The organism is Rhizobium sp. BK275, from assembly GCF_014193555.1.
Lineage (GTDB): Bacteria > Pseudomonadota > Alphaproteobacteria > Rhizobiales > Rhizobiaceae > Rhizobium.
In genome coordinates, this window is record NZ_JACHZL010000001.1 from 745,569 (window position 1) to 860,480 (window position 114,912).

Here is a 114,912-nt window from a genome sequence, read left to right on the forward strand (position 1 = left end):
CCGTCTCGATCTGGCGATGGTCAAGTCGGCGCTCTATGCGACGGCGAAGCTCTCTTCCTTCGTGATCTTCATTCTTCTTGGCGCCCGCGTCTTCTCTTTGACCTTCTATGGCGTCAACGGCCATGTCTGGGTGGAACATCTGATGACGTCTATCCCGGGCGGCGAAGTCGGCTTCCTGATTGTCGCCAACCTGCTCGTCTTCTTCCTGGCCTTCTTTCTCGACTATTTCGAGCTCGCCTTCATCATCATTCCGCTACTGGCACCGGTCGCCGATAGCCTCGGCATCGACCTGATCTGGTTCGGTGTCATGCTGGCGATCAACATGCAGACCTCGTTCATGCACCCGCCCTTCGGCTTCTCGCTGTTCTACCTTCGGTCGGTCGCGCCAACCCGTGCTTACAAGGACCGGATGACCGGCGAAACGATCCAGCCGGTTACATCGGGCCAAATCTACATGGGCGCCCTGCCTTATCTCGGCATCCAGTTAGCCATGGTGATCATCGTCATCGCCTTCCCGCAACTTGTGACGCACTACAAGTCGGGCCGTGTAGCCGTCGATCCGTCGACGATCGAGTTGAACGTGCCGATGCCTGGCGAGGATGGAGCCAATCCCTTCGGCACACCAGCCGCTCCCTTCGGAGCCGAGCCATCAGAGAGTGAGCCCCCGCCACCGGCCTTCGACGCGCCGGCACCCGATTTCGGATCGCCGACGCCAAGCTTCGGCGCTCCGGAACAGAATGGATCTAATCCCTAACGTTCACAGGGAAAAAACTGAGATCGCTGCCGCACTCCATGCGGCAGGATTAACCTACAGAGGAGGACAATCATGACGAAAGACATGGGCCGTAGAGGCTTCTTGACGAAAGGCGCGCTGGCGGGCGCTGCCACCGTTGCAGGCGCTTCGCTTGCCGCTCCCGCATTCGCCCAGAGCACGCCGACGCTTCGCTGGCGCCTGACATCAGGCTTCCCGAACAACCTCGACACGATCTACGGCGGTGCGGTGGTCATGGCCGATGCACTGAACAAGATCACCGAGGGCAAGTTCCAGATCCAGGTCTTCCAGGCAGGTGAACTTGTGCCCGGCGCCCAGGCGATCGATGCGGTCAAGTCGAATACGGTCGAGCTTGCCCATACCTGCGGCTATTATTTCACCGGCAAGGATCCGACATTCGCGATCGGTTCCACCATCCCCTTCGGCCTGAACGGTCGCCAGCAGAACGCCTGGCTCTATCATGGCGGCGGCAACGAAGCTTACAATGAATTCTTGTCGGACTATGGCGTGGTCGGCATTCCGGGCGGCGCCACAGGTGCCCAGATGGGCGGCTGGTTCCGCGAAGAGATCAAGTCGGTCGCGGATCTCAAGGGTGTCAAGATGCGGATCGCAGGCGTTGCCGGCGAAGTCATGTCGCGCCTTGGCGTCGTCCCGCAGCAACTTCCGGGTGGCGATATCTACCCCGCGCTTGAGCGCGGCACGATCGACGCCGCCGAGTGGATTGGTCCTTACGATGACGAGAAGCTCGGCTTCTACCAGATCGCTCAGAACTATTACTACCCGGCCTACTGGGAAGGCGGCCTGACGATCCATTTCTTCATCAACAAGTCACAATACGAAGGCCTGCCAGACACCTACAAGGCAGCGCTCGACACGGCTTGCAAGGCCGCGAACGTCAATATGCAGGCGCTCTACGACGTCAAGAATACGGCTGCTATCCGTTCGCTCGTCGGCAAGGGCGTCAAGCTGCGTCCCCTGCCCCGCGACGTCATGGACGCCGCTTACAAGGCCTCCTTCGAGCTCTACGGCGAGTACGGCCAGAAGCATCCGGCCTGGGCAAAGATCTATCCGGGCTGGAAAAAGTTTCGCGACGAGAGTTTCGAATGGTTCCGTGTCGCTGAATATAGCTACGACAGCTACATGTACGCCGCTCAGGCGGCCAAGAAATGATCTGCCGTGGAGCCGGGCTCGCCCGGCTCTCCCTTCGAGCGGTTCATTGCTTATGGGAATCTGGCTGGGATTCCCATATGTGACGATCCCGTCCTCTGGCAGCAACGATCTGCGCCTCAAGGTCGGCTATGTTGGCCGCCTTCGCGGCGTGGACCCCATTGCCGAAGCATGTGCGACGAAGTCGATCTCCGGCGCTCCTCGATGTTGCAATCCTGTACATGTTGTTGAACTCTTCGCCGCCGCATCCGATCTGCGGCGGTTTATGCCGCCGTACCCTCTGTTGTCGATGAGCACGATCTGACCGGTAGACTGAAGCTTCTCCGTAACCACTCGGCTTTCCACGAACCGGCTTTCGCCATGGCCATAGTCTAACGGAACGGCCATTGTACTTTAAGTACCTTGATCCTCAGCTCCTTCATGTTCGAGTTCCAACAAACGGTTTCTGCTCGACCGCAGCAGACTTTCCGTCCGAAGGGCTTGCAAGGGAACTGACATCGATCCAATCGCCTGCTTTTTATGGTTACCTCATCATACCAGTTGACATGTCAATGAGCATCCTGCAAGAAAGGCTCCAGCTTACAAGAGGAGGACGTAATGCTGACGCTTTCTGCAAAATTGAAGTCTTCATGCATGGCCGCCATCGCGCTCGCGGCCATCGCGGTTACCCCCGCCAAAGCCGAAGACATCACGCTCTGGACGCTGAACTTCGACAACAATGCCGCCAACGTGGCGCTGAAGAAGGTTGCCAGTGACTTTGAAGCGGCAAACCCCGGAACCCATATCGAAATCGTCCAGCGCGCCGTCGACGAGCACAAGACGGCGCTGCGCGTGGCTGCCGGCTCCAACCGCGGACCGGATATCTATTTCAGCTGGGCGGGCCTTGGCCTCGGCGGCGAATATGTGAAGGCCGGCCTGTCGCTGCCGCTCGACAAGTACTACACCGAATACAAATGGAACGACGAGCTGCTTCCCTCGGCAGCCGCCTTTGCCGACCTCTATGCGGGTGGCAAGCACGGCACGCCTTTCACCTTCAAGGGTGAAGCCGTCTATTACAACAAGAAGCTCTTCCAGCAGGCCGGCATCACCGAAGAGCCAAAGACCTATGAGGAGCTTCTGGCGGCGGCTGAAAAACTGAAGGCAGCCGGCATTCCGGGCTTCACCTTCGGCGGCACCGTCAACTGGCACGTCATGCGTTTGATGGACGTGATCCTCGAAACCAAGTGCGGTGCGGAAAGGCACGACCAGCTGAAGCTGATGAAGCTCGATTGGTCGAAGGAGCCCTGCGCTACCGACAGTTTCGCCGAATTCGCCAAGTGGACGAAGGACTATACGCTGCAGCCCTTCATGGGCATCGACAACAAGCAGTCTTATAGCCTCTTCACGGCGGGCCGCGCGGCCATGATGTTGGAAGGCGACTGGCTGGTTGGCCAGCTCTCCGGCAGCGGCGCCAACCTCGACGATTACGGGATCTTCCCCTTCCCGACCAATACCAACCGCCTCTATGGTTTTGCCGAGTACAATTACATCAGCACCAAGACCAAGAACCCGGACATGGCTGCGAAATTCATTGACTATTTCCTGTCGACGAAGGTGCAGCAGGATCTCGTCGGCCAGATCAGCTCGATCTCGGTCAATAAGAACGTCCAGTACACCAACCAGAAGCCTCTGGAAGCCGAATGGCTGGATATCTTCAAGACCTACAGCAAGATCTACATGAATGGCGACCAGGCCTTCCCGCTTGACGTGACGACGGAATATTTCCGCGTCATCAACGATGTCGCCTCTGGCAGCATTGAGCCGGCCGCAGCAGCCAAGCAGATGCAGGCCTTCATCGCCGGCAGAACCTAACTCCTCCCGAGACGCCGGCTGATCGACACTCATGTCGGTCGGCTGGCGCCCGCCTTTGCAAGACCGAAAGGGGCAACGCCCTGCCCGGAGGTGAGCATGTCATTGCGCCAAACAACTCATGATCCCCGCGTGCAGGCCTTCATCCTGCTCGTCCCGGCTCTGGCCATCTACGCGATCTTCGCGCTCTACCCGATGCTGAATGTGGTCGTCATCAGCTTCCAGAAATGGAACGGGCTCGACCCGCAGCGCCCCTTCGTCGGCTTTGCGAATTATACGGCAATCTTCACGCGCGACCCGGTCTTCTGGGTCGCCTTCAAGAACACCGTGATCTGGACGTTGATGAGCCTGATCTTCCCGCCGCTGGTCGGGCTGCTCTTGGCGCTCAGCCTCAACCAGAAGATTTTTGGCCGCAACAGCCTGCGCGCCATCTTCTACCTGCCCGTCATCATCGCGCCGATCGCCGTCGCCACGATGTGGAAGTGGATGTACGATCCGTTCTTCGGCCTGTTCAGCCAGATGCTGACCTCCTGGGGCATGCAGACCTGGATCAAGGACTGGCTCGGCAACAAGGACATCGCGCTCTATTCCGTCTTCATCGCCTATCTCTGGCAGACTGTCGGCTTCTCGATGGTGCTCTTCCTGGCAGGCCTCCAGAACGTCTCGCAGACGCTGGTCGAGGCCGCCCGCATCGACGGCGCCGGCCGTTGGGCCGTGTTCAAGCATGTCACCCTGCCGGCGCTGCGCCCGACGATCACTATCGTGCTGGTGCTTTCGATCATCTCGTCGCTGAAAGCCTTCGATATCGTCTACGGTCTGACCGGCGGCGGACCCGCGCAGTCGACGCAGATGCTGGCGCTCTGGGCCTTCACCCAGGCGATGCAGATCTTCGATTTCGGCCGCGGTGCGGCGATCTCCGTCGTCCTGCTCCTGATTACCATGGCGATCGTTATTCCCTACCTGCGCTGGACGCAAAAGCATGAGGAGGTCGAATCGTGACAGCTCTCGGAGCCGCAGCCGATGATCTCGACATCGATATGAAGCCCCTTCGCCTGAAGCGCGATCCCATCCTCATCGGCTTGTGGATCGCCCTCATCCTTGTCGCGCTGATCTGGGTGGCACCCTTCGTCTTCATCGTCTTTACCTCGCTGAAGACACCGGCTGCAGTCACCAGCACTGGCGCCTTCATGCCGCCGACGGACCTCGCCTTCCAGAACTATGCAGACGCCTGGAGCCGCGGCAATTTCGCCAGCTCCTTCTTCAACAGCGTGATCATCACCGTGATCAAGGTGCCGCTCGGCCTCGCGCTGTCGGCAATGGCGGCTTACGCGCTTGCCAAGATCAAGCTGAGAATCAGCAAGGCGCTGCTGCTGCTCGTGGTCTTCGGCACGATGATCCCCTTCCAGGTGATGCTCGCACCGCTCTTCACGCTGGTGAATTCCTTCGGGCTGATCGACACCTATCCGGGCGTCATCCTGCCCTATATCGCCTTCGGCGTTCCCTATCAGGTCTTCATCCTGCATGGCTTCTTCAAGGGCATTCCGAAGGAGCTGTCGGAGGCGGCCCTCATCGATGGCGCGACGCATTTCACCATCTTCCGGCGGATCTTCCTGCCCGTCTGCCTGCCGGTTCTCGCCGCTTTGCTGATCCTCGACTTCGTCTCCACCTGGAACGAATTCGCCATGGCGCTCGTCCTTCTGCAGGACCAGCATATGTGGACCCTGCCGCTCGGCCTCATGTCGTTCCAGGGGCAGTTTTCCAGCAATTACGGCCAGCTCAACGCCGCGATCGTCATGACGGTCCTGCCGGCGACGATCGTCTATCTCATGTTCCAGCGCTACTTCGTGTCCGGACTGACCTCCGGAGCCGTCAAGGGCTGATACCGAAATCTTGTTCTTCGAGGAGAGACATATGTCCGATGCAGCAGTCGAAAAATGGGGCGTGTTCGAAGCGGGTTTCGCCGGCCCGTCCGAAGGCAATCCCTATCTCGACGTGGCATTCGATGCCGTGTTCACGCATAAGAGCCGCGAGGTCCGCGTGCCGGGCTTTTATGACGGCAACGGCACCTATCGCATCCGCTTCATGCCCGACACGGAGGGTCAATGGTCCTTCAGGACACGCTCGAAGACGGCGGCCCTCGACGGCAAGACGGGCTCGTTTGTGGCAACCGCGCCTTCCGCCGGCAATCACGGTCCGGTGCGCGTGCGCAACAAGTTCCATTTCGGCTATGCCGACGGCACGCCCTTCTTCTCCTTCGGCACGACATGTTACGCTTGGACGCATCAGCCGCTGGAGATGCAGAAGCAGACGCTGGAGACGCTGAAGAAGACGCGGTTCAACAAGATCCGCATGGGCGTCTTCCCGAAGGACTATCCCTATAATACCAATGAGCCGCTGCATGCCTGCTTCGAAACGGGCGCCGACGGCAGGCTCGATTTCGATCGTCCGAACCCTGCCCTCTTTCAGCATTTCGACCGGCAGGTGGCAGCCCTTTGCGCGCTTGGCATCGAGGCCGACATCATCATTTTCCACCCCTATGACCGCTGGGGCTATGCCGACATGTCGGCCGAGCAGGATTTCCGTTATGTCGCCTATCTTGCAGCACGGCTTTCCGCCTACCGGAACGTCTGGTGGTCGCTCGCCAACGAATATGACTTCCTGATCGATACAAAGCCGATGGAACAATGGGACCGCTACTTCCACATCCTGGAGGAAAACGATCCCTACCAGCACCTGCGCTCGATCCATAATGGCGACGTAACGGCGAATTTCGACCATCGCAAGCCCTGGGTGACGCATACCTGCATCCAGAACCCCGACGTCAAGCGCACGCAGGAATGGCGCAACGCCTACGGCAAGCCGGTCGTCAACGACGAGCCGGAATATGAAGGCGACATCGTGCAGTCCTGGGGCAATCTCTCCGCACAGGAGCTCGTGCACCGCTATTGGATCACCATGGCGCGCGGCGGGTATGCCGGCCACGGCGAGACCTATTCGCATCCTGACGATCTGATCTGGTGGGCGAAGGGCGGTGAGTTGCGCGGCGAGGCCTGGAAGCGCATCGGCTTCCTGCGCGACCTGCTCGAGGCCGACGTCAAGTACGGGCTGGAGCCGCTCGGCGTAATCGGCGAATGGCCTTGGTCGCGCGTCTCGGGCGCGCGAGACGGCGACGGCGATTTCCGGCTGATCTATCTCGGCGAACATCAGCCGGTCATCTGGTCATCAGGCCTGCCGCTCGACGGCACCGATTACGACGTCGATATCATCGACACCTGGGAGATGACGATCACGCCGGCCGAAAAGATTGCAGCCCCTGTTCCGCATCCCACCCGTCATGGCGCGATCGTGCGCGGCGGCAAGCCGGACGCGGCCTTCGGCGTCAAGCTTCCCCGCAAGCCGCATCAAGCGCTGCGCGTGCGCAGAAAGCGCTAAGGATAGAAGGAGTCCCCATGTCCGGGTTGAGCATCAATAAAGTCAAGAAATCCTTCGGTTCGGTCGACATCATCCACGGTATCGATGTCGAGATCGCCGATGGCGAGTTCGTCATCCTTGTCGGACCGTCGGGCTGCGGCAAGTCCACGCTGTTGCGTATGATTGCCGGCCTCGAGGAAATCAGCGCCGGCAAGATCAGCATCGACGGGCGCGTCGTCAACAATCTGCAGCCGAAGGATCGTGATATCGCCATGGTCTTTCAGAACTACGCGCTTTATCCGCAGATGACGGTCGCCCAGAACATGGGCTTTGCGCTGGAACTGGCCGGCGCCAGGCGGCCGGAGATCGACAGGAAAGTCTCCGAAGCTGCCGCCATCCTCGGCCTGCAGCCGCTGCTGGAGCGCAAGCCGGCGCAGCTTTCGGGCGGCCAGCGCCAGCGCGTCGCGATGGGCCGCGCCATCGTCCGCGATCCGAAGGTCTTCCTCTTCGACGAGCCGCTGTCGAACCTCGACGCCAAACTCCGCGTCAAGATGCGAGCGGAGATCAAGGCGCTGCATCAACGCCTGAAGACGACGATCGTCTATGTCACGCACGACCAGATCGAAGCCATGACCATGGCCGACAAGATCGTCGTGCTGCAGGGCGGCCGGGTCGAGCAGATCGGCAGCCCGCTCGAACTCTACGACCGGCCGCGCAATATCTTCGTCGCGGGCTTCCTCGGCTCGCCGGCGATGAATTTCCTGGAGGGCACGGTCGAGACTGACGGCAGCCCGAGTCTCGCACTTCCCGGCGGCGCCCGTATCAAACTCTCGCAAGCGCCAGAAAATTCCGCTGGCAAGCCGCTGACGCTCGGCATCCGTCCCGAGGATATTTCGCTTGGTGGCGATGAGGGCATCGAAGCGATCGTGAAGGTCATCGAGCCGACCGGTTCGGAAACCCATGTCGCCGTCGAGGTCGAGGGCAAGGAACTCACCTGGGTCGTGCGCGAGCGCGTGAACCTTGTTCCGGAGCAACGCGTCAAGCTGTCCTTTGCGACTCCCAAGGTGCATTTCTTCGACCGACAGACGCAGAGCAGGCTCGACGCCTGAGCGACTACATAAACAGATAGGCCGGGCGGCCTGACACCGCCCGGCTCTTTTCACGGTGGTGGTCCGCCCCGGTCAGGTCACCGTACTGAGTGTTCGCGCAATCGCATTGCGCCATCCGACAATTCTCGCCTGCCGGTCGACCTCCGTCATGTCAGGCTGAAAGCTGCGGTCACGCGCCCAGGCGCGGGCAAACTCGCTTTGACCCGGCCAGACACCCGCCTGCGATCCTGCAAGCCAGGCCGCACCGAGCGCCGTCGTCTCCAGCGTCGCGGCCCGATCGACAGGGCTGGAGAGAATGTTGGCGAGATGCTGCATGGTCCATTCGGAAGCCGACATGCCGCCATCGACGCGCAGGACGGTTTCGATCGGATGGTCGCCCCAATCGCTCCGCATCGCCACCAGAAGGTCGAGCGTCTGGTAGGCAACCGATTCCAGTACGGCGCGCGCCAGTTCCGCCGGGCCGCTGTTGCGCGTCAGGCCGAAGATCGCGCCGCGTGCCTCCGGATCCCAATAGGGAGCGCCGAGGCCGGTAAAGGCGGGCACGACATAGACCCGTTGCTGTGGATCGGCTTTGTCAGCCAATGCCCCGGTTTCCGACGCCTTTTCGATGATGCCGAGGCCGTCGCGCAGCCATTGCACCGCCGCCCCCGCGATGAAGATCGACCCCTCCAGCGCATAGGTCGTCTTGCCGTTCAGGCGATAGGCAATGGTGGTCAAAAGCCGGTTCTTCGACCGCACCATATCATCCCCGGTGTTCAAGAGCGCGAAACAACCGGTGCCGTAGGTCGATTTCATCATGCCCGGCTCGAAACAGGCATTGCCGATCGTTGCCGCCTGCTGATCGCCGGCAACACCAAGGATGGGAATGGCCGCGCCGAGGATGTCGGGATCGACCAAACCGAAAGTGGCGGCACTGTCCTTGACCTCAGGCAGCAGGCTACGCGGGATGCGCAGGATCTCGAGAAGCTCGTCGTCCCAGCAGTTCTCGGCGATATTATAGAGCAGGGTTCGCGAGGCGTTGGTCGCATCGGTGACATGCGCCTGCCCACCGGTCAGCTTGTAGATGATCCAGCTGTCGATGGTGCCGAAACAGACCTCGCCGGCCTCCGCCCGGGTGCGCAGCCCTTCGACGTTGTCGAGCAGCCAGCGCAGCTTCGTGCCGGAAAAATAGGGATCGAGGAGCAGGCCGGTCTTGGCGGTAAAAAGCTTTTCGTAGCCATCGACTTTCAGCCGGTCGCACATTTCCGCCGTGCGCCGGTCCTGCCAGACGATCGCCTTGTAGAGCGGCCGGCCGGTGGCTCTTTCCCAGACGACGGCAGTTTCGCGCTGGTTGGTGATACCAACAGCGGCAATTGCACCGGGCGCCACGCCGCTCCTTGCCAGCGCATCGCGCGCGGTCGAAAGCACCGTGTCCCAGATTTCGGCCGCATCATGCTCCACCCAGCCGGTCTGCGGGAAATACTGGGTGATCTCCGTCTGGGCCGACGATGCGATCCGCATCTGGGGGTCGAAGAGAATTGCCCGCGACGATGTCGTGCCCTGGTCGATGGCAAGGATATGGCCACTCATGGCATCTCTTTCCTGCGCAGCAGCCGTCGTTCCGTCGGGACGACGGCTTGTCCTCGTTTTGTATTTGGAAGTGGTGTCGACCTTCCCGGCAGCGTGCCGGGAAGGTCTGATGGCAGCCGGGCCTAGACCCGGTCAAACAGCCTATTTCTTGGCTTCAGCCCAGCTCTTGACGAGCTCGTCATAGTTGACGGTGACGGGCTTTTCCTTCTCGTTCTCGATCTTCAGCTGCGGAGCGAGGTTGCCCTTCTTCACCGCATCCGCGTTCCAGTAAGCGAGATCATGTTCCTCGGCGAGTTTCGGACCGATGTCGCCCTGGACCTTGGCGCGTTCGAGGCGCTGCAGCACCTTTTCCTGCTCGGAGCAAAGCGAGTCCATTGCTCCCTGCGCGGTCTTTGCACCCGACGAAGCGTCACCGATCGCCTGCCACCAGAGCTGCGCGAGCTTCGGATAGTCGGGAACGTTCGTACCGGTCGGCGACCACTGCAGGCGGGCCGGCGAACGGTAGAACTCGATCAGGCCGCCGAGCTTCGGCGCACGATCGGTGAAAGACTTGTGGTCCAGCGTCGACTGGCGGATGAAGGTCAGGCCCATGTGGCTCTTCTTCACGTCGACAGTCTTTGACGTGACGAACTGGGCATAGAGCCAGGCCGCCTTGGCACGATCGTCAGGCGTGGACTTCATCAGCGTCCAGGAACCGGCATCCTGATAGCCGAGCTTCATGCCGTCCTTCCAGTAGACGCCATGCGGGCTCGGTGCGAAACGCCATTTCGGCGTGCCGTCCGCATTGACGACCGGCAGGCCTTCCTTGACGAAGTCGGCGGTGAAGGCCGTGTAGGTGAACATCTGCTGGGCGATTTCGCCCTGCGAGGGGACCGGGCCGGATTCGGAGAAGGTCATGCCTTGAGCGGCGGCCGGTGCATAGGCCTTCATCCAGTCCAGATATTTCTGGATGGAATAGACCGCTGCGGGGCCGTTGGTATCGCCGCCACGCGCGACGCAGGAGCCGACGGGCCGCGAGTTTTCATCGACCTTGATGCCCCATTCGTCGACCGGCTTGCCGTTCGGGATGCCCCTGTCGCCATTGCCGGCCATGGAGAGCCAGGCGTCGGTGAAGCGCCAGCCCAGCGACGGGTCCTTCTTGCCGTAGTCCATGTGGCCATAGACCTTCTTGCCGTCGACGTCGCGACCGGTGAAGAACTCGGCGATGTCCTCATAGGCCGACCAGTTGACCGGCACGCCGAGATCGTAGCCGTACTTCGCCTTGAAGTCCGCCTTGTTCTTCTCGTCGTTGAACCAGTCGTAGCGGAACCAGTAAAGGTTTGCGAACTGCTGGTCGGGCAGCTGATAGAGCTTGCCGTCCGGCGCCGTGGTGAAGGACTTGCCGATGAAGTCGTCGATGTCGAGGCCAGGATTGGTGACATCCTTGCCTTCGTTGGCCATCCAGTCGGTCAGGCTGCGGGCCTGCTGATAGCGCCAATGGGTGCCGATCAGGTCCGAGTCGTTGATATAGGCGTCATAGATATTTTCGCCCGACTGCATCTGCGTCTGCAGCTTTTCAACGACGTCACCCTCGCCGATCAGGTCGTGAGTGATCTTGATGCCGGTAATCGCGGTGAAGGCCGGGGCCAGCACCTTCGATTCATATTCATGTGTGGTAATCGTTTCCGAAACCACCTTGATGTCCATGCCGGCGAAGGGCTTCGCAGCATCGACGAACCATTGCATTTCCTTTTCCTGGTCGGCGCGCGCAAGCGTCGAAACGTCGCCGATCTCCTTGTCTAGGAAGGCTTTCGCCTCATCCATGCCGGCATAAGCGGAGCCTGCCATAGCCAGCAAAATGCCTGCTGTTGTCGTTAGTAGATGCCGTCGCATAATATCCTCCCAGGGTTTGCGATTGCAGTTCTCACGTCTCAGGCGGCCAGTACCCCCGGCCTCCGTATCACCTTGGAATCACACGTAACGGAACACGCCGATGGCGTAGATCACGGAAATGCCAAGAGCCCACCACAGGTTGGGTCCGATGAGACCCAGCCATGCAAGATGAATGAATGCTGCGCCAAGCAGCGAAATGAACAGCCGGTCGCCGCGCGTCGTCTCGAAACGAAGCAAGCCAACGCGCGGCGTGCCGCCCGGCGAAAAATATTCCCAGACGCTCATGCCGATCAGCAGCATAAGGATCGTCAGGAAGAAGAGCGCCGTCGGTAGCGTCCAGGCCATCCAGGAAAAGCTCATGTCCGGTCCTCCTCAGACGCGGCCCAGGGCAAAGCCCTTGGCGATGTAGTTGCGAACGAAATAGATGACGAGGGCGCCCGGAATGATGGTCAGCACGCCGGCCGCCGCCAGCACACCCCAGTCCATGCCGGCCGCCGACACCGTGCGCGTCATGATCGCCGAGATCGGCTTTGCCGCCGTCGTCGTCAGCGTGCGGGCGAGCAGCAGCTCGACCCACGAGAACATGAAGCAGAAGAAGGCAGCGACGCCGACGCCGCTTGCAATCAGCGGCATGAAGATCTTCACGAAGAAGCGCGGGAACGAATAGCCGTCGATATAGGCGGTCTCGTCGATCTCTTTCGGCACGCCCGACATGAAACCTTCGAGGATCCAGACCGCCAGCGGCACGTTGAAGAGGCAGTGCGCCAGCGCCACGGCAATATGCGTGTCGATCAGGCCGAAAGCCGAATAGAGCTGGAAGAAGGGCAGTGCGAAGACCGCCGGCGGCGCCATGCGATTGGTCAAGAGCCAGAAGAACAGGTGCTTGTCGCCGAGGAAGCGGTAACGCGAGAAGGCATAGGCGGCCGGCAGCGCTGCGGCAACCGAGATCACCGTGTTCATCACCACGTAGATAATGGAATTGATGTAGCCATTGTACCAGGACGGGTCGGTGAAGATGACCGCATAGTTGCGCAGCGTCGGGTTTGTCGGCCACAGCGAGAAGGCGCCGGTGATCTCGGCATTCTCCTTGAAGCTCATATTGACGAGCCAGTAGATCGGCAGGATCAGGAAGACGATGTAGATTGTCGGGACGAGCCAGGAAAGGCTGCCTGCAGGTTTGTATTTGCTGGTCATGTCTGCGCCCTCCTTCAGCCGTTCGCGTCGCCGCTGGTCATCACGGTGTAGAACACCCAAGAGAGCAGCAGGATGATGAGGAAGTAGATGATCGACATGGCTGCCGCCGGACCGAGATCGAACTGGCCGACCGCCATCTTCACCAGATCGATGGAGAGGAAGGTCGTCGAGTTGCCGGGGCCGCCGCCGGTGACGACGAAGGGTTCGGTATAGATCATGAAACTGTCCATGAAGCGCAACAGCACGGCGATCAAAAGCACACGCTTCATCTTCGGCAACTGGATGTAGCGGAAGACGGACCAGCGCGAAGCGCCGTCGATCTTGGCGGCCTGATAATAGGCATCCGGGATCGAAACGAGGCCGGCATAGCAGAGCAGCACGACGAGGCTCGTCCAGTGCCAGACGTCCATGATGATGACGGTCACCCAGGCATCGACCGGATCGCGGACATAGTTGTAGTCGAGGCCGATCGCTTCCAGCGTGTGGCCGAGCAGGCCGATATCGACACGGCCGAAGACCTGCCAGATCGTGCCGACGACGTTCCACGGAATGAGCAGCGGCAACGCCATCAAGACGAGGCAGACAGGAACGCCCGGCCCGGATTTCGGCATGTTGAGCGCGATGAAGATGCCGAGCGGAATCTGCAGCGCCAGAATGATGAAGGAGAAGAGCAGGTTGCGCTGCAATGCGTCCCAGAACCGGTCGGAATGCAGGGTCTGGACGAACCAGTCGGTGCCGGCCCAGAAGAACTCGTTGTTGCCGAACGTATCCTGTACCGAATAGTTGACGACTGTCATCAGCGGGATGACGGCCGAAAACGCCACGAGCAGCAGCACCGGCAGGACCAGAAACCAGGCTTTGTTGTTCCACGTCTTCTGCATGGTCAGGCCTCCCTGCCGACGCGCCAGCTGTCGGCGTAAATGCTGATGGCCGCGGGATCAAAGCTGACTCGGGCGTCATCGGGAATTTCAGAATCCTCGGGCAAGACGATCGCAATCGGTTGGCCAGCGAAGCGGGCGCGCACGATCTTCTGCCGGCCGATATCCTCGACCTTGCTGACGGAGACCGGCATGCCTTCCCGTCCAAGACGGATGAATTCCGGGCGGATGCCAAGCTCGGTCTTCGCGGCGCGCTCGGTTTTCGGCGCGTAGTTCAGCGTCAGCGTCTGGTCTCCTACCCTGACGGTGTTGCCGTCGATCTTTGCCGGCATTACGTTCATGCCGGGCGAGCCGATGAAATAGCCGACGAAGGTGTGGCTTGGCCGCTCGAAGAGTTCGGCCGGCGTACCGATCTGGACGATCTGGCCGTCATACATGACGACAACCTTCTCGGCGAAGGTCAGTGCCTCGGTCTGGTCATGGGTGACATAGACCATGGTGAAGCCGAACTGCTTGTGCAGCCGTTTCAGCTGCGAGCGCAGCACCCATTTCATATGCGGATCGATGACGGTCAGCGGCTCGTCGAACAGGATGGCGTTGACGTCGTTGCGCACCAGACCGCGCCCAAGCGAGATCTTCTGCTTCTGGTCGGCCGTCAGCCCCTGCGCCTTGCGTCGCGCCCAGCCGGCGAGATCGATCATCTCGAGAATGTCGCGCACGCGCCGGTCGACATCCGCCTCGGCCACGCCGCGGTTGCGCAGCGGAAAGGCAAGATTGTCGTAAACCGTCATCGTGTCGTAGATGACCGGAAACTGGAAGACCTGCGCGATGTTGCGGCTCTGGGTCGAAAGGTCGGTGACATCCTTGCCGTCGAACAGGATGCGGCCGTGCGACGGCTGCAGCAGGCCCGAGATGATATTGAGCAGCGTGGTCTTGCCGCAGCCGGAGGGACCGAGAAGCGCATAGGCGCCGCCATCGTTCCACTCGTGGTCGACTTCCTTCAGCGAATAATCTTTTTCCGTCTTCGGGTTGGGACCGTAGGCGTGGCGGATATGGTCGAGCGTGATACGTGCCATTGTGCTCTCCTAAACCTTTGCGACCGTGGCGATGGCGCGCCCGTCGGTGCCGAAGGCCATCAGGTGGCGCATGTCGAGAAAGGCCTCGATGTCCATATCCGGATCGATGTCATGAATGCCATGCGCCAGCATCACCCAGCGCACGCCGTCATAGTCCAGATGAACGAAGCTCTCCGAACCGGTGATTTCGGAGACCAGCGTGCGCGCCTGCAGGCGGGCCGCATCGCCGGTCTGCGGCGTAAGGCCAAGATGGTGCGGATGAAAGGCGATGGTGACAGGCCCGTCCGGCACGGTGGAAAGATGGGCCGGAACCGGAAGCGAGCCCCCGCCTGGGCGCACAAAGACATGACCTGATTTGGTGACCTCGATGGCGTTCAGCGGCGGATCGGCAAAAATGCCGGCGGTGGCAAGATCGACAGGCCGGCGATAGACCTCGATCGTAGGCCCGAACTGCGTGACCCGGCCAGCGTTCAGCGTTGCCGTATTGCCACCGAGCAGCAGCGCCTCGGAAGGCTCGGTCGTGGCATAAACGAAGATCGCACCCGACTGGGCAAAGATCTTCGGCAGTTCCTCACGCAATTCCTCGCGCAGCTTGTAGTCGAGATTGGCAAGCGGCTCATCCATCAGCACGAGGCTGGCATTCTTGACGAGGGCGCGTGCAAGGGCAGTGCGCTGCTGCTGGCCGCCGGAGAGATTGAGCGGCGTGCGATCGAGATAAGGCGTCAGTTTCAGGAGTTCGGCCGCCTTGCGCACGTCGCGGTCGACCGTGGCGCCATCCTTGCCGGAAATGCGCATCGGCGAGGCGATGTTCTCATAGACGGTCAATGCCGGATAGTTGATGAACTGCTGGTAGACCATGGCAACGTTGCGCTTCTGCACCGGCATGCCGGTGACATCGGCGCCGTCGAAATACACAGAGCCTTCGGTCGGCCGGTCAAGCCCCGCCATCAGCCGCATCAGCGACGTCTTGCCCGACAGGGTTGGCCCGAGCAGGACATTCAGCGTGCCCCGCTCGAGAACCAGATCGGTCGGATAGATATGATAGTCCGCGCCGACCATCTTGGCGGCGTTTCGCAGCTCCAGCATTCCGATTCCCGTGCCTCCTCGCAACGGCGACCACACGCCACCTTATCCGGCCATCTGTGCCGGCATGGCAGCCATGTACTCCTCCAGTGATCTCGCCTGCTCCTTCGAAAGACGCAGGCCATCCTTTGTTCTCCGCCAGAGCACGTCTTGCGCGTTTCTGGCCCATTCCTGTTCGATGAGGTAGCGCACCTCTGCCTCGTAGAGATCGGATCCGAACAGCCTGCCGAGATCGTCGATCTTTGCGGCATTGCCGAGAAGCGTGGCAGCCTTGGTGCCGTAGCGGCGGACCAGCCGGCGGGCATGGGGCTCGGCCAGGAACGGATAGCGCGCCTTGAGTTTCGTGACTTCGCCCTCATAGCCTTGCACCGCAAAGTCGCCGCCCGGCAGATGGCTGCCCGCCGTCCACGGCCTGCCCTTGACGCCGATCGCTTCCCCGATCTTTTCCAGCGCATGTTCCGACAGCCGCCGGTAGGTGGTGAGCTTGCCGCCGAAGACATTGAGAAGCGGGGCTTCCCCTGCCTTGCCCTCGACCTTCAAAACATAATCGCGCGTCGCTTCCTGCGCCTTGGAGGCCCCGTCGTCGAAGAGCGGCCGCACCGCCGAATAGGTCCAGACGATATCGTCGGGTCTCACCGGCTCCTTGAAATATTCCGAGGCCGCATTGCAGAGATAGAGCGTCTCCTCCTCGGAAATCTTCACGTCCTTCGGATCGGCAGTGTAGTCGCGGTCGGTGGTGCCGATCAGCGTGAAGTCGGTCTCATAGGGAATGGCGAAGATAATGCGGTTGTCGGGGTTCTGGAAGAAATAGGCGCGCGGTCCCTCGAACTTCTTCCTGACGATGATGTGGCTGCCCTGCACGAGGCGCACATGGTGGGCCTCGTTATGGCCGAAGGCGGAGCGGATGACATGATCGACCCAGGGGCCGGCGGCATTGATCAGCATGCGGGCCTGATGCCGCTCGCTCGTGCCCGTCACCGTGTTGATCGTCTCGATCGTCCAGACGCCACCTTCCTGGGTACCCTTCTCTTGCCTGGCCGACACCACCTTGGTGCGCGGCATGATCAGCGCCCCCTTGTCGGCGGCATCGCGGGCATTGAGCACCACCATGCGGGCATCGTCGACCCAGCCGTCGGAATATTCGAAGGCTTTGGTGAAGAGCGCCTTCAGCGGCTTGGCGGCCGGATCGGTACGCATGTTCAAGACCGCCGTCGGCGGCAAGAGCTTGCGGCCACCGAGATGGTCATAGAGGAACAGGCCGAGGCGGATCATCCAGGCGGGCCGGATGCCCCCCCGGTGATAGGGCAGCACGAAGCGCAGCGGCCAGATGATGTGCGGGGCCATGGCCCATAGGATCTCGCGCTCCATCAGCGATTCCCGCACCAGGCGGAACTCGTAATGTTCGAGATAACGCAACCCGCCATGGATGAGCTTAGTCGCACCCGACGAGGTGCCGGAGGCGAAATCGTTCATCTCGGCAAGCGCGACCGTATAACCACGACCCACCGCATCGCGCGCAATGCCGCAGCCGTTGATCCCGCCCCCAATGACGAAAATATCGTGGATACGGCCCATGTTCCCCCTCGTTGCACCAGGACAGCGCAACGATTCCCCAAACCATTACGAAAGTAAGGATGATTAAATCGAAAATTTTTCGAATGTCAAACGAATGTTTTCCGCCGCAAGAATCAGCGATTTGCTTTCGCCGCTTCGATCAGCACGACGCCGCTCTGTTGACAGATATTGCGGATGGAAGGTGAATCGCATTGGTCGGTGATGAAGGTATGGACCTGCGAAATCTGGCCGATCCGCACTGGCGCGGTACGCTCGAACTTGGTCGAGTCAGCAACCAGGATGACATGCCTTGCATTGGCGATGATCGCTTGCGCAACCTTCACCTCGCGAAAATCGTAATCAAGAAGCGCGCCATCCGGATCGATCGCCGACGCGCCGATCACGGCATAATCGACCTTGAACTGGCGGATGAAATCGACGGCCGCTTCGCCGACGATGCCGCCATCGGACTGGCGCACGACACCGCCCGCAATCACCACCTCAATATGGTCGATTAGCCGTAATCTATTGGCAACATTGATATTATTGGTGATCACCATCAATTCGTGATGATCGGAGAGCGCTTCGCCCACGGCTTCCGTCGTCGTGCCGATATTGATGAAGAGCGAACTGTTGTTGGGAATAAGATCGGCTGCGGCAATGCCGATCGCCTGTTTTTCGCTCGCGGCGATCTGGCGCCTTGCGTCGTAACGGACGTTTTCCGTGCCGCGCGGGAAGGTTGCGCCGCCGTGAATACGCGTCAGGAGCTGCGCATCGCAAAGATCGTTCAGATCCTTGCGGATCGTTTGCGGTGTCACGGCAAACTGCGTTGCCAGATCATCGACCAGCACCCGGCCCGACGTTTTCGCAAGCGCGACGATCTTCCCCTGACGATCCGATAGAAACATGCGCGCCCTCCCTTCGTTTCGCTTTCATCTTTAGCGAAACTTCGGTTCGAGGCAAAGCAATCGCTGCTGGTGCGATCCTTGAGGGCAATCTCACCGTGCGATCAATTTGAATATGATCGAGTGCTGAAATCCCTTTGGATATTGCAAAGCCCGCCCCGCCTCTGCCTTGTTGCATGCTTAATGTGACGTGCGATTCGCGGACCGCGACGGGCGGAGCACGCACGAGGGACAAAAGGAGAGTTCGATGACAGACGCCAAGAGCGGCATTACGGGACTACGGCCGCAGATTACGGTGATTGGCGTCGGTGGCGGCGGCGGAAACGCGATCAACAACATGATCGCCGAGAAACTGGCGGGTGTCGACTTCATCGCCGCCAATACGGATGCCCAGGTGCTGGCAACCTCCAAGGCATCGCGCCGCATCCAGCTCGGTGCCCATGTGACGGAAGGCCTCGGCGCCGGTTCCCTGCCGGAGGTCGGCCAGGCCGCCGCCGAGGAATCGCTCGACGAGATCATGGATCACCTGAGCGGCTCGCATATGTGTTTCGTCACCGCCGGTATGGGCGGCGGTACGGGCACCGGTGCGGCGCCCGTCATTGCGCATGCGGCCCGTTCGGCCGGTATCCTCACGGTCGGCGTCGTCACCAAGCCCTTCACCTTTGAAGGCAATCGCCGCATGAAGATGGCCGAAGCCGGCATCGAGGCGCTGCGCCAGGCGGCCGATACCGTCATCGTCATTCCGAACCAGAATCTTTTCCGCATTGCGGACGCCAAGACCACCTTCGCCGATGCCTTCATGACGGCAGACCGCGTGCTCTATTCCGGCGTGGGCTGCATCACTGACTTGATCGTCAAGGAAGGCCTGATCAACCTCGATTTCGCCGATGTGAAATCCGTCATGCGCGGTATGGGCCGGGCGATGATGGGTACGGGCGAGGCTGAGGGCGAGGCCCGCGCGATGAAGGCTGCCGAAGCTGCAATCGCCAACCCGTTGCTCGACGATATCTCGATGAAGGGCGCCAAGGGCGTGCTGATCTCGATCTCCGGCGGCTCGGACATGACGCTGTTCGAAGTTGACGAGGCCGCCAGCCGCATTCGCGACGAAGTGCAGGACGACGCCGAAATCGTCGTCGGCGCGATCTTCGACCGCAGCCTGGACGGCCGGTTCCGCGTCTCGGTCGTTGCAACCGGCCTTGACGGCGCCGGCCAGGCGGCGGCCGTGCCGGACTATGCGCCGGGACATGTGCAGACCCGCACGCTGCAGTAAGGCGCCGGCTCGAGCGAAAATTGGAAGCTCGTCAAGATGCGTGTGAAGCAGGTCTAGATGAACACTTCCATTGCCTCGTCAGCGGCCCTTATTCCGCTCTCCCAGGCGCCATGCGCTGTCGAAAAGTCGGATTGGTGGGTCGCTTCGCCGGCAAAGAACAGCCGGTTGCCGACCGGGCGCGCGAGCACCAGTCGCGCGCCGGCATGGCCGGGAAGCGCGTGGCTGTAGGAACCGCGAATCCAATCCATGTGGCACCAGGCGGACGCTGCGAAGGGGCGCAGGTGGCGGCGGATGTTGTTTCCAAGAAGTGACGACAGCTGGTCGAGCGCAAAGGCGAAGGCGTCGAGAAGACCGGCCCGTTCGATGACGACGGCGCCCTTTCCGCCGAAGAACCCTTCGACGACCGGGCGACCGAGCGGCCTTATGTAATAGCTGCCGGTCTCGGCATTCCTGGCATCGCCGAGCAGATGGGTTTCCGGTTCGAGGCCATGATTGCCGCTGAGCTCCATGAACAGCTTGTCGGCAAGACCGAGCGGCAGCTGGCCTGCGGCATGCAGGTGATCGTCGACATCAGGATCAAAGGCGATGGTGCCGCGGGAAAGAACATTGGTCGAGACCGTGACGATCGCGGCTCCCGCAGTCACCGGGCCGCGGTCGGTTTCCAGCCTGACACCTTCGCCGGTCAGCGCGACACGGCGCACCGGTGTCGAAAGCCGCAGCGTCACGTCGGGGACGGCGGCGCCGATCAGGCTTCCATAGCCTTCATGCACTCGCCAGTTGGCATTGGTCGCGGCATTGTCGTAAGCGAGGAAATCGGCAACAGACAGCCGCTCCAGCGGCGCGCCGTTCAGATAGCCGCTCAGCGACTGGCAATAGGCGTTCCACTCGCCATTGGGCTCCAGCGCGTCAGAGGCGCGGTCGCTTGGCGGCGGATTGGCCCGCAGCCGCGCTTCGAGCGCCTCCCAGGCGGCAGCGGCAGCCGCCCGTTCATCCGGCGAAAAGCCGAGATCACGCCACTGGCTCTGCCAGGCCGTCGGTCCGCGCTCGATCGTGAAGCCCGCATCCCGGCCGATGGCAACGAGTGGATTGCGCTCTGCCGAGTGCAGCCAGCCGCAGCCCATATCGAGCGGCATGCCTGACAGTTCGATCGTCCAGGCCCGGCCGCCGACGCGGTTGCTGGCCTCGAGAATGACGACCGAGTGTCCGGCCTCAGCCAGTTTTCGTGCCGCGGCAATGCCTGCTGCACCGGCGCCGATAACGGCCACATCGTAGTCCATCGTCACCGTTTCGCTCCGCGCTTCGTCATCACCTTGATAGGCTTAAGTTTTACATGCGAGCCGCACCCGCTTCAATGCGCCCGAAAGCCTGCTACTATGCCGACATGACCTTCTTCGAAACACTCGTTGCCCTGCTCGCCGTCGCCATCCTGCTCCTGCAGATCACCCGGCGCATGCACCTGCCCTATCCCGGCATTCTGGCTGCCGCCGGTGTCGGTGTGGCGATGTTGCCGGGGGCGCCTGTCATCCCGATCGATCCGCCGACGGCGCTTGCTCTGTTCATCGCTCCGGTCTTGGTCGACTCCGCCTATGACTTCCCGATGGGCGCGGCGCGGCGCATGCTGCTGCCGCTGATCTTCTATGCCGTCATTGCCGTTCTGGTCACGACAGGCGTCGTCGTGTCGATCAGCATGCTGACCGTCGGCCTGCCGATCGCAGTAGCCGTCACGCTCGGCGCCATTGTTGCGCCGCCCGATGCTGCTGCAGCGACCGCCGTGCTTTCCAATCTGCCGGTCGATCGCCGTGTCGATGCACTTCTCAAGGGTGAAAGCCTGTTCAACGACGCGACGGCGCTGCTGCTGTTCGGAGCAGCACTCACGGTTCAGGCGCGCGGCGGGCTCGATAGCGCGACCGCACTTCAGATCGGCTTTGCTGCACCCGGCGGCATTCTGTTCGGCATTGTCTTCGGCTTCTTCGTCTCACGGCTTCGGCCAATCACCGAGAATACGGTCGGCGGCACGCTGCTTCAGTTCGTCTATGCCTTTTCGACCTGGCTGATCGCCGAGCATCTGCACCTCTCTGCCGTGCTGGCAACGGTTGCGAGCGCCATGACAATCGCCATGCTGTCGACGGTCGACGATTCCCCGCGCATGCGGGTGCATTCCTTCGCCGTGTGGACGACCGTCGTTTTCCTGCTGAACGTCGTCGCCTTCCTGCTCATGGGCCTGCAGGCCCGCAGCATCCTGGAATCCATGTCCGCTGGCGAGCTCGAGCGAGCGCTCGGTTTTGCAGCCATCGTTGTGGTCGCTGTGATCCTTACACGTCTGGCGATGGCTTTCCTGCTGCACGCATACGTCATCTCACGCCACCGGCGCGGCAAGCTGCTGTCGCCTTTCAGGCATGGGGAGACCTTTCTGGTCGGCTGGTCCGGCATGCGCGGCCTCGTGACGCTCGCTACCGCCTTTGCCCTGCCTGCCGATTTTCCTGAACGGGACCTCGTCGTGCTGACGGCTTTTGCCGTGGTACTGGCAACGCTCGTCATCCAGGGAGCGACACTCGCCCCGATGATCCATTTCCTGAAACTTGGGCGGCAGGCGCAAGTTCAAGACGAACTGGAAGCCGCAAGGCGCTCGCTTGCCGAAGCTGCATTTGAGCGGCTGGAGAAGGAAGGTGGCGCCGAGGCGGAGGCCATCCGAACGATCTGCAAGGATCACTGGACGGTGCCCTCGGAGGCCGGCGAGACCTCGCCGCTCGTACGCCGCCGCAAGCTGACGATCGCCGCCGTGATCGCTCAGCGACAACGCCTCGAGGAATTGCGCGACAAGGATAAGATCGGCGCGACGCAGTATCTCGAATTGCAGGAAGACCTCGACTGGAAGCAGCTCTCGGTCGGCTCCGATGAGGATCGGCGCATTACCGAGAGCTAAGGGTAGCCTGCAGACAAGGGGCGACCGTTGCAGCCGCCCCCAATGCTGCAGCCGATCCCCGTCAATGTCCGCAGCAACTGCCGCTGGCCTTGTCCCCCTGATCGGAAGCGACCGAGCCGTGGTTGTCACGGCTGTGCTCATTGCGGGCAGCGGGGAGGTTCATGGCGATGTTGCTGTCGAAGAAACCATTCGGCTTCAGGGTAAAGCCTGCATATTCCACCGGCATGATCGGAAAATCCTCCGGTTTGCACACATGCGTATGCCCGAAAGAATGCCAGAGCACGATATCGGCGTTTTCGATATTCCGGTTGTTCTCGACATATTTCGGCAGGCCGTCCCCACCTGCATGCACATTCGGATAGTCGCCGGACGCATATTTTTCCTTCGCGTCGAAAGCCGTCACCCAGATGTGCTTCTTGGCAAAGCCGCCGCGCTGAGCAACCGTCGATCCGTCCTGGGCGAGCATCAGGGGACTTGGCATGACCACCATTTTATAGCCGGGCGCATTGCCCACGGAATTACGCTCGTTGGGGTTCTGGACCTTCCAATACCGGCCGGTCTCGCCATTGGCGACGGCGGGACTGTCGAGCTCCCGTTTCAAGATCTTCGTCTTCGCATCGAAGACATTGCCGTAGGGATTGTCCTCTCCCCATGGGCGTGGCTGGAACTCATGCTCAGTGACGGTGTTCCCGCCGCCATCGATATCCATGTGCAGGCGCGCATTGAAGAAATGCTGGTGGGTCGGGCCACCGAGATTGTCGTCGACCATTCCACCCCAGGCATATTTCTGGCCGCCTGCCACAGCCGCGGTCTGAATAATGCCGGTCAGCTTTGCCTCGAGCTGGATGGTGCCGTCCTGATAGAGATACCAGTAGAAGCCATAGTCATAATTGCCGACCGTCGCGAAGAAGGAGATGACGAGACGGCGGGATCTCCTCACTTCGAAAATGCCGTTTCTGAACTCGTAGTGCTTCCAGAGGATCCCAAAATCCTCTTCATGCATGCAGACGGCGTTCTTCATGATCACCGGCTGGCCGAAATCATCGGCCGACGGAATATCGAAATAGTGTATCTGGCCAAGGCAATCGCAGCCGAGCTCAAGGCTGTTGGCGAGCCGTCCCAGCCCATATTCTCCGGCGTCGAAAGCGCTCTTCCAATAGTGGTTGGCGGTCGGATCGGCATAGGGCACGACCATTTCGGTCACCGAGGCACGAAAGATCACGGGACGAAGCTTGCCGCCGTTTTTAATCCCAAGCTCATGCAGGACGAGACCTTCGCGGGGCGTAAAACCGACGCGAAACAACCAATCCTGCCATTGCACCGTCCAGCCGTCGACCGAGAAGCTCGGTCCCTGCGGCTGCACGATGTTGAGCGGCTTTACATCCTGGCGGACGTCGGGAAAGGACTCCTGTCCGTAATTCCGCTTCTTCCTCGGCACCGGAATGACGGTCTCGTCGTCGACAAGATCGACCACTTTATTGCTGATCAGGTCGACAACCGCAACGACCCCTTCGATCGGATGGGCATAGCCGTTGTCGCGGATATCCTCGCGCCAATAGGAGACGGCGCGAACGATGCGGGCGCCCTTTTCAAACTCCCGTCCGAAAAAACCCGAGGAAAACGGGTCGATCTGGACGAGCGGAATATCTTCCTCGGTGATACCGCGCTTCTTGACCGCAGCAATCCAGCGCGGGTCCGATTTGACTGTGGCCTCAACTGTCTCGAACTCGCAAAGCATGACCGGCGGCTGCCCATAAGGCGCTGATTCAAGCAGCAGCCTCTTGTGCTCGACGACAGTTTTTTTTGACAGCTCGACGATCGATTCATGAACCTCGCCCGAGCTGGAATCCAGCGACAGGACAAATGCCAGCCGGGGAAGCTTCCTTCCTTCGCGATGCATGGCCATGTCGGATTTTGTCGGCTCCTCTAGGCGAATGATCGGGAAGCGGATCGATTGCGGCAGTTGCTTTTCGTCCTTCAGAATTGCGACTGCTTCCGAGATCTCGGTCAGGCTCAGCGGGTCGAGCGGATAGGCGAGCGTTTCTACAACGGCGTCCATTGTCAGTCCTTCATGTGCTTTGGGTGGTGGACAGTGCGCATCCGGCTGCGCACTGGGAGGCTCAGCGTCAGCGGCCGGCGCAGATGTCCATTTCGGGCGTGCGATCGCCATGGATGCAGAAGACAGAACAAAATGCGTGTGCTTCTGCCGCCACCAGGATTGTGACTGTCGTCAAAGCCATCAAGATGATCAGCGACATCCGGTCGACGAGGGTCAAAGGTTGAAGTCTCGTCATTCGAATGCCTTCCCGAGCGAAGCATAGAGTTCAGGCTTCACGGTCCTGATGCGCACCGCAAAGGCCGCCCCGATCAGGCCGGTCAGCACCACCACCAGCGGGAAGGATTTCACGATCGCGCTTTCCGATCCCGACAGGAGCGGCAGGTTGATGATGACGAGGATGATTGAGCCGAGGATACCGAGCAGCGCCAGGAGCGGTGCCACCGTCGTGGTCCATAGACTGTAGCGACGCGGCAATCCCCGGAAGAACAGAACGATTGCCACGCAGACGAGGGCCTGGACAGCCAGGATCCCGAGAACGGCCAAAGCGGACATCCAGGAAAAGACGACCGTATAGGGATCGGCACCGGCTGCGACGAAGCAGACAAGCGCGAGGGCGGCAGAGGCGCTCTGGACGGTACCCGCCATATAGGGCGAACCGTGGACCGGATGAACCTTGCCCAAAGCCCTGACCACCAGCCCTTCGCGCCCAAGCGCGTAGAAATACCGGTTCAGCGTGTTGTGGAAGGACAGAATGCAGGCAAAGAGGCTGGTGATCAGCAGGATATTCATCACCTGCGACGACCATTGTCCGAGGATGGTGTCTACAGCGACAAAATAGAAGCTTTCCAGGCCGCTGCCGGCCGTCGCCTGCACCTTCGAAGGGCCATAGAACTGCACGATGGCCCAGGTCGACAGCGCGTAGAAGACGGTGATCAGCAAAACGGCGGCATAGGTTGCGCGCGGGATCGTCTTTTCCGGGTTTTCCGCCTCTTCTCCGAAGATAGCGGTGGCCTCAAAGCCAATGAAGGAGCCAACCACAAAGACGAGCGCCACGCCGAGGCCCGGCGAAAACACGGTGGCCGGGCTGAAGGAGGAGAGGCTGAAACCTTCCGGCCCACCGCCGGTCAGCACAATGCCGATGTCGAGAAGCAGCAGGATTGCCACTTCAGCCAGCATGCAGATCCCGAGGATCGTGCCTGAAAAGGCAATGTTTCGCTGGCCGCAAAGATGGACGGCCACCAGCGCGGCAAAGGACCACGCCCACCATGGAAGTGCCACGATCGATGCCACGGCGCCGCTCATGAAGACACCGAACAATCCGTAGATGGCGATCTGTACCGACGAATAGGTCAGAAGCGCCATCAGCGCACCGCCGACACCGGCCGGCTTGCCGATGCCCTGCGTGATGTAGGTGTAGAAGGCGCCCGTCCCGCCGACATGCCGGCTCATCGCCGTGAAGCCGACCGAGAAGATGAGATACAGGATCCCCGCCAGGACGAAGGCACCCGGTACACCGGGTCCATTGCCGAACGCGAAAGCGGCGGGCGTGGCGCCGACAACGGCGGTGAGCGGCGCTGCTGCCGCCACGACGAAGAAGACGATATGGGCAAGGCCGACGGAGTTTTTCGCGAGGCGATCGGGAGGATTTCCCAAAATGGTGTGCGTTGTCATGAGAACCCCTGTTTTTGATTTTCATCAACACGGTAGCCACGACCGATTGGCCTCAAAATTGCAGTTCATGCCAATGAATCGATAATTTGCGCCATCACTGGCGGCGGGGAACAAAAACATGTCATCTGCCCAGCAAACCGGCACGTCCGCGCAGATATTTGCTTCAATTCGTGCGTCTGTGCTGCTGCCGCTCATCGAACAAATCGACCGGAAATCCGGCAAGGCAGATGTATTGCTCGCCCTTCACGGTCTTCTGCGCAGCCAGCTTGACGATCCCTATGCCATGGTCCCCATGAACCGATATGTGGCGATCTTTGAAGATGCGGCATCGATCGTCGGAGATCCGACGATGGGCGCATTGCTTGGAACCCTGTTCAAGCCGAGCGATATCGGCCCGATCGGCGTGCTCTTTTCGATATCGAGCACGATCCGTACCGGCTTCGAACGATTGGCGAAATATGTGAACACCGTCCAGAGCGGCACCAATTCCGGTGTTTTTCAGGAAGACGGCAATCTGGTCTGGAGCTACCGCCTCGACGATCCCAGGCTCTGGCCGAGACGACAGGACAGCGAGTTCACGCTGGCCGCGTCCTGCCAACTCGTCCGCGCCTGTTTTGCCCGCGGGTGGAGGCCGGTCGAAGTCCATTTTGAACATAGGGCGCCTCGTGATCCGACGACCTTGCAACGGATTTTCCGGGCTCCTTTAAAATTTAGCGAGTCTGCCAATCGCATCGTGGTTTCGGGGCAAGATGCCCGCCGCGTCTACCGCCAGGAACAGCCCGACCTGGCGGCGGTCCTGGAGCGCCATATCGCAGATCTGAGCGGCAGGTTGTTGCAGTCGGATTCGACCGTCGATCATGTCCGATCATTGATCGGGATCTATCTGGGACACAAGCCCATCACGCTCGTCGGGCTTTCGCAGGAGCTCAGCCTTTCGCCGCGAACCTTGCAGCGGCGGCTCTCCGAGCAGGGGACGTCGTTGAGGGATCTCATGCGGGAATATCGCCAAAGTATCCTTGCGCTGCAAAGACAGAATGGCGCAGTCAGAATGAAAGAGCTTGCTCAAGTCCTGGGTTACGCGGACGAGACGGTGCTGTGGCGAGCCCGCAAACATTGGGAATGTATGCAGTAGGCGGCAAACAATGCTGCGGCAGGTCCATAGGGCCAACCGCAGCGATCAAGGAAATTCGGCCCGGCGCCCTCAACGGATGCTAAACGGGAAATATTTCGCGTTGATCGTGTCGTAGGTGTCGTTAGTCTCAATCTCTTCGAGCGCAGCATTGAGCTTGTCCAGCAACTCCTTGTCGGTCGGGCGCACGGCGATGCCGGCTCCGTCACCGAAATATTCCGTATTCTTGATATCTTCGCCCTTGAATGCGCAACAGCTGCCTGCCTTGGTGTTTGCGAGCCAGTCGTAGACTGCCAGCTTGTCTTCCAGGATGATATCGACCTTGCCGTCGGCAAGACCCTTGTAAAGATCCGGAGACGCGTGGAATACGGTCGTCGCGATGCCGCTGTAGAATTTCTTGGCGTAGGATTCCTGGGAGGTTGCTGCCGTCACGCCGAGCCGCAGTTTCTTCAGATCATCGGGTGACGTGCCGGCGATGTCGTCGTTTTTGCGTGCGATGAAGACCGTCGGACTGTCATAATATTTCTGGGTGAAGGCAACCTTTTGGCGCCGCTCTGCGCTCATCGACATCGACGAAATGATCGCGTCATATTTGTTGTCGAGCAGGTTCGGGATCATCGCCGTCCATTCCTGGATGACGAATTCGCACTTCAATTTCGCGGTCTCGCAAAGGGCCTTGGCGATATCCACGTCGAATCCCTGAAGCTGATTATTGGAATCGACATAGTTGAACGGCGGAAATGCGCCCTCGACGGCTATGCGGATACTGTCGTTTTCGGCAGCCCGGACAACAGCAGGCTCAAAAATACCAGCCGCAGCAACGGCCACACAGGCAAATGCGAAGAACTTCGAACGATAGAGAGATCCTAATCGCAACATATCAATCACCTTGATGTAGAGCTCGATCGCCAACCTTGCATCGGCAAGCGTTGCGCAATGAGCAGCCAATCACAAAACGATTAAAAAGCTCATCATTTTCGGCCATTAATTTTGATGCTGCTTGAAAAGCATTTTGTAAACAATCGAGGTCAGTATCAGGGCGCTCGGGAGAAGACTGCGTGCCTGCTGATCCGCCTTTAAGATTATTCGCTCACAGAGCGACCTGGACATCGTCCGGGTCGATACTGGTGCTGCTTGCGATCAGCGGGCTGGCAATTCTTGGCCTGGTGTTCCTGGCTGCTATCTGGGCTGGGAGGGAAAGCGACGCAGCCGCCCTCGATCGACAGCGCCAACTCGTCAACAGCCGCCTTCTGGATCAGGTCCGGCGTGTATCTCAGGATATCCAGCTGATGGGTGCAGGTTATGCTTCGCTGCTGGTGGCGGATTCAGCAACGGCCAGCGGCAAGAGCGAGCGCGCAGGCGCGACATCGGCCGCGACATTCGGCAAGATCGCGACAACGGTATTCGGTTACAACGCGGCGTTCCTCGTGACCCCGGCAGGCGAGCTTGCTCTACAGTCCGATCCCGAAACGAAACGCCGCTTCAAATGGGTGCGTCCGCTGCTTCAGCCGATGATCCAGGATCTGGAAGCAACGCACCATGATGTACCGGGAGGGCCGAGCTCCGATCCGGAACCAAGCCGCGTGGAGCTGATGCGACTTGAGGGCCGCCCTTCGGTCGCGGGCGTCGTTTCGGTCACGCGCTCGTCGAAAGTGGATCCCCGGAAAGGAAATGACGGCAACAGGCTCTACCTCGTGGCGTTCCGCTTCCTCGACGGTGTCACGCTCGATACGCTGAGCCGCGAACAGGGACTGGCCGGCGCTCGTTATGCCCGCACCGCGGATCAGGAGCAGAATGAAGTCGCGTTCGAAATCGAGGCGACGGCGTCAGGCGACCCTATCGGCTTCATCATCTGGAGGCCGGATCTGCCGGGCTCACGCGTCATCGGCAGGCTTGTTCCCGTGCTCTCCGTGGCCGGTCTTGTCATCGCAGGCCTCTTCTTCGCCTTGATGGGCCGTTTGCGCGGCAGCCTCAGAGAACTCAGCGCCAGCGAACATCATGCGCGGCATCTTTCGCTGCACGACGTATTGACGGGTCTGCCGAACCGGGCGCTCTTTGCGGCCCGTTTCGAGCAATGCCTTGCGGCCATGAAATCGCCTGGCGAGCGCGCCGTCCTTGCCCTTGTCGATCTCGACAAATTCAAGGAAGTGAACGACATTCATGGGCATGCCGCCGGTGATGAGCTGCTGCGCGGCGCCGTCGACAGGATGAATGCCCTGATCGAATCAGGCGACACGCTTGCAAGGCTCGGCGGCGATGAATTCGCGCTGCTTCTTCCCGATGTCAGGGAGCGCGACGATAGCTGCATCCTCGTCTGCAACGCCATTATCGAGGCCCTGAGCAAGCCGTTCCAGCTTCGTGGCGGCGACGTCGTCGTCCGCATCGGATGCTCGATCGGTATCGCTGCCTTTCATGACGCGACCCAAGCGACCAGCGAGGTTTTGCGGCGTGCGGACGTTGCCCTTTACGAGGCCAAGACCAACGGGCGAGGCCGCCTGGTCGAATATGATCCGTCCCTGGATCACCGGGTGGAGGCACGCGAAAGCCTCAAGAACGACCTTCGCCTCGTGCTGGAAGACAGCGCAGGTTTGCCCGATATGGCGGACAACTCCCGCACCAGCGCCGTCGGCCAATTGGAAGTCTTCTTTCAGGGCGTGCATCGTGCCGACGCGCATGGGAACCTTTCGGGCGCCGAGGCTCTCCTGCGCTGGCGCCATCCGATCCAGGGACTGCTGTCACCAGACAAATTCATCCCGATCGCCGAGGAGGCCGGTATGATCGATCAGCTTGGCGAATGGGTGCTGAGGAATGCCGCAAAGGCGGCCACGAACTGGCCGGCCGATATGTCGGTTGCCGTCAACGTTTCGCCCTCGCAAATCCGGCGTCGGGACTTCGACCGCCACGTGCTCTCCATCCTGACCGAAACCGGCCTGCCGCCATCGCGGCTGGAACTGGAACTGACGGAAGCCGCACTCTTCAACATCGATGAAAATGCTCAAGGAACGCTCGGCAAGCTTCGGTCGCAGGGGATCCGGATTGCGCTTGATGATTTCGGCACCGGCTTCTCGTCGCTGAGCCACCTCATTCAATTCAACATCGACCGGATCAAGATCGACCGCTCCTTCGTGCGGTTGCTGGGAACACAAGCCGAGGGTGCGGCCATCGTTTCGGCGATCCTAGGTTTGAGCCGCACGCTTGGAAAAGCGACGACGGCCGAAGGCGTCGAGACCGAAGGGCAGAGAGACTTTCTCGTCGCGGCCGGCTGCAACGACCTGCAGGGTTTCCTGTTCTCCCGCCCCATGCCCCCGGCTGAGTTCCTCTCTTCGTTGCGCTCGACGGAAGCGGTAAGGTCAACAGCGGTATCCTCGTCGCACGGCTGACGGCCAGCCCTCACTGCCGCCTGCCGATCATCCAGACGAGATAGGGCGCGCCGGCGAAAGCAGCGAAGAGGCCAAGCGGCAGTTCGTAGGGGAAGGTCGCAGTACGGGCGCCGAGATCGGCGATCACCATCAGCACAGCACCTATGACGGCCGAAGCGAAAAGCCTGCTGCCCGCTTTTTCGAAGCCGGCGCGGTGAGCGATATGCGGTGCCATCAGGCCGACGAAGCTCAAGGGACCGACGAGCAGCGAGGCAGCCGCCGTGGCGATGCCCGCCGTCAACACCATCATTGTGCGGGCGCCGACCAGGGGCAGGCCGAGCGCGAGCGCAGTCGGCGCACCGAGCGGCAGGATCACCAGCCAGCGCGTGAAGATCAGGCCGATTGCGAGGATGACGATGGTGAGACCGGCAAGGAAGGCCGCCGTTTCCGGCGTGGCGGCCGCAGCCGAGCCGCCGAGCCAGGCGAGGATCTGCCAGGCGCGCTGATCGCCGACGGCAAGAAGAGCGCTCAGGATCGCCGAGCTGAAAGCACTGACAGAAATGCCTGCGAGCAACAGGCGCTCGGGCGGCAGATGCCGGCGGGCGGCAAAAAGCGCGACGATGACCAGCACCACGATTGCGCCGCTGCCGGCACCGAGGAAGAGCGCGGGCGCGCCGGCATCGGCTGAGAAGCTTAAGGCAACGGCATAACCGACGCCGGCACCGCCGCTGACACCCAGCACTTCAGGGCTTGCCAACGGATTTCCGGTGAGGCGCTGCAGCATGGCGCCCGCCATGGCGAGCAGGCCGCCGGCAGCGGCCGATGCCAACAGACGTGGCCAGCGGGCCGGGAAAAGCTCCCAGAAAAGATCGCCGCTGAGCAGCGTCCATCCATCGGGCAGGCGCGCAACGCAGAGGGCCGCCCAGACGAGTGGCGGCAGCAGGCAGAGGATGAGGGCGAGCCGTGACAGGGGCGCCCGTGCGACGAGGACGCTATCGGGCGGCTGCGGCGACTCGACGGCGCGCACCTGCGGCAGCAACCAAAGCAGCAACGGTCCGCCGATCAAGGCCGTTACCGATCCCGTCGGAAAGGTCTCGCCGGCCGAGGAGGCGATCAGTTGCACGATACCATCGCAGAACCAGAGCAACAGGCCGCCGGCAATCGGTGAAAGAAGCAGGATGCTGCGTGTCGTGCGCACACCGAGCAGGCGCACGAGCGCGGGTGCGGCAAGGCCGACGAAACTGACGAGGCCGACGGCAGCAGCAACGCCCGCGCTCAACGCTACCGCAACGCTTGCGACGGCAATACGCGTACCCGCGAGCGCCACGCCGAGCGAGCGGGCACTGCTGTCGCCGAGGCCGAGCAAGGTGAACGGACGCAGGAGCAGGAGCGTGACGGCGAGGCCGAGCAGCAGCTCGAGGCCGAGGGTTGTCGTCGTCGACCAGTCCTGCTGGCTGAGCGAGCCGCCGTTCCAGGTCACCAGCGACATCAGATACTCGCCCTGCGAGAGCGTCATCGCCGCCGAGAGCGCACTGCAGGTAATGCCGACGAGCAGGCCGGAGACCGCCATGGTGATGGGTTCGAAGGCGCGCCGCCAACCGAGCAGAAAGACGATAGCGGTGGCTGCCGCCGCGCCCGCGAGCGCCACGAAAGCGCGGTAGCCGTCGAGCATCTCTGGCAAGAACAGCGTCGCCGTGACGATCGCGAGCTGCGCGCCGGAGGAGACACCGAGCGTCGAGGGATCGGCGATGGGATTGCGCAGCAGACGCTGCAACAGCGCGCCGGCAAGCCCGAGCGCGGCACCGGCGAGGATCGCGACTGCCCCGCGCGGCAGGACGGCATAGGCGAAAATGATCTGCTGCGTCGTCATCTGCCCGGGATCAAATGGCAGAGACGGCCAGTCGGCAAAGGGCAGATGGTTCAGTGCTGTCAGAAGAAAGAGGCCGGCGGAAACGGCAAAGGCTGAGAGCGCGACAAAGAGTGCGGCGGGTCTGATCACGGCGTCTCCCCTGACGACAGCATCGCCGCCTTGAAAAGCCGGGTGAAGCGGGCGGCGGCCAAGATGCCGCCATAGGGATTGATATTGCCGAGCATCAGCACGCGGCCGTCCCGTACCGGCTGCAGCGATTGCCAGATCATGCTGTTCTTCAGCCCATTGCGGGCCTCGACCGGGATATCGGAGATGATGACGATCCTCGCATCCGGCTCGGCAGCGAGGTTTTCGATCGGCACCGGAGCGGCGAACGTATAGCGCGAGCGATCCGCCCAGGCATTCGGCAGGCCGAGACGACCGAGGATATCGCCAAACATGCTGTCGACGCCGAAGACGCGCACATGCCTGGCGTCGCCAATATTGACCAGATAGGTCGGCCGCGACGCAAAGCCCTGCAGGCTGAGGCGTGTCTCCTCGACAAGGGCTGTCTGTTGCGCGACCACCTCGCGGCCGCGGTCCTCAACACCCAGTTCCCTGGCAAGGGCCGAAACGGCGTCGACAGCCTTCTGATAGGGCGGCTCACCCCTGTTATAAAAGGGCAGCGACAGGACAGGCGCAATCGTCCGGAAGCTCGCCTCGAACCTGACATAGAAGGGCGAAATCAGGATGAGGTCCGGGCGCAGCAGGCGCAAAAGCTCGAGATTCGGCGATCCGCGCAGGCCGAGATCGGCGACGCTCTTGTCCAGCGCCGGCTCGACCGCATCCTTGCGGAACTGCACGAGCTCGGTCGCGGCGATCGGCATGACGCCGAGTGCTACAAGCGTTTCGAGCATCGCCCAATCGATCGCGGCAATGCGCTTCTGGCCTGCTGCGACGGTTTTGCCCGGAATGGCCAAAGCCGTCAGCAGGGCAAGTGCCTGCCGACGGCTGAAGCCTCGTCCCTGTGCCGCTCGATAGTCTCTCACCATTGAAAGGTCAGCTTGCCCATCACCGTTCTGCCATCGCCATAGGTGCAGCCGAAGGAGCTGCAGCTTGCAACATAATCCTTGTCGGCGAGATTCTTGAAGTTCAGCGAGGCCGTCATATCGTCCTTCTTGTAGTGGAGAGCTGCGTCGAAGAGGGTCACGGCGTCGAGATCGAGCGTATTCTTGGTATCGCCGTAGCGTTGGCCGACATAACGCACGCCGCCGCCGAGGCCGAAACCTTCAAGCGTCGTATCCTCGGAGAAAGTATAGTCGAGCCACAGGCTTGCCGCATGTTCAGGCACGTTATCAGGGCGATTTCCGTTATCGACGCCGCCGACGATTTCGGCCTGCATGTACGCGTAGGCGGCGCGCAGGTCGAGCCCATCGGCAAGGCTGGTCACGCCTTCGAGTTCCACGCCCTTGACGTCAACTTCGCCGATCTGACCCGTCGCCGTGCCGCCACCCGGCAGGGCAAAGGTCGTTAGCACGTTCTTCTGCTTGAGGTCATAGGCGGCAACAGTGAAGAAGCCGTCCCAGCCCTCCGGCTGATATTTGACCCCGATTTCCACCTGCTCGCCGGTCGTCGGCTGCAGTGGTCCGCCGGTCGCAGGCACCGGAACCGGCTCGAAGGAGGTTGCATAGCTGATATAGGGGGCGATGCCATTGTCGAAGACATAGCCGAGGCCGGCCCGCCCAGTCAGCTTCTGATCGTCCTTGTCGAGAGGGCGCGACGCGCCGTTCAGCCGGTTGGTCGATGTTCCCTCTGTGCTCGCCCAGTCCTGGCGAAGGGCTGCCGTTGCGCGCCAGTTCTCATAGGCGAGCTCATCCTGCACATAGATGCCGACCTGCGTCATGGTGGAATCGACATAGGTGCTGAGCGTTGGCGCAATCAGATTGACGGAGCCGTAGACCGGATTGAAGGCGTCGAGCGGGGTGGCGCGCCAGAACTGCGTGCCGACATTGTTGCCGTAATAGCGGTAGTCCAGACCGAACAGCATCTTGTGCCTGATATCGCCGGTGTCGAATTCCGCAAGCAGGTTGTTGTCGACGTTGAACGTGTTCAGCAACTCGTCCTGGATGGTGGCATTGCGGTTGATCGTCCGACCGCCGGTAAGGCCTATCGTCGACATGCCGAGAGCCTGATAGTTCCAGTCGAAATTCTGGTAGCGAAGATTCTGGCGGAAGGTCCAGGTATCGTTGAGGCGGTGTTCCAACTCATAACCGATATTGGTCAAGGTCCGGTCCGAGGTGTCGAAGCTCTTGTCACCAACGAAGAAGTCCCGTGACAGGCGATTGGCGTCCGATGCGTTGAGCGTGAGTTGCGGCGGCAGGCTGGACGGCGTGCTCGGATTATCGTGCTGGATGCTCGTCAGGATCGTCAGCTTGGTGTCTTCATCGGGCTGCCAGGTCAGCGCCGGCGCGATGAAATAGCGGTCATTGTCGAGTTCGTCGACCTGTGCCGAGGCTGTTCTTGCGAGGCCCGTCAGGCGATAGGCGAAATTCGGATTGCCGGGCATGATGTCGCCGAAATCGAAATAGGTACCGTAGGTATCGTAGCTGCCAGCCTGAACGCCGACTTCGCCGAAACGCTCGAAGACCGGCCGCTTGCTGATGAGATTGATCATGCCGCCGGGATTGCCCTGGCCGTACATGACCGATGCCGGCCCACGCAGCACTTCGATGCGCTCAAGCTGATAGGGATCGACGGCGGGAGCGCCCGATGTCCGCATCATGCGAAGTCCGTTCAGGAACTGCGACTGGCGGCTGTCGAAACCACGGATGCGCGGGGAATCGAAGCGCGGATCGGCGCCATAGGGCTCGCCGACGACACCAGGCACATAATCCAGCGCCTGGCCGACGGTTTCGGCATCCTGCGATTTCAGCTGGTCGGCCGTCAGCACCGATATGGATTGCTGGGTTTCGAGAAGCGGTGTGCCGGTCTTGGTGGCCGTCGCGCTGTTCCTCGCGACGAAACCTTTCACCGGAGCCGTCGGATCCTCATCGGCACCGCTGATGACGATCGGGGCGAGCGTGGTCGGATTAACGTCCTGGGCAAACGCAGACAGCGGCGCCAGAAGCGCGCCCGCGAGAGCCGTAGTCGAAGCGAAATTGCGCAAGCGAAGAGAACCAGTCATCGGGAGCCCGTAATATGCCGTAAAACTGGATTTTTCTAATCATGTTATTTTTGAGAGGTCCAATAAACCGGGCTCGAATTTTTCATAAGCATGGATTATGAAACCGGCGAAACGTCATAGATTTGAATTCTTCTAGGAGAGCGTGATGGCGCTGACCGACCCCGGCTTCGAACTCAGGCATCTGAGGTATTTCGTAACACTGGTCGAGGAGCGGAATTTCGAGCGCGCCGCCGCCCGCCTCGGTATTGCCCAGCCGGGTCTCAGTCAGCAGATCATGAGCCTGGAGAGGATCGTCGGCACACCGCTGCTGGACAGGAGCCGCCGTGCAGTCCAACTCACGCATTCGGGCGAGATCCTGTTCCAGGAGGCGCGCAAGGTCCTGGCGCAGACCGAGGCGACGGTCGCCGCTATCCGCCGCGCGGGCCGCGGGGAAAGCGGGCGCATCTCGATCGGCTATGTGGCGTCTGCCGCCTATTCCGGCGCCGTCGTCGGCTCGATCAGGGATTTCAAACGCGATTACCCCTATGTCGAGGTCGAGTTGCAGGAAATGGAGCTGCGCCAGCAGTTGCAGCGTATTGCCGACGGCCTGCTCGATTTCGGCTATATCCGCGCGCCGGCGCCGATCCCGCCGGGTGTCTCTGTGCAGGTCGTGTTGCGCGAGCCGCTGGTCGCCATGGTTCCCGCTGACCATGAATTTGCAGAACGCGCCATCGATACGCTTGCCCATTTGACGAGCGACATATTCATCACCCCACGCCAGCCGCCGGAAATCGGCTTTCACCGCAATACGTTGCAGGCTTGCCGGGAGGCCGGGTTCGAACCATCCGTCAAGGCGATCGCGCACGACTTCACCGAGATCGCCGCTCTCGTCGGCATCGGCATCGGCATCGCTCTCGTGCCGCAATCCATGAGCCGCGTGGAACTGCAGGATATCCACTACAGACCGCTCGCCGGCGTGACGGTGACGTCCGATGTGGCAATCGCCTATCGCAAGGGCGAAGGTTCGCCAGCGACCAAGGCCTTTATCGCGCGGCACCGGCAGAAGATTGACCGCCCGGCTTTGGACGAGATAATCAACGAACCGCCGTCAGGCGAACCATCTGAGACGATCCTATCTGCATTGCGTCGTTCGCCGCTTGTCGGGTCTGAACTCGATCTGTTACGACCGGAAGAGAAAGGACGTAAAATCGATCCGTGACGCAGTCCACCATTGTATCAGATCCTCGCTTGTCTTACATTGTCTTACATCCTGAAGGAGGCAAGCAATGTCGAACGCCAGCCAATCAGAATCTGTCACTCTCCGGGTGCCTTCCGACGTGATTGCAGAAATCGAAGCCATCGCAAAAGCAAGCGATCGATCCCGCAGCTACATCATCGTTCGCGCCCTGCGGACGTATCTCATGAACGAGGGGGCCGACATCCTCGCCGCGATCAAGGGCCGCGAGCAGATCGCGGCCGGAGAGTTCGAGAATATGGATGATGTGATCGCGGACATTGACAGGATCGTTGGCGGAAAAGCTGCGTGACTGCCGTACGGCTTTCCAAGGATGTCGCCAGCTATATCCGCCGCGAAGGCGAGTATCTGCGGAAACTTAACCCTGCCGCAGCCCGAAAGTTTGTGCTCGCGATCAAGAACGCGAAGCGGACACTGTCCGAATTTCCTCAATCCGGGAACCGGATGCACGGCGGCCTGCAGATTACCGGGAGCCTGACGCTGGTGGTCGGGGATTATCTGCTGGACTACCTCTATGATGGCGATAGCGTGGACGTGATCCTGATCCGCCATGGACGGATGCTTGCACCGACGCCGGATCTCGACGTCGACAGCGATCTCTGATTTCAACATACATCGATCGATCCTTCGCGGCGTCCGAGTGCGGACCTGACCACGCGTTCGATCCTTCATGACAATTGCACGACACAAATGGAACAAGGGTGGAAACGCTTGTAACCCGCCTGACATTGGTGGGCTCTAAAGAGGCGGCATGAGCATTGCCTGCCGCCGGAAACCTGCCGCGGGCCTTATTGGAGAGCGCCGGCATGAAAATCGTCCAGATCACCGACACGCATTTCAGCCCGTCGATCCCGCATTTCAACGGCAACTGGCAGCCGCTTGCAGACTGGATCAACGGCAGCGGTGCTGATCTCGTCATCCATACCGGCGACCTTGCCGTCGATGGTGCCGACAAGGACGAGGATCTGACCTTCTGCATGAAGCTGATGCGGCAGGTGAATATCCCCATGCTGATCGTTCCGGGCAATCACGATGTCGGCCATCTGCCGGGTTCGCTGCAGCCGGTCGATGCCACCAGGCTCAACCGCTGGCGCAGCCTCGTGGGACCGGATTACTGGCTGGAGGATGCCGGCAACTGGCGCCTGATCGGCCTCGACAGCCTGCTGATGGGCATGGAGAACGACGAGCAGGAAATGCAGTTTGCCTGGCTGGAGCAAGCACTTGCGACGCGCGCCGGCCGGCGGATCGCAATGTTTGCCCACAAGCCGCTCTTCGTCGATGCGCCTGATGAAGGCGATACCGGCTACTGGAGCATCCGCCCGGCCCAGCGCCAGAGGCTCTACGAGCTGATCGCCGCCCATGATGTGGCACTCTATGCCAGCGGCCATCTGCATTGGGCCTGGAAGGGCCGCTTCAACGACACCTCGCTTGTCTGGGGGCCGTCGGCCGCCTTCATCATCGGCACGATGGAGCGTGAGATGCCAGGCGAGAAGTTGATCGGAGCGGTGGTTCACGATCTTGGCGACGCGGTCACCAGCGAGATCGTCGCCATTCCCGACATGGTGGCGCATGTCCTCGATGACGTGGTCGCCGAAGTCTATCCGCACGAGGCCCACAAGGTGCAGAAGGAGCCGGCGCAATGAGCGCGCTGTCACTTTCTTCCATTTCCAAATCCTACGGCGACAACACCATCCTGAAAAATATCAGCCTCGACGTTCAGCCAGGCGAATTCATCGTGCTCGTCGGCCCTTCGGGTTGTGGCAAGAGCACGCTCTTACGCATCCTTGCCGGCCTCGACCATGCCGATAGCGGCGAGATCGTCATCGCCGGACGGGAAATGTCGGATGTCGCGGCCGCCGACCGCAATATCGCGATGGTCTTCCAGTCCTACGCGCTCTATCCACATCTGACGGCCGGCCAGAATATCGCCGTTCCGCTTGCCATGCGCCGCTTAAACCGTGTTCAGCGCCTGCCCTTCCTCGGCCCTGTCATGCCCGGCTACCGCGCCATCCGCACAGGCATTTCCCGCGATGTGCAGGAAACGGCAAAGGCGCTGAAGATCGATCATCTGCTGGAGCGCAAGCCCGGCCAGATGTCGGGCGGCCAGCGGCAGCGCGTGGCGCTTGCCCGCGCCATGGTGCGCCATCCGAGCGTCTTCCTGATGGATGAGCCCCTGTCGAACCTCGACGCCAATCTGCGCGTCCATGCGCGCGGCGAGATCGTCGAATTGCATCGCCGCGCCGGCGTGCCGACGGTCTATGTCACGCACGATCAAGCCGAGGCGCTTTCCATGGCCGACCGGGTCGCCGTGATGATCGGCGGCCAGATGCTGCAGCTCGCCCCGCCACAGGTCATCTATGACGATCCCGCCCATATCGAAGTCGCCCGTTTCGTCGGTCAGCCACGCATCAACCTGCTGCCGGCGCGCGTCGAAAATGGAACGGTCGCCTTCGGCGATATGAGGATGGCGCTGGAAGAAGAAGATCCTGCCGGCCCTGATGTGACGATCGGCATCCGCCCGGAATTCGTGCAGCTTGCCGCAGACGGTGGAACCTCGCTGCCGGCGCGCATCGAGCGCATGGAATTCCTCGGCTCCGAGGTCATTCTGTTCTGCCGGCTGGATGCAATCGGCGAGATCGTGCTTGCCAAGCTCGCACCAGCCGAAGCTGCGGGCCTGGCCGCCGGCATGGCCGTCGCCCTTTCCTTCGCCCCCGACAAGGCCATGGTCTTTGCTTCGGACGGACGACGGCTGCGCGCCTCAGCCGTTCTGGTCGATGCCGGCAGGGAGAAGGCCCATGGCTAGTATCGTCGCGGGCGAAATACGGCCGGTCGCATCCTCGGTCAGGCATGAACGCCGAGGGGCGCGGACCGCTTGGCTGCTGGCCCTGCCGGCAATCATCCTCATCTTGCTCTTCGTGCTCCTGCCGATCGTTGCCGTCATTTTTCTCGGCTTTACCGATTTCGAACTCGGCGTCGGCAAGTTCCGCTTCGTCGGCTTCGAGAATTACGCCGAGCTCTTCACCGACCGCACCTTCCGCAAGTCCTTGTGGAACACGACGCTCTATACGGCGATCGTCGCACCCGTCTCGATCCTGCTCGGGCTCGGTGTGGCCATGCTGATCGAGGGCGAGGGCTGGGGAAAGAGCTTCTTCCGTACCGCCTATTTTCTCCCCGTCGTCTCGCTGATCGTCGCCATGGCGACCGTCTGGCAATATCTCTTCCACCCGACCATCGGCCCGCTCAATGCATTGCTCGGTCTTGCCGGCCTGCCGAAGCCGAACTGGCTCGGCGCTTCGTCCACTGCCCTCTACAGCCTCTCCATCATCGGCGTCTGGCAGACCGTCGGCTTCAACATGGTGCTGTTCCTTGCCGGCCTGACGGCGATCCCGCGCGAACTCTATGCCGCCGCCGAAATCGACGGCGCCAAATCCTCGCTCGACCGCTTCTTCCTCGTCACCTGGCCGATGCTCGGACCGACAGCGCTTTTCGTCACCACGATCAGCGTCATCAATGCGGTGAAGACCTTCGAGACGGTGAAGACACTGACCGACGGCGGCCCCAACCACGCTTCCGAAGTCCTGCTTTTCACCATCTACCAGGAGGGTTTTGTCTATATGAAGGTCGGCTATGCCTCGGCCATGACCGTGGTCTTCCTCGCCATTCTCGTGGTCATGATGTTCCTGCAATACCGCTTCCTCGATCGGCGGGTGCACTATTCATGAAGACGAGATCCCGCTTCACCCTCGGCCGGCTCATCCGCCTGGCGCTGCTCATCATCGGCGCGGTCATTTTCCTCGCGCCCTACATCTTCATGATCTCGGCCGCCGGCAAGTCGCAGGACGATATCTTCACGGCCGCGCTCTCGCTGATCCCGACGCATTTCTTTTACGTGCAGAATTTTGCCAAGGCGCTCGACAAGGTGGCGATGGACACGCTGCTCTGGAACGGCGTGGCGGTCTGTGCGCTGATCTTCGTCTTCCAGGTGCTGGTCGCCATTCCCTGCGCCTATGCCATGGCGAAGCTGAAGTTCCGCGCCGCCCGGATGATGATGGTGCTGGTGCTGCTCGGCCTGCTGGTGCCGATCCATGCCACCGCCCTGCCGCTCTATGTCGCCTTCGACAGCCTGTCACTGCTCAATGGCTATACGGCGCTGGTGGCCCCCTTCACCATCTCGGTCTTTGCGATCTTCCTGTTCCTGCAGTTCTTCCGCGCCATGCCCGACGACCTGATCCATGCCGCCCGTCTCGACGGCATGTCCGAACTCGGCATCGTTTCACGCGTCATCGTGCCGAACGCCTGGCCGGCGGTGACTGCCTTTGCGATCTTTTCGGTCGTCGCCCACTGGAACGACCTCTACTGGCCGCTGATCGTCATCTCGAAGCCCGGCTACGCCACGCCGCCGCTCGGCCTGATGAACTTCCGCGCCGCGGAAGCGGGCGACGATTACGGCGCGCTGATGGCGGCCACCATCATCATCACCATTCCCCTCGTTGCGGCCTTTCTGCTCGCGCAGAAACGCTTCGTCGAGGGCATCACCATGACCGGTCTCAAAGGCTGACCGGCTGAACCCAGGAGAACGAGCGATGAAGCATTTCACCCAGTTCCTCGCAGCAGCGGCTCTGTCCGTGGCGGCAGCACTGCCGGCCCACGCTGAAACGACGCTGACGATCCACTACCCCATGCCGGGCTTCTTCAAGGACGTGATGGATACGATCTCGAAGAAGTTCATGGAAGAAAACCCTGACATCAAGATCCAGTTCGCCGCGCCCTCGGCGACTTATGAAGACGGCATCCAGCTGATCCTGCGCCAGGCCGGTACGTCTGAAATGCCCGACGTCACCTTCATCGGCCTCAACCGCCTGCGCATGCTGAACGAGCGCAATGTCGCCGTCGACATGACGCCGCTCGTCCAGAAGGAAGGCAACATGGCCGAGCAGGGCTTCTCGGACACGATCCTGAAGCTCGCCCAGGTCAAGGGCAAGCAGGTCGGCCTCGCTTTCGCCACCTCCAACCCGATCATGTATTACAATGCGGATCTCGTGAAGGCCGCCGGCGGCAATCCCGACACCCCGCCGAAGACCTGGGATGAAGTGATCGCACTCGCCGGCAAGATCAAGGCGCTCGGCAACGGCGTCGACGGCATGGACTTCCGCTGGCAGGGTGACGACTGGATGTTCTCCGCCCTCCTCTTCGGCGCCGGCGGCAAGATGCTGAGCGACGACGAGCAGAAGGTCGCCTTCAACGGTCCTGAGGGACAGAAGGCTGTCGAACTGATCAGCCGCTTCGTCAAGGAAGGCGGCATGCCTGTTTTCACCAAGGCAGCGGGCGAACAGGCCTTTGCAGCCGGCAAGGTCGGCTTCGAATTCCAGACGACCGGCGCGCTCGTCAACACGATCAAGAATGTCGGCGCCAAGTTCGATCTGCGCACGACCCAGATCCCGCTGATCGATCCGGACAAGGGCCATCTGCCGACCGGCGGCAATGCCGTCGTCATCCTCGCCAAGGATCCGGCCAAGCAGGAGGCCGCCTGGAAGTTCGCCAAGTTCGCCGCCGGCCCCTATGGCGCCTCGGTCGTCGTTCCCGGCACCGGCTATGTGCCGAACAACGAGCTTGCCGCCAAGTCGGCCGAATATCTCGGCGACTTCTACAAGAAGAACCCGCTCTTCCAGGCCGGCCTCAGCCAGATGCCGCGCATGATCCCCTGGTACGCCTTCCCAGGCACCAACGGCGTCAAGGTCACCCAGACGATCGTCGACAACCTGTCGCGGATCGTCGATGGTTCGGCCGAGCCGAAGGAAGCCCTCGACGACGCAGCCGCCGACGTCGAAGGCATGCTGCCGCGCAGCTGATTTTTGGAATGATCCGCGGGTTAAGCCGCCCGCGGTTTCGATCCGGAACCGTCGCATCCCGAAAGTGCGGCGGTTTCTTCGTTTTGGAGGTTTCGCACGGTGCCGCCGGGGCGTAGCGCATGCGACAGTTCCAGATGTCGGAGAGGCGCGTCGTTTTCGACAATATCGAGCAGCAGCGAGGCTGCCGTCGCCCCCATGCTGAGATCGGGCATTTCGATCGAGGTCAGCGTCGGATTGATGAGCTTGCCGATGGCGATGCCGTCAAAGCCGGCAACGGAGATATCGTCGGGCACCCGCAGGCCTTCGCGATTGATCGCACCGATGACGCCAAGCGCGATCAGATCGTTCGAGCCGATGATGGCGGTCGGCGAAAATGTCCGCAAAGCCTGGCCGAGATCCATCTGGTCATAGCCGCTGACGAAGGGCACCTCTACGGCCTCGAGCGGGGCGACGCCCGCTGCCTCCATCGTCTGCAGATAGCCGCGGTAACGCAAGAGCGCACGATCCGAAGCTTTGAAGCTACCGGAGACATAGAGGATGCGCCGGTGGCCCATGGACAAGAGATGTTCGGTCAGCCGGCAGCCTGCCGCATAATTGTTGACGGTAACGGCAGCCGGATATCGGACGGTCGGAGAGCTGCCAAGCAGCACTGTCGGCGGCAGGTCCTGCGCCAATGCCGGGCTTGTCTCACCATTGCAGACCGTCAGGATCAGACCGGTCGGCCGCTCGCCGAGAAGCCCTGCCACGGCATTGGCCTCCTGATCGGGATCGTAATTCGACTGGGCGATGAGAACGCTGTGGCCGGCGACCAACATGCGGTTCTGGATGCCTGAGAGGGACGACGCGAAAACCGGATTGGTCACACTCGGCACCAGCACGCCAATAACAGGCCGGCGGCCGCTGCGGGCAGACGGTGCGGCCGCCCGATAGCCGACTTCGGCGGCAGCGCGGCGCACGCGAAGCGCCGCCGCCTGGCTGACGGGACCGCTGAGGTTCAGCACGCGGCTTGCCGTCGCCATGGAACATCCGGCCTTTAGCGCAACCTGTTTCAACGTCGTCATCGCCGTCCTGTCCGTTTCCGTCGAGGTTTGCAGGCTCTTACGGGCCGATTGTCATGAAATGATGACGGCAGCGGCTCGGCCGACCGCACACGGATCAGACCTTGCCGTCGATCCAACCCGTTTTTCCGGTGTCGCCCTCGGCTCGCCGCTGTTCGACAAGTGCCGATACGATATCGATGAACCGGCGTGCGCTTGGCTGAGGCTCCGGTTTCAGCCAGGCGGCGGCGATCGGCAAGGACGGTGGCGCCGGTGTCACCCGTCTGAACGCAAGCCCATCGCGGGAGAGACGGGAGATCCCGGCGGTGACGAACCCCATTCCCACGCCGGCTGCCACGAGCCCTGTCAGCGTCGTCATCGGCGTCACCTCCTGCACAATGTCCGGATTGATATCAGCGGCAGCAAACAACGCAATGACGCGGTCATGGATACTCGGGCCGATCGCGCGCGGCGCAATCAGAAAATGCTCGCCGGCAAGATCCGCAATATCAATGACCTGGCGATCGCATAGCGGATGGTTCGATGGCAAAGCCAGTACCATCTCTTCTTCCGGAAGCGGATGGATTTCGAGATCCGGACTCGAAAGCGGCGGATGCAGAACGGCGAGATCGATCGTTCCGGTGAGAAGCGCTGATTCGAGCGATGGCGAATTCATTTCGACAAGCTCGACATGAACCTGCGGATATCGGCTGCGAAACAGCTGAACGGCTTCCGGCAGAAACCCGTAGAAAGCGATGACGGTAAAGCCGAGGCGAAGCCGTCCGATCTCGCCGCGCACTGCCTGCAATGCCCGCTCCCTGGCGACCATAGCGTTGTCGATCGCCCTTTTGGCCGGCTCCAGGAAGACCCTTCCGGCGGGGGTCAAGGAAACCTTGCGGCGATCGCGTTCGAAGAGGTCTGTGCCGATCTCCTGCTCCAACACCCGGATACGCTGGCTGAGTGAAGGCTGGGTCAGGTGCAGCCGCTCTGCCGCGCGACGGAAATTCAATTCCTCCGCGACTGCGACGAAGCAGGCCATCGAGCGAATATCCATTCCCACCTCTGATAGGGAAAGCCAATCACAGAAAGGTAATTTCCGATTGGAAGACAATCACTGTGATCCCTATCCTTTTTCAGTGCAAGAGGCATGCGCCTCTGCCTGTTCGAAGGAGACAGAGCCATGCGGATACTAAAACGCCTTGCAACAGGTACACTAACCTCTGCAGTAAGCATCACCGTCACGAGCGCGGCCCTGGCCCAATCGGCGGACATCCTTTCGGCGATCACGGCAGGACGCGTCGCGGTCATCTCGGATGGTGACTATATCGCCAGGACTTATGCGGACTCGGCGCTGCCGCCGGAGGAGGCGGGACATGCCGATATGCTGACGGTGCTCTCGATCGCCGATGGGCGCGTGACAAAAAGCGCGATCTCCGTTTCGAATTCCGTCACGGCAGCGCCTGAAATCCTCGAACTCACGCCTGACGGCCGCAACGCCTTCGTCACCGAACGTCTCGGCCAACGGCCGGACGGCGCCAGGACGGCCAGGGATCTTCCGGCCGGCAACCGCGTCTTCGCCATCGATCTTTCCGATGCCGCCAATCCGAGGCTTGCCGACACGGCCGAGATCGGCATAAATCCTGAAAGCCTGGCGGTCAGCCCCGACGGGCGCACCATCGCAATCGTTTCAAATACCAGCGAAGCAAGCCTCCTGCAGATCGTGGAATTTTCCGATGGCCGGTTCGGCGATGTCGCGAAATTCGATCTGGCCGCTCTCGGCATCGAGGGATCGGCGGAGGGAGTGAGGGGCGGCGTCACGGCCACTAACGTTCAATGGCATCCTTCCGGCCGTTATCTCGCGGTCAATATCAATACGCAGGACCACATCGCCTTTTTCGAATTCCGGCATGCGGAGACAGGTCCCTCCGTCGAGCAATGGGGCGATACCGTCGCGGTCGGCCGGGATCCCTTCGTCGGCCGTTTCACGCCGGACGGCAGCCATTATCTCACCTCGAACTGGGGGCGGAATTTTGCGGCAACGAGCCTCGATGGCCGCATTCCCAAGGCATCCTCGACCATGACCGTCATCAGGCTCGCTGGTCCGGGGGCCGCCAACGTCCGGCATGAACGGCTCGGGACGATCGAGACAGGCGTTTCGGCGGAGGGAATGGCGGTGAGCCCGGATGGACGCATGGTCGCGACGATCAACATGCAGGGGACATCTTTTCCTGAAGGTTCGCCTCGCCACCAGCGCGAGGCCTCCGTCTCGCTGCTGACGTTCGATCCACGCACCGGCACACTGACGAAAGTTGGGGATTTCGCGTTCGAAGGCGTTCTGCCCGAGGGGGCAACATTCGACCTCTCCGGCGATCACCTGCTGACGACCGTATTCGAAGGCCATCCCGGCGCAGGGCCGGATGCCGGTGCCGGGATAGAGGTCTTCCGCGTGGTGAAGGGCGATATGCCTGCTCTGGAGAGAATAGGGCGCGTGGCATTGCCGCACGGAGTTCATCATGTCGATATCGCGCAGTGACGCTTCCGCAGCACCTGCGGAGCCGTTTCACCGGCTGCATCAGTTGCGCTTGGGCTGAAGGCCGAGGATTTGGCGCACGCCGTCCTTGGTGAAGGGCTGCTTCAATTGGCTGAGAAAACCGGGAGCGATCTGTCCCTTGATCCCGATATCCGTCGAGGATGGCCGGTCAGGATTAAAATAGGTGCCGAAGAGCTGGTCGAACAACACGACATTCTCGCCGTAATTCGTATTGCCCTCGCGGAGATCCTTCGAATGGTGCCAGCGGTGAAGCCGGGGCGTGCTGAAGACGAGGTCGAAAAACCCGGTTCGCATGTCCACATTGCAATGGGTCAGGATGCCGATGAAGGCGGTGACGGCGCCGAGCCACCAGAAGACCTGCAGCGGTGCGCCGAGAAGGTAGAGCGGGATCTGGCTCAACGCGATCTTGAAGAGCGAATCGACGACGTGGAAACGCCCGGTATTGACGACCCAGAGACGGGTGACGCTGTGATGCAGGGCATGGAAGCGCCAGAAGAACAACCGCTCATGGGCGATGCGATGCGCCCAGTAGAGGCCGAACTCGGCGATGATGACGGCGAGGGGCGCCTGGAAGAGCATAGGCCACGATGACGGCCAGAGGCTGAACTGCATGGCGGCAAGCGGCTGCAGCAGGCCGGCAGCGAGCATCGGAAAGATCGCTGCCGAGAGTGCCGCCAGCTGCACTAGCCCCTTGGTCAACACCGTGTGAGCGATATCGTTGGCCGTTTCGCCATCCGCCTGGAGCCAGCGCTGCTCGTAGGGAATGGCGCGTTCGAGCAGAAAGAGGATGAGGACCTCGCCTGCATAGACGGCCGAGAAGGCAACCATCGGGCGATCGCCGGCGAAGGCGAAATAGGCGCCCGTCAGGCCGGAGAAAAACACCAAGGGCCAGGACAGATAAGCAAGGGCACGTTTTACGGCTGCGGCGGCTTTCGGCATCAATGTCATTTTCCCTCAGGAGCTCACCGGGTTTCGAGTCAATCGCCCAATTCCTGCCCGGATCGCCCGCGGCCGTCGCTGCACGGATCGATCCGGTAAGGCCCTCGGCCCAGTGTTCCTGCCAGTCATGCCAAAGATCAGGACGATCGGCAATCACCTGCGTCACCGCCTCGCGGAACGATGCAGTCAACCTGTGGATGGAAGATTGCGGTGGCATTGCGTGGCGCTGGCGATTGTGACCAGTTGCGCGATAGCCCCTCGAGAGGGTGCATGATCCTCGTGCACGAAAGCCCCTGTTCATGAAGCGAAAGGGACAAGGCCCGGGAACACAGGCCGCTCCTCAAATGGGGAACGGCAGGCAGGCACTCTCCTGGTTGGTTCCGAACACAATTCTCACAGCAGAATCATAAGCCCACTCCGGACGCCGCCGCACCACGCATTCGTGTCTTGAGACTGTCGCCCGCCTTTGCCAGATTGCCGACAGCGGCCTCCGCGCTGCTTCAATAAAATCAAAGGGATTGGTCCATGAAACGCGATATTGAAATCACGACGGCTGACGGTGTTGCCCAGGCTTCACTTTTCCGCCCTGACGGCAGCGAGGGCAAGGCCTTGCCCGGCGTTCTCTATTATATGGACGCGCTCGGACCGCGCGATGGCCTTGACATCATGGGCGAGCGCCTGGCGAATGCCGGTTATGTCGTGCTGATGCCCGATCTCTTCTATCGCTTCGGCGCATACGGCCCCTTCGACGGCTCCTCCTTCGGCAACGAGACCTCGCGCGCCGAGATCATGAAGATGATCCGCGAGACGACGCAGGAGATGACCAAGAAGGACAGCGAAGCCTTCCTCGATGCGCTCGAGGCCGAAGGCGTTTCCGGTCCGGTCGGCGCCGTCGGTTATTGTATGGGCGGCGGTCGCGCTCTGACGGCAGCGGCCACTTATGCCGACAGGATCGCGGCAGCCGCAAGCTTCCATGGCGGCAATCTCGCAAGTGAGACGCCCGACAGCCCGCATCGTCTCGCCGGCAATATCAAGGCGCGCGTCTATGTCGGCGTTGCCGGCGTCGATGGCAGCTTCCCGCCCGAACAATCCGCTCGCCTCGCCGAGGCGCTGCGCACCGGCGGCGTCGACCATATCATCGAGAACTATATCGGCATGTCGCATGGCTGGACCGTTCCCGATCGCGGCGAAATCTACAGCGAAAAGGGTTCTGAGCGGCACTGGAAGCGCCTGCTCGAATTTTTTTCCGAAACACTCGCCTGAGATCGATGATTGCGATCCCGCCCGGCCTCGGCCGGGGTCCGCGAGGGCGCTTGTCGTAAGCACCGGATTTTTACTTAGGCTGTCGGCACTTTTACGCATAGGCTTTTGAGTCGGAAATAAACTTGAAGTCATAAACTTTCTCATTGAATTTTTGAAGAACATTCGCTCTATTGTAGTGGGAAATCAGTACTCAAAATTTTCTTGATATGACTTCGGAATAAAAGTCCGGAGGCTGATACTTATTGTCTGGAGGCAGTAGTGACAGAGGATAGCCAAGTACCGGAATTCCAAATTGGCCTCGCGATGGCGGGTGCCATCTCGGCTGGCGCCTATTCGGCCGGCGTATTCGATTTCCTGGTGCAGGCGCTGGAAGCCTGGGAGGTGGCAAGAGCCGATCCGGTGTTGGCGCCGGCAATTCCCAATCACCGGGCTGCGATCAAGGTCATTACCGGCGCGTCGGCCGGGGCGATCACCGGTGCCCTGGGAGCCGTCGCTCTGGCCGGGGGGATTCAGCCGACAGCGGCGAACACCGGCGGGACCTCGACACAGACATACAAATACCTTCTGCCGAACCTCTACGATGCCTGGGTGGTCCGCCCGCAAATGCTTTCGACGACCGGGCGAGCCGATTTTCTCGATACCAGCGATCTGCAGGACGGGGGCGACGTCGTTTCGGCCCTGAACAGCGAGGTGCTGATTTCGATCAAGGATGCCGCATTGAAGATCTCGGCCATCGCTCCCCCCTATCCCTATGTTTCCTCCACGCTCGACGTCTACCTGACGATCTCCAACCTTCGCGGCGTACCCTACACGGTGAGCTTCACCGGCGGTGACTATGGCATGATGAGCCACGGCGACCGTGTCCACTATCGTCTGCTGGGACTTGGAAGCTGGACGAGCCCGAGCGCCTTTGCCGATAGTGACACGATGCGCAAGCTCGACGTCAAGTCGCTGCTCGCCGGCGGACAGCCGAGCGCGGAATGGAAGGATTATGCCCTTGGCGCGGTGGCATCGGGAGCCTTTCCGCTTGGACTTGCTTCCCGTGAATGGATCGCGCATGTCGACGATTACGAGGGAAGGAACTGGCCACTTGCCGATGCAAGCTACGTCAGGGAAAGGATGAAACCGGCATTTCCAGCCGATTGGGAAAAGCAGCGCGCATTCCCTTTCACGGCGGTCGATGGCGGCCTGATCAACAACGAGCCATTCGAATTTGCCCGTTATTGCCTCATGCAGGATCCGGGCACACCCAATCGGCGCGAGGGATCCCAGGCCGACCGAGCGGTGATCATGATCGACCCGTTCCCCGAGCCTCCGCTGTTTCCACCCGATGGGCAGCCGGCGGGCGACCTGGTGAGCGTTCTCATGGCGCTCTTGCCGGCATTGCGCACCCAGACGCAGTTCAAGCCTTCAGAAGTTGCGGTTGCGGCAACCGACGGCATCTTCAGCCGTTTTCTCATCTGCCCGCATCGTGTGCCGCCTGGGGGAACAGAGGAAGCTTACAGCATCGCGTCCGGATTGCTCGGTGGCTTCGGCGGCTTCCTCTCGCAAGCGTTTCGCGACCACGACTACCAGCTTGGGCGACGCAACTGTCAGAAGTTCCTGAAGGATTCCTTCGTCGTCCATGGAGACAACGACATTGTCAAAGCCTGGCCGGATGCAGCGCGTGCCAACGAGGATTTTCGCGGCAGAGACATCGAAAACAAGCCGACCTTCCAGATCATACCGCTTTTCGGCAACGCAGCCGACGTGGTCGACTATCCGCAATGGCCGCGCATCAGCGAAAAGGACTTCGATGACCTGCAGGCCGCAATCGAGCGGCGCATCGAAAAATTGGGGGCGGCGTTGATTGCCCAGAAAGGGCCGAGCTGGTGGTTGCGCCGCCTTATGGCATTCGGCTTTTATTGGGGAAAGAAACGCGTCTTCACCTTCGTCCGGCTGACGCTTCTTGCCGATCTCGTGCGACGTGACCAGTTGAGCGAATGGAGCTTCCCGAAATCATGGAAGCGGCCAGAAGCGACGGAGACCGAAATCAGACTGGTCCTGGCCGCATTGCTCAACCCGACATTCGATTTCAGGAACGAAGCCGGCATCGCCAAGTCCACCGGCCTGGATGTCGCCAAGGTTCGCGACATTCTTGCCGCCTGTCAAACAGACAAGAACGCCCGCTTCTTCGTCTGGCGTGCTCCTTGGACCGACAAGGCGGGAAATCCCGTCTTCGCACTCGCCTCGCGAAAGCCGGCTGCGATCTGGCGCGTGCCGGGCCTGCGTCAGCTTGGTAACTGGTTCACGGCTCCGACGATCGATCCTCCGGGCGTGTGAAGGAGACGGATATGTGGAACTCGGCAGTGCTCGACGTCGGCATCGGACTCGCACTTATGTATCTGCTTCTGGCGCTCGTCTGCAGCGTCGTCCAGGAGCTCATCGCCAACATCACCAGTTGGCGAGGCCGCCATCTGCTGACAAGCATCAAGACGATGCTCAACGATCCCAACCTGACCGGGCTTGCAAAGCGTGTCTACGCCGACCCTCGCATCAATCAGCTCACGCTTCCCGGCAAGCTGCCGAGCTATATCCCGCCGGCTGCCTTCGCCAAGGCACTCGCGGATATCGTGGCCGATGAAAAAGGGATGACATCTTCCGTCTTCGACGGCCCGCTCGCTCCATTTGTGAGAGAGGCTCAAGGCGATGCCGACAAGCTGAAGGCTGCACTGGAGCAGTGGTACGACGATGCGATGGACCGTTTCGGAGGATGGTACAAGAGAAACGTACAGCTCGTGATCCTGGCGATTGCGGCGGTGGTGACCGTCGGATTGAACGCCAATACCATCGAGGTCGCGCGGCAGATCTGGGCGCAGCCGGCGCTTCGGGCTGCTCTGTCGTCTCAGGCGACACGTCTGGCGGCCACCGATAAGCCAGACGCACTCATTCCAACGCAGGATGCTTCCGGTCCCGACGTCAACGCCGTCTTGGGCGAGATCGACCAGAACCTTCCGATAGGGTGGACGACAGCGGATATCGACCGCCTGATGTTTGGGACCACCGTGGCAACCAGTGCGGACGGAAAGGTGCAGAACGTGGCACTCTCAAAGGGAGAAAGGGCATGGGCATGGATCAAGCATGTCGCCGGCTGGCTGCTGACGGTCCTGGCGCTCTCACTTGGAGCACAGTTCTGGTTCGATACTCTGGGCAAGGCAATCGGCATTCGCGCCGCTGGTCCAAAACCATCAGAAAAACAGGATGCGGCTGGCTGAGAACGTGTCCACAAGCACGGCAGCCGGGCACCATGGTCCGGCGTCTCATTGGCCCATCCTGAACCTGGCATGGCAGGTCGTGCAGGTCTGCAGCATCAGGTGGAAGACATGCTCGGCGGGGATGGAGGACAGCGCCGCCTCGTTCCGGACATGTGTCCCGAGCGGACCGCCGCCCATCGCCTCGCCGGGCTTCATCCGCATGCGGTCGGTCATCGGTCCGGGATTGTCGGCGGCAGCGGTCTCGAGTGCGCGCGCATAATCCCTGAGATCGTCCGCCAGGCGCTCGAAGCGCTCGCGCTCCGCCCCGATCTCCGGCTTTGTCTTTGACTTCGGGTCATCCAATCCGCTGACGAAATGATCGGCCAGCGCATCGCCAGACCTCGCGGCAATGCTTCCGGCGGCGTTTCGGAATTCCCCCGACGAATAGCTCGCGGGTTCCCGGAACATCTCGGCCATCGTCTTGGCGGCCGCGGCCATGGCTTTCATATCGGTCTGCCGAAGCGCGACCACGCCGTCCGCCGCAAGCCCAAAGGAGGCGCATGCGGAAATGATGACCAGGAGCCCCGTGACAGGCAACAGCTTAGATATGATCAAGAAAGCCTCGCACGTGTGAGTTCCGCCGAAAGGAGATCGGCGGTCCATCATCTCGGCTGCGAAGCGGGCGGAAAGAGGGCGCTGCGTCTCTTCTAGGCGGCCATGCGACTGCAGCTCTCGGCGCAGCGGCGGCAGGCCTCGACGCAGCTCTGCATGTCGCCGATCCGCTTGCAATCGTCAGCGCATTGGGCGCAGATTTCGGCGCATTCGCGGCAGACATGCTTGTGATGCTCCGAGCCGATCAGCATGAAATGCGCCGAGGTCCGGCAAATCTCCGCACAGGCCATCATCAGCTTGAAATGCGCAGGCTTGGTGTGCTCCCCGCCCAGTTCCAGGCAGTGGCTCATGGCCATCGAAAGGCACTCGCTGTAGCAGGTCAGGCAATTGTCGATGCAGGCCTTCATTTCGCTCGACATATGATGCATGGCATTATCTCCTATCCGGCTTCCTGTCCGCCGCATTGAACAACAGGGGGCAGGCCATGGCGGCGCGATCCTCAAACAGTGGAAAACTCGTCGAAACGGCATCGTCGCCGCGTTCATTACGCCGTCTAACAGCGTCGCCCAGGGAATGTTCCAATTGCGCCAGCGACCGCGGGTTATTTCAAAGTCCACACGGCAGGTCAGCGATGTCTTAACCTCGGGCTGCTAGCCCTTGCGAACCATCGCAACAACGGCCGCATCATGAGACCAGGATATTTCCCCATCCAGATCTGGCTTCACTGGCTGATCGCCCTCCTCGTCCCGACGCAGTATCTGACCGGCGGCAGTATCGAGCGGACCCATCATGCGGTCCACATGGGAATGACGCCCGACCGCTGGGATCTCGTCCAGCACCACCTCCACAATTACCTGGGGATCGGCATAGGCTTACTGATGGGCGTGCGGCTGGCGGTCCGGCTCCTGTGGCCACCCCTGCCGGACGGGCGACCGGCCTCGGCCGCGAAGGCGCTTTCCCGAGCGCTTCATCATGCCTTCTATGCCGCCATCATCGGGCAGGCGGCAATGGGGTTCGTGGCGAGCTACATCTGGTTCGGGATCGCACCTTATCATGTCATCGGCTCCAGAATCATCCTGGCGATGGTCGCGCTTCACGTCGCGGCCGCGGCTTGGCACACTCTGGTTCTGCGCGACGACACCATCGACCGGATGGTCATCGCGAGGAGACCGCCGTCAACCGACAACTCCGAGAACGGCCAGCACGAGGGCGACATAGCGCCCGGTCTTGGCGACGAACACGAGAAGAAGGAACGGCAGCAGCGGTTCGCGCAGCACGCCGGCAGCAACCGTGAGCGCGTCGCCGAAGAGCGGCATCCATGAGAGGAGGAGTGACCACCTGCCGTATCTGCGGTACCATCGCGACGCCCGATCGAGCGCCGCGTCGCCGACGGGGAACCATCGCCGTGACCGGAACCGTTCGACGCCCCGGCCGAGGACCCAGTTGACGACGGCGCCGAGCGTGTTCCCGGTCGATGCGACCGCGACAAGCAGGACCGGCGGATGCTGGCCCGCCAGGACAAGGCCCGCAAGTGCTGCTTCCGACTGCATCGGAAATATCGTCGCGGCCGTGAAGGCTACCAGAAACAGGCCCGTCATGGTCGAAACTGCTGTGAGCATTTTATCTCCTGCCGCCGGTCCAGTCCGGAACATGGGCGGCCATGTCGACAAAGGCATTTGCCGCGTGGCGCCGTCAACCGGTTCGTTGCGTCATGGCCACAGAAACGACGCGAATCGTCGGCACCTGTTTCTTCCATTGAAAGCAGGCCGTTGAAACTGTACGCAGGTCGCATGGGCAGAATGTACCGAATCGCACTGAGCAGATTGTTGCTCGTCGTGCGGCTGGCGATCTTGGCATCGCTGGTCGGATACAACATATCCAGCGCCAGCGCCGCCATGCACGGCTCGGCCTTTCCGGAATTCGAGAACGCCGTCTCAGTTGCAACACCCGAGGCCGGCGACCATCACACGGTCGAGGCGTCGGATCACGACCATCAGCACGACGCTTCGACCGACGACGGCGGCACCAAGCTCGTCAAACAGGAATGCTGCAAGGATTTCTGCGGCGGACTGGGCATCATTTGTGAAGGCCCCGACGTCGGCGGACCCGTCGTTACGTCCATCCGACAGTTTATCGACGATCGTGCAGCCCTCGGCGAACTGCCGTCCCTCCACCGTCCCCCGAATATCTGAATAGAGACGCACCCGTTCGGTCGGGTCCAATCGGTCGCCGCCTGCGTCCAGGCGAGTGCCCGTAGGCTATCTCTTATTCGGAAATTTCATAATGAAACCCTCGCTTTTCGTGGTGGGGCTGCCGCTTGTTGTCGGCGGCTGCGCATCCACGCTTCCTCCCGACGTGGTGGGGTCTTCCCCCGCGGTCGAACAGCCCTCCCCGCCCCCGATCGCGTACCGATCGCCAATGTCAGGCTACGTCACCAGGCAACCCGTCGATCCCAGACCGTGGCGTAGACAGAACGATCTCCAGTCTCCAGCCAATGGAGACGACTCATGATCGGCCTTAAGAAACTGACGACGGCGCTGGCATTCCCGCTGGTATTGAGCGGCTGCGTCACAGGCACCGAGTACTCCGGCAAGGAGGCGGGCTTCACCGCCGTTTCCAGCAAGACCGCCATTGCCACGGCGAAGCAGACCGTCTGGATCCAGAACCAGAGCCAGGCCAGGTCGGCGTCGGCGCAGGTCAAAAGCCTGCTCGCTCGAAAGAAGTCCCTCGACGTCGAGACGGCGGTCCAGATCGCCCTCCTGAACAACAAGGGCCTGCAGGCCGCCTACGCCGATCTCGGCGACAGCGCGGCGGATGCCTGGCAGTCGACGATGCTCATCAACCCGACCGTCTCCATCGGCACGACGGGCATGGGCACCCCGGAACTGGAGGCGTTCAAGACCATCGAGGGGATGATCGCGACGAACATCCTGGCGCTCGCGACGAGGAACCGGGATATAGCGATCGCCGACACTCGCTTCCGCCAGGCGCAGTTGACTGCGGCGGTGAGAACGCTGCAGGTTGCCGCCGACACGCGGCGTGCCTGGATCGGCGCGGTGGCGGCCTGGGAGAACGTCGGGCAGCTCCAGCGCGCCCAGGCGACGGCGGATGCCGCTTCCGAACTGGCGGAGAAGCTGGGTGAGACCGGCGCGATGACCAAGGGCGCCCAGGCGCGCGAACATGTGTTCGTCGCTGAACTGGCCGGAGAAACCGCGAAAGCCCGCCTGGCGGCACGTCTCGCCAAGGAAGAGCTGACACGGCTCATGGGCCTCTGGGGCTCCGATCTTGATTACCAGATTTCGAACGGCCTGCCGCCGCTACCGAAATCCGTGGTCAAACGGGACACCATCGAGGCCGAGGCTCTGAGGAACCGGATCGACCTTCAGGTCGCGAAACTCGAACTCGAAGCCACCGCCAAATCCTACGGACTTACCGAAGCGACACGCTATGTCACCGATCTCGAAATCCTGACCGGCTTTGAAACGGAACGGGAAATCGAGGACGACGAGAAGAAGACGAGGACAACCGCCCAGGTCGAACTGGAGTTTGTCATCCCGATCTTCGACACCGGAAAGGCCCGAATGCGCAAGGCCGAGGTGGCGTACATGCGCGCCGCGAACCAGCTTGCCGAGAAGGCCGTCAACGTCCGCTCGGAGGCGAGGTCCGCCTACGAGGCCTATCGCTCGAACTACGACATCGCGCGACACTACCGCAACAATGTCGTGCCGCTGCGAACCAAGGTCGAAGAGGAATCCCTGCTGACCTACAACGGCATGATCACCAACACCTTCGAGCTGCTGACCGACACGCGCGACAAGATCAACTCCATCCTGCTCGCCGTCAACGCGAAGCGCGACTTCTGGCTGGCCGAAGCCAATCTTGCTCCCGCGATCTACGGCGGTGGCGCGACGACCGCGTCGGCAGAGACCGAAATCGCGGCGGCCTCCGGCAGCAGCGGCGGCGGTCATTGAGAAAGGAACTCACCATGTTCAACAGACGACAATTGTTCGGTGCAAGTGCGGCGCTGCTGGCGGCCGGCGCCTGGACGAAGACCTCGGCGATGGCTCTGCCCGACGCCGCGACAATGGAATCGGCGGACATGCAGCCGCCGCTCCACCCGACCTCCGGCCCGGACTACCAGCCGGTCGTCACCCTCAACGGCTGGACGCTTCCGCACCGGATGAACAACGGCGTCAAGGAATTCCACCTCGTCGCCGAGCCGGTCGAGCGCGAAATGGCCGACGGCATGACCGCCTATCTCTGGGGCTACAACGGTCAGTCTCCGGGTCCGACGATCGAGGCGGTCGAGGGCGACCGGGTGCGCATCTTCGTCACCAACAAGCTCCCGGAGCACACCACGATCCACTGGCACGGCATGATCCTGCCATCCGGTATGGACGGTGTCGGCGGGTTGACTCAACCGCACATCCCCGTGGGCAAGACCTATGTCTACGAGTTCGACCTCGTGAAGTCGGGCACCTTCATGTACCACCCGCATTCCGACGAGATGGTGCAGATGGCCATGGGCATGATGGGCTTCTTCGTCGTCCACCCGAAGGATCCGACGTTCATGCGCGTCGACCGTGACTTCGTCTTCCTGCTCAACGCCTACGACATCGATCCGGGCTCTTACGTGCCACGGATCATGGAAATGACCGACTTCAACATGTGGTGCTGGAACAGCCGCGTGTTTCCGGACATCAGCCCACTCGTCGTTTCCAAGAACGACAGGGTGCGGGTGCGGGTCGGCAACCTGACGATGACCAACCATCCGATCCACATGCATGGCTATGATTTCGAGGTGACGTGCACGGATGGTGGCTGGGTGCGGCCGGAAGCACGGTGGCCGGAGGTGAGCATCGACATCCCGGTCGGGGCGATGCGCGCCTATGAGTTCGACGCCAAATATCTCGGCGACTGGGCGATCCACTGCCACAAGTCGCACCACACGATGAACGCGATGGGGCACGACATTCCGACCTTCATCGGTGCGGATAAGTCGAAGCTCGCAGAGAAGATCCGCAAACTCCAGCCGGAATATATGCCCATGGGCACCAAGGGCATGGCCGACATGGGCGAAATGGAAATGCCCATTCCCGAGAACACCGTCCCGATGATGACCGGCTGGGGGCCGCACGGCCCGATCGAGATGGGCGGCATGTTCTCGGTCGTGAAGGTCCGCGAGGGCATCTCGGCGGACGATTACTCCGATCCGGGCTGGTATGAGAACCCACCCGGGACGCAGGCCTGGGAATGGACCGGTGAGTTGCCGGACGCGACCAAGGCCAAAGACGCGAAGACGCAAATCACGCCGAAGCCGACGAACGGCTGAGGCTCGATATCTCACATCAAAAAAGGATCTATGCATGAAGAATTATATATTGGCACTGGCTCTCGCAGCGCTCGCAACGCCCGCCCTTGCCTCCGGCAACCATGCCGGCGGTCACGACGAAAAGATGGCTGTCGGGGAACCCGGCGATAAGGCCAAGGTGACACAGACGGTGCGCGTCACCATGAAGGAAACCGATGACGGCAAGATGTTGTTCACGCCGGCGGTCCTCAACGTCCGCAAGGGGCAGACCGTCAAGATCGCGATCAAGAATGCCGGAACTGTCGACCACGAATTCGTGCTCGATCAGGAAGACAAAATCCTGGAGCACAAGAAGGTCATGGAGAAGTTCCCCGAAATGGAACATGCCGACGCCAACTCCATCCGCCTTCCGGCCGGCCAGTCCGGCGAGATCGTCTGGAAATTCACCACCGACGGCGCTTTCAAGTTCGCCTGCCTGATCCCCGGTCACTACGAAGCCGGCATGCACGGTGATGTCAGCGTCGCCACAAAGTAGTCCATCGAAAAGGAGCATGAAATCATGAAGACTGTCATCAGACTCGCCATCGCAGTCGTCCTTTCGACCAGCGCGGCATTCGGAGCCTTCGCGCAGGAGTTCACCAAGGGCGTCGTCAGCAAGGTCGACGCCAAGGCGAACAAGGTCACCATCAAGCACGAGGAGCTGAAGAACCTCGACATGCCCGCCATGACGATGGTGTTCCGTGTCGAAGATCCGGGTCTCCTCGCGAAGCTGAAGGAAGGGTCGAGCGTCGAGTTCGTCGCAGAACGCGTGAATGGCAAGCTGACCGTGACCGAGGTAAAATAGCAACCGCGGCCGCCCGGCCGATCATGCCGGGCGGCGGCAATCGAGGAGTGAAGACAATGCGCAGGAGAAGCTTCATCGCAATGGCCGGTTCCGCCCTGGTATTGCTCGCCGGACGGGCTGGTGCGACCGTCCCGACGGAGATGACCGTCTACAAGGATCCGAACTGCGGCTGCTGCCACGCATGGGCGAAGGCGATGGCCGCCGCGGGCTATTCCGTCGACATCCGCGACACGGACGATCTTGCCGCGGTCAAGGCGCGGCTGGGCGTGGCCGCCGACATGGAGGGATGCCATACCGCCGTCGTCGAGGACTATTATCTGGAGGGCCACGTTCCGCTTACGGCCGTCGAACGGCTGCTACAGGAGCGGCCTTCGCTGCGAGGGCTGGCCGTTCCCGGCATGCCGGCCGGCTCGCTGGGAATGGGCGAGGATCCTCAGGCGTCCTACGACGTCTATGCGATCCCCTCGGCCGGCGGGGCGCCATACGTATTCATGGAGGTCCGCCCCCGGAAGGGATGACGGCGCGATCGATCGAACCATGCCTGTTGCCGATCAGGAAACCGGAGCGTTGCAGAGCCGCGGATGGCAGGAGTTCACCGTGACCCGTTCGAACCATCTCGTCTCTGTCTAGCGGGCGCCGGCGCTTTCGGCGAAGTAGAGCGTATGGCAGGACAAGTATCGCCTTGTTGTATGCGTGATGTCGCGATAACGTATACAATAACAAGGACACAGTGAAATCAGATGCCATCCAATCCCGATCGTGTGGAAATTGCCCACCGCACACTGCGACAGGCCATTATCGAGCAAGCTCTCAAAGCCGGGACAAAACTTCCCGAGGACGAGATCGGCCGGCATTTCTCCATGAGTCGAACGCTCGTGCGCACGGTACTTGCCAAGCTGCAGGCGCAGGGGCTGGTCGACACTTACCATAAGCGCACGGCCACCGTCGCCCAGCCAAGTCTTGAGGAAGCACGCGATGCCTTTGCCATTCGCCGCGCACTCGAACGGGAGGTGATGAAGGCCGTCATCAAGCGCTGGAGCCCCGCGATCGAAAAGCTGTTGCGGGAACATGTGCAGGAAGAGGAAGCCGCGCATGCCAAGGGCGATGTGCGGCTGTCAACTCGGCTGGCGGGCGAGTTCCACCTGAAGCTTGCCGAATTGTCCGGCAATACGCTGCTTGAGCGTTATCTCTCCGAACTTGTTTCACGCTGTTCGCTCATCCTTGCCATGTATAGCCGGCCGCATTCCAGCGAATGTGCAATCAGTGAGCATTCCGGTCTCATCAACGCATTAAAAAAGGGCGATCTGGCCAGCGCAGAGCACTTGATGGACGAGCATCTGTCATCTGTCGAAAGCCGCGCACTGATCGAGGATGATCTTGCAAAAGAGCCGGACATCGGTTCCATCCTGTCGCGCTTTTCGAGCCGCGCCACCGGCTGAACTGCCAGTTTTTCGATCACGTATACAAGATTCTGCAAAATATGTAGACAGAGCGCCGTCATGGCCGCGCGACGGCCAGTGACCGATCGACGTTGCCTTGACCATTAACTGCAGTTTTCTCCAAGTGAATCCGGCCGATTGGGGCGTAACGCTCTGCCTGACGCTACGCGCGATACAGTTAGGCACCAATATTGCATACCTGATATCGATGATATTGTAGACTAGATTTTGCTCATGTCGCATGCAATGCTGGCGGTGGCCGGCCGATAATAGAGGGGAAAGGAACCACAAGTGGGCACGGAAACAGTTTTCGCCAACGCAAAGCTCGCCGACGGTACTCTGAACGATATCGTGGTTCAGGACGGCCGGATCACGGCGATAAGACCGACAGGCTCAGACGCCAGCGCGGCAAACGTGGTCGATATCAACGGAGCCCTTCTCGTGCCGAGCTTCGTCGAGGGCCATATCCATCTCGACACCAGCTTCTACGGAGACAAGTGGATCCCGCACAAACCGTGCACCAATGGCTTCGACGTGCATGAGCGCGTCGCCTTTCAGGCGGAGAATATGGCGGTCGCAGCGCCCATGGACGAGCGCGCTCGCAACCAGCTCGATCTCTGCGTTTCCAACGGTGCCCTCCAGATGCGCAGCCACGTGATGGTCGACGGATCGGTCGGCCTGAAGTCGCTCGAGACCATCCTTAGGGTTCGCGAGGACTACACTGATATCATCGACATCCAGCTCGTCGCCTTCCCGCAGAGCGGCATCCTCAAGAGCCCCGGTACGCCGGAGCTGATGGACGAGGCGATCGCGATGGGTGCCGATCTCGTCGGCGGGCTTGATCCGCTCTCCTTCGACCGCGATATCAAGGGCCATCTCGACGTGGTCTTCGGCATTGCCGAAAGGCGCGGCGTCGATGTCGATATCCATCTTCATGATGCGGGTACGCTCGGCGCCATGACGATCGAGGAAATCTGTGCTCGTACGACTGCGCTTGGCATGCAGGGGCATGTCGCCGTCAGCCATGCCTATGGCCTTGGTGATCTCGCGCCGGAAGCCGCAAAGAAGATTGCCGTCCTGATCGCCAAAAGCGGCGTCTCGATCATGACCAACGCGCCCGGCAACCACAATTTTCCTCCTGTGGCCCTGTTGCGCGCTGCCGGCGTCAATGTCTTCAGCGGCAGCGACAATATCCGCGATTCCTGGTGGCCCTTCGGGGATGGCGACATGCTGCGCCGGGCAGAGATTATCGCCTACCGTTCCGGTTTCTTCAGTGACGCGGAACTCAGCGCCGCTTTCGACGTGGTCACATCAGGCGGCGCCAAGGCGCTGCGGCTGGAAGGCTACGGGATTGCCGTCGGCGCAAAGGCCGATTTCGTCACACTCGCGGCCGAACATGTACCGGAGGCTGTCGTCGCAGTTCCGAAGCCGCGCCGCGTCTTCAAGGAAGGCCGCCTTGTCGCCGAAAATGGCTCTGTGATACGCTGATGTCCTCTCCCGTCACTCAGACCACTCGATCTGACATGTCGTCCCGCGGCGCCATGATCGTGACGCCGCATTGGCTCGCCAGCGAAGCTGGTGCGAAGGTGTTGCGGCGCGGCGGCAATGCCATCGAGGCGCTGGTTGCCGCAGGTGCGGCGCTTGCGGTCACCTACCCGCATTTCTGCGGTCTCGGCGGCGATGCCGTCTGGCTGGTCGCCGACGAGACGGGCAAGGCCCAGACCTTTCTCGGCATCGGTCAGGCGGGCGGTACCATTCCGGATGGAGACATCCCCTTACGCGGAGCCGCGTCCACGCTGACGACGGCCTGCCTCGTGGATAGCTGGGAGAAAGTGCTTGCCCATTCCACCGCGGAATGGGCGGGATCGGAGAGTTTGTCGAGTCTGCTTGACAATGCGATCGCCCTTGCGGAAAACGGCTTCGAGGTCAGCCGGTCGCAGTCCTTCTGGTACGAATTCCGCGGTAGCGAGTTGGAGGGCTGGTCGGGCTTCAGAGACCTTTTCACCTCATCAGGCATTCAGCGGCAGCCGGCACTCGGCAGAACGCTTGATGCCATTGCCCGCCACGGCGCTCGCGAATTCTACGAAGGTGCACTCGCCCGGCAGATCGCCACTGGGCTGGCAGAGGCCGGTTCGCCGCTTTTGGCCACCGATCTTGCCGCAACACGAACCGATATCGCGCCTCCGCTCCGGCAGACCTATCGCGACACAACCCTGCTCGCGCCGCCTCCCCCGACTCAGGGCGTAACCACGCTCGGCATTATGGGCGTGCTCAACCATTTGCCGATGAGGGATTTCCCTCCCGATAGCGCGGGTTTCTACCACAGCCTCGTCGAGGCTGTGAAACAGGCTTTTCTCGACCGGCATACCATCGCCGATCCCCATTACGCGGCCGATGTTTCGCCAGCGCTGCTCGATCCAGTGCGTCTTAAGGCAAAAGCCGCGGCAATCGATTCCGGCCGCGCGTTGCCCTGGCCGCGGCCCTATCGGCACGGCGACACAGCCTTGCTTGCCGCCGTCGATGAGAAGGGACGCTGCGCATCGTTGCTGCAAAGCCTCTATTTCGATTGGGGAAGCGGCGTCGTGGTCGGCGATACAGGCATCCTCTGGCAGAACAGGGGCGCCGCCTTCAGCACCGACCCCGCCAGCCCCAATGTCATCCGTCCCGGCAAGCGCCCTTTCTATACGCTCAATCCAGGCCTGGCGCTCAAGAACGGGCGGCCGCATCTTATCTATGGCACACAAGGGGCCGACGGACAGCCGCAGACCTTGTCGCTACTCCTCAGCCTGTTGGTCGACCATGGCCTCGATCCAGTCGCAGCACTTTCCCGCCCGCGCTTCCTGCTCGGCCGCACTTTTTCCGACAGCCGGGACACCCTGAAGATCGAGGAAAATGCCGGTCTGGAAACGGTCGCCGCACTTGCCGCCATGGGCCACGAGATCTCAACGATCGACAGTTTCAGCCCCCTCGGCGGGCAGGCCGGCATTATCCGCATCGGGCAAGACGGAGCGATCGACGGCGCTCATGACCCACGCAGCGACGGAGGCGCGATCCTACTGTGACGTCCGGCCCATTGTTTGATCTCGTTATCCGCAATGTTCGTATTGAGGAGAACGGCCTCCTCGTCGACATCGCCGTGCGAGACGGGCGGATTGCAGATATAGGATTCGGCATGCGGTGCGAGGCGATCGAAAGCGTCGATGGCGAGGGAGCGTTCGCCTTCTGCGGCTTTGTCGATACGCACATCCATCTGGACAAGACCTGCATTCTCGACCGCTGCACGATTTGCGAAGGTACACTTGCCGAGGCCGTGCGGGAGACGGCCAAAGCCAAGGCGAGTTTTGAGGAAGACGACGTTTATGCCCGAGCGGCCCGCGTCGTCGAGAAGGCGATTTCACATGGCACTACGCGGATGCGCACCTTTGTCGAGATCGATCCTCGCGCCGGCTTCCGTTCCTTCGAGGCAATCAAGCGCATCCGTGAAGACTATGCCTTCGCGGTCGATATCGAGATCTGCGCCTTCGCCCAGGAGGGGCTGACAAATGAGCCGGAGACATTGGATATGCTTGACGCCGCCCTTTCCAATGGTGCGGATCTGGTCGGCGGCTGTCCCTATACGGACCCCGATCCTATCAGGCATATCGAGATGATCTTCGCGTTGGCGCTCAAGCATGACATGCCGGTCGATTTCCATCTCGATTTCAGCCTTGATCCCGATCGAACCGATCTGCCGGCGGTGATCGACGCCACGCTTCGTCACCGTTGGCGGGGTCGCGTGGCGATCGGCCACGTCACCAATCTCTCGGCCATGTCGCAGGCAGAGATCGTCTCCATTGCTGATCGGCTGGCTGAAGCCGACATTGCGCTTTCCGTCCTGCCATCCACCGATCTGTTCCTGAACGGGCGCAGTCATGACCGGCTGGTGCCGCGCGGCGTCGCACCCGCTCACCTGCTGGCAGGCCGCGGTGTCGTGACCTCGATTGCGACCAACAACGTGCTTAATCCCTTCACTCCCTACGGTGATGCCTCGTTGATCCGCATGGCCAATCTCTATGCAAACGTCGCCCAGCTCTCGCGAGACGAGGACATGGCACTGGTCTTCAGCATGGTGACAGATGCGGCGGCACGCCAGCTCGGCAGCGTCAGACGGTTAGAAATAGGCGCCGAGGCGACGATCGTGCTGCTCGACAGTCCTGGCCCGCGTGTCGCGGTACGCGAGATCGCTCGCGTCGTTACCGGCTGGAAGAACGGCCACCGGAGCTTCGATAACGGCGAGCCCAGAATTCACAGACCAAAGTGAACACCAGTGGCTCACTCGCTATACACCTGCCGCTCTCATCATACGACGGCCCACCTTCGACGGGGCGCACCCATTAAAAGGAGGTGTAACGCGCCCCAGGAGCGCAGGGCGAGCCGGTCAGCTCTCCACCAGCAGGCTACTCTATGCCTTCAGCCTTTTCCGAAGATAAAAGCAGTATCCTATCCAAAACGCGTACATGTAATGCCCTCCTTGTGACTGTCTATCGCCCTGATCCGGTTGCATCAGGCGTTGAGCGCAAAACATGTGCCAGCACCTTGGTTACGTCATGTAGACGCCACCAGTCACATTGACGCCCTGGCCGGTCATGAAGCGCGCGCTGTCGGAGCAAAGGAAGACCACAACATCGGCAACATCCTCGGCTGTCTCAATGCGCCCGAGGGGTGTTTGGCCGACATATTCGTCGAACACCTGTTGCGGTGAGATGCCGCGAAGGCGCGCCTCCCATTCGATCTCCCGGCTTTGCATGCCGGTTTTTACGAAGCCTGGGCAGACGGCGTTCACTCTGATACCCGCAGGCGCAAGCTCGCGTGCGAGGGCCTGGGTCCAACCAAGAACGGCAAACTTGCTGGCAGAATAGTGGGCCAGAAGCGGCGCTCCGACTTTTGCCGCAAGTGACGCGGTATTGACGATGCAGCCGTGGCCCTGCCCGACCAGATGACGGCCAGCGATCTGGTTCGTCAGAAAAATTCCGCGCGTGTTGACATCGAAATTGAAGTCCCATTCCTCGTCAGTCAACTCCAGGGCCTTCTGCATGGTGGAAACGCCGGCATTGGCTATGACGATATCGCACCCGCCTATCGCGCGTACCGCCCGATTGAAGGCGGCCTCGACGGAATCCCGCTTGCGCACGTCGACCTCGACGGCGACCGCACCCTTCCCGATCGACTGAACTGCTTGGGCTGCCGCGTCGAGGTTGATGTCGGCGATCGCGACCACAACATCCTGGGCGGCAAGCGCCTTGGCGATCGCAAGCCCGATGCCGGTTGCTCCTCCCGTGACGAACGCGCGGCGCCCCTGAAGCTCGGGAAAGACAGGCGGTTTCATAGCGGCTCCTTGAACGATTTTAAGAGAACGTATCCAACAAAATCGAACTCATCAAATGTTTTTTTTGTTTGATTGAGTTCGTTTCGATGCGTATGGTCAAGCTGACTTGCGCAGGATGCCCCATCGGGAATCCGACGTGCTCGGCAATGGCTCAAGGCAGTTCACAGGAAAACGTGAGCTCAATCATCGCTGCTCGGTCGAGCCGAGCGTGCATAACAGAACGTCGTGGAAGGACTTGCACAATGGTTTTTGAATGCTTCGGGACGCGCAAGAAGGTGGTCATCGCCATGGCCCATATCGGCGCCCTGCCCGGATCGCCGCTTTACGACGCTCAGGGAGGCATGCAAAAGCTGATCGATGACGTGGCATCGGACGTCGAGAAGCTGCAGGCCGGCGGCGTCGATGCCATCATGTTCGGCAACGAGAACGATCGACCCTACGTCTTCAAGGGATCAGCCGAGAGCGTTGCGGCGATGACCGCCATTGTGCAGGCAATCAAGCCCCAACTGAAAGTTCCGTTTGGCGTGAACTATCTCTGGGATCCTGTCTCCAGCGTCGCCATCGGCGCTGTCACCGGCGCCAGTTTCGTGCGCGAAATCTTCACGGGCCTTTTTGCCTCTGACATGGGGCTGTGGCAACCGGACTGCGCAGCGGCGGCCCGCCTGCGGGCGAATCTCGGCCGCGGCGACATGAAGATGCTGTTCAACATCAACGCGGAATTTGCCCATTCGCTGGATCAGCGCCCGATAGCGTTGCGCGCCAGGAGCGCCGTCTTCTCCTCCGTCGCCGACGCCATTCTTGTATCCGGCCCGATTACCGGGCAGCCCGCGAGCCAGTCGGATCTTCGCAACGTCTGCGAGGCCGTCACCGATGTCCCGGTCTTTGCCAATACCGGCGTTAACATCGACAATATCCGCGACGTTTTCTCCATGGCGCAGGGCTGCATCATCGGCACCCATTTCAAGGTGGACGGCAATACGTGGAACGCTGTTGACGCGGCGCGCGTCAGACGCTTCATGGATGTCGTCGAAACTTTACGCTGAGGCGAAAAGCATCATGGCAGCCGTCCTCGGCCTCGATATCGGAACGACCTCCACGATAGGCATCCTGGTCGGCCTGCCGGATCGGATCCTCGCAACGGCAAGCCGGCCGGTGACCTTGTCCTCCCCGCATATCGGCTGGGCAGAGGAAAACCCTTCGGAATGGTGGGAGAACGTATGCTCCATCATCGGGGAACTGCTCGCCACCTCCGGTCTTGATGCCGGAGAGATCAGCGCGGTTGGCGTGACAGGCATGCTTCCTGCCGTCGTTTTGCTCGATGCGCGCGGCAAGGTTCTGAGGCCAAGCATTCAGCAAAGCGACGGGCGCTGCGGCGCTGAAGTCGCCGAACTGAGGGCGGAATGGGCCGAACGCGCATTCCTGGAGAGGGCCGGCAACGGCATCAATCAGCAGCTCGTCACAGCAAAGCTGAGATGGATAGAACGGCACGAACCGAGGGTCTTCGAGCAGATTGAAACGGTCTTCGGTTCCTACGACTACATCAACTATCGACTGACGGCCGCCCGCTCCGTCGAACAGAACTGGGCGCTGGAAGCAGGCTTCGTGAATATCGCAACGGATGCCATCGATGAAGAGCTCGTCCGTTTTGCGCACATCGATCCTCGCGTCGTGCCGATAAAGCGCGCGTCTTCAGAGATCATGGGGCTCGTCGATGAACGAGGCGCCTCGGAAACGGGCCTGAGGATCGGAACCCCCGTCGTTGGCGGTGCGGCCGACATGATCGCGTCCGCACTGGGTGCAGGCGTCATCGATGCCGGCGACGTTCTCTTAAAATTCGGTGGCGCGGTCGATATCCTGACGGCCACCGACGTTGTGGCCCCGGATCCCAGGCTTTTTCTCGACTATCATCTGGTGCCGGGCCTTTACATGCCGAACGGCTGCATGTCGACGGGCGGCTCTGCGCTGAATTGGTTCGTGAAAAACTTTGCATCTGGCGAACAGCATGCTGCCGACGCCAAAGGATGCAGCCTGCACCGGCACCTCGACCATCTGGCCGAACAAAAGCCTGCCGGCTCCGATGGACTGACGATCCTGCCCTATATGCTCGGTGAAAAGACGCCCATCCACGATCCGGCAGCCCGCGGTGTGATTGAAGGGCTGACGCTGTCGCACGATATCGGTCATCTCTGGCGCGCCCTGCTTGAAGCCTATGCCTATGCCATTCGCCATCACGTCGAGGTACTGATCGATATGGGACATCGCCCGAAGCGCTTTCTGGTGTCGGACGGCGGCGCACAAAGCACGATATGGATGCAGATCGTTGCCGACGTGCTCGGCGCCCCGGTGCAGCGCCTTTCGGGACATCCAGGCTCCTGCATCGGCGCGGCCTGGAGCGCTGCGACCGGCGTTGGCCTCGAATCCGACTGGCGGGGTGTCACGCGCTTCGTGCAGTTTTCGGATGTCCTGGAGCCACGTAGCGCCAATGCAATCCTGTACGAAGAAGGCTATCGCCGCTACCGGGAACTCTACGATCGCATCGCACCCGTCTGGAGACCACGGTAGATACGAACTCTTAGGGATTGTAATGGCTGAAAACTGTGCACTCCACATGGCTCCATCTGAGCGGGCCTATGATTAGGGTGACGATCATGTTTAATTCGAACAGATATTGATGTAAACGGCGTCCGTATGCGGCCTTCTGACGGACGAAATTCTGAAAGACGAACACGAGACGAAAGTAAGATGACGAGCGAGCAATCCGCCGCCAGATCCGGCGAACGACCCAAATTCCTTGCCCAGGTCCGGCAGGCCGCGATCATCGAGGAGATCGGACGGGTCGGATCGGTAACGGTCAGCGATCTGGCGCAGCAACTTTCGGTCTCTGAAATGACCGTGCGGCGCGATCTCGTCGAACTTGAGAAGGACGGCCGCCTCATCAGAACGCATGGCGGTGCGGTCAAGCCGGATCGGGCGCCCGCCCTTGCGCTCGCAGAGAATGTCGATCGCGAAGAACCGGCATTCGAGGCGCGACTTGCGCGCAACGCCGCGCAAAAGCGAAGGATCGCCGCCACCGCCGCCAGCCTGTCCCAGGCCGCGCGCAGTATTGCGATCGATGTTGGTACGACCCCCTATTTCGCAGCCGAGGCCCTTGCCGGCCGCCAGCAGGTTAAGATTTTTACCAATAGCATCCGCACGGCCTCCTATCTCGGGGCCAAGGGCGTGGAGACCTACCTGGCCGGCGGCCGGATTCGCGGCGAGGAAATGTCGACGAGCGGCCCGGCAGCCGTGGAGCAATTCGAGTCTCTGTGGTTCGACATCGCCTTCATCGGTGTTTCCGGCCTGACGGCACAGGGCATCTTCGACTATTCCTTCGAGGAAACTGACATGAAGCGTGTCTATCTAAGCCACGCCTCGCAGCGCGTGGTTCTGTGCGACTCGACAAAATTCAACCGGATGTCCCTCGTTCATGTCGCCAAACTTGGCGAATTCGACACACTTGTCTGCGACGAGGCGCCAACAGGCGAACTGGCATCAGCCCTGAAGGCCGCAGGCGTCGCTATCACGGTAGCCGACTGATCGAGGCAGGCCGCTGCAGTCACCCGGAATGGACGTTGCCTTTTGTTTTATCTTGTTTGATATTGTTCGAACCTCGTCGCATAGCTTAGCCTAAGCGCGTTGGGGTTTTGAAATCAGGATAACGATCATGTCTCAGACAACCACGGCAGTACAGGCAAGCCAGCTCTATCGGGACGAGGCAACGAGCGCTCGATTAAGGGAGTTAATTGCTGATGTCGGCGGACGGAGCGGCGAATTCCCTGACGATCTGGCCAATCATCTGCCGATGGTTCTCGAGGCCATGGCCCGACTCGGCGCTTCGGCCACGCGGCTCGAGGCTTATGCAGATCACTATACGCGCTCCCACGCCGTTCCGATGCAGCCCCCCCTCATATCTGCGTTGGACGACGCAACATGGCGCAGCGCTCTCGGCCGGCGCGAGCGAGAGGGCGACCTGCGGCGCTATTTCACTGCAAGGGTCTCAAAGGAAGGCGGTTCGGCCACGGCTCTGGCGGTCATGCCGGTGCTCGCTCCCGGTGTCGCGGCCTCGGCCACGCACGGGCTGATGCGGCTCGCCTACGCATTTCTGCGCCATGATGATGCCGAGGTCGCCGCGGCGCTCGGCTACTGGGCTGCAACCTATCTCGCCTACGAGGGCATTCCGGCCGAACGCATGCCGGATGCCACGGATCCGCTTGCATGTCTGATGGACATGCGGGCAGACCCCGCCTTACGCAATCTTGACGCACCGGCCCACCTCCTGTGGAAATGGATCGAGGCGATGGGCAAGCTCCCTGCATTTCGCGATCGTCTCGGACGGCTGGTCGCCGGGCCGGATTTCCTTGACCGCATCCGCCCGGCATCCCTTGCTCTTTATGCGGGGACGATGAGCTTCGAAGCCTTGCATGCGGTGACCGGTTGCCACTGGCTGCGTCTCGTTTCCCCGCATATCGGGAAACCTCAGAGCCTCGCGGTGCATTTCTGGGAAGTCGTGATGGCGCTCTACACCAAGATCGGCATGCCGCTTCCGCCGACCTCCGAAGAACTGGAGGAATGGCGCCATCTATCGCTGCCCTCCGATGCCGAGATAGCGGCGGCGGCCGTCGCATCCGACGACGAACATGACCATTCACTCGTGTTTTCCGCCTTCGAGGAATATCGCTATACTGGCGATCGACTGTATAAAGTCGTTGCTGCGCGACGCGTCGGGCTCATCGCCGGATGATCTCAGCGCGTCGCACTCATGGACCGATATTGGGCTGGAAATGCACCTTGTCGTAGCCGTCCAGTGATTGAAAAAAATAATCGATATTGCCCATGAACAGTCCCCGGCAAATGCCGGCGACAAGTTTTGGCACACCCGCCTTCAACCCGGTGATGCCGTTACAAACCGGACCAAGACTTGGTACCGCGGCATTGTTGAAGATATGAATATTGGCAAGCATGGATGCCGTTCCGGGAACCTTTTCGACCAGTTCGAACGCCGGACCCAGATAGGGATAGGCGAGAAGGTCGAGGTCGACCTCGCCCGTTGGCGGCACGAAGCGGTCGGCCCAGGTCGCGATCAAGCCGGAAAACCCGGCTAGTTCCGGACGATGCGCAAGGTCAATCCGGTAACCTGTTCCAAGCAGAAGGTGATCGAAGGTAAAGTCGCCGACGCTCGTCTTGACGGCAATCTCGCCGCTCGCGATCCCAACCGCTTCTATCGCTGCCCCAGACACCAGGCGGCATTGAGGGAATGCCATGGCGCGCTCGTACATTTCCACCGTCGGCGGTGTCCTGAAGGCGAACATGCGACGGGTGAATCGATAACGGCTCTCATCATCGAGATCGGAGAAGTGATTGAGAAAGCCCGGAAAATTCGACCAGTCCAGCAGTTCGGTCTTGGGCAGGGACGGCGCACGCGCGAGGACTGTTACACTGTCGGCACCCGCCTCCAGTGCGGTCACCGCCCAGTCGAAGCTGGAGGCAGCCGCACCAATCACCCCGATCCGCTTGCCGGTAAGGCTCTGTGCTAAGATGGGTTCGCCGCTATGCGTCCAACGTTCCCTCGGCAATCCGTCGCGGATCAGGGCTGGTACATGAAGCCCACCGGCCCCCTCCAGGCCCGTCGCCAGCACCACCTTGCGACAGGACATTGTGCGTTCCCGACCGCCCTGCAGAACGCGGAGCCGGAGATGATCCCGCTCCTCCTCGATTGAAAGCAGCCGGCTGTCGTTTTCGATGTTCAACCCCAGCACACTTCGAAACCAACTCAGATAGTTCATCCAGGCAATGCGATCGATCCTGTCGAGCCTGTCGAAGCTCTTGCGACCGTGAAGCGCTTCGTGCCATGCCCGATAGGTCAGGCTCGGCACGCCAAGATCCGGACCGCTCAACGTCTTCGGGGATCGCAAGGTCCGCATGCGCGCCGTCGTCACCCACGGCCCCTCCTGCCCCGCAGGCGCTGCATCGATCAGGCTGACACGTTCCACTCCTTGTCGCTTCAGGCCGAAGGCGATCGTAAGACCCGACAGGCCTGCACCGACGATAACGACGTCGTGCAAGACATCAGCCTCATCGTGCCTCGGAACCCAGGCTCGTGGCGCCGCTTCGACCATCCCAAGATCGCGTCGAACCTGTCTTTCGAGCCGGAGCAACCGCGATCGTGCTGCCTTCGCAACATCCGGGCTGGACATATCCTGCGCCGACAATGGTTCCTGCATCGAGACTGACCCCCAGAATTTTCCGGAAGCGTAGCGAACATGATCACGTTGTAAAGTGTTTGATCATGTTTCTTTTCGATTTTTTCTATCATACCGTGTTCGTTTTCGGATCGGCATTTCGGCAAACAGCCTGCCGGAGCCCGGTGGACCTCCGCATCACTCGTCTCACCGCGCGGGCCGAAATCCATGCGATAAAACAGCTATATAATGAGAGACCGGCCGTCAGGTGAAAAAACAAGCAGATCAAAGTTCATCATTTAGGCAGGGTGCGACTGCTTTAACCACAGTAGTCGGCATCGAATTCTATTTTGTTATATATGTGATTTTTTGTTTGACTTGGAATTGGGGCGCGCTAACGTCGCTTCATAATTCACCGCACCGGAAAGGTTGATTGTCATGACGAGAGCCTCTTCATTCTCCACGCCCAGAACGGCATACCGCCTGGCGGCCGCCGTCATGGCGCTGATGGCGACCACCGCCTACACGCAAGCAAAGTCGCTCGACGGCGTAACCCTGACGATCGCGTCGATGAACGACGGTTTTTCCAAAGTCCTGACCGAGTTGGCGCCCGCCTTCAAGGAGGAGACCGGTGCCGATCTCAAGGTCGAGATCATGGACTACGGCACATTGCTGACCAAGACGACTGCGGATTTCGTCGGCGACACCAAGGGTTACGATCTGGTGACCATGGACATCGTCTGGGCAGGCGCCTATGCCGAGAACAAGTATTCCGTAGACCTGACCGATTGGGTCAAGCGCGATGCTGCCGAACTCGATCTCGACGACATCTATCCGGTGGCGCTGAAATCGCTCGGCCAATATGACGATCACTACGTGGCTTTTCCGTTTGCGGCCTACGCCAACGTGCTCGCCTATCGCAAAGACCTTCTGGAGGCTGCCGGGCTGAAGCCGCCGGCGAGCATCGAAGAACTCGTCGCGGATGCCAAGAAGCTGACCGACCCTTCAAAGAAACAATACGGCTTCGTCGCCAACGGCCAGAAGGGGCCGGCAGTCGCCCAGGACTGGATGCAATACAACAACCAGCTTGGCGGCTCCATCCTCGACAAGGACGGCAAGCCCGCCCTCAACTCTGAGGCAAATATCAAGAGCCTCACGGTCTACAAGGAACTCTTTACCGAGGCCGCACCTCCCGGCGCCATCGAATATGACTGGGGTGGGCGCGAGGAAAGCTTCCGCCAGGGAATGTCTGCCTTCATGCAGACTTGGTCCGTGGGTGCTGCTGCCTATTCCGATCCGAAAGTATCGAACATCGTCGGCAAGGCCGGCATTGCCGTGGCGCCGGTTGCCGCGGGCATGACGCCGCAATATGGCGTCGGCGGCTGGGGGCTTGCGATCAATGCCGATATCGATACGTCGAAACAGGAAGCTGCGTGGACCTTCATCAAGTGGGTGACGAGCAAGAAAATCCACAAGGAGTTCAATATGCTCGGTGCCGGCGGCTTCATGCGCAAGAGCCAGATGACCGACCCCGACCTTCTTGCCAAATATGACTTCCTGCCGGTGATCGCGCAAACCTACGAGCACGGCAACGGCGAATTCCGTCCGCGCATTCCGGAATATCCGGAAATTCAGGATATGCTCGGCACAGCCGTCAATTCCGTACTCGCCGGCGCCGCAACCCCGAAGGAAGCGCTCGACAAGGCGCAGGAAGCAGCAGAAAAACTGTTCTGATCGCCGCGCCTGCCCGCCATGTTTGGCAGGCGCATTCCGCTTCGCGATCGCGCCGATCGTCAAACCGGCGCGGTCAAGGATGCAGCCTGAGGGCCGGAGCCGGGCCTGACACGAATGAACGCTGTTTTGCCGATGCCCCATCGCTTCTCCGATCGCCGCAGGCTCTTCCTGTTCTTGATGGCCGCTCCGGCAGTCGTCTACGTCGCTGCAATCGGCCTTTGGCCGCTTTCGCAAGGGATCTGGTACAGCTTCTATCGCTACAATCTTCTCCGCCCCGCCCGGACGAGCTTCGTCGGCCTGCAGAACTATGTCGACATCTTCACCGATGATGCGACGCGCACGGCAATCCTCAACACCTTCCAGTTCACGATTTTCAGTGTCGGTCTCCAGCTCATCTTCGGCTTCTGCCTGGCGCTCCTTCTGTGGCGCGACAGCCGTTTCAACCGCGCGGTTCTGGCCTTCTTGCTCGTGCCATCAACGATCACCCCACTCGTGGTCGGACTGATCTTCAAGGCGCTGCTTGGCGCCGACTACGGCATGATCGGCTATTTCCTGTCGGAGGCGGGCATCGGACCCCGCACGGGCCTCCTCACCGACGCCTCCACCGCGCTCTGGGTCCTCATAGTGATCGACTGCTGGGAGTGGACCCCTTTGATGACGCTGATCCTGCTTGCCGGTCTCAAGGCACTGCCGGCGGACCTGCTTGAGGCCGGGACAGTCGACGGCGCAACGGCATGGCAGCGCTTCCGCCTATTGGTCCTGCCCTTGATGCTGCCATCGATCTTCCTCGCACTCACGCTGAGGACGATGGATGCCTTCCGGGTCTTCGATTCCGTTTTCGTCACAACGGGCGGCGGGCCGAACGATGCCACCAACACGCTGATGATGCTGGGCGTCAAGGAGGGTCTGCAATTCTTCAATGTCGGCTATGCCTCGGCCGTCGGCAACGTCACGCTGCTCTTCATCGCGCTGATAGCGACCGTTCTGCTTCTGGTCGTCCGACGCGCCGATGTCAGGATCAACGGGAGATAGGCCGATGTCACGTGTTTCCAGACGTCGCATCCTTGCCGAGCGGACCCTCGTCCTCGTCGCAACCCTCCTGTTCCTGCTTCCGGTCTGCTGGCTGATCGCGACCGCCTACAAGCCGTCGAACCAGATATTCACCGTGCCGCCGCGCCTGACCTTCGAGCCGACGCTCGACCAGTTTCGCCAGGCCCTTGCGCTGTTCGACGTCGTTTCGCTCGTCCGCTCATCGCTGGTGATCAGCCTTGGCACGACGCTTCTTTCGCTTCTGCTCGGCGTTCCCTCCGGCTACGCTCTGGCGCGCTCCAAGGCACGCTTTGCCACTGGCTTTGCCTATTTCTTCCTGGCGATCCGGATGATCCCGGCGATCGCCGCACTGATCCCCTTTTATCTGCTGATGCGTGACATCGGGCTGCTCGGCAGCTGGTGGGCGGTCATCGTATTCAATACCATGCTGAACTGCGCCTTCGTGACCTGGATGATGTTTTCCTACTTCAAGTCGCTGCCGCCGGACATGGAAGAGGCGGCGCTGACCGATGGCTGCACGCTGATCGGTGCCTTCCTGCGCGTGGCCCTGCCGTCGGTGCGCTCGGGCATCATCGCCTGCGCACTCTTTTGCATGATGTTCTCCTGGAACGACTTCCTTCACCCGATGTTTCTGACGACCCTGGATTCAAAGCCGATCTCAGTCGCGCTGCTGACGGCTTATGGAACCAAGGACATTACCTGGGGCACGCTCGGAGCTCTTGCGCACTTTTCCACCATACCGATTGTCCTGATGGCGCTTTTCATGAACCGCTATTTCGTTCAGGGCGCGACCAACGGCGTACAGTAGGGCAGACAGCATGGCCGAAATCTCGTTTACGAACGTCTCAAAGACCTATGCCGGCGGCAAGGCCGCGGCGCTGAGTGATTTCAATCTCAAGATCGCCGATGGGGAATTCATGGTACTGGTCGGCCCGTCCGGCTGCGGCAAGACCACCGCTCTTCGAATGATCGCCGGCCTGGAGGATATCTCCTCCGGCAAGTTGAAGATCAACGACACTGTGGCAAACGATCTGTCGCCTCGCGACCGCGATATAGCCATGGTCTTTCAGTCCTACGCGCTTTATCCGCATCTTACCGTTGCGGACAATATCGCCTTCGGACTGAAGGTGCGCGGCGCCAAGCCTGAAGTCATCGCCGACAAGGTGCGCGAAACCGCCGCGCTGCTGGAATTGACGGAATTTCTGGATCGCAAGCCGAACCGTCTTTCGGGTGGCCAGCGGCAGCGTGTCGCCATGGGCCGTGCCTTGGTGCGCTCGCCCAACGCCTTCCTGATGGATGAACCGCTTTCCAATCTCGATGCACGCCTGCGCGGTCAGATGCGCGCGGAAATCTCGCGGCTGCAGCGCATGACGGCGGTCACGACGGTCTATGTCACCCACGACCAGGTGGAAGCCATGACGATGGGCCACCGCGTTGCCGTCATGAACAAGGGAACACTGCAGCAGCTTGATACGCCACGGGCGCTCTATGATCATCCGGTCAACATGTTCGTCGCCGGCTTCATCGGTTCCCCGCCAATCAACTTTCTGGAGGGCAGGCTCGTCGCGCATGACAACGGCCCGGCCGTTGCAATCGGCGAATTCCTGTTGCCGCTCGCGCAACAGGGCGAGCGCGCGGCCCGCCGCATTGATCGACGGGTCGCGATCGGCATCCGGCCCGAACATTTGAAGCTGTCTGACAATGCCGGTATGCCCGGCACGATCTCGGCGAGAGCCTCCTTCGTCGAGGACCTGGGAGCCGATCTGCTCGTCCACATGGAGGACAAGGGAACGGCTGCGAGCAGTGCCGTCGTCATGGACGACGAACGTGACATGATGAAATCGGCGCCGAGGCTGAAAGCACTCGTCGACAGCAGCCATCGGGTGCAGCGCGACGAACGCGTGACATTCTCCGTGGATCCGTCGCTGATCCTGCTGTTCGATCCGGAAACCGGAGCTCGCCTGTGAGCAACGAACCGACCGCGACCTTCTGGCCTCTGGGCGGCACGGTTTCCAAAGCCGGTATTGCCTTGATCATCATCGACATGCAGATCGATTTCTGCGCCGCCGGCGGCTGGGTCGACCAGCTTGGTGAGGACGTGTCAAACACCCGTTCGGTAATCACACGTATAGCTGAGACGCTCGCCCGCGCCCGCGCGGCCGGCCTGACGGTCATTCACACCCGGGAGGGACATCATCCGGACCTTTCTGATCTCCACACCAACAAGCAATGGCGAACGCGCCGTCATGGGTTGGGGATCGGCGACATGGGAAAGACCGGCCGGATACTCGTTCGTGGTGAGCCCGGTTGGCAGATCATTCCGGAATTGACACCGATCGACGGGGAGATCGTCATCGACAAGCCGGGTAAATCCTCGTTTCATCGGACCGATCTTGCCGAACAACTCGAAAGCCGCGGCATTTCGCGGCTCGTCGTCACCGGCGTGACGTCGGATTGCTGCGTACAATCCACCATCCGCGACGGCTTCGAGCACGGCATCGAATGCGTCCTTCTGGAAGATTGTACTGCTGCAGTCGAGACCCGAAACCATGAGGCGACGCTGGAAATCCTTCGGGCCTTTGGCGGGCGCTGGGGTGGCGTCGCCGATCGGACCGCTTTTGCCGCCATGCTGGAAACGGCCGATGATTGAGAACTCGACGAACCATTTCGGGCGGATTGACGCCAACCCCTATGCGTGGCCCTTCGACGGTGAATGGTCATCCGGTGACACGGCCCTTCTGCTCCTCGGCTTCCAGAGCGGCATCGTCCGCGGCCTCGCCGCCGAAGCGGAGCGCGATACCGCCATGCGCTTGATCGAGGCGGCCGGCCGTCGCGGTCTTGCCATCATCGCCTCCAGGCGCGGACAGGATCCCGAAGGCGGCGCTCTCGCACGGCGACGTGCGGTCCTTGGCGATGAGGTTCCCACAAAAGGCAGCCCAGACTGGCAGTTCGATGACAGCATGTCGCTTCCGCCCGCCGCCATCATCGTCGATCATGCCGGCGATAACGCTTTCTTCGGAACCGGCCTTGAGGACACTCTCCGCAGGCACGGAATTCGCAACCTTCTCGTGACCGGCCTGCCGACCGACGGGCTGGTTCACGCAACACAGCGTGCGGCAAACGACATGGGTTTCGAATGCCTGACGGTCTTCGACGCCTGCAAGGGAACCTCTCCAGGGCGCCATGACGCACAGCTGCGCATAACCACTTTCGGCAACGGCCTTTTCGGCGCGATTGCCTCAGCCGCCGCCATCGAGGCGGCTCTCGGAAGTCATCAGGAGTAAAGCCATGTCCGAACTAAAATGGTCCGACACGACGGGAAGCCTCGACCTTTCGACGCTCTCGTCCGCCTATGCGGCCGGTATGCTGACGCCGACGCGCGTGGTGAACGCGATCTACGATCGTATCGCGGCGCGCGGCGAGGATCACGTCTGGACCTATCTCGTGTCGCGCGAGACCGCTCTTGCGGCGGCAGACGCGCTCGAGGCAGAGGGCTATGACGGCCGGCCGCTCTGGGGCATTCCGTTTTCCGTGAAGGACTGCAACGACATTGTCGGCCTCCCCACCACGAATGCCCTGAAGGAAGGTGCCTATATCGCGACGTCCAGCGGTCAAGCACTGGACAGGATCTTCGATGCCGGCGCCATTCTCATCGGCAAGACCAACATGGATCAGTTCGGCATCGGCCTTGTCGGCATGCGCACGCCCTATGGTGCCTGCTCGTCGGTCTTCGATGATCGCTTCATCTCGGGGGGATCGAGTTCCGGGTCGGGCGTCTCGGTCGCGGCAGGGCTTTCGTCCTTTTCCATCGCAAACGATGCCGCCGGCTCTGGTCGCGTGCCGGCCGGTTTCAACAACATCGTCGGCATCAAGCCGACGCCCGGCCTCGTCAGCAATGCATGCGTGTCCGGCGGAGGCTGCGTCAAGACGATCGAAACGCTCGCAATCTTCTCGCTGACCGTCGAGGACGGCATGAGCGTCCTCAGGCTGATCGCCGGGTACGACCCGTCATACCCGTTCTCCCGGCCGGAAGCGGACGCCGTTCCGCTGATACCCGCGCCCGCGCCGCCGCGTTTCCGCTTCGGCGTGCCGGCTGGCAAAGCACTTCGCTTCTTCGGCGATACCGAGGCTGGAAGGCTCTTCGGCGAGGCGATGGCGCGATTGACCGCGATGGGAGGAGAAAAGGTCGAAGTGGACTTTGCTCCGTTTGAGGAAACGCAGCGTATACTCTACGAGGGGCCATGGATCTCAGAAAGAGCGTTGAGCCTCGACAGCGTGCTTGAGCAGCATGGCGAGGCGATCCATCCGGTCACACGTCAGATCCTGTCGAAATCCGCAAGCTTTACGGCTGGCGACACCTTTGCAGCCATTCACAGGATCGCCGAACTGAAGCGCGATACGCGCGCCCTCTGGGACGACATTACCGTGCTGTTGGTTCCGACGACGCCGACGATCTACACCAAGGAAGAGATTGCCGCCAATCCCATTCAACTCAACAGCAATCTCGGTATCTACACCAATTTCGTGAACCTGATGGGGTTGTGCGGCATCGCCGTTCCCAACGGCTTTCGCAAGGATGGCCTGCCGCTTGGCGTAACCTTCCTCGCCCCTGGTTTTAACGAGGCGCGAGCAGCCGGTATCGCAGCTGCGTTCCACAGGGCGACCGGGCTCAAGCTCGGCAAATTCGACAATCCCTATCCGGTACCGGCTGACGCGTCTCTGCCCGACGGCTATCGTGAAATTGCCGTCGTCGGTGCACACCTTTCCGGAATGCCGCTCAATCACGAGCTCACGCAGCGATCAGGCCTGTTTCGCAGAGCCGCCCGAACCAGCGGCGATTACCGTCTCTTCGCGTTGAGCGGCGCCATGCCTCCCAAGCCCGGCCTGGTCCGGGACGTCTCGAGCGGCGCCCCGATCGATGTCGAGGTCTGGGCTTTGCCCGTAGCAGACTTTGGAGATTTCATCGATCGGATTCCAGCGCCACTTGGTGTGGGAAAGCTCTCGCTGGAGGACGGCTCTGTGGTCACCGGTTTTCTGTGCGAGGCGGTCGCGCTCAAGGAGCAGCCCGATATTACTGCTTACGGTGGCTGGCGCCGATACGTGGAAAGTATGGCCGTCTGATCCAAAATGTAAGCGTGGTCGCAAACAGTCGCAAGCCTATGGAAAATCGACGGCGAGCACTCCTCCCCTTGTATATTCAATTTGCACTCATTGCTGGATGATCGGTGCGCTCTACGGCAAAACTTGGGACGAACTTCACTTGCCGAAGCCGAATGTTTTCCGCAGACTTTTATCGACGGCGTTTGCGGGCATGAATCTGCGCAACCGGCTGAGAAGCTTCGCTTGACCGCCCGCGGGTTGACGCATGCGGTACGGACCGTTGATCGTCGCCAGGATTTTCTCGGCTACCGTCTGCGCCGACGGCGCCGATTTGATCTGCGCCTGAACCGCTTCGACGGTCGCATTGGCCTGCGTTTCGTAGACGCCCAAGGGCGCCTCAGTATGTGCCGCGTTTACGTCGAGCTTCGTGTTGGTGAAGGTGGGTTCGAGCAACACGACCCTGACGTTAAACTCACGGATCTCGTGATCCAGGGACTCCGACAGCCCCTCAAGCGCGTGCTTGCTGCTGGCATATAGCCCCATGAACGGCGCAGGCAGGAAGCCCAAAACCGAGCTGACATTAATGATGAGCCCGCTCCGAGCGGCACGCATGGAGGGCAGAGCGGCGCGGATCATGCGCAAAGGGCCGAACACGTTGGTGTCGAATACCTTTTGAGCCTCCGCGGTCGAAGTATTCTCGACAGGACCGACCAGCGAAACGCCAGCATTATTGATCAGCACATCAATTTTACCTGCTTCCGACAAAACCCATTCCACAAAGTTCGTAACCGATGTGTCGTCGGTGACGTCGACGGTTCCGAAGCGGACGCCGGGAATGGAAGGAGCACGGTGCAGGTTGCGTGCGCCTCCAAACACCTGGAAGCCATTTTGTGCAAGAAGGCGCGCCACTGCCTCGCCTATTCCGGATGATGCGCCTGTGACGACGACGACTTTTTTATTGGACATGCATGCTCCTGAGGATTGCGCAAATAGTTGATTGCGAGGGGTTTCGGCCGGAGGACCAATCCCGAATGGGAAGTCTTCATTTCGCAAACAATCATTTTAGATTTCGATCAACATCGAAACTGATTTTGGATGTCAATCAACATATAAAATGAAACGGACTTGGTTTTATTGAGTTTTGATAAGGAGCGTCCGACCCGCTGCCATGAATTCCTTGATCAGGGAGTCGCGTTTGGTGCCTGCGCGGGATCGATCCGCGGCTCGCAGTGCCTCTTTCCGGTCGCTTGCTGCAAGTTCCGTGCAATAGGTTGGGATTGGAGAGGACAAGATGACCGGGACGAAAATCATGCACCGTTCGACGTCGGATCGACATTGGCGGAGCGCCCGTCTGATTTGTCGAGCGCGCGCATGATAAAGCGGATTTGAGCGCGGGCGGCTGCAGCCATGTCCTCTCCTTCCTGAACACGCTGCTCAACCAAAATCGGATGGAAGAACGGCAGGAACGCGGTGATCACTCCCCGTGTGGCATCGTCGGCATCTTCCGCATGGAACTCGCCTGCTTGCAAACCCTCGCGGATCAGTGCTGTCAGGATCGTCTGGATTTGCTCGTTATGCACATTGATGGTTGCCCATCTTTCGTTCATGGCAGCGACGAGCAAATCGTGAATGGGCCTCTCCTCCACCAGCCTCCTCCTGCTGTGCCGGTGGAGCACGTTCAAAAGGTCAACAAGCCTTTTGCTTGCTGGCGCGTCCATCCGTGCGACGGCAAAAACAATTTCAGCAACCTCGTTGATGATACGCCCACAGACGGAACTGTTGATCGCCGCCCTTGTGGGAAAGAACCGGTATACGCTCGCTCGACTTGTGCCCAGGTCGGACGCAATGTCAGCAACCGTGGTCTTGCGATGGCCGATACGGCGAATGTGTTTTTCCGCAATATCCAGGATGCGATCACGTCCTTGCCCTAAAATTGCTTCGTCCGAAGCTGAGGAATAAAGCCCTCGTTCATGAGATTCCGACTCCTGTCGATCGGAAGCCCAATAAACACCCCGGACCATCGATACTGAGCCGCTGGTTTTCTCCTTCGCGTCAGGGGGGGGCACGTCAGTACATATCCGAAACATGATGTTACTCCGCAGCCATAGCGCGTTGCAGTTCTGGAGCATTTTGCTCTGTATGATGTGTTTCTCTTTCAGTCGGCTTGATGCGGAACCAGGTGGCATAGAGAGCGGGGAGGAAGAGCAGGATCATTACGGTCCCGACCGCCGTACCACCGATCAGCGTGTAGGCCATCGACCCCCAGAATACCGAGTGGGTGAGAGGGATGAAGGCAAGGACGGCCGCGAGTGCTGTCAACATGACCGGACGTGTCCGCTGGACTGTCGCCTCGATGACGGCATGATAGTCGTCGAGACCGGCTGCCTGGTTCTCCTTGATCTGTTCAGTCAGGATCAAGGTGTTGCGCATCAGGATTCCCGCGAGCCCGATCAGTCCGAGAATGGCATTGAAGCCGAACGGTTGATGGAAGATAAGCAAGACGGGAACAACACCAGCAAGACCAAGCGGTCCCGTCAGCATCACCATGGTCATCGTTGACAGGCTGCGGACCTGCAGGACGATGACGATCAGCATTGCGGCAATCATCGCCGGGAAGATCTGAACAAGGGCAACATTGGCCTTCAAAGATTCTTCGATGTTTCCGCCCATCTCGATACGATATCCGACCGGAAGCGAGGCGATCAGCGGCTGGAGTGCCTTCAGAACCTGCTGCGAGACTTCGGGCGGCTGTGTCGCCTCGTTAATGTCCGAGCGGATCGTAATGACAGGCGTTCGGTCGCGCCTTTTCAGGATCGGCTCTTCAAACCGGATTTCAGAATGACCGATCTGATCGAGTGGAACCTGTCGGCCGTCCCGGCTCATCAGCGAGAAGTCTGCCAGTCTTGACGGATCAAGCCTGTTTTCGCCGGCACTGCGCGCGATGACGGGCACGTTCCGGATGTTCTCGCGAACCTGGGTGATCGGAATACCGCTCAACAGCAATTGCATCTGCTGGGCTGCCTCCGCCGGCGAAAGGCCGATCAGGCTCAGCCGATTCTGGTCAGGAACGAAGCGCAGCACCGGCGTGCGGTTGCCCCAGTCGCGATTGGCCTGACGGACATCCGGCACGCCTTTCATGATGTCGAGGGCCTTCTCGGAGATTTCATACAATTTCTTGGGATCAGGTCCCATGACGCGAAACTCGACCGGGAATGGTGTGTAGGGACCGAATACGAGCTGCGTTACACGGACATAGGCTTCAGGTGCGAGCCCCTCCGAGACAGCCGTCCGGAGACGGTGCTTCAAGGCCTCGCGGGTCTCGGCGTCGGAAGTCAGCACGACGATCTTGGCGAAGGATGGGTCCGGCAATTCCGGCGCCATGGCGAAGAAGAAACGGGGAGCGCCTTGACCGACATAGCTGGTGACGGTCTTTGTCTCCGGCTGCTTTTGCAGCCACCCTTCGAGCTTCTCGACCGTGGCTGTCGTCGTCTCGATACTGGTACCCTCAGGCATACGGACTTCGACCAATACTTCCGGACGATCCGACGTCGGGAAAAACTGCTGCTTGACCGCTCCCATGCCAACGACGGAGATGCCCATAGCGATGCCGACTACCGCACATGTGACGAACTTGTGCCGCACGGCAAACTCGATCACCCCCCGAAGGCGGCGATAGTTCGAGGTGTCGTAGATGGCGTGATGGCCACCTTCAACCGGCTTGATCGCAGGCAGCATCTTGACGCCGAGGTAGGGCGTGAAGATCACGGCGACGATCCAGGAGACGATGAGGGCAAAGCCCACCACCCAGAAGATGTTGCCGGCATATTCGCCGGCGGTCGAGCGGGCGAAGCCGACCGGCATCAGCCCGATGATCGTTACCAGCGTACCGGATAGCATGGGGGCAGCGGTATGGCTCCATGCATAGGCGGCCGCCTTGATGCGATCCATCCCTTCTTCCATCTTCACCACCATCACCTCGATAGCGATGATGGCGTCGTCGACCAGAAGGCCGAGCGCCAGGATTAGCGCACCGAGCGTGATGCGGTCGAAGAACCTGCCAGTCTCCAGCATGATGAGGAAGACAACGGCAAGCGTGAGGGGCACGGCCAGTGCAACGACGATGCCAACACGCCACCCGAGGCTGATGAGGCTTACGAACAGCACGACGCCAAGCGCCATGGCGAATTTCAGCATGAACTCGCCGACGGCCTCCTGGATGTTGACGGCCTGGTCGCTGACCTTGGCGAGCGTCATGCCGAGCGGCAAGGTCTGTGCGATCGCAACGGATTTTTCTTCCAGCGCCTTCCCGAGCTCCAGACCATTCCATCCCTGCTGCATTACCACGCCGAGCATGATGGCAGGTTCGCCATCGTGACGGATGATATAGATGGCCGGATCTTCATAGCCGCGACGAACCTCGGCAAAATCTGAGAGCTTCATCATGCGCCCGGCTGCGACGATCGGCGTATCGGCGATCGCCTGTATGCTGTCATAAGCGCCATCGAAGCGGATGAAGACCTGCGGGCCGCGCGTATCGATCGATCCCGCCGGCGTCACGGTATTCTGCCGCTGCAAAGCGGCCGCAATGTCCTGTGCCGAAATGCCGAGAGTGGCCAGTTTGGCATAGGAGAATTCGACAAAGATCTGTTCGGGCCGTTCTCCGAGGATGTTGATCTTCTTGACACCGGGCACATGCAGAAGATCCTGACGGATCGCTTCTGCCTGACGCACAAGGTCGCGCATCGGCATGCCCTTGGCCTTCAGTGCATAAAGTGCGAAGCTGACATCGGAATACTCGTCGTTGACAAAGGGACCAAGAACGCCCTGAGGCAGGTTACGCGCCTCGTCTCCAAGCTTCTTTCGGGCCTGATAGAATTCCTCTTCGACTGCCGTGGCCGGCGTACTATCCTTAAGCGTAACGGTCAGAAAGGCGTATCCCGGCCGCGTTGTCGTCTCTACGCGGTCGTACCAGGTGAGTTCCTGAAGGCGTTTCTCAAGGGGTTCGGCGACAAGATCCTGCATTTCGCGCGCTGTCGCGCCCGGCCACACGGCTGTCACGGTCAGAGTCTTGATGGTGAACGAGGGGTCCTCCGCCCGCCCGAGCTTGGCAAAGGCATAGACGCCGGCGGCAGCAAGCAGGATGATGAAGAACAGGGTAACGGCTCTCTCGCGAACAGCGAGCGCGGACAAATTGAAGCTCATTGGTTGACCGCCTCTGCTTGTTCCGTACGAACGCTCGCACCGTCCTGCAGGAGATGCGCTCCGAGAGCGACGATCGGCTCGCCTGCCTCCAGGCTGGAAACCACCGCGACCTCCTCGCCGATCTTCTCTACCTGCACTGAACGGAACTGGACGGTCGACGATTTTTCGTCAAAGACCCACACACCGGTTCGGCTGCCGTCGTCAAAAACAGCGCCGACCGGCACCGCTGCATGCGACAGGCCATTGTCGCTGGAAATCTTGATCGTCACCGTCGCGCCGAGCGGGGCCGAGGCTGCGGCGCCATCCAGAACCCAGCGTGCTTCATAAGTGCGGGTTTGAGGATCGGCGGCATCCGAGATCTGCCGAAGCCGCGCCTTGTCTTGCCGGCTTTCGCTTCCGTAGACGCTTGCCTCGGCTATGTCTCCAATCTGGGGCCGAACGGATTCCGGAAGCCAGACCAGCGCCTCACGAGGCCCGGCTTGGGCGAGCCGGATGACCGTCTGTCCAGCCGTGACCACTTGCCCCGGCTCCCCAAGCGTTTCGACGACCGTGCCATCGGTATCGGCGATCAGCAGGGAGTAAGTCGCCGCGTTTTCGGCGACCCTAGCATCTGCTTGCGCCGCCGCGAGCTGGGCGGTTGCGGTATCCAACGCTGCTTTTGCCTGTTCGTAACGCTGCGGAGAAGCGGCTGCCAGTCCGTTTTTCACCAAAGCGGCGTAGCGTCTCTCGTCTGCTTGCGCCTGGGTCAGGACGGCCTGAGCTGCAGCGACTGCATTGCGTTTTGCGGCAAGCGCCAGCCGCAGATCGGTCTCGTCGATGCGCATCAAAGGCTGACCCGCCTTAACCTGCTCGCCGATGTCCACATAACGCTGCATGATTTTGCCGGGTACACGAAATCCCAGGTTGCTTTGCACCCGAGCAGCGATTGTGCCTGTGAAGGTCCGCACAGCGGTATCCGGCCTCTTTGCGTCCACCAAGCTGACGAGCGGCGGCGCAACGCGGGGGTCGGCGGCTTGCGCCTTTCCTCCCGAGGACTCGGCGACGAGAATGAACGCCGTAACGCTGGCGGCAGCGAGTAGGCCGAAGCTGGTAAGAAGAATTTTGCGATTCATGTCATTGACCCTTGTTGACGGGCACAGCAGTTAAATTAGATTGCGATCTAACTCTAATTGTGATATAGATGTCAAATGAAATCTAAATGGAGATTGCTATGAGAGTCAGTCGCGCTCAAGCCGAAGCGAACCGAGAGACGGTCATCAACGTGGCCAGCAGGCTCTTTCGAGAGCACGGCTTCGATGGTATCGGCCTCAAGGATTTGATGAAGGGTGCCGGGCTCACCCAGGGCGCCTTCTACAAACAGTTCGAATCCAAGGATGACTTGGCGGCATTGGCATCGCGGCGAGCGATGGAGAGCGCGACGCGTAGATGGTCGACGGTCGCCGCAGGTAGTCCCGATCCGCTTGAGGCAGTTGTCGGCCTTTACCTTTCGACCGATCACCGGGGAGAAACAGGCGACGGATGCCCTCTTGCAGCGCTTGGCTCCGATGCTGCGCGCCAAAGCGAAGGCGTACGAACTCCATTCCAGGATGGCATTGAAGCTCATCTACAGATTCTCGACGAACTGATCCCGGCATCGGACAGCTCGAAACCTTATGACAAAGCCATGGCTGTCCTGTCCCTCATGGTGGGGGCGGTGACGATCTCTCGCATCATGACAGATGAAGACATGTCGCGGCGGGTCCTCGAAACCGCCGCAGACGCGGTCAAACGCATCACGAGCTGCACAGAAGAGGAATGAAATGCAGCGTTGGAATGGAGCGTTCGCTCCGCACCTCACCGCACGCCGCATTTCGGAGCCACATTAATCTCAGCGTCGACCGGTCGTCCGGCGGTGTGCCTCGGACAAATAGCGGTAAAGGCGACGGCTTCGCCTACGCGCCGGAGCGCCCGGGGCATGGCCTGGTGCTTTCGGAGGAGGCACGGCGCGAATGGGCGCGGCCACCGGCTGGAGTGGTCCAAGCTTGGACCGGCACCACAAACAACCGGCTTCCTCTCCTTCCGTGAGGATAAGTTCGCAACGGGCAAACAGCGACGATGAAGAAGGCAGGAATCAGCAGCGCGCCGTCTCAAGACGCTGATTGCAGCGCCGGATAGACGGCTCACTGTCGTTCTTCATGGCTTTCGCGCCAGTCGCGGTCCCATATCTTTGTCGACAATCTCCCGCTTCGAGGCATCGATGCTCCCGTCCCAACTGCCGCCCAGTGCTTTATTCAGCGCCACGTAGCTGTTTGCGAGCATGATCCGGCTTTGAACGAGGTCATCTTCGGCGCTGTAGAGGGAGCGTTGCGCGTCCAGGATGGACAGGAAGTCCGCCGAGCCGCCTTCGTACAGAGTCCGCGCCAACCTCGCCGACTGACGGTATGCCTCGACTGATGCCGAGAGCTTGCCGTAACGCACCCTTTCCTGCACCAGCGCGACCAGCGCGTTCTCGATCTCTTCGAGGGATCTCAACACCGCGGCCTGATACGCCACGAAATTTTGGTCCCGTTGAGCCCGAACGACCTCGACGGCCGCCTGCAATTGCCCGCCTCTGAAGAGCGGAACGTTGAGCGCCGGCCCGAACGACCAGCCGATCGAAGAGTTTTTGGCAAGATCTCCCACGCTCAGCCCGGTGGTAGCGATGTTGCCGGTCAAATTGATCGAAGGGTATCTTGAGGCTTCTGCCTGGCCTATCCTCGCGGTCGCCTGGGCCAGCTGGCGCTCCGCTGAGCGCACATCAGGCCGCGACAGCAGAATGTCGGCAGGAATGCCGACCGGCATCGGCAGCTTTGGTTGCGGGATCGGTGCCTGGCGCTTCATCCGCTCCGTAAGCTCGCCCGGCGCACGGCCCGTGAGGACGCTGAGCCGGTGGACCGCTTCGGCATAGGAAATCTTCAGGCCTGGTATCGCGGCCTCGGTCGATCGCGCCTGACCGGTGGCGTTGGCAAGGTCCATGGCCGTTGCGGAGCCTGCGGCCATTCGAACCTTAATCAATTGCGCCGCAGCGCGTTGTGCCTTCGCCGTGCGTTGTGCGAGCGCGATGCGCGCCTGATAGCCCCGAGCGGACACATAGTTGGAGGCAACGTCACCGATGAGCGTCAGCATGGCCAGCCGCAATTGTTCGTCGGCTGCCTCCACGCCATAGAAAGCAGCCTCGACGCCACGCTGGTTCCTGCCGAAGAGATCGATTTCCCAGCTTGCGTCGAATCCAGCCTGATACTGCGTTGAATCCTGCGGACCGGTGGTGGCTCCCCTCGCGGCCGTGGTCGCGGTTCTGAGAAGGCTTGCGGAACTGTTGCCTGCAAGTGCCGGCAACAGGGTGCCCTCTGCCTGGCGGTAGGTCGCGCGCGCCTCCCTGACCTGGGCCTTCGCCGCCGCGACATTGAGGTTGCCCAGGATGGCTTCTTCGATAAGGGCATTCAAAGTCGGATCGCCGAGGCGGGTCCACCAGCGGGACAATTGCGGCCTGGCAACTGATTGCGTCCGATCCGCCGAGCTATATTTGATCGGGAGCGCAAGCGAAGGTTTCACATAATCAGGCCCAACCGTACAGGCGCCGAGGGACAAGACAAGCGGCAGCATGCCGATGAGCCGTGCAGATCCCGGCAGAGCCTTGTTCCAGGAACCCGTTACAGGGGTGGCCTGTGTCGCACTGGTCATCGTCTTGGATTCTTTCCTGTTTTATGATTCACATGCGCCTGGATCAGGCGACCGGAGGATTGTCCGGCTGTGGTGTAGTGCTGGCGGAGTTCCTGTCGCGGCGACCAAATAGCCGCATGACGGCGACATAGAAGACCGGCACGAAAAACACCGCCAATACGGTCGCGGAAACCATGCCGCCGAACACGCCGGTGCCGATCGCATGTTGGGTTTCGGAACTCGCGCCATGCGCAATCATCAGCGGTACGACACCCAGCGCGAAGGCAAGCGATGTCATCAGGATCGGCCGCAGCCGCAGCCGCGCTGCTTCACCGTTACCCGCACCGGCAGCTGCGCGCCTTGCTCGGCATTTGCACTCCCGGAATTTTCGTTGCTGCATCCGGACAGAAAGCCGGCTGTCATTGCACCGAGAACAACGAGCAAACCTCGCAAACCATAAACCATATGTCATGTCCAATCGGCATGCGCGCTAGCGGCGCTTCTTCATCGGCGCTATTGCCTGCCGACGCTGGCAAACCGTGGAGATCGTGTGGAGGTATGGCGCAGATGGCAGTTGATAGCTCGACGTAGCGCTGCGACATCGAATACTATCAGGCCTTCAAACAATGGTGCCTTGCTAGATGAACGCTCTTGCCATTATAGCCGAAGACGATTCGGAGATCGTCGATATCCTTGACGCCTACATGACGCGTGAAGGGTTTCGCACGGTACGTGCAGCCGACGGGAAAACGGCGATTGACCTGCACCTCATCCTAAAGCCGGATCTGATGCTCCTCGATGTGACCATGCCACGCCTTGATGGCTGGGAAGTGCTCGCCGAGATCAGGCGCAGGGGCGATACTCCGGTCATCATGATCACGGCCCTTGATAAAGATATCGACCGTCTCCAGGGTCTCCGCATCGGCGCCGACGACTACATCGTAAAGCCCTTTAATCCTATTGAGGTGGTTGCTCGTGCCAAAGCGGTCCTTCGCCGTGCCGGGCTGGGCAACGCGGCGGGCGTGCTGCGGGTAAGCCGGCTGACGATCGATCTGGATAGTTATCAGGCGAGAGTCGAGGCAGACGGAGAAAACAAAGCCGTGCCGTTGACGCTTACGGAATTCCGACTTCTCGCCCATATGGCAAGAGCGCCGATGAAGGTCTTTGCGCGCGGAGAGCTTGTCGACGCCTGCCTCCCCGGAGGCGATGCGCTCGACCGGACGGTAGACAGCCATGTCAGCAATCTCCGCAGGAAGCTTGAATTGGCGGGTGCTCCCGGAATGTTGTCCGGTGTTCGCGGCGTCGGCTATAGACTGGCCGCGGAGCAATGATCCGGCGCTCCGCTCTCAGCCGCCAGATCCTGTTGTCGATGGCGGTTGTCACGATGATTGCCGTCTTGGTCGTGTTCTTCGGCGTCTACGTTATCTATGCCATTCTGATTTCGCTCTTTCCGTATCCGCTGGACGAGGATAGCTGGCTGCCAACGGAGACCGATCTTCTGATTCTCACCGGCCTTGCCTTGCCGGCCTTCCTCGTTGCAGGATTTGTCTCCCTCAAACTCGCTGCGCGCATCCTCGTGCCGATCAACTCGCTTGCCGAGAGCGCTCGCCGCATCGCAGATGGAGACCTCACCGCTCGCGCGACCCCAGGCGACCATTCGCTTGGCGAGACCGCCCATCTGGTCGCGGACTTCAACATCATGGCGCAAAAGCTTCAGGACATGGCCGACAACGTCGCCTTCTGGAATGCGGCGATTGCCCACGAGCTCAGGACCCCGCTTACAATACTCAAGGGCAGGCTGCAGGGCGTTGCCGATGGTTTGTTCCCCGTCGACGAGAAATTGATCGACGGCCTCATGGTTCAGACCGAAGGGCTCACAAGGCTGGTCAACGACCTGCGCGTCGTCACCCTTGCTGATGCGGGCCGTCTGGACCTGCAGATCGAGCTCATCGATCTCGCCGCAGAGATAAGGAAGGTCGCGGATGTCGTCGAGCCGTCGCTTCAGCAAGCGGGTTTTTCGCTGGAGCTTGCTCTTGTGGATATGACCGTTCCGGCGGATGCGGTTCGGCTCCGGCAGGTGCTCCTGGCGCTCCTGAACAACGCCCAACGTTATGCCAGACCTGGTCGTATTGAAGTTTTTACACTGGCCTCAGGAAACGAGGCCGTCATCCGGGTTGAAGATTCTGGCCCAGGGTTGCCGCCCAATTTCGACAAGCGCGCATTTGAACCTTTTACCCGCGCCGACGATTCCCGCTCCCGCCTTTACGGTGGTTCCGGTCTCGGTCTGTCCATAGTTCGCGCCATTGCGGAAGCACATGGTGGTCAGGCTTCATGCCGCAATTCCTCACGCGGAGGTGCGGTGTTCGAAATCTCTCTGCCACGGGCAACATGAGGCCCTGCGGACGCTCTTCGCTGATGTTCGACACCACGTCCGTGCAGTCTCCGCCCGCCTAATCGCGAGGTTCTCGACAACACGAACTGCGCGGGAAACCTGCAGATATCCGGCCGAGTAAGAATGACGGGATCGAAATATGATCGCGGCCGAATGGAGGTTGGGTGGAGGGATCGTAAATTGTCAGAGATGGCGGGAGGTATCTGAGGAGATTGGGGCTGCATTCCCTCTGGCAACCTGGGAATAGAAATCGAGAACATTGGCAATGCCGTCTGTTCGAGAAAACGAGCTCAATTCGTAAACCACACGGGACAGGCCGACGGCGGCTTTTACATAGAATGCATCGCCTAGAGCCACAGCAAGGCGGTCGATAGAGCCAGGCTCCACGAGGGTCACCGGATGGCCACGCAGATACTCCGACGGACCTTCTGCCGCTGTCGCGATTATGGGAAGCCCCTCGCGCATGGCTTCAAGTATGGCGAGGCCAAACGATTCCTCGCGGGACGGAGAAACGAACAGATCCAGATTGCGTAAAAATCCGGAGACGTTATCGCTATGCCCCAGCAGATGAATTCTGCTGTCGCCTTTGGAAAGGCTCTTCAACGCTGCATGCTGCGGTCCCCCGCCGACAATGACCAACGCCGCGTCATCAGGGGCAGCCTGTTGAAAGGCCGACACCAGGACATCGTAACCCTTGCTCGGATGCAACCGTCCTACGGCGCCGACGAGTGTCGTTTTACGCGGCAACTTCAATTTCGAACGCAGGTCGAAATTCTCGCCCTCTTCCGCAGCCGGCAGCCAGTTCGAAATAAGGCGCGCTTGGCCGGTATAGTTGCCAAGACGTGACAACTGGGCACGGTTCACGCAGATCACGCCGTCGAGGCTGGCATGTTGCTTTGCCTTGAAGCCGACATGCAGCGTTGCAATCTTTGATACGCTGGAAGGAGCAGTGGCAAGCGCCTTGCAGGCAGGACTGAGATGTGCGTGAGCAATCTCAATCGCCGCGCTTATCATCAACCGTCGCAATCTCATGCCGCGTAAGAAAGGCGTCGCGAAGCCGTGAAAGACGACATCCTTGGAAAAGAGGGCGGCCATCGGAGAGGCAAATCTTCCCGCAACATGCACCTCGTGCCCAAGGGCTGCCTGCCCGTTGGCAAGGTCGATACAATACCTTTCCGATCCCGCTATTCGAGAAGAAAAAAGCACATGCAGGATTCGTTGCTTGCTTGTTGCTTTCCGGTTGCCGGGGGATGACGCTCCTTGATCCATAGAAGGATGGGGAGAGCTTTCAAATGTTGCAACGCGACTTGTGTCGCCATTTCGTGAACTAACGGACATCGAGTTTCCAACCGCTGGATGGAAGTCTCCATAACGTCACGACGTTGGCGATGCGTGGAAGTTGTGTGGATGTTCGAAGGAGGAATGAATTCGACTTTGGACCTTTGGATAGGCGGACCGGCCTCGTGAACTCTTTCCTGCACATTGGGCTGCGTCGATAACCAGCAACGGCCTCCATCTAAACTCCACAGTGCCTGCGAACAAACTGAACGCAGGCCCCGATAGTGGAGCGAAAGAAAGGGCCGGAAACCTTATTCCCCCTCCACTGGAGAAGAGTTCACAGTGAAAATATCAGCGATTTTCCGTCTGTCGGGTCGACGGACGGCAGATAGAAAGGCGACCTTTTGATGCAGGCTGAACAGGGGAGAAACGACGGTGTTGATGATTTCGACCACGGGCAATATCCACGCGACCACGGGACTGTGCTTTCTCGAAACGATCCTTGCCTTATCAGCGAAGCTGCCGAGGAGCAGCGTCGCATTGCAGATGATCGTTCTCGGAGGGGAGCAGACACCATCCTCATCTGCATCCTGACCGGCCTGTCCGGCGCTATCACAGGCTTTGTATTTGCCGGCCAATTCGCGGTCGCTGGCGTCGCCTATGCTGCGCTGGTCCTCGGCGGAGTTCTCGGCTGGCTGGCACGGGGAGCAGTGGCATGAGAGCTCCTTACGCACTCTTCATCGCCATCGACAATCTCGGCGACATCGCGGATTCGATCGTCGCATAACCTTCATTGTCCGGCGCTCGACCGATTGGACGCTCGCTGCCAAAGCGCATTCAGTGCGTTGATGAGCAGAGCTCCAGAGGCGTCTTTCAGGCTCCCAGCTAAAATATCGATACCTGTCATCGGATGGCAGGTTGAACTTTCGCATCACGGTGCGTTTGCGGAGTTTGCGAGCGTGTTGATTGGTGAAAGGGTGCGTAAATCACTCCTAGGTCTGGCCAACATACAGCAACGGCGCCTTGGCAGGGTTCGTGTCGACACGCTGTTTTCTGTCAGCAACTTCGCGATAGAAATCAAGGACATTGGCGATACCCGTCGAGCGAGAAAAAGCACTCAGATCATGTTCGACGCGCACGTGGCCCACAACGCCCTGAGGCTTAAGGGCGTCAATCAGGGCCGCTGACATGTCGTCGATGGAACCAGGTTGCACCAGATTGACTGGATGGCCATGCAGATATTCCGAGGGTCCCTTCGTCGCTGTTGCGATAATGGGGAGTCCTTCACGCATGGCCTCAAGTATGGCCAGACCGAACGATTCCTCGCGAGACGGGGAGACGAACAGGTCCAAATTGCGCAGAAATCCGGGCACGTTGTCTGTATAACCCGGCAAGTGAATTCGACGGTCGCCTCCCGCAATCTTTTTCAACTCGCTGCGCTGCGGCCCTTCGCCGACTATAATCAGCGCCGCATTTTCTGGCGCAGATCGTCTGAAGGCTGCGATGAGGACGTCGTTTCCCTTGCTGGGATGCAGTCGACCTACGGCGCCCACCAACCGCGTTTCACGAGGCAGATTCAATTTGGAACGCAGGTCTACGGCCTCCCCACTCACCGCATCTGGCAGCCAGTTCGAAATCAAACCTGCTTGACCGGCGTAACCGTCGAGGCGGGACAACTGATCGCGGTTCACGCAGATGACGCCGTCCATCCGTGCGTGTCGCTTCGGCTTGAACCCGACATGCAGGGTCGCAATCGTCGTCACGCTATCGGGGACGCTGGCAAGGGTTCTGCTTCCTGGGCTGTGATGTGCATGCGCGACCTCGATTCCGGCCTTCGCAATCAACTGTCGCAGTCTCATCCCACGCAGTAGCGCAGTCGAGAACCCGTGAAAATTGACCTTGTCGGAGAGCAGCGGGACGATCGGCGAGTCGCGAAATCCGACGACGTGAATCTCATGCCCGAGAACAGCCTGTCCATTGGCGAGGTCGATACAGTGCCTCTCTGACCCTGCAATTTCGTCTGCGAAAAGTAGATGCAGGATGCGCAGCTTGCGCATCGCCGAAGACGAGACCTTCCCGTCGATGGAAGGTGACAACAAGTTCCTGCTTCTCGCACCGATGCTTTGCAAATTAACAGGCATCAGCCCCCATCCGCTATTTGATCTCCTTTCATATCGCCGGCATGTTGCAGTTTAGTGGACGACATATGAATGTTTGGTGGATTTAATCTCGGAGAGATCGACAGGCACCACCTCATGTTGCATGACCCATTCGTCGAGTTCGAAGAAAATTGCGCCAGTCCATCCATCTCATTCCATATACAGCGCGCGCGGTATGAACTCCTCTCGATGCGCGTCTATGACCGCGGTCGAGAACATGATGGCGAAGACTGCCATGATGACGCAGAAGATGATCAAGCGGCAGACGAGCATCATCGCTCCTTTCTATCGACTTGATATTGCTGGCTTATATTTGGCGTGTGCACAGATGGCGTGGAGCTTCGGCGAAGATCGCCGGTATGGATGATTTCCAGGCCGTTGATGCCTATACAGCTCGGCAACGCCCTGCAATATGCCAGGCAGTTTTCCAACCACGAGCAGCGGATAGGTCCATCGCTGGCAGGTGACGTGGTCGGCCATCCACGGATAGATTACTATGAGCAAAGCTCGATACCCGCTGGCAATTCGCGTTTTACACTGGATCATGGCGGCGATCGTGTTGGCGATGATCGCACTCGGTTGGGTGATGACCTCGGCAGGCGAGTCCGGGCCAGAGGTCTTGTACCCGCTTCACAAGTCGTTCGGACTGCTGATATTCCTTCTCGTATCTTTGAGACTCGTATTTTGCATATGGGCGGGAGTACCGGAGTTGCCGACCGGCCTCGGCAAATGGGAGGTCGCTGCCGCCAAGGCAGCCCATATTGCTCTCTATGTGTTGATGATTGTCGTCCCACTCATAGGGTACGCGATGTCGAGTTCGTTTACACAGAGTGACGGAGTCGTTTTCCTTGGAATCACGGTGCCGGAACTGAGCGCGTTGGGTCGGTCTACCCGGCAACGATATCTTCCAAGGCCATTGCCATGGCCAATAGGTAGTCGTCCCGGCCATGCGGAGCCGATAGCAGCAGTCCCGCCGGCATGCCGGCCTCTCCAGTCCCGCAAGGGAGCGACACTCCGCACCAATCGAGGAAATTGCCGATCAAGGTATTGCGCAGCGTTTTGAAGTTGACGCTGACGAACAGCTCATCATCCACTTCCAGCGGCGCAAGTGCCGGTGCGACATGGGCGACCGTGGGGTAGGCGACGAGCTCGTTCGGTCCGATCATGCCAGCGATGTCCTCAATCAATCGTTCTCGTGCCTTCAGGATCTCGAGATAGCCGACCAGTGTGATTTTTTCGCCCAGGCGGGTGCGAGCGACGACGCGCCGATCCATGCGCTCAGCCTCGGGGCCTGCCAGGCGGCGATGATGAACGGCAAAGGCTTCGGCGGTCACGAGCGGGCCGTGCTCCGCCATCACCTGAAACAGCCTGTCGAAAGCTGGAAAAGCGGCATGCCGCACCTTGACACCGGCAGCCGTCAGCCGGGCGAGCCCGGCCTGAAATGCCTCGGCCACACCGTCCTCGACATCGTCCATGACGATGTTGGTCGGCACGACGATCGACAGGCTGTCGAGGCTTGCGCGCATGACATCAGGCGCCGCACGGCCGCGCATCGCCGCATCGACCCAGACGGCGTCCTGGACACTTCGGCAAAGAGGCCCGAGCGAATCGAGGCTGGTCGCCAGGGGAAAGACCCCGGCCATGCTGTAGCGGCCACGACTTGCCTTATATCCGACGAGCCCGTTGAATGCTGAGGGGATGCGTACCGAACCGCCTGTATCCGTTCCGATCGAAACCGGCACGAGACCTGCCGCGACGGCAACAGCAGAACCGGAAGACGAACCGCCAGGAATCCGCGCGACATCGGGGGCCAACGGATTGAGCGGCGTGCCGTAATGGGGGTTGAGGCCAAGGCCGGAAAAAGCAAACTCGCTCATATTGACGCGACCGACGGCAACCATGCCGGCCGCTTTCAGGGCCTTGACCACATCGGCATCATCCTGCGCAGGTTCGGCATCCGCAAGCACGATCGACCCGGCCGTGGTGGGCAGGCCGGCAACAGCAAAAAGGTCCTTCCAGGCGACGGGAATGCCGTCCAGCAGCCCGCGCGAACGCCCTTCCCGCAGCCGCCGCGACGAAGCAGCCGCCTCTTCCTTCGCACGCGTATCGAGCAGCCGCGTAAAGATCGCTTGATCCTTATGGGTGCGGATCGCATCGAAGCTCTCCTCGACCAGCGCAACCGGATCGAGGCTGCCGGACTGGATCAGCACCGACAATTGCGCGATCGATTTGCCGAGATGTCCGTGTGTCATTGAGCCTGTTCTCCCCGACTGCCCACCAGCTGCATCCATCGGCGCACCAAATAATTGTGCTCGTCCATTGTCGTGTTCCAAACCGCAATGCAATTGGCGCGCTGCCAGTACGAGCCGCCGCTGCGCAGAGAGCCGGCTTTTATCCTGATCTGCCCGTCCGGACCCGGCAGGTCTTCGGCAGCGGCGGCGCCCTCGTACCAGTAGTCCCATTCGGCCGGCGTCATGAACTGACGCGAGCGCTGCGGCGTGGAAATATAGTATCCCTGCCGCGCGACGACGGCACCTGGCCATCCCGATATCCACCAATTCAGATAGTCGTAGGCGACCTCGAGGAGGCGACCGTTCAAATGTTTCGAAAGGCACAGGCCGCCATGCCAGGCGCGATAGCCTTCGGCGGGCACGGCCTGCTCGACCGGCACACCCTTCGAATTCAGAATGCCGATGCCGGGCGACCACATGCTCTGGACGCTGGTCTCGCCGGCGATCATCAGCCGCGCCGCATCCTCGGCGGTTTTCCAGAAATCTCTGAAGAAGCCGGCCTTCTTGCGCTCCTCCAGGAGATCGATCAGCTGATCGATCTCTTGAATGGACATATTGCCGATGTTGTCGAACGACATGAGACCGGCAGCTTGTGCGGCCAGCGCCGCATCGAAGATGCCGATGGCAGGCTCATCCACCAGCGCCACCCTGCCCGCCCATCGCTCGTCGAAGAGCGCACCCCAGGAATGCATCCCGACGCCATTCGGTGCCAGATCGGTCCGATAAGCGAAACTATCGAAATTATGCGTCGTCGGCAGCATCGAGACGAAGCGCGACGGCGTGTCGCCGAGAGTGAGATTGGGCTGAACGAACAGCTTGCGCGCCGGCACGTCGCCAAGTCCCATTCGGGGGTTGGGGCCGATGTGACCGGTCTTTGTCAGATCGTTGACCTCATCCCATAAAACGATGCGCTGGGTGTCCACCGGTTGGATCGCGCGCCAGTGCCAGACGATATCGAGATTGTGGAAGCACTGATCGTAGATATCGTAGGTGTCCGGTTCGCGGGCCGCCTTGTACTGCGTCGTCAAGAAGTCGTTGTTGTCGAACGACACATCGATACCCAGATCATCCTGCGCGCGCAGGCGCAGTTCCTCCAGCAATGAGATCGCAGTGCCGAGCACGCGCAGGCGCGGCCGCCCCTCCAGATGCAAAGCAGGAACAGACAGAGATGTTGCGACGGATCGGTGCTTGTTCATGGATGGACCGGTTGTCTCATTGCGCCGCGGCGATCGGGTAAGATACAGCGGACCGGATCTGCGGCATCCGCGCCGGTGTGAAAGCTTCGAAGGAGCGTTTCAATAGAGCGCCGTCGAGCCCGTCAAGAATGAAGACCAGACGCGAGGTGTGATCCGCCGAAGGCCATCCACTCATATGCACCGGTGTATGCACCAGATGCTGGACGCCGTGAACGGCAACGGGGCGCTCCTCGCCGCTGAGATTGAGTATGCCCTTCACGCGCAGTATCCGCTCCCCATGCCGATTGAGCAGCATGGTCAGCCAGAGCCCGAAAGCCGTCCAGTCGACAGGCCTGTCGATGCTGAACGAAATCGAGGAAATGGCGGCCCGATGCGTCGCACCGTCCGATGAGACGAGCTCCACCGGCTCCTCGCAGTAAAAGCCGCTTTGCGACAGGCTGTTGCTGGGCGAGACGTTGCTCTGGACGGCGACCAGCGAGGAGAGATCGAGATCCGGATCGGCCGCCACCAGGATCGGAGCGTCAGGATTGAGTGTGCGAAGACGAGCTTGAAGGGCCGGTCCCTCGCAGCCTGCTGCAAGATCGGTCTTGGTAACGATCAACCGATCCGCGACGGCGGCCTGCCTGTTCGATTCGATGTAGGTGTCGAGCTGTCGCAGCCCATTCACCGCGTCGATTGTCGTGATCACGTTGCCGGCGCAAAAGTGATGCCTGAGCACCGGATCGGCCTTGATGGTCGACAGAACCGGGAAGGGATCGGCAAGGCCCGTGCTTTCGATGATGACACGCCGGAATGATGGCAAAAGCCCACGTTCGCGGCGAGAATAAAGCTCCTTGAGTGCGGCGGCGAGTTCACCGCGCACCGTGCAGCAGACGCATCCGGAGCGCAGCAGCACCATTTCGCCGTCGACGCTTTCGACGAGATCGTGATCAAGCCCGATTTCTCCGAACTCGTTGATGAGCACTGCCGTATCGGCAAAGGCCGGGTCCGCCAGGATGCGCTTGAGCAACGTCGTCTTGCCGGAACCGAGGAAGCCCGTCAGCAGATTGATCGGCAGAAAGCCGCTGGCCTCAATCGACATGTCGCGCCTCCATCCTGGCGATGAAGGCGACATCAAGCGGATCGCAGGACCGGCCGGCGAGCCTTTCGGCCGCTGGCCAGAGATGACCGATATCCTCGATGATCTCGCTCCTGCCCGTCCGCGTCGACAACACGAAGGACGCTCCCTGCCAGTCGGTGAGCACAAGGCCGAAGCCCGAGAGCATCTCGTTGGCGGAACGCACACGTTCGGCACGCTCGCGCCGCCTGTCGGGGCTGGCGTGATTGCGCGTGAACACGCCCGGTCGTGCCGCAGCGTCCGTCCAATGCTCATTCCCGCCGAGCACGCCGCATAGTGAACACATGGCGATCCGCCTCCTTCAGAATTGATGCTCTCGGTCTTTCAAACTAGCCGGCTATTTCTTTCGCGGAAAGCGGGTAGCGAAATCGTCGGCGATCTCGTTCATCGTGACAAACTTCACGCCGGGATGCTTGATCATATGCGCGTAGAGCCGCTCCAGCATCATCAGCACCTGCGGCCGGCCCGCGACGTCGGGATGGATGGTGATCGGGAAGACGGCGTAGTCCATTTCGCGATAGACCCAGTCGAACTGATCGCGCCACATCTGCTCGATGTGATGCGGATTGACGAAGCCATGGCTGTTTGGGGATTTCTTGATGAACATCATCGGCGGCAGATCGTCGAGATACCAGGATGCGGGAATCTCGATCAGATCGGTTTCCTTGCCGCGCTTCAGCGGCACCATCCATTCCGAGGGCTTGCGCGAATAGTCGATCTTCGTCCAGCTGTCACCGACGCGCACATAGTAGGGCATGAAATCATTATGCATCAGCGAGTGATCATACTTGATGCCGCGCTCCAAAAGCAGTTCGTTGGTCACATTGGAGAATTCCCACCATGGCGCGACATAGCCGGTCGGGCGCTTGCCGGAAAGCCTGGTCACCAGTTCGATGCACTTGTCGAGGATTTCGGTCTCCTGCTCGCGCGTCATGGCGATCGGATTTTCGTGGCTGTAGCCATGGATGCCGATTTCATGGCCGGCATCGGCCACAGCCTGCATCTGCTCCGGAAAGGTCTCGATCGAGTGGCCGGGAATGAACCACGTCGTCTTGATACCGAAGCGTTCAAAGAGCTTCACCAGCCGCGGGCTGCCGACCTCACCGGCAAAGAGCCCTCTCGAAATATCATCGGGCGAATCCTCCCCGCCGTAAGAGCCGAGCCAGCCGGCCACGGCATCGACGTCGACGCCAAAACTACACAGGATTTCCTTTGCCATGAGATGATCTCCTTCAATCGCGTTTTCTCTAATTAGCGAGCTGGAATGACGGTCGCGTCGGCCGGGTCCCAGGTAAGCATGACCGGGGCGCCTATCGGAAAGGCGCCGGGCCGATATTTGTCGACATGGGCTTCCAGGGCCAAACCGCGGCCGTCCGGCAGGCTGATGCCGATCTGCGAGATATGGCCGACCACGTCGAAACGCTCGACACGCGCGCCGACCACATTGCCGCCAAAAGCCTCGACGAGATTTTCTCGCGCCGGGCCGCCAGCCGCATGAACCTCGATCGCCTCCGAAGGGATGACGATGTTGACCTTGCTGGAGAGGCCGCCATTGGCGCAGCCCGACAGCGTGCCGAACGACGTCGAGACGAATGTGCTGTCGGCCTCGGTGCCGGCAACCTCGCCCTCGAAGATGGCGTTGCGGCCGATGAACTGCGCCACGAACGGCGTATTCGGGCGCGTATAGAGCTGATGCGGCGGGCTGATCTGTTCCACCCTACCCTGGTTCATGACGACGATGCGGTCGGACAGCGCCAGTGCTTCCGATTGGGCATGGGTGACGAACACGAACGTTATTCCGAGCTTCTTCTGCAGCAATTTGAGTTCGTTCTGGATCGCCTTGCGCAGATTGGCGTCGAGGGCGCCCAGCGGCTCGTCAAGAAGCAGTACATCCGGCTCGACCACGAGGCCGCGGGCAAGAGCGATGCGCTGACGCTGACCGCCGGAGAGCTTGTCGGGCTTGCGCTCGGCGATATCCTCCAGGCCCAGGGTGGCGAGGATACGATCGACCCGCGCGTCACGCTCGGCCTTCGCCATGCCCTTGACCTCAAGACCATATCCGACATTCCGTCGCACAGTCATATGCGGAAACAGGGCATAGTTCTGGAAGATCATCGATGTCGGCCGCTTCTGCGGCCGCACATCGTTCATGCGCTCGCCCTTGATCATCATGTCGCCGGAGGAAATGCTTTCGAAGCCGGCGATCATGCGGAGTGTCGTGGTCTTGCCGCAGCCCGACGGCCCGAGGAAGGCGATGAATTCGCCTTTCTTGATCGAAAGATTGAAGTCTATGACGGCGGGCGTGCCATTGTCATAGACCTTGCCGACATTGATGAGTTCCAAATCATACATCATGAGAGCTCTCCGAGCCTGGCCGGGGAGGCGGACATCGCCTCCCCGCAGAGCTGAGAATGGATGGCTGACGCCGCCACTTTACGCGTTGAGGAATTCATCCCACTTCTGGACGAGATGGTCGTATTCATCCGGCCATTGATGCCAGTAGGCGACGTTCTTGGCGCGCTCCGCCAATGAGCCGCCATCGCGCAGATCGCCTTCCTTGATGCCGCGCTCGGCAGCGCCGACCCACGGCTTGCCTTCGTACCAGAAGGCATATTTGTCCGGAGCCATGACCTTCTGGATGTTGGTGGACGGCGAATAATAGCCCTGTTCGGACACGGTAATGCCGGGCTCGCCGGACAGCCAGTAATCGGCGTAGGCGATCACGGCTTCCTTGTTGGGCGTGCCTGCGATCATCGACGGACCGATCGCCCAGCCGCGATAGCCTTCCTTCGGCACGGCATATTTGCATGCCTTGCCCTGCGCCTTGACCGCCATGACAGCCGGCTGCCAGGCGTCACAGACCACCATCTCGCCGGATGCCATCAGGTTGACCAGCTCGCCGAAATCACCCCACAGGGCGCGGAACTGCCCGTCCTTTTTCTTGGAGACGAGGAACTTCGCCGCTTCGTCGATTTCGGCCGTGTTCGGATTGCCGGGATTCTTGACGTTCAGAAGGCCAAGCGTATTCATCGCCATGATGGCCTGGCCGAAGGCGATCAGGGGGTCGGTGTTGAGGCCCGACTTTCCCTTCCACTTCGGATCGAAGATCGCAGACCAGGTGTTGGCTTCTTCGGCGGAGAGAACGTCCGGATTGTAGCCGATAGAATCGTAGTTATAGACCGCAGGCACCATGTTCAGCGTCGTCTTGGCGTCATCTGCCCAGATCTGACCGACGATCTGCTGCTTCGGCTCCCACTTGTCCGAGGGCGTGGTGAAGGTATCGCGGATATTGGCCCAGTTCTTCAAGGAGGCGGCCGGGACCGGCTCGACATTGTCGGTCATGACGATCGAGGGCAGACGTTCGCCGATGATCTCCCAGCAATCGTAATCCTTGGAACCGGAAAGGATCTTGGTCTGGGCGTCCGGAAAGGTCGCCGCGGTGCCGGAGGTCTGCCCGACGCCGCTCACTTTGCGGAAGTCGTCGAGGATACGCTCCTGGACCGTGACCGAAAGGCCGATGGTGCGCAGTTGCTCCTTGGCAAGGTTGGCAGCCTGCGCGTAGGCCGCCCGCGACGACAGGAAGGGCGTGCCGCCCCCGATCGCAAGCGCCATCACGCCAGCGGAGTGCTTCAACAGAGAGCGTCTGTTCATTTCCATTTTGGACATTTCATGTTCTCCAGTGCTGATTGCTGTTCCCTTGAGCCCTTTGTGGGCCTGCTTCATTGCCATATCGCCTCTGCCCGGCCCTCGCCGGGGCGATGACGATCAGTACCGGCCCACGAGGAGGCCACCATCCACGACCAGAACCTGACCGGTCATGTATCTCGCGCCGTTCGAGGCGAGGAATGCGATCACGTCGGCGATGTCGTCCGGCTCGCCGAGCCTGCCCATGGGGATGAACTCGGCCGCCTTTTCGGCTCCTGCGGGGCCAAGCGAATTCTCTTCCGAAAGAAGCTGAGCCGTGCGGATGTAGCCGGGTGCAATGCCGTTGACCCTGATGCCGTCCTTCGCCAGCTCGACGGCAAGCCCGCGCACGAGGCCGACGACCCCGGATTTCGCCGCCGAATAATGGACATGCTCGTCCCATCCATAGGCCACGCCCATGATCGACGAGAGGGCGACGATGCTACCGGATCTGCGGGCGCGCATGCCTGGTACGGCGGCACGCACCAGCCGGAAGATGCCCTTCAGGTCGATATCCATCGTCATGTCCCACTTGTCGTCGGTGAGCTTGTCGAGGGGTGTCCTGTGTGCGACGCCGGCATTGGCGACGATGATGTCGATCTTGCCGAAGCGCGCCTCGACATTGGCGACGAGCCGGTTCGCCGCCTCGGTCGAGCGCACGTCGTAAAGGTGGAACTCGGCCGAACCGCCGGCAGTGAGAATGGCGCGAACGGTCTCCTCGCCCTCCTTTTCGAGGATGTCGGTGACGACGACATGGTCGCCGAGCGCAGCAAAGGCCTTGGCTGCCGCCTGGCCGATGCCGATGCCCGCGCCCGTGACGATGACGACCCGCTTGCCTAAACTGTCCATCTGCTTTTCTCCTTCAAAGCATCACGTCGCCGGAATTCGGCCCGAGCGTCTGGCCGACAAAAAGGCTTGCTGCCGGCGACGCCAGGAACGCCACGGTCGCGGCCACCTCTTCGGGTTCGCCGAACCGGCCGAGCGGCAGTTCGCGCTTCTTGCGTTCGCGCCACTCTTCGGAAAGAGCGCTTACCAGCGGCGTATTGATCGGTCCGGGCGCCACGGCATTGACGCGAACCCCGCGGCCCGAGACCTCGCGAGCGAGCGCCTTGGTCATGCCGATGATGGCGGCCTTGGCACCAGAGTAGTGAACCAGTTCGATGCCGCCGATCTGCCCGAGTTGGGAGGCGACGTTGACGATGACGCCGTCCCCGCGGGCCAGCATCGAGGGCATGACCGCCTTCGTCATCAGGAAGGTGCCGCGCACATGCACCGCAAACATGCGGTCGAAATCCTCGAGCTCGAGGTTCTCGAACGCCGCCTGATGCGCGATGCCGGCATTGTTGACGAGAAGGGTAACGTCGCCGTGCGAGGCCTTGGCGGCGGCATGGATAGCCGCCACGTGCCCGGGCTGCGCAACGTCGCCGGCGATCGCGGTCGCCACACCGCCCGCCTTGATGATTTCGGAGGCAACCGCCTGGGCACGGTCCCCCGAGAGGTCGTTGACCAGAACCGCATAACCGTCGGCTGCAAGACGCAGCGCAATGGCGCGGCCGATACCGGAGCCGGCACCGGTGACGATGGCAGAAACCTTCTGCGTCATCATGCGTCCTCCTGGATGCTGAGGCGCTTGGCGCGTCGCACCGACAGACCCATCAGGATCGCGTAGGTGCCGAGGAGCGCGAAGGAAAAGAGCGTGGTCAGGACGCCGAAGGCAAAGACGTTCGGATGCACCTCGACAGAGAAGGTGCCATAGATGGCGAGCGGCAACGTCAGCTCGCGGCCGGAAGCAAACAGGGTGCGTGAAAACTCGTCATAAGACAGCGTGAAGGCAAAGAGCATGGCCGAGAGCACGCCCGGGAAGATCAGCGGAAACGTGACCTTGCGGAAGGTGCGCGCAGGCGTGACGCCGAGCGACCAGGATGCTTCCTCCATGCTCGGATCGAACCGGTTGAAGATGGCGAGCATGACCAGGAAGGCGAAGGGGAAGGTGTAGACGACATGCAGGACGAAGGCCGTGCTCCACCAATGACGGTCGATGCCGAAAGTGTTGGCGACAAGAGCCATGCCGAGGCCGACGAGCACGCCCGGCACCATCATGCCGAGAACGATCAGATAGAAGGCCGCGCCCGAGCCGCGGAACCTGCGGCGAAAGGCCTGCGCGGACATGACGCCGAGCACGGTCGAGACGATCATCGTCATCACGGCCAGCGAAAGCGAGCGGATCAGCGCTTGGTCGATCGGCAGGGGCGCGATGCGCGAGGGCGGCGTCAGACCGAAGAGATGCCGGTACCAATAGGTCGACCATTCGATGATCGGAAATTGCGGACCGCCCTCAGGCCCGGTCTGGAACGACAGGATCGCCAGAACGACGAGCGGTCCGTAGAGGAAGATCAAGAAGAGGGTCGTATAGACGCCCAGGCCGAACTTGATGCCGCCAGCATTCATGATCAGAGCTCCTTTCTGAGGTCGACGACCTTGAGCAGGGCTGCAACGACCGCGCCCATGACGATCGTCAGGACGACACCGGCAACCGCCGCAAAGGCCCATTTCAATGAGCCGACCTGGGTGACGATGATATTGCCGAGCAGATTGACCTTGCGTCCGGACAGAGCGGCGGAGGTTGCGAATTCGCCGAGAACCATGACGGAAACGAAGATCGCGCCGACCACCACGCCCGGCATGGAAAGCGGCAGGATGATGGTGCGGAAGATGCGCCAGAAGCTCGCCCCGAGATCCTGGGCTGCCTCGATGACCGAGGCGTCGATGCGGCCCATCATGAAGGCAATCGGCCCCACCATGAAGACGCAGTAGATCTGCGTCATGCCGATGATGACGGACAGTTCCGAAAACAGCAGCACTTCTATCGGCTGCTGCACGATGCCGAGCTTCATCAAGATCATGTTGATGGCGCCTTCGGTGCCGAGCATCGGCCGCCAGGCGAGAACCCGGATCAGGAAGGACGTCCAGAAGGGGATGACACAGAGCACGAGAAGCACGGTCTGCAACGTCTTGTTCTTGATGAGGAGCCCGACGAAGAGCGCCGCCGGATAGCCGACGACGAGCGTCGATACCAGCACGAGCAGCCAGATGCGGATCGTCGTCCAGAGCGCCCCGAGATAGGTGGGGCTCGTCAGGAAGGTGACCCAGCTCTGCAGGGTAAGCGTCGGTTCGATCTTGAAGGTCGTCTGCGTCCAGAAGGAAACATAGACCATCATCAGGATCGGCAGGACGAGGAAGGCGACCATCCAGATCATGCCCGGCGCCAGGAGCCAGAGCGTCTTGTTCGATTTCCGGCGCACGGTCGGGCTTTCCTGCGCCACTTCCTCGCTTGTCGCAACCATGGTCATCTCTCGCTCTCCTTGGAGGGGCCGGGGGAAGATCTCGAAGGGCTCGTATCAACCGAAAACAAGGGCATCCTCCTTCTTCCAGACGAGCGCGTAGCGGCGCTTTTCGACAAAAGCCGGCGGACGGGCGTGGCTCAGATGGGATTCGACTTCGAAGACGTGGCCGCCATCGAGGGCAAAGAAGGAATTGACCGCCGCTCCGGAATATTCGCTGGCGATAAAATCGGCCTCGATGCGGACTTCGTCATCCGAAAGCGCCGCATCGCGAGGGCGGATCGAAACGCGATCGTAGCGGATCGCATAGGCCGGCTGCGGCGCCTTCTTGCGCGATCCATTCAAGGGAAAGCGGCCGGCCGGCCCGACGAAAACATCCTCGACGACATCGCCCGCAAAGAGGTTGTAACAATTGAGGAAGCGGGCGACCGCGGCAGTGGCTGGGCGATTATAGACGACATCGGAAGCGGCGGCCTGCGCGATGCGGCCGCGATCGAGGACAAGCACCAGATCCCCCATCGCTAAGGCCTCGGATTCGCTGCCTGTGACATGGAGGAAGGTCACGCCGCAGCGCTCGCGGATGATCTTGAGTTCGCTTCGCATGCGGCCGCGCAGATTGGCATCGAGCGCGCCGAGCGGCTCGTCCAGCAACACCATCTTCGGCTCGGTCACCAGTGTACGCGCCAACGCGACGCGCTGGCGCTGGCCACCGGAGATCTGCGTGACCGCACGATCGTCAAACCCCTTGAGGCCGACCAGCGACAGCATGTCCTGAACTCTTTTTGCCAAGGCGCGGGCATCCGTCACCGGATCGACCTTGCGGTTGCGAAGGCCGAATGCGACGTTTTCGGCAACGGAAAGATGCGGGAACAGAGCGAAGTTCTGAAAGACGAAGCCGATGCCGCGATCATGCGGCTCCACGCCGTCGAGCCGTTTGCCGTGAAAGAGGATCGAACCGGCATCCGGCTCCTCGAAGCCGGAAATAACGCGCAGCAGCGTCGTCTTGCCAGAGCCGCTCGGCCCGAGCAGCGAGATATAAGCATTGTCGGGCAAAGAGAAATCCACCTTGTCCAGCGCGGCAGAGGCGCCATAGGACTTGGTGACTTGGCTGAGCTGAAGAACGGTCGACACCGATTTCCCACCAGTTTCAAGGCAAGGACCATCCTTCAGGCAAAGCACCGCCATCGCCAGGATCGCATCGATCCGGATACCAGACGTCGGCCTGCACTCGCGCATGATCACATGCACGTCAAAGAGATGTTCCTTGGCGTTTCAAAGAGTTCCACCTATGGCGCTTCTGACGAGCGCCTTGATGTTGAGAGCATTACATAAATGATTTTTGTATTCAATAGACTTTTTTATGAAAACCAGATCTTTAAATCGACAAATAATCTCGCGAGAAGCGGGAAGAGAGCAAAAGCTGCAACCATCGTACAAAATTGGCAGAAATCCGCTTATTGCAGGCACCGGCAGCGGCGCTTACAGTCAAAAACCATTCAGCAAAAAGTACGCATCGCGACCAGGTCGCTGGCGACTACCGCAGCACCGCCAATCAAAATCGCGAATAAAAACATCTTTTGTATTCAATATTCATTTATTTTTGCGCTATGTTGACGCAACGAAACGCGTAAGAGTGAGGCATCAGAACGACGTGAGTCCATTGCATCAGATGACCGAAGACCGTGCGCGCCCCAATGCGCAAAAGCGCTACGAGATCGCCGAGGATGTTCTGCGCGGCAACATCAAAGACAATACCCTGCCGCAAGGCGTGGTGTTGCTCGAAGGTCCGATCGCCGACATCCTGCAGATCTCGCGTGCGCCCGTCCAACGGGCGCTGCAGACGCTGGAAAGCGAAGGCCTGGTGCATCGCTTCGACGGACGCGGCTATCTCGTTGGCCCCGCCGGCCGGGGCATCGAGCCGAACCGCACGGATATCAAGACGCTCGGCCTGACCATTCCGCGCCATGCCGACGAGGCGTTGCAGAGCCGCTCCTCCTGGGAGCGCATCTACAATACCGTCGAGGCAGATGTCGCCGGCTGCGTCGTCTTCGGCCAGTATCGCATTATCGAGATCGAACTCGCCGACCACTTCAATGTCAGCCGTACCGTCGTGCGTGACGTGCTGACCCGCCTGCGAGAACGCGGTCTCGTGCGCAAGAACCAGTCGTCCCATTGGATCGCCGGTCCGCTGACGGCGCAGATGATCAAGGATCACTACGGCCTGCGCGGCATGTTGGAGCCACAGGCCCTTGTTGCCGGCGCCAGCCGGGTCGACCGGGAACGGCTGAACGACCTTTTCCTGCGCCTCTGCGATCTCGAGCGGCGCGAAGCGGCCGATCATCTTGCAGCACAGGAAACCATCCACGCAGACTTCATCGATATCTGCGTTCTCGCGACGCAGAACGAGCGACTGAAGGAATCCATCCGCAACAACCTGCTGCCGGTGACGGCGACGGAACGATTGCTGCGGCGGCTTGGTCTGCCCGGCGACCCTGCCATCATCACCGAGCTGCGCCTGATCGTGGAACTGCTGGTGCGGGGCGCCGTGCAGGCGGCTGCGGCGATGATGGAGAGCCATCTCGAAGCTTCCGTCAACCGCACGATCGCGCAAATGAAGATCGTCGCCATCATCCCTGGCCCCGGCGTAACGGCCGCCTATTTGACCCGCGTTCTCGAGTGAGGCGCGGGCGATCCCGATCCTATTCCATCTGCTTGGGAAGCCGGAGTTCGGGAAGGCGACCATCCGATAATCCCCTAAGCCAGGGCCGCGCGAAGACGCGCAAGCAAAACCTGCCGATCCGCCCGGGCCGCCAGCGCCTGATCCATCGTGACCTCAACGAACTGCGTCGGCGTATGCGGCTGCAATTGCGCGATCAGGTCCATGTCGGCCGAGATCACCGTTCCCAGCATGAAATAACCGCCGCCGGAGACGGCATCGCGGTGCAGAATGATCGGCTCCGTTCCGCCCGGTACCTGGATCGAACCATAGGGATAGCAGCTGTCGACGATATTGGAGGGATCCGAGCCTGCACCGAAAGGCTGCTTGCGCTCGACGAATTCCAGCTTGCGGCCACCGCGGAAACGGTAGCCCATACGATCGGCCTCCGGCGCTACCTTCCACTGGTCGGCAAAGAAATTGCGCTTTGTCTCTTCCGTCAACCGGTCCCAATAAAGCCCCGGCAAGACCCTGAGCTCAGCCGGCGCGCCGGGTTTGCGACGGAACTCTTCGGCAACGGATCGGCCCGCGCTTGCCATCGAGCCGAAACCGACGGGAAGCTCATCTCCAGCAGCGATCGCCCTGCCGTTAAGACCACCGAGGGCGCCGATCACATAGGTCGATCGGCTGCCTAACGCTTCGGGAACGTCGATGCCCCCCGATACGGCAATACAGATCCGCGCCCCGGATTTCAGAAAGTCAAAGCTTACGGTCTGCCCTGCCTTGACCTTGAGCGCCGTCCATCCCGGCTGCGGTTCACCATCGATCCTGACGGGCATATCGGCACCGGTGACGGCAATCAGAGCATCGCCGAGAAATTCGAGCTTCGGTCCCATGAAGACGGCCTCAAGCCCGGCGGCACCCTCATCATTGCCGACGAGAAGATTTGCGGCGCGCATGGCATAGCGATCCATCGCGCCGCCGACGGGGATGCCGAGGTGGAAGTAGCCGGGCCGTCCAAGGTCCTGAATAGTGGTGGAAAGGCCGTGATGAAGAACCTTAATGGCCATACAGCGCACCCTCCAGCTTGGCGTTGTAGCCGTCGATATCGGCCTGGTATTGCCGGAGGTCGAAACTGACCTCGCGGATCGGCGGCGCGAAGCGCCCCCTGTCGACATCCTCGACCGCCTGGTCATAGCCGTCGCGATCGATCGGCCGGAATTTCACGATGTCGCCGGGGCGGAAGAAGACCATGAAATCGCGCAGGTAGCTCGTCGATTGCGCGGGATCGAAGATCGGCATCGGCGTGATGCCGAACATCTGATAGCCGCCTGCCCCGCGTACCGAATAGATGCAGCCGAAGCAGCCGCCATGGCCGACCGTCAACCGCGGCGTATCGGTGCGCGGGCGCAGATATTTCGGCACCTCGATCTGCCGCTGCCGCTCGACCATCTGGTACATGAACGGCAGGCCGGCGACGAAGCCGACCATGGAGACGAACCATGGCGATCCGGCATGGGCCGATATGAAATCCTTCACCGCTCCATAGCCGTTGACCCGGGCGGCATAATCCAGATCGGTGCCCGTGGGCTCCTGATGCCGCTCGCGAAAACGCATCAGCGTCTCATGCGTCCACGGATCATTGTAGAAGACCGGGATTTCGACGATACGGGTCGTAATGACAGGCTCTGCCTTTTCGGCCGCTCCCTCGATTGCCCTGACCTCGCGTAAGAGGTCGTCCGGCTTGATGAGATCCGGATCGAATTTGATCTGGAAGGAAGCGTTGGCGGGGCAGATTTCAGTGACGCCCCGAATGGCGCTCTCGCGCACGCCCCTGGCCATCGACAGGCTCTTGAAGAAGGCTTCGAGGGACATCTCGTCGCTGCATTCGACGAAGAGATGTTCGTCACCTCCGAATGTAAAGCGAGCAGGCATCAGGCAACCTCCGCTGATATGCCGTCAACCGCGGAAAAATCGGTCTCCAGCCAGGATTCGAGAAAGCGCGTATGGAATGCGCCCTTGCGCACCGATGGATCGCGAGCGAGCGCAAGGTGCAGAGGGGTCGTCGTCGGCAAGCCCTCGATCGTCAGCTCGGAAAGGGCGGCAGCCAGCCTATCGAGGCAGGCATTGCGATCCTCGGCCCAGACGATGAGCTTGCCGAGTAGGGAATCGTAGAAGGGCGGCACGGTATAACCGGCATAAAGCATCGTATCGAAACGGATGCCGTCACCTTCTGGAATGGAAAGCCGTGTCACGATGCCCGGCGCCGGCAGAAAGCCCTTGGCCGGATCCTCGGCATTGATCCGGCACTCGATGGCATGACCATGCACCCGAATATCGGACTGCGACAGCGACAGGGGAGCGCCACCTGCCACCTTGAACATTTCCTGCACAAGATCGATGCCGGTAATCATCTCCGTCACCGGGTGTTCGACCTGGATGCGGGTATTCACTTCAATGAAAAAAAACTGCCTGCTATCCTCGTCGTAGAGATATTCAACCGTGCCTGCCCCGCGATAACCGACTTCAGCGGCAAGCGCCACGGCGCTGGCGCAGAGGCTCTGGCGCACATCATCGGGCAGCAGGGAGGCTTGCGCCTCCTCCCAGACCTTCTGGCGGCGACGCTGCAGCGAGCACTCACGTTCGAAACAATGTACGAAGTTCTGCCCGTCGCCGAAAATCTGCACCTCGATATGGCGGGCGCGGGTGATGACCTTCTCCATGTAAAGGCCGCCATCGCCGAAAGCGGCGGCCGCCTCCGCCGAGGCGAGCGGAAATTGCTCCCTGAGTTCGGCCAGCGACCGAACGATGCGGATGCCGCGTCCGCCGCCGCCGGCAGCGGCCTTGATCATGACGGGAAAACCGGTACGGCCGGCGATCGCTTCGGCAGCCCCGATATCGGCCACACGGCCGTTGCTTCCCGGCACGGTCGGCACGCCGGCACGAGCCGCAATCGCCCGCGCCGCCACCTTATCACCCAGCAATCGGATGGCTTCGCCGCTCGGCCCGATGAAGATCATCCCCGCCGCCTCGACGGCGTCGGCAAAATCTCCGTTTTCAGACAGAAACCCATATCCCGGGTGAACGGCATCCACGCTCGCCGAACGTGCCGCCGAGACGATGGCTTCAATGTTCAGATAGGATTTCTTCGGAGCCGGCGAGCCGATATTGATCGCCTCGTCGGCCAGCTTCACCGCGAGCATATCGACATCCGCGGCGCTATGGACCTGCACGGTGCGAATGCCGAGCGCCTTGGCAGCCTTTATGATCCGGACGGCGATCTCGCCGCGATTGGCAACCAAGACCGAACGGATCGTCATGGATCCACCTCCGCGATGACCTGGCCAGCCATGACGGGCTCTTCGTTGTCGACGAGGAAGGTGATGTTCTTGCCGTCGAGCCCTGCCGGAATCTGCTGAAAGGTTTTCATGACCTCGATGAGGCCGATCGTATCGCCTTCAGCCACGGCATCGCCCTCGGACTTGAAAGGCGGTGTGTCAGGGGAGGAGGCCCTGTAGAAGGTTCCCGGAAGGGGTGATCTGATCTCAAGCCTGCTCATGGAACCTCCGCGCGGCGTCACTGTCCAAAATCTGTGAAACGGGTGCAATTCTTATGCCCTCGGCAACCAGGGCCTCGCGCATGTGGCGCACGATATCGAGCGCACCCAAAGTATCGGAATGAAAGCAGATGGAATCGAAGGCGATCGGAATATCAGCACCATTGACGGTGCGCACGACGCCTTCGGTGCAGGCCCTGATCACCTTGCGAGCGATCGCCTTGGGATCGGGACGACCCGCATCCCTGGTAAAGACGATCCAGCCTGTATCGCCGTAGTCGCGGTCGGCATAGAACTCGCGCACGATGGGCTGGCCGGCCTCTTGCGCGGCGAGGCAGGTCGCCGAACCGTCCATGCAGAAGACGAACGTGTTCGGCGCCGCCGTGCGCATATATTGGATGAATATCTGCGACAGATCCGTGTTCGCCGCCAGCTCCATATAGAGGGCGCCATGCGGCTTCACGTGTTGGACGGGCACGCCATGGCGCCTGGCGAATTCCCGAAGCGCACCGACCTGATAGATCAGATCGTTGATGATCTCGCGGCTGGTGCCGTTGATCTTGCGCCGTCCGAAACCCTGCAGATCGTTGTAGCCGGGATGAGCGCCGACGCCGACGCCGTGAGAGGCCGCCATCCGCACAGTCTCATCCATCAGATTGGGATCGCCGGCATGAAAGCCGGTCGCGATATTGGCCGAACTGATGAGCGAGATGAGCTCCTCGTCATGCGCGTCGCCGATCCGCCACCGGCCGAAGGCCTCCCCCATGTCGCAGTTGATGTCGACGGCTTCCTTCATGCATGTCCTCAGATATTTGCGATCCGGTCAGGAGCGGTGCACAAACGCTAGAGAGAAAGGTATCTCTTGAAAAATACAATTTTCAAAGCATCATTATCTGATAAATTGATACCGTCGCTCAAAATGGCGGCAGAAACTATACATAATTATCAACATGATAGAGATGTTGCGTAAATTTGCGTCGAAATCTGCTCATTTAAAGCCTGCTGAATCTGATTCACCACAGCAGTTTTCAGATAAATAGATGGGGAGACATCATGGGCCTGAGCCTAAGGCAGCTTCGCTACTTCGTCGCAACGGCCGAATATGGGCAGATCTCGCATGCGGCCGTTAGCCTGTCGATCTCACAGTCTGCTGTCACTGCAGCGATCAAGGATCTCGAATTGACGGTCGGCGTGTCGCTGTTCAATCGCGCGCCGCAAGGGATGGAACTGACGACGGCCGGGCGGCAATTTTTATCTCACGCCTATGAAATTCTGGCCAAGGTCGACGAGGCAACCCATCTCGATCTCGTCAGCAGCGATATCGAGGGAGAGCTTGTCGTCGCCGCGACCTACACCGTCATCGGCTATTTCCTGCCGCTTCACATCGAACGTATCCGCCGTCTCTATCCGAAACTGAAAATCCAGCTCTACGAGGTCAATCGCGAATCGATCGAGGAAGGCCTTCTCAGCAATCGCTACGACATTTCGGTGCTGCTGACCTCGAACATCCTCAATCCGATGCTGACGACCGAAACGCTTCTGAGTTCGGTCAGGCGTCTCTGGCTCCCGGCGGGTCACGACCTGCAGCGCCGCGACGGCATCGGCTTGCGTGAAATCGCCCAAGAACCCTACATCATGCTGACGGTAGATGAAGCAGCCCACTCCTCCTTGCGATACTGGAGCCGAAGCTCCTATCAGCCGAAGGTGCTCTTGAGGACCAGTTCGATCGAGGCTGTCAGATCGATGGTGGCAAACGGACTTGGCGTCGCCATCCTCTCCGATATGGTGCATCGCCCCTGGTCGCTTGAGGGGCGCCGGATCGAGACCGTGAATATCCAGGATCCGGTTCCGCCGATGGATGTTGGTCTGGCTTGGCGTGCCAACGTCGAGTTCAGCCCTCCAATGCTTGCCTTCCGCCGTTATTTCCAACAGGCCTACAGCCTGCCGGGTACGAACGCATGAATGCCTATGACGCCGCCGTAACCGCCGGCACCAAGCCATCCTGAACGGAAGGATCACCTTCCCCGACACGCGATGCCAGCAAAAGATGGGGGGTGTTCCGGATATCGGGCTGCGTTGCGCACTAAGCGCCAGGTAGATTTCATGCTAAATTAGCCATGCAGAAATCCAGCACGTCGAGCGAAACAGCCATGGCAGCAGGAAACAAATCGTCCCAGGCGGCAGCACCACAGAAACGTCGCCACAAATTTAATCCCAAGCGTGACCCGAAGCCACAGGTACTCGCCCAGGCCAATCGCACTGTTTTACGAATGGCGTCCGTGGTGGTGGTTGCTTTTGTCGTCGTCGTCGCCGTTCAGGCACTATGGTAGGCGCTCACGCGGTTCCCAGGCCACGATCTAGAATGTTGCGAGCAGGCGAGTGACCGATGCCAAGCTCGGCAGAGACCAGCGACGCCAGCGAGACGGTGTCGCCGCGCGTATAGGCGAGATTGTCGGTCAGGTCATTCTGAGAATATCAATGGAAGCGCTCACCAATATAACGAGACGATATATTAAATTTAAAAAAAATCATCAAATCGGGTGTCCGCCGCTGCTAGCCTCTCTGTAATCGGGAGGAGAAGAATGGCGACATTGCAGGAGATGTTCGACGTTCGTGACAAGTCGGTCATCGTCACCGGCGGCGCCAGCGGCATCGGTCGCGCCTATGCGGAGGTCATGGCCGACAACGGCGCGCGGGTCTG

Annotated in this window: 103 protein-coding genes and 3 pseudogenes (2 of these 106 running past the window's edge); 55 read left to right on the plus strand and 51 right to left on the minus strand. The window is 60.7% G+C overall.

What is annotated here, in order from left to right:
• The 8 genes from FHT82_RS03365 to ugpC form a co-directional block, all read left to right on the plus strand.
• On the plus strand, positions 1-754 hold the 3' portion of the coding sequence (locus FHT82_RS03365) for a TRAP transporter large permease subunit (RefSeq protein ID WP_183726300.1). Its footprint begins 827 nt before the window's first position; the window shows 754 of its 1,581 coding nt (coding positions 828-1,581); the start codon falls outside the window, past its left edge; the stop codon is at positions 752-754.
• Positions 755-826: 72 nt separating this feature from the next.
• Entirely contained in the window at positions 827-1,942 is a 1,116-nt protein-coding gene (locus FHT82_RS03370; RefSeq protein ID WP_183726301.1) for a TRAP transporter substrate-binding protein, read from the plus strand.
• A 79-nt stretch (positions 1,943-2,021) separates the two neighbouring features.
• A complete protein-coding gene (locus tag FHT82_RS30625; RefSeq protein ID WP_183726303.1) occupies positions 2,022-2,243 on the plus strand; it encodes a hypothetical protein in 222 nt (73 codons plus the stop codon).
• Between the two features lie 293 nt (positions 2,244-2,536).
• A complete protein-coding gene (locus tag FHT82_RS03380) occupies positions 2,537-3,790 on the plus strand; it encodes an extracellular solute-binding protein (protein ID WP_183726305.1) in 1,254 nt (417 codons plus the stop codon).
• Between the two features lie 96 nt (positions 3,791-3,886).
• The gene (locus FHT82_RS03385; RefSeq protein ID WP_183726307.1) at positions 3,887-4,786 is read left to right on the plus strand and encodes a sugar ABC transporter permease; all 900 of its coding nucleotides are present in this window, start codon (positions 3,887-3,889) and stop codon (positions 4,784-4,786) included.
• 38 nt (positions 4,787-4,824) lie between these two features.
• Entirely contained in the window at positions 4,825-5,667 is an 843-nt protein-coding gene (locus FHT82_RS03390; RefSeq protein WP_183727259.1) for a carbohydrate ABC transporter permease, read from the plus strand.
• A gap of 31 nt (positions 5,668-5,698) precedes the next feature.
• Positions 5,699-7,219 carry a DUF5060 domain-containing protein gene (locus tag FHT82_RS03395; protein ID WP_183726309.1) on the plus strand — a complete coding sequence of 507 codons (1,521 nt, stop codon included), beginning with the start codon at positions 5,699-5,701 and terminating at the stop codon, positions 7,217-7,219.
• A gap of 17 nt (positions 7,220-7,236) precedes the next feature.
• The gene (ugpC, locus tag FHT82_RS03400; protein ID WP_183726311.1) at positions 7,237-8,307 is read left to right on the plus strand and encodes a sn-glycerol-3-phosphate ABC transporter ATP-binding protein UgpC; all 1,071 of its coding nucleotides are present in this window, start codon (positions 7,237-7,239) and stop codon (positions 8,305-8,307) included.
• A 72-nt stretch (positions 8,308-8,379) separates the two neighbouring features.
• On the opposite strand, the gene glpK is transcribed toward ugpC, so the two are convergent.
• The 9 genes from glpK to FHT82_RS03445 form a co-directional block, all read right to left on the minus strand.
• The gene (glpK, locus tag FHT82_RS03405; RefSeq protein ID WP_183726313.1) at positions 8,380-9,876 is read right to left on the minus strand and encodes a glycerol kinase GlpK; all 1,497 of its coding nucleotides are present in this window, start codon (positions 9,874-9,876) and stop codon (positions 8,380-8,382) included.
• Positions 9,877-10,017: 141 nt separating this feature from the next.
• The gene (locus FHT82_RS03410; protein WP_183726315.1) at positions 10,018-11,748 is read right to left on the minus strand and encodes an ABC transporter substrate-binding protein; all 1,731 of its coding nucleotides are present in this window, start codon (positions 11,746-11,748) and stop codon (positions 10,018-10,020) included.
• 78 nt (positions 11,749-11,826) lie between these two features.
• The gene (locus FHT82_RS03415; RefSeq protein ID WP_183726316.1) at positions 11,827-12,108 is read right to left on the minus strand and encodes a DUF2160 domain-containing protein; all 282 of its coding nucleotides are present in this window, start codon (positions 12,106-12,108) and stop codon (positions 11,827-11,829) included.
• Positions 12,109-12,120: 12 nt separating this feature from the next.
• A complete protein-coding gene (locus tag FHT82_RS03420) occupies positions 12,121-12,942 on the minus strand; it encodes a carbohydrate ABC transporter permease (protein ID WP_183726318.1) in 822 nt (273 codons plus the stop codon).
• A 14-nt stretch (positions 12,943-12,956) separates the two neighbouring features.
• Positions 12,957-13,823, minus strand: coding sequence for a sugar ABC transporter permease (locus FHT82_RS03425; RefSeq protein ID WP_183726319.1), 867 nt, complete (start codon positions 13,821-13,823; stop codon positions 12,957-12,959).
• Between the two features lie 2 nt (positions 13,824-13,825).
• Positions 13,826-14,896 carry an ABC transporter ATP-binding protein gene (locus tag FHT82_RS03430; RefSeq protein WP_183726322.1) on the minus strand — a complete coding sequence of 357 codons (1,071 nt, stop codon included), beginning with the start codon at positions 14,894-14,896 and terminating at the stop codon, positions 13,826-13,828.
• Between the two features lie 9 nt (positions 14,897-14,905).
• A complete protein-coding gene (locus tag FHT82_RS03435) occupies positions 14,906-15,982 on the minus strand; it encodes an ABC transporter ATP-binding protein (RefSeq protein WP_183726323.1) in 1,077 nt (358 codons plus the stop codon).
• Positions 15,983-16,024: 42 nt separating this feature from the next.
• Complete coding sequence (glpD, locus tag FHT82_RS03440; RefSeq protein ID WP_183726325.1) at positions 16,025-17,554, minus strand: glycerol-3-phosphate dehydrogenase; 1,530 nt, start codon at positions 17,552-17,554, stop codon at positions 16,025-16,027.
• 113 nt (positions 17,555-17,667) lie between these two features.
• Positions 17,668-18,441, minus strand: coding sequence for a DeoR/GlpR family DNA-binding transcription regulator (locus FHT82_RS03445; protein ID WP_183726326.1), 774 nt, complete (start codon positions 18,439-18,441; stop codon positions 17,668-17,670).
• A 244-nt stretch (positions 18,442-18,685) separates the two neighbouring features.
• Here FHT82_RS03445 and ftsZ point away from each other — a divergent pair, with 244 nt between their 5' ends.
• Positions 18,686-19,708 (plus strand): cell division protein FtsZ, encoded by a 1,023-nt coding sequence (gene ftsZ, locus FHT82_RS03450; protein ID WP_183726328.1) that lies wholly within the window; start codon positions 18,686-18,688, stop codon positions 19,706-19,708.
• Between the two features lie 53 nt (positions 19,709-19,761).
• Here ftsZ and FHT82_RS03455 read toward each other — a convergent pair whose 3' ends face one another.
• Positions 19,762-20,985, minus strand: coding sequence for an NAD(P)/FAD-dependent oxidoreductase (locus FHT82_RS03455; RefSeq protein WP_183727261.1), 1,224 nt, complete (start codon positions 20,983-20,985; stop codon positions 19,762-19,764).
• A gap of 104 nt (positions 20,986-21,089) precedes the next feature.
• On the opposite strand from FHT82_RS03455, the gene FHT82_RS03460 reads away from it, so the two are divergent.
• A complete protein-coding gene (locus FHT82_RS03460) occupies positions 21,090-22,631 on the plus strand; it encodes a cation:proton antiporter (RefSeq protein ID WP_183727263.1) in 1,542 nt (513 codons plus the stop codon).
• A gap of 61 nt (positions 22,632-22,692) precedes the next feature.
• Here FHT82_RS03460 and FHT82_RS03465 read toward each other — a convergent pair whose 3' ends face one another.
• From FHT82_RS03465 to FHT82_RS03475, 3 genes are all read right to left on the minus strand, one after another.
• Positions 22,693-24,690, minus strand: a complete 1,998-nt coding sequence (locus FHT82_RS03465) for a primary-amine oxidase (protein WP_183726330.1) — start codon at positions 24,688-24,690, stop codon at positions 22,693-22,695.
• Between the two features lie 67 nt (positions 24,691-24,757).
• A complete protein-coding gene (locus FHT82_RS03470; protein ID WP_183800235.1) occupies positions 24,758-24,925 on the minus strand; it encodes a hypothetical protein in 168 nt (55 codons plus the stop codon).
• Complete coding sequence (locus tag FHT82_RS03475) at positions 24,922-26,361, minus strand: APC family permease (protein WP_183726332.1); 1,440 nt, start codon at positions 26,359-26,361, stop codon at positions 24,922-24,924. Before FHT82_RS03475 ends, FHT82_RS03470 begins: the two co-directional genes overlap by 4 nt.
• A gap of 118 nt (positions 26,362-26,479) precedes the next feature.
• Between FHT82_RS03475 and FHT82_RS03480 the strand changes: the two genes are divergently transcribed.
• Positions 26,480-27,493 (plus strand): AraC family transcriptional regulator, encoded by a 1,014-nt coding sequence (locus FHT82_RS03480; protein WP_183726334.1) that lies wholly within the window; start codon positions 26,480-26,482, stop codon positions 27,491-27,493.
• A 69-nt stretch (positions 27,494-27,562) separates the two neighbouring features.
• On the opposite strand, the gene FHT82_RS03485 is transcribed toward FHT82_RS03480, so the two are convergent.
• Positions 27,563-28,369, minus strand: coding sequence for a transporter substrate-binding domain-containing protein (locus FHT82_RS03485; RefSeq protein WP_183726336.1), 807 nt, complete (start codon positions 28,367-28,369; stop codon positions 27,563-27,565).
• A gap of 248 nt (positions 28,370-28,617) precedes the next feature.
• Here FHT82_RS03485 and FHT82_RS03490 point away from each other — a divergent pair, with 248 nt between their 5' ends.
• Positions 28,618-30,870, plus strand: a complete 2,253-nt coding sequence (locus FHT82_RS03490) for an EAL domain-containing protein (RefSeq protein WP_348647574.1) — start codon at positions 28,618-28,620, stop codon at positions 30,868-30,870.
• Between the two features lie 10 nt (positions 30,871-30,880).
• Here the strand turns inward: FHT82_RS03490 and fhuB are convergent, their stop codons facing one another.
• Genes fhuB through FHT82_RS03505 form a run of 3 tightly spaced genes read right to left on the minus strand, consistent with a single transcriptional unit; the run spans position 30,881 to position 35,882 of the window.
• Positions 30,881-32,845, minus strand: coding sequence for a Fe(3+)-hydroxamate ABC transporter permease FhuB (gene fhuB / locus FHT82_RS03495; RefSeq protein ID WP_183727265.1), 1,965 nt, complete (start codon positions 32,843-32,845; stop codon positions 30,881-30,883).
• Positions 32,845-33,750 carry an iron-siderophore ABC transporter substrate-binding protein gene (locus FHT82_RS03500; RefSeq protein WP_183726340.1) on the minus strand — a complete coding sequence of 302 codons (906 nt, stop codon included), beginning with the start codon at positions 33,748-33,750 and terminating at the stop codon, positions 32,845-32,847. Before FHT82_RS03500 ends, fhuB begins: the two co-directional genes overlap by 1 nt.
• Entirely contained in the window at positions 33,744-35,882 is a 2,139-nt protein-coding gene (locus tag FHT82_RS03505) for a TonB-dependent siderophore receptor (RefSeq protein WP_183726341.1), read from the minus strand. The genes FHT82_RS03500 and FHT82_RS03505 overlap by 7 nt, the downstream gene beginning before the upstream one ends.
• A 145-nt stretch (positions 35,883-36,027) precedes the next feature.
• Here FHT82_RS03505 and FHT82_RS03510 point away from each other — a divergent pair.
• The 8 genes and pseudogenes from FHT82_RS03510 to FHT82_RS03545 all read left to right on the plus strand — a co-directional run.
• Positions 36,028-36,912, plus strand: a pseudogene (locus tag FHT82_RS03510) (LysR substrate-binding domain-containing protein); the annotation flags it as partial.
• Positions 36,913-37,147: 235 nt separating this feature from the next.
• Entirely contained in the window at positions 37,148-37,408 is a 261-nt protein-coding gene (locus FHT82_RS03515; protein WP_183726342.1) for a ribbon-helix-helix protein, CopG family, read from the plus strand.
• Positions 37,405-37,719 (plus strand): type II toxin-antitoxin system RelE/ParE family toxin, encoded by a 315-nt coding sequence (locus FHT82_RS03520; RefSeq protein ID WP_183726343.1) that lies wholly within the window; start codon positions 37,405-37,407, stop codon positions 37,717-37,719. The genes FHT82_RS03515 and FHT82_RS03520 overlap by 4 nt, the downstream gene beginning before the upstream one ends.
• A 203-nt stretch (positions 37,720-37,922) precedes the next feature.
• A complete protein-coding gene (locus FHT82_RS03525; protein ID WP_183726344.1) occupies positions 37,923-38,759 on the plus strand; it encodes a metallophosphoesterase in 837 nt (278 codons plus the stop codon).
• Positions 38,756-39,919 carry an ABC transporter ATP-binding protein gene (locus FHT82_RS03530; protein ID WP_183726345.1) on the plus strand — a complete coding sequence of 388 codons (1,164 nt, stop codon included), beginning with the start codon at positions 38,756-38,758 and terminating at the stop codon, positions 39,917-39,919. The genes FHT82_RS03525 and FHT82_RS03530 overlap by 4 nt, the downstream gene beginning before the upstream one ends.
• Positions 39,912-40,838 carry a sugar ABC transporter permease gene (locus FHT82_RS03535; RefSeq protein ID WP_183726347.1) on the plus strand — a complete coding sequence of 309 codons (927 nt, stop codon included), beginning with the start codon at positions 39,912-39,914 and terminating at the stop codon, positions 40,836-40,838. The genes FHT82_RS03530 and FHT82_RS03535 overlap by 8 nt, the downstream gene beginning before the upstream one ends.
• The gene (locus FHT82_RS03540) at positions 40,835-41,674 is read left to right on the plus strand and encodes a carbohydrate ABC transporter permease (RefSeq protein WP_183726349.1); all 840 of its coding nucleotides are present in this window, start codon (positions 40,835-40,837) and stop codon (positions 41,672-41,674) included. The genes FHT82_RS03535 and FHT82_RS03540 overlap by 4 nt, the downstream gene beginning before the upstream one ends.
• A gap of 25 nt (positions 41,675-41,699) precedes the next feature.
• On the plus strand, positions 41,700-42,965 hold the full coding sequence (locus tag FHT82_RS03545) for an ABC transporter substrate-binding protein (protein ID WP_183726351.1): 1,266 nt from the start codon (positions 41,700-41,702) through the stop codon (positions 42,963-42,965).
• Positions 42,966-42,985: 20 nt separating this feature from the next.
• On the opposite strand, the gene FHT82_RS03550 is transcribed toward FHT82_RS03545, so the two are convergent.
• Both FHT82_RS03550 and FHT82_RS03555 read right to left on the minus strand, forming a co-directional pair.
• Entirely contained in the window at positions 42,986-44,026 is a 1,041-nt protein-coding gene (locus FHT82_RS03550) for a substrate-binding domain-containing protein (protein WP_183726353.1), read from the minus strand.
• 94 nt (positions 44,027-44,120) lie between these two features.
• Positions 44,121-45,056 carry a LysR family transcriptional regulator gene (locus FHT82_RS03555; RefSeq protein ID WP_183726355.1) on the minus strand — a complete coding sequence of 312 codons (936 nt, stop codon included), beginning with the start codon at positions 45,054-45,056 and terminating at the stop codon, positions 44,121-44,123.
• 126 nt (positions 45,057-45,182) lie between these two features.
• Here FHT82_RS03555 and FHT82_RS03560 point away from each other — a divergent pair, with 126 nt between their 5' ends.
• Positions 45,183-46,535, plus strand: coding sequence for a PD40 domain-containing protein (locus tag FHT82_RS03560; protein WP_183726357.1), 1,353 nt, complete (start codon positions 45,183-45,185; stop codon positions 46,533-46,535).
• A 39-nt stretch (positions 46,536-46,574) separates the two neighbouring features.
• Here FHT82_RS03560 and FHT82_RS03565 read toward each other — a convergent pair whose 3' ends face one another.
• The gene (locus tag FHT82_RS03565; protein WP_183726359.1) at positions 46,575-47,492 is read right to left on the minus strand and encodes a sterol desaturase family protein; all 918 of its coding nucleotides are present in this window, start codon (positions 47,490-47,492) and stop codon (positions 46,575-46,577) included.
• Between the two features lie 525 nt (positions 47,493-48,017).
• On the opposite strand from FHT82_RS03565, the gene FHT82_RS03570 reads away from it, so the two are divergent.
• The 3 genes from FHT82_RS03570 to FHT82_RS03580 all read left to right on the plus strand — a co-directional run bounded on the left by FHT82_RS03570 (position 48,018) and on the right by FHT82_RS03580 (position 52,009).
• Positions 48,018-48,755: a dienelactone hydrolase family protein gene (locus FHT82_RS03570; protein WP_183726361.1), complete on the plus strand. Its 738-nt coding sequence runs from the start codon at positions 48,018-48,020 to the stop codon at positions 48,753-48,755.
• A gap of 258 nt (positions 48,756-49,013) precedes the next feature.
• Complete coding sequence (locus FHT82_RS03575) at positions 49,014-51,077, plus strand: hypothetical protein (protein ID WP_183726362.1); 2,064 nt, start codon at positions 49,014-49,016, stop codon at positions 51,075-51,077.
• An 11-nt stretch (positions 51,078-51,088) separates the two neighbouring features.
• Entirely contained in the window at positions 51,089-52,009 is a 921-nt protein-coding gene (locus tag FHT82_RS03580; RefSeq protein WP_183726364.1) for a hypothetical protein, read from the plus strand.
• A 45-nt stretch (positions 52,010-52,054) separates the two neighbouring features.
• Here FHT82_RS03580 and FHT82_RS03585 read toward each other — a convergent pair whose 3' ends face one another.
• Positions 52,055-52,603 carry a cytochrome c gene (locus FHT82_RS03585; protein WP_281411201.1) on the minus strand — a complete coding sequence of 183 codons (549 nt, stop codon included), beginning with the start codon at positions 52,601-52,603 and terminating at the stop codon, positions 52,055-52,057.
• Between the two features lie 92 nt (positions 52,604-52,695).
• Complete coding sequence (locus FHT82_RS03590) at positions 52,696-53,028, minus strand: four-helix bundle copper-binding protein (RefSeq protein ID WP_183726366.1); 333 nt, start codon at positions 53,026-53,028, stop codon at positions 52,696-52,698.
• A 258-nt stretch (positions 53,029-53,286) separates the two neighbouring features.
• Here FHT82_RS03590 and FHT82_RS03595 point away from each other — a divergent pair.
• Positions 53,287-53,757 (plus strand): annotated as a pseudogene (locus FHT82_RS03595) (cytochrome b/b6 domain-containing protein); the annotation flags it as partial.
• An 18-nt stretch (positions 53,758-53,775) separates the two neighbouring features.
• On the opposite strand, the gene FHT82_RS03600 reads toward FHT82_RS03595, so the two are convergent.
• Positions 53,776-54,219, minus strand: a complete 444-nt coding sequence (locus FHT82_RS03600) for a YqaA family protein (RefSeq protein WP_246698039.1) — start codon at positions 54,217-54,219, stop codon at positions 53,776-53,778.
• A 171-nt stretch (positions 54,220-54,390) separates the two neighbouring features.
• On the opposite strand from FHT82_RS03600, the gene FHT82_RS03605 reads away from it, so the two are divergent.
• From FHT82_RS03605 to FHT82_RS03650, 11 genes are all read left to right on the plus strand, one after another.
• Positions 54,391-54,792 carry a hypothetical protein gene (locus FHT82_RS03605; protein WP_183726370.1) on the plus strand — a complete coding sequence of 134 codons (402 nt, stop codon included), beginning with the start codon at positions 54,391-54,393 and terminating at the stop codon, positions 54,790-54,792.
• A gap of 91 nt (positions 54,793-54,883) precedes the next feature.
• Entirely contained in the window at positions 54,884-55,111 is a 228-nt protein-coding gene (locus FHT82_RS30270) for a hypothetical protein (RefSeq protein WP_246698040.1), read from the plus strand.
• Entirely contained in the window at positions 55,108-56,571 is a 1,464-nt protein-coding gene (locus FHT82_RS03610; RefSeq protein ID WP_183726372.1) for a TolC family protein, read from the plus strand. The genes FHT82_RS30270 and FHT82_RS03610 overlap by 4 nt, the downstream gene beginning before the upstream one ends.
• A gap of 14 nt (positions 56,572-56,585) precedes the next feature.
• Positions 56,586-57,932: a copper oxidase gene (locus FHT82_RS03615; protein WP_183726374.1), complete on the plus strand. Its 1,347-nt coding sequence runs from the start codon at positions 56,586-56,588 to the stop codon at positions 57,930-57,932.
• Between the two features lie 34 nt (positions 57,933-57,966).
• Complete coding sequence (locus FHT82_RS03620; protein ID WP_183726376.1) at positions 57,967-58,446, plus strand: plastocyanin/azurin family copper-binding protein; 480 nt, start codon at positions 57,967-57,969, stop codon at positions 58,444-58,446.
• 24 nt (positions 58,447-58,470) lie between these two features.
• Positions 58,471-58,755: a copper-binding protein gene (locus FHT82_RS03625; protein ID WP_183726378.1), complete on the plus strand. Its 285-nt coding sequence runs from the start codon at positions 58,471-58,473 to the stop codon at positions 58,753-58,755.
• A gap of 56 nt (positions 58,756-58,811) precedes the next feature.
• Positions 58,812-59,273 (plus strand): DUF411 domain-containing protein, encoded by a 462-nt coding sequence (locus FHT82_RS03630; RefSeq protein WP_183726380.1) that lies wholly within the window; start codon positions 58,812-58,814, stop codon positions 59,271-59,273.
• Positions 59,274-59,495: 222 nt separating this feature from the next.
• Positions 59,496-60,194: a GntR family transcriptional regulator gene (locus FHT82_RS03635; RefSeq protein ID WP_183726382.1), complete on the plus strand. Its 699-nt coding sequence runs from the start codon at positions 59,496-59,498 to the stop codon at positions 60,192-60,194.
• A 291-nt stretch (positions 60,195-60,485) separates the two neighbouring features.
• A complete protein-coding gene (locus FHT82_RS03640) occupies positions 60,486-61,682 on the plus strand; it encodes an amidohydrolase family protein (protein WP_183726384.1) in 1,197 nt (398 codons plus the stop codon).
• Complete coding sequence (locus FHT82_RS03645; protein ID WP_183726386.1) at positions 61,682-63,256, plus strand: gamma-glutamyltransferase; 1,575 nt, start codon at positions 61,682-61,684, stop codon at positions 63,254-63,256. Before FHT82_RS03640 ends, FHT82_RS03645 begins: the two co-directional genes overlap by 1 nt.
• An 11-nt stretch (positions 63,257-63,267) precedes the next feature.
• A complete protein-coding gene (locus FHT82_RS03650; RefSeq protein ID WP_183726389.1) occupies positions 63,268-64,494 on the plus strand; it encodes an amidohydrolase family protein in 1,227 nt (408 codons plus the stop codon).
• A gap of 279 nt (positions 64,495-64,773) precedes the next feature.
• On the opposite strand, the gene FHT82_RS03655 is transcribed toward FHT82_RS03650, so the two are convergent.
• Complete coding sequence (locus tag FHT82_RS03655; protein ID WP_183726390.1) at positions 64,774-65,559, minus strand: SDR family NAD(P)-dependent oxidoreductase; 786 nt, start codon at positions 65,557-65,559, stop codon at positions 64,774-64,776.
• 242 nt (positions 65,560-65,801) lie between these two features.
• Between FHT82_RS03655 and FHT82_RS03660 the strand changes: the two genes are divergently transcribed.
• The 4 genes from FHT82_RS03660 to FHT82_RS03675 all read left to right on the plus strand — a co-directional run bounded on the left by FHT82_RS03660 (position 65,802) and on the right by FHT82_RS03675 (position 70,339).
• Positions 65,802-66,602, plus strand: coding sequence for a BtpA/SgcQ family protein (locus FHT82_RS03660; protein ID WP_183726392.1), 801 nt, complete (start codon positions 65,802-65,804; stop codon positions 66,600-66,602).
• 13 nt (positions 66,603-66,615) lie between these two features.
• Positions 66,616-68,121, plus strand: a complete 1,506-nt coding sequence (locus FHT82_RS03665; RefSeq protein WP_183726394.1) for an FGGY-family carbohydrate kinase — start codon at positions 66,616-66,618, stop codon at positions 68,119-68,121.
• Between the two features lie 180 nt (positions 68,122-68,301).
• A complete protein-coding gene (locus FHT82_RS03670) occupies positions 68,302-69,135 on the plus strand; it encodes a DeoR/GlpR family DNA-binding transcription regulator (RefSeq protein ID WP_183726396.1) in 834 nt (277 codons plus the stop codon).
• 127 nt (positions 69,136-69,262) lie between these two features.
• Positions 69,263-70,339 carry a questin oxidase family protein gene (locus tag FHT82_RS03675; RefSeq protein WP_183726398.1) on the plus strand — a complete coding sequence of 359 codons (1,077 nt, stop codon included), beginning with the start codon at positions 69,263-69,265 and terminating at the stop codon, positions 70,337-70,339.
• Between the two features lie 16 nt (positions 70,340-70,355).
• Here the strand turns inward: FHT82_RS03675 and FHT82_RS03680 are convergent, their stop codons facing one another.
• Entirely contained in the window at positions 70,356-71,660 is a 1,305-nt protein-coding gene (locus FHT82_RS03680; protein WP_246698041.1) for an NAD(P)/FAD-dependent oxidoreductase, read from the minus strand.
• 615 nt (positions 71,661-72,275) lie between these two features.
• On the opposite strand from FHT82_RS03680, the gene FHT82_RS03685 reads away from it, so the two are divergent.
• From FHT82_RS03685 to atzF, 7 genes are all read left to right on the plus strand, one after another.
• Positions 72,276-73,511 (plus strand): sugar ABC transporter substrate-binding protein, encoded by a 1,236-nt coding sequence (locus tag FHT82_RS03685; protein WP_246698082.1) that lies wholly within the window; start codon positions 72,276-72,278, stop codon positions 73,509-73,511.
• 132 nt (positions 73,512-73,643) lie between these two features.
• Positions 73,644-74,543, plus strand: coding sequence for a sugar ABC transporter permease (locus tag FHT82_RS03690; RefSeq protein ID WP_183727270.1), 900 nt, complete (start codon positions 73,644-73,646; stop codon positions 74,541-74,543).
• Between the two features lie 4 nt (positions 74,544-74,547).
• On the plus strand, positions 74,548-75,369 hold the full coding sequence (locus FHT82_RS03695; RefSeq protein ID WP_183726402.1) for a carbohydrate ABC transporter permease: 822 nt from the start codon (positions 74,548-74,550) through the stop codon (positions 75,367-75,369).
• A 10-nt stretch (positions 75,370-75,379) separates the two neighbouring features.
• A complete protein-coding gene (locus FHT82_RS03700) occupies positions 75,380-76,528 on the plus strand; it encodes an ABC transporter ATP-binding protein (RefSeq protein WP_183726404.1) in 1,149 nt (382 codons plus the stop codon).
• The gene (locus FHT82_RS03705; RefSeq protein WP_183726406.1) at positions 76,525-77,211 is read left to right on the plus strand and encodes an isochorismatase family cysteine hydrolase; all 687 of its coding nucleotides are present in this window, start codon (positions 76,525-76,527) and stop codon (positions 77,209-77,211) included. Before FHT82_RS03700 ends, FHT82_RS03705 begins: the two co-directional genes overlap by 4 nt.
• Positions 77,204-77,845 (plus strand): cysteine hydrolase, encoded by a 642-nt coding sequence (locus FHT82_RS03710; RefSeq protein WP_183726408.1) that lies wholly within the window; start codon positions 77,204-77,206, stop codon positions 77,843-77,845. Before FHT82_RS03705 ends, FHT82_RS03710 begins: the two co-directional genes overlap by 8 nt.
• A gap of 4 nt (positions 77,846-77,849) precedes the next feature.
• Entirely contained in the window at positions 77,850-79,682 is a 1,833-nt protein-coding gene (gene atzF, locus FHT82_RS03715; RefSeq protein ID WP_183726410.1) for an allophanate hydrolase, read from the plus strand.
• Between the two features lie 135 nt (positions 79,683-79,817).
• Here the strand turns inward: atzF and FHT82_RS03720 are convergent, their stop codons facing one another.
• From FHT82_RS03720 to FHT82_RS03735, 4 genes are all read right to left on the minus strand, one after another.
• A complete protein-coding gene (locus FHT82_RS03720) occupies positions 79,818-80,627 on the minus strand; it encodes an oxidoreductase (RefSeq protein WP_183726412.1) in 810 nt (269 codons plus the stop codon).
• Between the two features lie 341 nt (positions 80,628-80,968).
• Positions 80,969-81,748 (minus strand): TetR/AcrR family transcriptional regulator, encoded by a 780-nt coding sequence (locus tag FHT82_RS03725; RefSeq protein ID WP_183726414.1) that lies wholly within the window; start codon positions 81,746-81,748, stop codon positions 80,969-80,971.
• A gap of 4 nt (positions 81,749-81,752) precedes the next feature.
• Entirely contained in the window at positions 81,753-84,863 is a 3,111-nt protein-coding gene (locus FHT82_RS03730) for an efflux RND transporter permease subunit (RefSeq protein ID WP_183726416.1), read from the minus strand.
• Positions 84,860-85,975, minus strand: coding sequence for an efflux RND transporter periplasmic adaptor subunit (locus FHT82_RS03735; RefSeq protein ID WP_183726417.1), 1,116 nt, complete (start codon positions 85,973-85,975; stop codon positions 84,860-84,862). Before FHT82_RS03735 ends, FHT82_RS03730 begins: the two co-directional genes overlap by 4 nt.
• 98 nt (positions 85,976-86,073) lie before the next feature.
• Between FHT82_RS03735 and FHT82_RS03740 the strand changes: the two genes are divergently transcribed.
• On the plus strand, positions 86,074-86,661 hold the full coding sequence (locus FHT82_RS03740) for a TetR/AcrR family transcriptional regulator (protein ID WP_183727272.1): 588 nt from the start codon (positions 86,074-86,076) through the stop codon (positions 86,659-86,661).
• Between the two features lie 374 nt (positions 86,662-87,035).
• On the opposite strand, the gene FHT82_RS03745 is transcribed toward FHT82_RS03740, so the two are convergent.
• Positions 87,036-88,484, minus strand: coding sequence for an efflux transporter outer membrane subunit (locus FHT82_RS03745; RefSeq protein WP_246698042.1), 1,449 nt, complete (start codon positions 88,482-88,484; stop codon positions 87,036-87,038).
• A gap of 121 nt (positions 88,485-88,605) precedes the next feature.
• Positions 88,606-88,872 (minus strand): annotated as a pseudogene (locus FHT82_RS03750) (efflux RND transporter permease subunit); the annotation flags it as partial.
• Between the two features lie 310 nt (positions 88,873-89,182).
• On the opposite strand from FHT82_RS03750, the gene FHT82_RS03755 reads away from it, so the two are divergent.
• Both FHT82_RS03755 and FHT82_RS03760 read left to right on the plus strand, forming a co-directional pair.
• The gene (locus FHT82_RS03755) at positions 89,183-89,872 is read left to right on the plus strand and encodes a response regulator (protein WP_183726421.1); all 690 of its coding nucleotides are present in this window, start codon (positions 89,183-89,185) and stop codon (positions 89,870-89,872) included.
• A complete protein-coding gene (locus FHT82_RS03760) occupies positions 89,869-90,933 on the plus strand; it encodes an ATP-binding protein (RefSeq protein WP_183726423.1) in 1,065 nt (354 codons plus the stop codon). The genes FHT82_RS03755 and FHT82_RS03760 overlap by 4 nt, the downstream gene beginning before the upstream one ends.
• Before the next feature lie 183 nt (positions 90,934-91,116).
• Here the strand turns inward: FHT82_RS03760 and FHT82_RS03765 are convergent, their stop codons facing one another.
• Entirely contained in the window at positions 91,117-92,271 is a 1,155-nt protein-coding gene (locus FHT82_RS03765; protein WP_246698043.1) for a glycosyltransferase, read from the minus strand.
• Positions 92,272-92,618: 347 nt separating this feature from the next.
• On the opposite strand from FHT82_RS03765, the gene FHT82_RS03770 reads away from it, so the two are divergent.
• Positions 92,619-92,930: a hypothetical protein gene (locus tag FHT82_RS03770; protein ID WP_183726425.1), complete on the plus strand. Its 312-nt coding sequence runs from the start codon at positions 92,619-92,621 to the stop codon at positions 92,928-92,930.
• Between the two features lie 273 nt (positions 92,931-93,203).
• Here FHT82_RS03770 and FHT82_RS03775 read toward each other — a convergent pair whose 3' ends face one another.
• The 14 genes from FHT82_RS03775 to FHT82_RS03835 all read right to left on the minus strand — a co-directional run bounded on the left by FHT82_RS03775 (position 93,204) and on the right by FHT82_RS03835 (position 107,130).
• The gene (locus FHT82_RS03775) at positions 93,204-94,352 is read right to left on the minus strand and encodes a glycosyltransferase (RefSeq protein WP_246698044.1); all 1,149 of its coding nucleotides are present in this window, start codon (positions 94,350-94,352) and stop codon (positions 93,204-93,206) included.
• A 168-nt stretch (positions 94,353-94,520) separates the two neighbouring features.
• Positions 94,521-94,646: a hypothetical protein gene (locus tag FHT82_RS30505; RefSeq protein WP_281412266.1), complete on the minus strand. Its 126-nt coding sequence runs from the start codon at positions 94,644-94,646 to the stop codon at positions 94,521-94,523.
• Between the two features lie 611 nt (positions 94,647-95,257).
• Positions 95,258-96,622, minus strand: coding sequence for an amidase (locus FHT82_RS03780; RefSeq protein WP_183726427.1), 1,365 nt, complete (start codon positions 96,620-96,622; stop codon positions 95,258-95,260).
• Positions 96,619-97,857, minus strand: coding sequence for an extracellular solute-binding protein (locus tag FHT82_RS03785; protein ID WP_183726429.1), 1,239 nt, complete (start codon positions 97,855-97,857; stop codon positions 96,619-96,621). Before FHT82_RS03785 ends, FHT82_RS03780 begins: the two co-directional genes overlap by 4 nt.
• A 16-nt stretch (positions 97,858-97,873) precedes the next feature.
• Positions 97,874-98,938, minus strand: coding sequence for a GTP-binding protein (locus tag FHT82_RS03790; RefSeq protein ID WP_183726431.1), 1,065 nt, complete (start codon positions 98,936-98,938; stop codon positions 97,874-97,876).
• Complete coding sequence (locus tag FHT82_RS03795; protein WP_183726433.1) at positions 98,928-99,260, minus strand: hypothetical protein; 333 nt, start codon at positions 99,258-99,260, stop codon at positions 98,928-98,930. Before FHT82_RS03795 ends, FHT82_RS03790 begins: the two co-directional genes overlap by 11 nt.
• A gap of 51 nt (positions 99,261-99,311) precedes the next feature.
• On the minus strand, positions 99,312-100,193 hold the full coding sequence (locus FHT82_RS03800) for a polysaccharide deacetylase (protein WP_183726435.1): 882 nt from the start codon (positions 100,191-100,193) through the stop codon (positions 99,312-99,314).
• A gap of 32 nt (positions 100,194-100,225) precedes the next feature.
• Positions 100,226-101,329 carry an ABC transporter ATP-binding protein gene (locus tag FHT82_RS03805; protein ID WP_183726437.1) on the minus strand — a complete coding sequence of 368 codons (1,104 nt, stop codon included), beginning with the start codon at positions 101,327-101,329 and terminating at the stop codon, positions 100,226-100,228.
• Positions 101,330-101,407: 78 nt separating this feature from the next.
• A complete protein-coding gene (locus FHT82_RS03810; RefSeq protein ID WP_183726439.1) occupies positions 101,408-102,640 on the minus strand; it encodes an extracellular solute-binding protein in 1,233 nt (410 codons plus the stop codon).
• A 99-nt stretch (positions 102,641-102,739) separates the two neighbouring features.
• Positions 102,740-103,507, minus strand: a complete 768-nt coding sequence (locus tag FHT82_RS03815; RefSeq protein ID WP_183726440.1) for an SDR family NAD(P)-dependent oxidoreductase — start codon at positions 103,505-103,507, stop codon at positions 102,740-102,742.
• A 13-nt stretch (positions 103,508-103,520) separates the two neighbouring features.
• On the minus strand, positions 103,521-104,261 hold the full coding sequence (locus FHT82_RS03820; protein WP_183727278.1) for a glucose 1-dehydrogenase: 741 nt from the start codon (positions 104,259-104,261) through the stop codon (positions 103,521-103,523).
• Positions 104,261-105,106, minus strand: a complete 846-nt coding sequence (locus FHT82_RS03825; protein ID WP_183726442.1) for an ABC transporter permease — start codon at positions 105,104-105,106, stop codon at positions 104,261-104,263. The genes FHT82_RS03820 and FHT82_RS03825 overlap by 1 nt, the downstream gene beginning before the upstream one ends.
• Before the next feature lie 2 nt (positions 105,107-105,108).
• Positions 105,109-106,008 carry an ABC transporter permease gene (locus tag FHT82_RS03830; RefSeq protein WP_183726444.1) on the minus strand — a complete coding sequence of 300 codons (900 nt, stop codon included), beginning with the start codon at positions 106,006-106,008 and terminating at the stop codon, positions 105,109-105,111.
• A gap of 48 nt (positions 106,009-106,056) precedes the next feature.
• Positions 106,057-107,130: an ABC transporter ATP-binding protein gene (locus FHT82_RS03835; RefSeq protein ID WP_183726446.1), complete on the minus strand. Its 1,074-nt coding sequence runs from the start codon at positions 107,128-107,130 to the stop codon at positions 106,057-106,059.
• Positions 107,131-107,668: 538 nt separating this feature from the next.
• On the opposite strand from FHT82_RS03835, the gene FHT82_RS03840 reads away from it, so the two are divergent.
• A complete protein-coding gene (locus FHT82_RS03840) occupies positions 107,669-108,679 on the plus strand; it encodes a GntR family transcriptional regulator (protein ID WP_183726448.1) in 1,011 nt (336 codons plus the stop codon).
• Between the two features lie 74 nt (positions 108,680-108,753).
• Here the strand turns inward: FHT82_RS03840 and FHT82_RS03845 are convergent, their stop codons facing one another.
• The 5 genes from FHT82_RS03845 to FHT82_RS03865 are packed head-to-tail and all read right to left on the minus strand — an operon-like array spanning position 108,754 to position 113,007.
• Positions 108,754-109,725 carry a biotin-dependent carboxyltransferase family protein gene (locus tag FHT82_RS03845; RefSeq protein ID WP_183726450.1) on the minus strand — a complete coding sequence of 324 codons (972 nt, stop codon included), beginning with the start codon at positions 109,723-109,725 and terminating at the stop codon, positions 108,754-108,756.
• The gene (locus tag FHT82_RS03850) at positions 109,715-110,590 is read right to left on the minus strand and encodes a carboxyltransferase domain-containing protein (protein ID WP_183726452.1); all 876 of its coding nucleotides are present in this window, start codon (positions 110,588-110,590) and stop codon (positions 109,715-109,717) included. The genes FHT82_RS03845 and FHT82_RS03850 overlap by 11 nt, the downstream gene beginning before the upstream one ends.
• Entirely contained in the window at positions 110,590-111,975 is a 1,386-nt protein-coding gene (locus FHT82_RS03855) for an acetyl-CoA carboxylase biotin carboxylase subunit (protein ID WP_183726454.1), read from the minus strand. The genes FHT82_RS03850 and FHT82_RS03855 overlap by 1 nt, the downstream gene beginning before the upstream one ends.
• The gene (locus FHT82_RS03860; protein ID WP_183726456.1) at positions 111,972-112,214 is read right to left on the minus strand and encodes an acetyl-CoA carboxylase; all 243 of its coding nucleotides are present in this window, start codon (positions 112,212-112,214) and stop codon (positions 111,972-111,974) included. The genes FHT82_RS03855 and FHT82_RS03860 overlap by 4 nt, the downstream gene beginning before the upstream one ends.
• On the minus strand, positions 112,201-113,007 hold the full coding sequence (locus FHT82_RS03865; protein ID WP_183726458.1) for a 5-oxoprolinase subunit PxpA: 807 nt from the start codon (positions 113,005-113,007) through the stop codon (positions 112,201-112,203). Before FHT82_RS03865 ends, FHT82_RS03860 begins: the two co-directional genes overlap by 14 nt.
• A 257-nt stretch (positions 113,008-113,264) precedes the next feature.
• Here FHT82_RS03865 and FHT82_RS03870 point away from each other — a divergent pair, with 257 nt between their 5' ends.
• The 3 genes from FHT82_RS03870 to FHT82_RS03880 form a co-directional block, all read left to right on the plus strand.
• Positions 113,265-114,173, plus strand: a complete 909-nt coding sequence (locus FHT82_RS03870; protein ID WP_183726460.1) for a LysR family transcriptional regulator — start codon at positions 113,265-113,267, stop codon at positions 114,171-114,173.
• 155 nt (positions 114,174-114,328) lie between these two features.
• Entirely contained in the window at positions 114,329-114,541 is a 213-nt protein-coding gene (locus tag FHT82_RS03875) for a hypothetical protein (protein WP_246698045.1), read from the plus strand.
• 252 nt (positions 114,542-114,793) lie between these two features.
• Positions 114,794-114,912, plus strand: partial view of an SDR family NAD(P)-dependent oxidoreductase gene (locus FHT82_RS03880; RefSeq protein WP_183726462.1) — the start only. Its footprint extends 700 nt past the window's final position; the window shows 119 of its 819 coding nt (coding positions 1-119); the start codon lies at positions 114,794-114,796; its stop codon lies beyond the right edge, outside the window.

What these genes read in the sequence shown, in the direction of transcription:
- FHT82_RS03370 (WP_183726301.1), top strand. Translation starts at nt 827, where the DNA reads ATGACGAAAGACATGGGCCGTAGAGGCTTCTTGACGAAAGGCGCGCTG.
- FHT82_RS03380 (WP_183726305.1), top strand. Translation starts at nt 2,537, where the DNA reads ATGCTGACGCTTTCTGCAAAATTGAAGTCTTCATGCATGGCCGCCATC.
- FHT82_RS03385 (WP_183726307.1), top strand. Translation starts at nt 3,887, where the DNA reads ATGTCATTGCGCCAAACAACTCATGATCCCCGCGTGCAGGCCTTCATC.
- FHT82_RS03390 (WP_183727259.1), top strand. Translation starts at nt 4,825, where the DNA reads ATGAAGCCCCTTCGCCTGAAGCGCGATCCCATCCTCATCGGCTTGTGG.
- FHT82_RS03395 (WP_183726309.1), top strand. Translation starts at nt 5,699, where the DNA reads ATGTCCGATGCAGCAGTCGAAAAATGGGGCGTGTTCGAAGCGGGTTTC.
- ugpC (WP_183726311.1), top strand. Translation starts at nt 7,237, where the DNA reads ATGTCCGGGTTGAGCATCAATAAAGTCAAGAAATCCTTCGGTTCGGTC.
- glpK (WP_183726313.1), bottom strand. Translation starts at nt 9,876, where the DNA reads ATGAGTGGCCATATCCTTGCCATCGACCAGGGCACGACATCGTCGCGG.
- FHT82_RS03410 (WP_183726315.1), bottom strand. Translation starts at nt 11,748, where the DNA reads ATGCGACGGCATCTACTAACGACAACAGCAGGCATTTTGCTGGCTATG.
- FHT82_RS03415 (WP_183726316.1), bottom strand. Translation starts at nt 12,108, where the DNA reads ATGAGCTTTTCCTGGATGGCCTGGACGCTACCGACGGCGCTCTTCTTC.
- FHT82_RS03420 (WP_183726318.1), bottom strand. Translation starts at nt 12,942, where the DNA reads ATGACCAGCAAATACAAACCTGCAGGCAGCCTTTCCTGGCTCGTCCCG.
- FHT82_RS03425 (WP_183726319.1), bottom strand. Translation starts at nt 13,823, where the DNA reads ATGCAGAAGACGTGGAACAACAAAGCCTGGTTTCTGGTCCTGCCGGTG.
- FHT82_RS03430 (WP_183726322.1), bottom strand. Translation starts at nt 14,896, where the DNA reads ATGGCACGTATCACGCTCGACCATATCCGCCACGCCTACGGTCCCAAC.
- FHT82_RS03435 (WP_183726323.1), bottom strand. Translation starts at nt 15,982, where the DNA reads ATGCTGGAGCTGCGAAACGCCGCCAAGATGGTCGGCGCGGACTATCAT.
- glpD (WP_183726325.1), bottom strand. Translation starts at nt 17,554, where the DNA reads ATGGGCCGTATCCACGATATTTTCGTCATTGGGGGCGGGATCAACGGC.
- FHT82_RS03445 (WP_183726326.1), bottom strand. Translation starts at nt 18,441, where the DNA reads ATGTTTCTATCGGATCGTCAGGGGAAGATCGTCGCGCTTGCGAAAACG.
- ftsZ (WP_183726328.1), top strand. Translation starts at nt 18,686, where the DNA reads ATGACAGACGCCAAGAGCGGCATTACGGGACTACGGCCGCAGATTACG.
- FHT82_RS03455 (WP_183727261.1), bottom strand. Translation starts at nt 20,985, where the DNA reads ATGGACTACGATGTGGCCGTTATCGGCGCCGGTGCAGCAGGCATTGCC.
- FHT82_RS03460 (WP_183727263.1), top strand. Translation starts at nt 21,090, where the DNA reads ATGACCTTCTTCGAAACACTCGTTGCCCTGCTCGCCGTCGCCATCCTG.
- FHT82_RS03465 (WP_183726330.1), bottom strand. Translation starts at nt 24,690, where the DNA reads ATGGACGCCGTTGTAGAAACGCTCGCCTATCCGCTCGACCCGCTGAGC.
- FHT82_RS03470 (WP_183800235.1), bottom strand. Translation starts at nt 24,925, where the DNA reads ATGACGAGACTTCAACCTTTGACCCTCGTCGACCGGATGTCGCTGATC.
- FHT82_RS03475 (WP_183726332.1), bottom strand. Translation starts at nt 26,361, where the DNA reads ATGACAACGCACACCATTTTGGGAAATCCTCCCGATCGCCTCGCGAAA.
- FHT82_RS03480 (WP_183726334.1), top strand. Translation starts at nt 26,480, where the DNA reads ATGTCATCTGCCCAGCAAACCGGCACGTCCGCGCAGATATTTGCTTCA.
- FHT82_RS03485 (WP_183726336.1), bottom strand. Translation starts at nt 28,369, where the DNA reads ATGTTGCGATTAGGATCTCTCTATCGTTCGAAGTTCTTCGCATTTGCC.
- FHT82_RS03500 (WP_183726340.1), bottom strand. Translation starts at nt 33,750, where the DNA reads ATGGTGAGAGACTATCGAGCGGCACAGGGACGAGGCTTCAGCCGTCGG.
- FHT82_RS03505 (WP_183726341.1), bottom strand. Translation starts at nt 35,882, where the DNA reads ATGACTGGTTCTCTTCGCTTGCGCAATTTCGCTTCGACTACGGCTCTC.
- FHT82_RS03515 (WP_183726342.1), top strand. Translation starts at nt 37,148, where the DNA reads ATGTCGAACGCCAGCCAATCAGAATCTGTCACTCTCCGGGTGCCTTCC.
- FHT82_RS03525 (WP_183726344.1), top strand. Translation starts at nt 37,923, where the DNA reads ATGAAAATCGTCCAGATCACCGACACGCATTTCAGCCCGTCGATCCCG.
- FHT82_RS03530 (WP_183726345.1), top strand. Translation starts at nt 38,756, where the DNA reads ATGAGCGCGCTGTCACTTTCTTCCATTTCCAAATCCTACGGCGACAAC.
- FHT82_RS03535 (WP_183726347.1), top strand. Translation starts at nt 39,912, where the DNA reads ATGGCTAGTATCGTCGCGGGCGAAATACGGCCGGTCGCATCCTCGGTC.
- FHT82_RS03540 (WP_183726349.1), top strand. Translation starts at nt 40,835, where the DNA reads ATGAAGACGAGATCCCGCTTCACCCTCGGCCGGCTCATCCGCCTGGCG.
- FHT82_RS03545 (WP_183726351.1), top strand. Translation starts at nt 41,700, where the DNA reads ATGAAGCATTTCACCCAGTTCCTCGCAGCAGCGGCTCTGTCCGTGGCG.
- FHT82_RS03550 (WP_183726353.1), bottom strand. Translation starts at nt 44,026, where the DNA reads ATGACGACGTTGAAACAGGTTGCGCTAAAGGCCGGATGTTCCATGGCG.
- FHT82_RS03555 (WP_183726355.1), bottom strand. Translation starts at nt 45,056, where the DNA reads ATGGATATTCGCTCGATGGCCTGCTTCGTCGCAGTCGCGGAGGAATTG.
- FHT82_RS03560 (WP_183726357.1), top strand. Translation starts at nt 45,183, where the DNA reads ATGCGGATACTAAAACGCCTTGCAACAGGTACACTAACCTCTGCAGTA.
- FHT82_RS03565 (WP_183726359.1), bottom strand. Translation starts at nt 47,492, where the DNA reads ATGCCGAAAGCCGCCGCAGCCGTAAAACGTGCCCTTGCTTATCTGTCC.
- FHT82_RS03570 (WP_183726361.1), top strand. Translation starts at nt 48,018, where the DNA reads ATGAAACGCGATATTGAAATCACGACGGCTGACGGTGTTGCCCAGGCT.
- FHT82_RS03580 (WP_183726364.1), top strand. Translation starts at nt 51,089, where the DNA reads ATGTGGAACTCGGCAGTGCTCGACGTCGGCATCGGACTCGCACTTATG.
- FHT82_RS03590 (WP_183726366.1), bottom strand. Translation starts at nt 53,028, where the DNA reads ATGCATCATATGTCGAGCGAAATGAAGGCCTGCATCGACAATTGCCTG.
- FHT82_RS03600 (WP_246698039.1), bottom strand. Translation starts at nt 54,219, where the DNA reads ATGCTCACAGCAGTTTCGACCATGACGGGCCTGTTTCTGGTAGCCTTC.
- FHT82_RS03605 (WP_183726370.1), top strand. Translation starts at nt 54,391, where the DNA reads ATGGGCAGAATGTACCGAATCGCACTGAGCAGATTGTTGCTCGTCGTG.
- FHT82_RS30270 (WP_246698040.1), top strand. Translation starts at nt 54,884, where the DNA reads ATGAAACCCTCGCTTTTCGTGGTGGGGCTGCCGCTTGTTGTCGGCGGC.
- FHT82_RS03610 (WP_183726372.1), top strand. Translation starts at nt 55,108, where the DNA reads ATGATCGGCCTTAAGAAACTGACGACGGCGCTGGCATTCCCGCTGGTA.
- FHT82_RS03615 (WP_183726374.1), top strand. Translation starts at nt 56,586, where the DNA reads ATGTTCAACAGACGACAATTGTTCGGTGCAAGTGCGGCGCTGCTGGCG.
- FHT82_RS03620 (WP_183726376.1), top strand. Translation starts at nt 57,967, where the DNA reads ATGAAGAATTATATATTGGCACTGGCTCTCGCAGCGCTCGCAACGCCC.
- FHT82_RS03625 (WP_183726378.1), top strand. Translation starts at nt 58,471, where the DNA reads ATGAAGACTGTCATCAGACTCGCCATCGCAGTCGTCCTTTCGACCAGC.
- FHT82_RS03630 (WP_183726380.1), top strand. Translation starts at nt 58,812, where the DNA reads ATGCGCAGGAGAAGCTTCATCGCAATGGCCGGTTCCGCCCTGGTATTG.
- FHT82_RS03635 (WP_183726382.1), top strand. Translation starts at nt 59,496, where the DNA reads ATGCCATCCAATCCCGATCGTGTGGAAATTGCCCACCGCACACTGCGA.
- FHT82_RS03645 (WP_183726386.1), top strand. Translation starts at nt 61,682, where the DNA reads ATGTCCTCTCCCGTCACTCAGACCACTCGATCTGACATGTCGTCCCGC.
- FHT82_RS03655 (WP_183726390.1), bottom strand. Translation starts at nt 65,559, where the DNA reads ATGAAACCGCCTGTCTTTCCCGAGCTTCAGGGGCGCCGCGCGTTCGTC.
- FHT82_RS03660 (WP_183726392.1), top strand. Translation starts at nt 65,802, where the DNA reads ATGGTTTTTGAATGCTTCGGGACGCGCAAGAAGGTGGTCATCGCCATG.
- FHT82_RS03665 (WP_183726394.1), top strand. Translation starts at nt 66,616, where the DNA reads ATGGCAGCCGTCCTCGGCCTCGATATCGGAACGACCTCCACGATAGGC.
- FHT82_RS03670 (WP_183726396.1), top strand. Translation starts at nt 68,302, where the DNA reads ATGACGAGCGAGCAATCCGCCGCCAGATCCGGCGAACGACCCAAATTC.
- FHT82_RS03675 (WP_183726398.1), top strand. Translation starts at nt 69,263, where the DNA reads ATGTCTCAGACAACCACGGCAGTACAGGCAAGCCAGCTCTATCGGGAC.
- FHT82_RS03685 (WP_246698082.1), top strand. Translation starts at nt 72,276, where the DNA reads ATGGCGCTGATGGCGACCACCGCCTACACGCAAGCAAAGTCGCTCGAC.
- FHT82_RS03690 (WP_183727270.1), top strand. Translation starts at nt 73,644, where the DNA reads ATGCCCCATCGCTTCTCCGATCGCCGCAGGCTCTTCCTGTTCTTGATG.
- FHT82_RS03695 (WP_183726402.1), top strand. Translation starts at nt 74,548, where the DNA reads ATGTCACGTGTTTCCAGACGTCGCATCCTTGCCGAGCGGACCCTCGTC.
- FHT82_RS03700 (WP_183726404.1), top strand. Translation starts at nt 75,380, where the DNA reads ATGGCCGAAATCTCGTTTACGAACGTCTCAAAGACCTATGCCGGCGGC.
- FHT82_RS03710 (WP_183726408.1), top strand. Translation starts at nt 77,204, where the DNA reads ATGATTGAGAACTCGACGAACCATTTCGGGCGGATTGACGCCAACCCC.
- atzF (WP_183726410.1), top strand. Translation starts at nt 77,850, where the DNA reads ATGTCCGAACTAAAATGGTCCGACACGACGGGAAGCCTCGACCTTTCG.
- FHT82_RS03720 (WP_183726412.1), bottom strand. Translation starts at nt 80,627, where the DNA reads ATGTCCAATAAAAAAGTCGTCGTCGTCACAGGCGCATCATCCGGAATA.
- FHT82_RS03725 (WP_183726414.1), bottom strand. Translation starts at nt 81,748, where the DNA reads ATGTTTCGGATATGTACTGACGTGCCCCCCCCTGACGCGAAGGAGAAA.
- FHT82_RS03730 (WP_183726416.1), bottom strand. Translation starts at nt 84,863, where the DNA reads ATGAGCTTCAATTTGTCCGCGCTCGCTGTTCGCGAGAGAGCCGTTACC.
- FHT82_RS03735 (WP_183726417.1), bottom strand. Translation starts at nt 85,975, where the DNA reads ATGAATCGCAAAATTCTTCTTACCAGCTTCGGCCTACTCGCTGCCGCC.
- FHT82_RS03740 (WP_183727272.1), top strand. Translation starts at nt 86,074, where the DNA reads ATGAGAGTCAGTCGCGCTCAAGCCGAAGCGAACCGAGAGACGGTCATC.
- FHT82_RS03745 (WP_246698042.1), bottom strand. Translation starts at nt 88,484, where the DNA reads ATGCTGCCGCTTGTCTTGTCCCTCGGCGCCTGTACGGTTGGGCCTGAT.
- FHT82_RS03755 (WP_183726421.1), top strand. Translation starts at nt 89,183, where the DNA reads ATGAACGCTCTTGCCATTATAGCCGAAGACGATTCGGAGATCGTCGAT.
- FHT82_RS03760 (WP_183726423.1), top strand. Translation starts at nt 89,869, where the DNA reads ATGATCCGGCGCTCCGCTCTCAGCCGCCAGATCCTGTTGTCGATGGCG.
- FHT82_RS03765 (WP_246698043.1), bottom strand. Translation starts at nt 92,271, where the DNA reads ATGTCCGTTAGTTCACGAAATGGCGACACAAGTCGCGTTGCAACATTT.
- FHT82_RS03770 (WP_183726425.1), top strand. Translation starts at nt 92,619, where the DNA reads ATGCAGGCTGAACAGGGGAGAAACGACGGTGTTGATGATTTCGACCAC.
- FHT82_RS03775 (WP_246698044.1), bottom strand. Translation starts at nt 94,352, where the DNA reads ATGCCTGTTAATTTGCAAAGCATCGGTGCGAGAAGCAGGAACTTGTTG.
- FHT82_RS30505 (WP_281412266.1), bottom strand. Translation starts at nt 94,646, where the DNA reads ATGATGCTCGTCTGCCGCTTGATCATCTTCTGCGTCATCATGGCAGTC.
- FHT82_RS03780 (WP_183726427.1), bottom strand. Translation starts at nt 96,622, where the DNA reads ATGACACACGGACATCTCGGCAAATCGATCGCGCAATTGTCGGTGCTG.
- FHT82_RS03785 (WP_183726429.1), bottom strand. Translation starts at nt 97,857, where the DNA reads ATGAACAAGCACCGATCCGTCGCAACATCTCTGTCTGTTCCTGCTTTG.
- FHT82_RS03790 (WP_183726431.1), bottom strand. Translation starts at nt 98,938, where the DNA reads ATGTCGATTGAGGCCAGCGGCTTTCTGCCGATCAATCTGCTGACGGGC.
- FHT82_RS03795 (WP_183726433.1), bottom strand. Translation starts at nt 99,260, where the DNA reads ATGTGTTCACTATGCGGCGTGCTCGGCGGGAATGAGCATTGGACGGAC.
- FHT82_RS03800 (WP_183726435.1), bottom strand. Translation starts at nt 100,193, where the DNA reads ATGGCAAAGGAAATCCTGTGTAGTTTTGGCGTCGACGTCGATGCCGTG.
- FHT82_RS03805 (WP_183726437.1), bottom strand. Translation starts at nt 101,329, where the DNA reads ATGATGTATGATTTGGAACTCATCAATGTCGGCAAGGTCTATGACAAT.
- FHT82_RS03810 (WP_183726439.1), bottom strand. Translation starts at nt 102,640, where the DNA reads ATGTCCAAAATGGAAATGAACAGACGCTCTCTGTTGAAGCACTCCGCT.
- FHT82_RS03815 (WP_183726440.1), bottom strand. Translation starts at nt 103,507, where the DNA reads ATGGACAGTTTAGGCAAGCGGGTCGTCATCGTCACGGGCGCGGGCATC.
- FHT82_RS03820 (WP_183727278.1), bottom strand. Translation starts at nt 104,261, where the DNA reads ATGACGCAGAAGGTTTCTGCCATCGTCACCGGTGCCGGCTCCGGTATC.
- FHT82_RS03825 (WP_183726442.1), bottom strand. Translation starts at nt 105,106, where the DNA reads ATGAATGCTGGCGGCATCAAGTTCGGCCTGGGCGTCTATACGACCCTC.
- FHT82_RS03830 (WP_183726444.1), bottom strand. Translation starts at nt 106,008, where the DNA reads ATGACCATGGTTGCGACAAGCGAGGAAGTGGCGCAGGAAAGCCCGACC.
- FHT82_RS03840 (WP_183726448.1), top strand. Translation starts at nt 107,669, where the DNA reads ATGACCGAAGACCGTGCGCGCCCCAATGCGCAAAAGCGCTACGAGATC.
- FHT82_RS03845 (WP_183726450.1), bottom strand. Translation starts at nt 109,725, where the DNA reads ATGGCCATTAAGGTTCTTCATCACGGCCTTTCCACCACTATTCAGGAC.
- FHT82_RS03850 (WP_183726452.1), bottom strand. Translation starts at nt 110,590, where the DNA reads ATGCCTGCTCGCTTTACATTCGGAGGTGACGAACATCTCTTCGTCGAA.
- FHT82_RS03855 (WP_183726454.1), bottom strand. Translation starts at nt 111,975, where the DNA reads ATGACGATCCGTTCGGTCTTGGTTGCCAATCGCGGCGAGATCGCCGTC.
- FHT82_RS03860 (WP_183726456.1), bottom strand. Translation starts at nt 112,214, where the DNA reads ATGAGCAGGCTTGAGATCAGATCACCCCTTCCGGGAACCTTCTACAGG.
- FHT82_RS03865 (WP_183726458.1), bottom strand. Translation starts at nt 113,007, where the DNA reads ATGAAGGAAGCCGTCGACATCAACTGCGACATGGGGGAGGCCTTCGGC.
- FHT82_RS03870 (WP_183726460.1), top strand. Translation starts at nt 113,265, where the DNA reads ATGGGCCTGAGCCTAAGGCAGCTTCGCTACTTCGTCGCAACGGCCGAA.
- FHT82_RS03875 (WP_246698045.1), top strand. Translation starts at nt 114,329, where the DNA reads ATGCAGAAATCCAGCACGTCGAGCGAAACAGCCATGGCAGCAGGAAAC.